This is a genomic window from Actinomadura physcomitrii (genome assembly GCF_008923205.2).
Classification (GTDB): domain Bacteria; phylum Actinomycetota; class Actinomycetes; order Streptosporangiales; family Streptosporangiaceae; genus Spirillospora; species Spirillospora physcomitrii.
Map to the genome: position 1 here is coordinate 75,893 of NZ_WBMS02000001.1, position 115,343 is coordinate 191,235.

General features: G+C 72.5%; 96 protein-coding genes, 1 other RNA gene and 2 pseudogenes (1 of these 99 cut by a window edge). 31 read left to right on the forward strand and 68 right to left on the reverse strand.

What is annotated here, in order from left to right:
- Positions 1 to 88: 88 nt before the first annotated feature.
- The 6 genes from F8568_RS00360 to F8568_RS00385 all read right to left on the reverse strand — a co-directional run bounded on the left by F8568_RS00360 (position 89) and on the right by F8568_RS00385 (position 7,117).
- Positions 89 to 559, reverse strand: a complete 471-nt coding sequence (locus F8568_RS00360; protein ID WP_202124335.1) for a MarR family winged helix-turn-helix transcriptional regulator — start codon at positions 557 to 559, stop codon at positions 89 to 91.
- 240 nt (positions 560 to 799) lie between these two features.
- On the reverse strand, positions 800 to 2,374 hold the full coding sequence (locus tag F8568_RS00365; protein ID WP_151589972.1) for an acyl-CoA synthetase: 1,575 nt from the start codon (positions 2,372 to 2,374) through the stop codon (positions 800 to 802).
- Positions 2,375 to 2,436: 62 nt separating this feature from the next.
- Positions 2,437 to 3,594 carry a thiolase domain-containing protein gene (locus F8568_RS00370; protein ID WP_151589974.1) on the reverse strand — a complete coding sequence of 386 codons (1,158 nt, stop codon included), beginning with the start codon at positions 3,592 to 3,594 and terminating at the stop codon, positions 2,437 to 2,439.
- Positions 3,587 to 4,627 carry a thiolase domain-containing protein gene (locus F8568_RS00375; protein ID WP_151589976.1) on the reverse strand — a complete coding sequence of 347 codons (1,041 nt, stop codon included), beginning with the start codon at positions 4,625 to 4,627 and terminating at the stop codon, positions 3,587 to 3,589. The genes F8568_RS00370 and F8568_RS00375 overlap by 8 nt, the downstream gene beginning before the upstream one ends.
- Positions 4,627 to 5,562, reverse strand: coding sequence for a Zn-ribbon domain-containing OB-fold protein (locus tag F8568_RS00380; RefSeq protein WP_151589978.1), 936 nt, complete (start codon positions 5,560 to 5,562; stop codon positions 4,627 to 4,629). The genes F8568_RS00375 and F8568_RS00380 overlap by 1 nt, the downstream gene beginning before the upstream one ends.
- Positions 5,552 to 7,117 carry an acyl-CoA synthetase gene (locus tag F8568_RS00385; RefSeq protein WP_151589980.1) on the reverse strand — a complete coding sequence of 522 codons (1,566 nt, stop codon included), beginning with the start codon at positions 7,115 to 7,117 and terminating at the stop codon, positions 5,552 to 5,554. Before F8568_RS00385 ends, F8568_RS00380 begins: the two co-directional genes overlap by 11 nt.
- Before the next feature lie 155 nt (positions 7,118 to 7,272).
- Between F8568_RS00385 and F8568_RS00390 the strand changes: the two genes are divergently transcribed.
- The 3 genes from F8568_RS00390 (at position 7,273) to F8568_RS00400 (ending at position 8,669) form a co-directional block, all read left to right on the forward strand.
- Positions 7,273 to 8,085, forward strand: a complete 813-nt coding sequence (locus F8568_RS00390) for a crotonase/enoyl-CoA hydratase family protein (protein WP_151589982.1) — start codon at positions 7,273 to 7,275, stop codon at positions 8,083 to 8,085.
- 75 nt (positions 8,086 to 8,160) lie between these two features.
- Complete coding sequence (locus F8568_RS00395) at positions 8,161 to 8,430, forward strand: hypothetical protein (RefSeq protein ID WP_151589984.1); 270 nt, start codon at positions 8,161 to 8,163, stop codon at positions 8,428 to 8,430.
- Entirely contained in the window at positions 8,427 to 8,669 is a 243-nt protein-coding gene (locus tag F8568_RS00400) for a type II toxin-antitoxin system RelE family toxin (RefSeq protein WP_202124336.1), read from the forward strand. Before F8568_RS00395 ends, F8568_RS00400 begins: the two co-directional genes overlap by 4 nt.
- Before the next feature lie 63 nt (positions 8,670 to 8,732).
- Here the strand turns inward: F8568_RS00400 and F8568_RS00405 are convergent, their stop codons facing one another.
- The 3 genes from F8568_RS00405 to F8568_RS49290 all read right to left on the reverse strand — a co-directional run bounded on the left by F8568_RS00405 (position 8,733) and on the right by F8568_RS49290 (position 12,024).
- Entirely contained in the window at positions 8,733 to 9,365 is a 633-nt protein-coding gene (locus F8568_RS00405) for a flavin reductase family protein (protein WP_151589986.1), read from the reverse strand.
- A gap of 106 nt (positions 9,366 to 9,471) precedes the next feature.
- Positions 9,472 to 10,581: an NAD(P)H-dependent flavin oxidoreductase gene (locus tag F8568_RS00410; protein ID WP_151589988.1), complete on the reverse strand. Its 1,110-nt coding sequence runs from the start codon at positions 10,579 to 10,581 to the stop codon at positions 9,472 to 9,474.
- Between the two features lie 180 nt (positions 10,582 to 10,761).
- On the reverse strand, positions 10,762 to 12,024 hold the full coding sequence (locus F8568_RS49290) for a DUF3068 domain-containing protein (protein ID WP_151589990.1): 1,263 nt from the start codon (positions 12,022 to 12,024) through the stop codon (positions 10,762 to 10,764).
- A 257-nt stretch (positions 12,025 to 12,281) separates the two neighbouring features.
- Here F8568_RS49290 and F8568_RS00420 point away from each other — a divergent pair, with 257 nt between their 5' ends.
- Positions 12,282 to 13,100, forward strand: coding sequence for a class I SAM-dependent methyltransferase (locus F8568_RS00420; protein ID WP_151589992.1), 819 nt, complete (start codon positions 12,282 to 12,284; stop codon positions 13,098 to 13,100).
- Positions 13,097 to 14,416, forward strand: a complete 1,320-nt coding sequence (locus F8568_RS47560) for an acyltransferase family protein (protein WP_160573447.1) — start codon at positions 13,097 to 13,099, stop codon at positions 14,414 to 14,416. Before F8568_RS00420 ends, F8568_RS47560 begins: the two co-directional genes overlap by 4 nt.
- A gap of 1,054 nt (positions 14,417 to 15,470) precedes the next feature.
- Here F8568_RS47560 and F8568_RS47565 read toward each other — a convergent pair.
- The 9 genes and pseudogenes from F8568_RS47565 to F8568_RS00465 form a co-directional block, all read right to left on the reverse strand.
- Positions 15,471 to 18,656, reverse strand: a pseudogene (locus tag F8568_RS47565) (alpha-(1->3)-arabinofuranosyltransferase domain-containing protein); the annotation flags it as partial.
- A gap of 48 nt (positions 18,657 to 18,704) precedes the next feature.
- Positions 18,705 to 20,027 (reverse strand): glycosyltransferase family 4 protein, encoded by a 1,323-nt coding sequence (locus tag F8568_RS00435; RefSeq protein ID WP_236008223.1) that lies wholly within the window; start codon positions 20,025 to 20,027, stop codon positions 18,705 to 18,707.
- Positions 20,028 to 20,035: 8 nt separating this feature from the next.
- Complete coding sequence (locus F8568_RS00440; RefSeq protein ID WP_151590000.1) at positions 20,036 to 20,860, reverse strand: glycosyltransferase; 825 nt, start codon at positions 20,858 to 20,860, stop codon at positions 20,036 to 20,038.
- A 13-nt stretch (positions 20,861 to 20,873) separates the two neighbouring features.
- Positions 20,874 to 21,005, reverse strand: a complete 132-nt coding sequence (locus tag F8568_RS49295; protein WP_264159724.1) for a hypothetical protein — start codon at positions 21,003 to 21,005, stop codon at positions 20,874 to 20,876.
- Positions 21,005 to 22,696, reverse strand: coding sequence for a hypothetical protein (locus F8568_RS00445; RefSeq protein WP_202124338.1), 1,692 nt, complete (start codon positions 22,694 to 22,696; stop codon positions 21,005 to 21,007). Before F8568_RS00445 ends, F8568_RS49295 begins: the two co-directional genes overlap by 1 nt.
- 81 nt (positions 22,697 to 22,777) lie before the next feature.
- A complete protein-coding gene (locus tag F8568_RS00450; RefSeq protein WP_151590002.1) occupies positions 22,778 to 24,925 on the reverse strand; it encodes an acyl-CoA dehydrogenase in 2,148 nt (715 codons plus the stop codon).
- Positions 24,926 to 24,969: 44 nt separating this feature from the next.
- Complete coding sequence (locus tag F8568_RS00455; RefSeq protein WP_151590004.1) at positions 24,970 to 26,484, reverse strand: hypothetical protein; 1,515 nt, start codon at positions 26,482 to 26,484, stop codon at positions 24,970 to 24,972.
- 74 nt (positions 26,485 to 26,558) lie between these two features.
- On the reverse strand, positions 26,559 to 27,440 hold the full coding sequence (locus tag F8568_RS00460; RefSeq protein ID WP_328600654.1) for an EI24 domain-containing protein: 882 nt from the start codon (positions 27,438 to 27,440) through the stop codon (positions 26,559 to 26,561).
- A 60-nt stretch (positions 27,441 to 27,500) separates the two neighbouring features.
- The gene (locus F8568_RS00465; RefSeq protein WP_151590006.1) at positions 27,501 to 28,370 is read right to left on the reverse strand and encodes an SDR family NAD(P)-dependent oxidoreductase; all 870 of its coding nucleotides are present in this window, start codon (positions 28,368 to 28,370) and stop codon (positions 27,501 to 27,503) included.
- Positions 28,371 to 28,517: 147 nt separating this feature from the next.
- Here F8568_RS00465 and F8568_RS00470 point away from each other — a divergent pair, with 147 nt between their 5' ends.
- Entirely contained in the window at positions 28,518 to 29,393 is an 876-nt protein-coding gene (locus F8568_RS00470; RefSeq protein ID WP_151590008.1) for a TIGR03619 family F420-dependent LLM class oxidoreductase, read from the forward strand.
- Between the two features lie 31 nt (positions 29,394 to 29,424).
- Complete coding sequence (locus tag F8568_RS00475; RefSeq protein WP_151590010.1) at positions 29,425 to 29,886, forward strand: nuclear transport factor 2 family protein; 462 nt, start codon at positions 29,425 to 29,427, stop codon at positions 29,884 to 29,886.
- On the opposite strand, the gene F8568_RS00480 is transcribed toward F8568_RS00475, so the two are convergent.
- Positions 29,853 to 30,860 carry an effector-associated domain 2-containing protein gene (locus F8568_RS00480; protein ID WP_151590012.1) on the reverse strand — a complete coding sequence of 336 codons (1,008 nt, stop codon included), beginning with the start codon at positions 30,858 to 30,860 and terminating at the stop codon, positions 29,853 to 29,855. The genes F8568_RS00475 and F8568_RS00480 overlap by 34 nt on opposite strands.
- Before the next feature lie 254 nt (positions 30,861 to 31,114).
- Between F8568_RS00480 and F8568_RS00485 the strand changes: the two genes are divergently transcribed.
- On the forward strand, positions 31,115 to 31,339 hold the full coding sequence (locus tag F8568_RS00485) for a hypothetical protein (RefSeq protein ID WP_151590014.1): 225 nt from the start codon (positions 31,115 to 31,117) through the stop codon (positions 31,337 to 31,339).
- A 163-nt stretch (positions 31,340 to 31,502) separates the two neighbouring features.
- Complete coding sequence (locus F8568_RS00490) at positions 31,503 to 32,732, forward strand: FxsB family cyclophane-forming radical SAM/SPASM peptide maturase (RefSeq protein WP_151590016.1); 1,230 nt, start codon at positions 31,503 to 31,505, stop codon at positions 32,730 to 32,732.
- Positions 32,733 to 32,790: 58 nt separating this feature from the next.
- On the opposite strand, the gene fxsT (F8568_RS00495) is transcribed toward F8568_RS00490, so the two are convergent.
- The 6 genes from fxsT (F8568_RS00495) to F8568_RS00520 all read right to left on the reverse strand — a co-directional run bounded on the left by fxsT (F8568_RS00495) (position 32,791) and on the right by F8568_RS00520 (position 43,486).
- Positions 32,791 to 36,942 (reverse strand): FxSxx-COOH system tetratricopeptide repeat protein, encoded by a 4,152-nt coding sequence (gene fxsT / locus F8568_RS00495; protein WP_151590018.1) that lies wholly within the window; start codon positions 36,940 to 36,942, stop codon positions 32,791 to 32,793.
- The gene (locus F8568_RS00500; protein ID WP_151590020.1) at positions 36,939 to 37,958 is read right to left on the reverse strand and encodes an AAA family ATPase; all 1,020 of its coding nucleotides are present in this window, start codon (positions 37,956 to 37,958) and stop codon (positions 36,939 to 36,941) included. The genes fxsT (F8568_RS00495) and F8568_RS00500 overlap by 4 nt, the downstream gene beginning before the upstream one ends.
- A 15-nt stretch (positions 37,959 to 37,973) precedes the next feature.
- The gene (locus tag F8568_RS00505; protein WP_151590022.1) at positions 37,974 to 39,446 is read right to left on the reverse strand and encodes a VMAP-C domain-containing protein; all 1,473 of its coding nucleotides are present in this window, start codon (positions 39,444 to 39,446) and stop codon (positions 37,974 to 37,976) included.
- Between the two features lie 177 nt (positions 39,447 to 39,623).
- On the reverse strand, positions 39,624 to 41,204 hold the full coding sequence (locus F8568_RS00510) for an MFS transporter (protein WP_151590024.1): 1,581 nt from the start codon (positions 41,202 to 41,204) through the stop codon (positions 39,624 to 39,626).
- 280 nt (positions 41,205 to 41,484) lie between these two features.
- A complete protein-coding gene (locus tag F8568_RS00515) occupies positions 41,485 to 43,140 on the reverse strand; it encodes an nSTAND1 domain-containing NTPase (RefSeq protein WP_151590026.1) in 1,656 nt (551 codons plus the stop codon).
- A gap of 175 nt (positions 43,141 to 43,315) precedes the next feature.
- Positions 43,316 to 43,486 (reverse strand): hypothetical protein, encoded by a 171-nt coding sequence (locus F8568_RS00520; protein WP_160573448.1) that lies wholly within the window; start codon positions 43,484 to 43,486, stop codon positions 43,316 to 43,318.
- Between the two features lie 339 nt (positions 43,487 to 43,825).
- On the opposite strand from F8568_RS00520, the gene fxsT (F8568_RS00525) reads away from it, so the two are divergent.
- Complete coding sequence (fxsT, locus tag F8568_RS00525) at positions 43,826 to 46,315, forward strand: FxSxx-COOH system tetratricopeptide repeat protein (RefSeq protein WP_328600655.1); 2,490 nt, start codon at positions 43,826 to 43,828, stop codon at positions 46,313 to 46,315.
- A gap of 23 nt (positions 46,316 to 46,338) precedes the next feature.
- Here the strand turns inward: fxsT (F8568_RS00525) and F8568_RS00530 are convergent, their stop codons facing one another.
- Positions 46,339 to 47,580 carry an FxsB family cyclophane-forming radical SAM/SPASM peptide maturase gene (locus F8568_RS00530; RefSeq protein ID WP_328600656.1) on the reverse strand — a complete coding sequence of 414 codons (1,242 nt, stop codon included), beginning with the start codon at positions 47,578 to 47,580 and terminating at the stop codon, positions 46,339 to 46,341.
- 89 nt (positions 47,581 to 47,669) lie between these two features.
- Entirely contained in the window at positions 47,670 to 48,176 is a 507-nt protein-coding gene (locus F8568_RS00535; protein ID WP_151590030.1) for a GNAT family N-acetyltransferase, read from the reverse strand.
- On the opposite strand from F8568_RS00535, the gene F8568_RS00540 reads away from it, so the two are divergent.
- Positions 48,169 to 48,522: a hypothetical protein gene (locus tag F8568_RS00540; protein WP_151590032.1), complete on the forward strand. Its 354-nt coding sequence runs from the start codon at positions 48,169 to 48,171 to the stop codon at positions 48,520 to 48,522. The two genes, F8568_RS00535 and F8568_RS00540, sit on opposite strands and share 8 nt — an antisense overlap.
- Positions 48,523 to 48,601: 79 nt before the next feature.
- Here F8568_RS00540 and ssrA read toward each other — a convergent pair.
- From ssrA to ftsE, 6 genes are all read right to left on the reverse strand, one after another.
- Positions 48,602 to 48,974: a transfer-messenger RNA gene (gene ssrA / locus F8568_RS00545) on the reverse strand.
- A gap of 326 nt (positions 48,975 to 49,300) precedes the next feature.
- Positions 49,301 to 51,295 (reverse strand): penicillin-binding transpeptidase domain-containing protein, encoded by a 1,995-nt coding sequence (locus F8568_RS00550; protein ID WP_236008225.1) that lies wholly within the window; start codon positions 51,293 to 51,295, stop codon positions 49,301 to 49,303.
- Between the two features lie 8 nt (positions 51,296 to 51,303).
- Positions 51,304 to 51,777 carry an SsrA-binding protein SmpB gene (gene smpB / locus F8568_RS00555; RefSeq protein WP_151541267.1) on the reverse strand — a complete coding sequence of 158 codons (474 nt, stop codon included), beginning with the start codon at positions 51,775 to 51,777 and terminating at the stop codon, positions 51,304 to 51,306.
- A gap of 5 nt (positions 51,778 to 51,782) precedes the next feature.
- The gene (locus tag F8568_RS00560) at positions 51,783 to 52,952 is read right to left on the reverse strand and encodes a S41 family peptidase (RefSeq protein ID WP_151590034.1); all 1,170 of its coding nucleotides are present in this window, start codon (positions 52,950 to 52,952) and stop codon (positions 51,783 to 51,785) included.
- Positions 52,953 to 53,026: 74 nt separating this feature from the next.
- A complete protein-coding gene (gene ftsX / locus F8568_RS00565) occupies positions 53,027 to 53,932 on the reverse strand; it encodes a permease-like cell division protein FtsX (RefSeq protein WP_151590036.1) in 906 nt (301 codons plus the stop codon).
- A 229-nt stretch (positions 53,933 to 54,161) separates the two neighbouring features.
- The gene (gene ftsE / locus F8568_RS00570; protein ID WP_151541270.1) at positions 54,162 to 54,851 is read right to left on the reverse strand and encodes a cell division ATP-binding protein FtsE; all 690 of its coding nucleotides are present in this window, start codon (positions 54,849 to 54,851) and stop codon (positions 54,162 to 54,164) included.
- A 486-nt stretch (positions 54,852 to 55,337) separates the two neighbouring features.
- Between ftsE and F8568_RS00575 the strand changes: the two genes are divergently transcribed.
- Complete coding sequence (locus tag F8568_RS00575; RefSeq protein ID WP_236008226.1) at positions 55,338 to 55,481, forward strand: hypothetical protein; 144 nt, start codon at positions 55,338 to 55,340, stop codon at positions 55,479 to 55,481.
- Positions 55,482 to 55,505: 24 nt separating this feature from the next.
- On the opposite strand, the gene F8568_RS00580 is transcribed toward F8568_RS00575, so the two are convergent.
- Entirely contained in the window at positions 55,506 to 56,549 is a 1,044-nt protein-coding gene (locus tag F8568_RS00580) for a hypothetical protein (protein WP_328600657.1), read from the reverse strand.
- Positions 56,550 to 56,696: 147 nt separating this feature from the next.
- Here F8568_RS00580 and prfB point away from each other — a divergent pair, with 147 nt between their 5' ends.
- From prfB to F8568_RS00595, 3 genes are all read left to right on the forward strand, one after another.
- Positions 56,697 to 57,809 carry a peptide chain release factor 2 gene (prfB, locus tag F8568_RS00585; protein WP_151590042.1) on the forward strand — a complete coding sequence of 371 codons (1,113 nt, stop codon included), beginning with the start codon at positions 56,697 to 56,699 and terminating at the stop codon, positions 57,807 to 57,809.
- 101 nt (positions 57,810 to 57,910) lie between these two features.
- Complete coding sequence (locus tag F8568_RS00590; protein WP_151590044.1) at positions 57,911 to 58,888, forward strand: hypothetical protein; 978 nt, start codon at positions 57,911 to 57,913, stop codon at positions 58,886 to 58,888.
- A gap of 195 nt (positions 58,889 to 59,083) precedes the next feature.
- Complete coding sequence (locus F8568_RS00595) at positions 59,084 to 59,974, forward strand: hypothetical protein (RefSeq protein WP_151590045.1); 891 nt, start codon at positions 59,084 to 59,086, stop codon at positions 59,972 to 59,974.
- Positions 59,975 to 60,107: 133 nt separating this feature from the next.
- On the opposite strand, the gene F8568_RS00600 is transcribed toward F8568_RS00595, so the two are convergent.
- The 12 genes and pseudogenes from F8568_RS00600 to F8568_RS50890 all read right to left on the reverse strand — a co-directional run.
- The gene (locus F8568_RS00600; protein WP_151590047.1) at positions 60,108 to 64,988 is read right to left on the reverse strand and encodes an NAD-glutamate dehydrogenase; all 4,881 of its coding nucleotides are present in this window, start codon (positions 64,986 to 64,988) and stop codon (positions 60,108 to 60,110) included.
- A 298-nt stretch (positions 64,989 to 65,286) separates the two neighbouring features.
- Positions 65,287 to 66,903 (reverse strand): serine/threonine-protein kinase, encoded by a 1,617-nt coding sequence (locus F8568_RS00605; RefSeq protein WP_151590049.1) that lies wholly within the window; start codon positions 66,901 to 66,903, stop codon positions 65,287 to 65,289.
- Between the two features lie 257 nt (positions 66,904 to 67,160).
- Positions 67,161 to 69,122 (reverse strand): acetoacetate--CoA ligase, encoded by a 1,962-nt coding sequence (locus F8568_RS00610; RefSeq protein WP_151590051.1) that lies wholly within the window; start codon positions 69,120 to 69,122, stop codon positions 67,161 to 67,163.
- Between the two features lie 360 nt (positions 69,123 to 69,482).
- Entirely contained in the window at positions 69,483 to 70,193 is a 711-nt protein-coding gene (locus tag F8568_RS00615) for an HAD family hydrolase (protein ID WP_151590053.1), read from the reverse strand.
- Between the two features lie 147 nt (positions 70,194 to 70,340).
- Positions 70,341 to 71,972, reverse strand: a complete 1,632-nt coding sequence (gene pruA / locus F8568_RS00620; RefSeq protein ID WP_151590055.1) for an L-glutamate gamma-semialdehyde dehydrogenase — start codon at positions 71,970 to 71,972, stop codon at positions 70,341 to 70,343.
- A gap of 117 nt (positions 71,973 to 72,089) precedes the next feature.
- Positions 72,090 to 72,644: a Uma2 family endonuclease gene (locus F8568_RS00625; protein ID WP_151590057.1), complete on the reverse strand. Its 555-nt coding sequence runs from the start codon at positions 72,642 to 72,644 to the stop codon at positions 72,090 to 72,092.
- A 254-nt stretch (positions 72,645 to 72,898) separates the two neighbouring features.
- Entirely contained in the window at positions 72,899 to 73,084 is a 186-nt protein-coding gene (locus F8568_RS00630; RefSeq protein WP_151590059.1) for a DUF397 domain-containing protein, read from the reverse strand.
- 30 nt (positions 73,085 to 73,114) lie between these two features.
- The gene (locus F8568_RS00635) at positions 73,115 to 73,297 is read right to left on the reverse strand and encodes a DUF397 domain-containing protein (RefSeq protein ID WP_151590061.1); all 183 of its coding nucleotides are present in this window, start codon (positions 73,295 to 73,297) and stop codon (positions 73,115 to 73,117) included.
- Positions 73,298 to 73,383: 86 nt separating this feature from the next.
- Positions 73,384 to 73,569 (reverse strand): DUF397 domain-containing protein, encoded by a 186-nt coding sequence (locus F8568_RS00640; protein WP_151590063.1) that lies wholly within the window; start codon positions 73,567 to 73,569, stop codon positions 73,384 to 73,386.
- A 42-nt stretch (positions 73,570 to 73,611) separates the two neighbouring features.
- A complete protein-coding gene (locus F8568_RS00645) occupies positions 73,612 to 73,791 on the reverse strand; it encodes a DUF397 domain-containing protein (protein ID WP_151590065.1) in 180 nt (59 codons plus the stop codon).
- Positions 73,782 to 74,270, reverse strand: coding sequence for a DUF5753 domain-containing protein (locus tag F8568_RS47570; RefSeq protein WP_328600658.1), 489 nt, complete (start codon positions 74,268 to 74,270; stop codon positions 73,782 to 73,784). The genes F8568_RS00645 and F8568_RS47570 overlap by 10 nt, the downstream gene beginning before the upstream one ends.
- Positions 74,271 to 74,413: 143 nt before the next feature.
- A pseudogene (locus tag F8568_RS50890) lies at positions 74,414 to 74,596 on the reverse strand (helix-turn-helix domain-containing protein); the annotation flags it as partial.
- A gap of 191 nt (positions 74,597 to 74,787) precedes the next feature.
- On the opposite strand from F8568_RS50890, the gene F8568_RS00660 reads away from it, so the two are divergent.
- Positions 74,788 to 75,147: an ATP-binding protein gene (locus F8568_RS00660; RefSeq protein WP_160573451.1), complete on the forward strand. Its 360-nt coding sequence runs from the start codon at positions 74,788 to 74,790 to the stop codon at positions 75,145 to 75,147.
- A gap of 107 nt (positions 75,148 to 75,254) precedes the next feature.
- Positions 75,255 to 75,449, forward strand: coding sequence for a hypothetical protein (locus F8568_RS00665; RefSeq protein WP_151590073.1), 195 nt, complete (start codon positions 75,255 to 75,257; stop codon positions 75,447 to 75,449).
- 8 nt (positions 75,450 to 75,457) lie between these two features.
- Here F8568_RS00665 and F8568_RS00670 read toward each other — a convergent pair whose 3' ends face one another.
- Together F8568_RS00670 and F8568_RS00675 are read right to left on the reverse strand one after the other, a co-directional pair.
- Positions 75,458 to 75,964: a DUF6912 family protein gene (locus tag F8568_RS00670; RefSeq protein ID WP_151590075.1), complete on the reverse strand. Its 507-nt coding sequence runs from the start codon at positions 75,962 to 75,964 to the stop codon at positions 75,458 to 75,460.
- A gap of 17 nt (positions 75,965 to 75,981) precedes the next feature.
- Positions 75,982 to 76,626, reverse strand: coding sequence for an HAD family hydrolase (locus tag F8568_RS00675; RefSeq protein ID WP_151590077.1), 645 nt, complete (start codon positions 76,624 to 76,626; stop codon positions 75,982 to 75,984).
- Between the two features lie 60 nt (positions 76,627 to 76,686).
- Here F8568_RS00675 and F8568_RS00680 point away from each other — a divergent pair, with 60 nt between their 5' ends.
- Positions 76,687 to 77,886 carry an acyl-CoA dehydrogenase family protein gene (locus F8568_RS00680; RefSeq protein ID WP_151590079.1) on the forward strand — a complete coding sequence of 400 codons (1,200 nt, stop codon included), beginning with the start codon at positions 76,687 to 76,689 and terminating at the stop codon, positions 77,884 to 77,886.
- Between the two features lie 168 nt (positions 77,887 to 78,054).
- Here F8568_RS00680 and F8568_RS00685 read toward each other — a convergent pair whose 3' ends face one another.
- Together F8568_RS00685 and F8568_RS00690 are read right to left on the reverse strand one after the other, a co-directional pair.
- The gene (locus tag F8568_RS00685) at positions 78,055 to 78,951 is read right to left on the reverse strand and encodes an N-acetylmuramic acid 6-phosphate etherase (RefSeq protein WP_151590081.1); all 897 of its coding nucleotides are present in this window, start codon (positions 78,949 to 78,951) and stop codon (positions 78,055 to 78,057) included.
- The gene (locus tag F8568_RS00690) at positions 78,948 to 79,910 is read right to left on the reverse strand and encodes a MurR/RpiR family transcriptional regulator (protein ID WP_202124339.1); all 963 of its coding nucleotides are present in this window, start codon (positions 79,908 to 79,910) and stop codon (positions 78,948 to 78,950) included. Before F8568_RS00690 ends, F8568_RS00685 begins: the two co-directional genes overlap by 4 nt.
- 88 nt (positions 79,911 to 79,998) lie before the next feature.
- Here F8568_RS00690 and F8568_RS00695 point away from each other — a divergent pair, with 88 nt between their 5' ends.
- From F8568_RS00695 to F8568_RS00710, 4 genes are all read left to right on the forward strand, one after another.
- Positions 79,999 to 81,258 carry an N-acetylglucosamine kinase gene (locus F8568_RS00695; protein WP_151590597.1) on the forward strand — a complete coding sequence of 420 codons (1,260 nt, stop codon included), beginning with the start codon at positions 79,999 to 80,001 and terminating at the stop codon, positions 81,256 to 81,258.
- 431 nt (positions 81,259 to 81,689) lie between these two features.
- A complete protein-coding gene (locus F8568_RS00700) occupies positions 81,690 to 83,939 on the forward strand; it encodes a transglycosylase domain-containing protein (protein WP_151590083.1) in 2,250 nt (749 codons plus the stop codon).
- A gap of 140 nt (positions 83,940 to 84,079) precedes the next feature.
- A complete protein-coding gene (locus tag F8568_RS00705; protein WP_151590085.1) occupies positions 84,080 to 85,774 on the forward strand; it encodes a glycoside hydrolase family 3 protein in 1,695 nt (564 codons plus the stop codon).
- Positions 85,775 to 85,835: 61 nt separating this feature from the next.
- On the forward strand, positions 85,836 to 86,339 hold the full coding sequence (locus F8568_RS00710; RefSeq protein ID WP_151590087.1) for a hypothetical protein: 504 nt from the start codon (positions 85,836 to 85,838) through the stop codon (positions 86,337 to 86,339).
- A 77-nt stretch (positions 86,340 to 86,416) separates the two neighbouring features.
- On the opposite strand, the gene ptsP is transcribed toward F8568_RS00710, so the two are convergent.
- Genes ptsP through nagA form a run of 7 tightly spaced genes read right to left on the reverse strand, consistent with a single transcriptional unit; the run spans position 86,417 to position 91,976 of the window.
- Positions 86,417 to 88,099, reverse strand: coding sequence for a phosphoenolpyruvate--protein phosphotransferase (gene ptsP, locus F8568_RS00715; protein ID WP_151590089.1), 1,683 nt, complete (start codon positions 88,097 to 88,099; stop codon positions 86,417 to 86,419).
- Positions 88,092 to 88,364, reverse strand: a complete 273-nt coding sequence (locus F8568_RS00720) for an HPr family phosphocarrier protein (protein WP_151538612.1) — start codon at positions 88,362 to 88,364, stop codon at positions 88,092 to 88,094. The genes ptsP and F8568_RS00720 overlap by 8 nt, the downstream gene beginning before the upstream one ends.
- Positions 88,361 to 89,047: an HAD family hydrolase gene (locus F8568_RS00725; RefSeq protein WP_151590091.1), complete on the reverse strand. Its 687-nt coding sequence runs from the start codon at positions 89,045 to 89,047 to the stop codon at positions 88,361 to 88,363. The genes F8568_RS00720 and F8568_RS00725 overlap by 4 nt, the downstream gene beginning before the upstream one ends.
- 4 nt (positions 89,048 to 89,051) lie before the next feature.
- On the reverse strand, positions 89,052 to 89,501 hold the full coding sequence (locus F8568_RS00730) for a PTS sugar transporter subunit IIA (RefSeq protein ID WP_151590093.1): 450 nt from the start codon (positions 89,499 to 89,501) through the stop codon (positions 89,052 to 89,054).
- A 19-nt stretch (positions 89,502 to 89,520) separates the two neighbouring features.
- Entirely contained in the window at positions 89,521 to 89,754 is a 234-nt protein-coding gene (locus tag F8568_RS00735) for a glucose PTS transporter subunit EIIB (protein WP_151590095.1), read from the reverse strand.
- A 27-nt stretch (positions 89,755 to 89,781) separates the two neighbouring features.
- Positions 89,782 to 90,822, reverse strand: a complete 1,041-nt coding sequence (locus F8568_RS00740; protein ID WP_151590097.1) for an SIS domain-containing protein — start codon at positions 90,820 to 90,822, stop codon at positions 89,782 to 89,784.
- Positions 90,819 to 91,976, reverse strand: a complete 1,158-nt coding sequence (gene nagA / locus F8568_RS00745; RefSeq protein WP_151590099.1) for an N-acetylglucosamine-6-phosphate deacetylase — start codon at positions 91,974 to 91,976, stop codon at positions 90,819 to 90,821. Before nagA ends, F8568_RS00740 begins: the two co-directional genes overlap by 4 nt.
- A gap of 453 nt (positions 91,977 to 92,429) precedes the next feature.
- Between nagA and F8568_RS00750 the strand changes: the two genes are divergently transcribed.
- Together F8568_RS00750 and F8568_RS00755 are read left to right on the forward strand one after the other, a co-directional pair.
- Positions 92,430 to 93,170 (forward strand): GntR family transcriptional regulator, encoded by a 741-nt coding sequence (locus tag F8568_RS00750; protein WP_151590101.1) that lies wholly within the window; start codon positions 92,430 to 92,432, stop codon positions 93,168 to 93,170.
- A 25-nt stretch (positions 93,171 to 93,195) separates the two neighbouring features.
- Complete coding sequence (locus F8568_RS00755) at positions 93,196 to 94,584, forward strand: PTS transporter subunit EIIC (RefSeq protein WP_151590103.1); 1,389 nt, start codon at positions 93,196 to 93,198, stop codon at positions 94,582 to 94,584.
- A 351-nt stretch (positions 94,585 to 94,935) separates the two neighbouring features.
- Here F8568_RS00755 and F8568_RS00760 read toward each other — a convergent pair whose 3' ends face one another.
- From F8568_RS00760 to F8568_RS00770, 3 genes are all read right to left on the reverse strand, one after another.
- A complete protein-coding gene (locus tag F8568_RS00760; RefSeq protein ID WP_151590105.1) occupies positions 94,936 to 95,388 on the reverse strand; it encodes an ATP-binding protein in 453 nt (150 codons plus the stop codon).
- A gap of 169 nt (positions 95,389 to 95,557) precedes the next feature.
- Complete coding sequence (locus tag F8568_RS00765) at positions 95,558 to 96,229, reverse strand: GntR family transcriptional regulator (protein WP_202124341.1); 672 nt, start codon at positions 96,227 to 96,229, stop codon at positions 95,558 to 95,560.
- A 44-nt stretch (positions 96,230 to 96,273) separates the two neighbouring features.
- A complete protein-coding gene (locus F8568_RS00770; RefSeq protein ID WP_151590107.1) occupies positions 96,274 to 96,846 on the reverse strand; it encodes a GntR family transcriptional regulator in 573 nt (190 codons plus the stop codon).
- A 231-nt stretch (positions 96,847 to 97,077) separates the two neighbouring features.
- On the opposite strand from F8568_RS00770, the gene F8568_RS00775 reads away from it, so the two are divergent.
- Positions 97,078 to 97,644: an Rv3235 family protein gene (locus tag F8568_RS00775; protein ID WP_151590109.1), complete on the forward strand. Its 567-nt coding sequence runs from the start codon at positions 97,078 to 97,080 to the stop codon at positions 97,642 to 97,644.
- A gap of 58 nt (positions 97,645 to 97,702) precedes the next feature.
- On the opposite strand, the gene secA is transcribed toward F8568_RS00775, so the two are convergent.
- A complete protein-coding gene (secA, locus tag F8568_RS00780; protein ID WP_151590111.1) occupies positions 97,703 to 100,585 on the reverse strand; it encodes a preprotein translocase subunit SecA in 2,883 nt (960 codons plus the stop codon).
- Between the two features lie 181 nt (positions 100,586 to 100,766).
- On the opposite strand from secA, the gene F8568_RS00785 reads away from it, so the two are divergent.
- Complete coding sequence (locus F8568_RS00785; RefSeq protein ID WP_151590113.1) at positions 100,767 to 101,105, forward strand: HGxxPAAW family protein; 339 nt, start codon at positions 100,767 to 100,769, stop codon at positions 101,103 to 101,105.
- Between the two features lie 118 nt (positions 101,106 to 101,223).
- Here the strand turns inward: F8568_RS00785 and F8568_RS00790 are convergent, their stop codons facing one another.
- The 7 genes from F8568_RS00790 to mtrA all read right to left on the reverse strand — a co-directional run bounded on the left by F8568_RS00790 (position 101,224) and on the right by mtrA (position 110,172).
- Positions 101,224 to 102,417: a winged helix-turn-helix domain-containing protein gene (locus F8568_RS00790; protein ID WP_328600659.1), complete on the reverse strand. Its 1,194-nt coding sequence runs from the start codon at positions 102,415 to 102,417 to the stop codon at positions 101,224 to 101,226.
- A 208-nt stretch (positions 102,418 to 102,625) separates the two neighbouring features.
- Entirely contained in the window at positions 102,626 to 103,276 is a 651-nt protein-coding gene (locus F8568_RS00795; protein WP_456236956.1) for a response regulator, read from the reverse strand.
- 468 nt (positions 103,277 to 103,744) lie between these two features.
- Entirely contained in the window at positions 103,745 to 104,443 is a 699-nt protein-coding gene (gene hpf, locus F8568_RS00800; protein WP_151590115.1) for a ribosome hibernation-promoting factor, HPF/YfiA family, read from the reverse strand.
- A gap of 695 nt (positions 104,444 to 105,138) precedes the next feature.
- Complete coding sequence (locus tag F8568_RS50105) at positions 105,139 to 105,870, reverse strand: ComF family protein (protein ID WP_202124342.1); 732 nt, start codon at positions 105,868 to 105,870, stop codon at positions 105,139 to 105,141.
- 82 nt (positions 105,871 to 105,952) lie between these two features.
- Positions 105,953 to 107,773 (reverse strand): LpqB family beta-propeller domain-containing protein, encoded by a 1,821-nt coding sequence (locus F8568_RS00810; protein ID WP_202124343.1) that lies wholly within the window; start codon positions 107,771 to 107,773, stop codon positions 105,953 to 105,955.
- Complete coding sequence (mtrB, locus tag F8568_RS00815) at positions 107,770 to 109,407, reverse strand: MtrAB system histidine kinase MtrB (protein WP_151590117.1); 1,638 nt, start codon at positions 109,405 to 109,407, stop codon at positions 107,770 to 107,772. Before mtrB ends, F8568_RS00810 begins: the two co-directional genes overlap by 4 nt.
- A gap of 87 nt (positions 109,408 to 109,494) precedes the next feature.
- Entirely contained in the window at positions 109,495 to 110,172 is a 678-nt protein-coding gene (mtrA, locus tag F8568_RS00820) for an MtrAB system response regulator MtrA (RefSeq protein WP_151538627.1), read from the reverse strand.
- 446 nt (positions 110,173 to 110,618) lie between these two features.
- Here mtrA and F8568_RS00825 point away from each other — a divergent pair, with 446 nt between their 5' ends.
- From F8568_RS00825 to F8568_RS00845, 5 genes are all read left to right on the forward strand, one after another.
- On the forward strand, positions 110,619 to 111,737 hold the full coding sequence (locus F8568_RS00825; RefSeq protein WP_160573452.1) for a hypothetical protein: 1,119 nt from the start codon (positions 110,619 to 110,621) through the stop codon (positions 111,735 to 111,737).
- Positions 111,737 to 112,420: a DUF4129 domain-containing protein gene (locus F8568_RS00830; RefSeq protein ID WP_202124344.1), complete on the forward strand. Its 684-nt coding sequence runs from the start codon at positions 111,737 to 111,739 to the stop codon at positions 112,418 to 112,420. The genes F8568_RS00825 and F8568_RS00830 overlap by 1 nt, the downstream gene beginning before the upstream one ends.
- Entirely contained in the window at positions 112,414 to 113,649 is a 1,236-nt protein-coding gene (locus tag F8568_RS00835; protein WP_151590125.1) for a DUF4350 domain-containing protein, read from the forward strand. The genes F8568_RS00830 and F8568_RS00835 overlap by 7 nt, the downstream gene beginning before the upstream one ends.
- 86 nt (positions 113,650 to 113,735) lie before the next feature.
- Positions 113,736 to 114,704 carry an AAA family ATPase gene (locus F8568_RS00840; protein WP_151590616.1) on the forward strand — a complete coding sequence of 323 codons (969 nt, stop codon included), beginning with the start codon at positions 113,736 to 113,738 and terminating at the stop codon, positions 114,702 to 114,704.
- Positions 114,704 to 115,343, forward strand: the 5' portion of a protein-coding gene (locus F8568_RS00845) for a DUF58 domain-containing protein (RefSeq protein ID WP_151590127.1). 653 nt of this gene lie beyond the right edge of the window; 640 of the gene's 1,293 nt are visible here — the first part of the coding sequence; the start codon lies at positions 114,704 to 114,706; its stop codon lies beyond the right edge, outside the window. The genes F8568_RS00840 and F8568_RS00845 overlap by 1 nt, the downstream gene beginning before the upstream one ends.

Here is a 115,343-nt window from a genome sequence, read left to right on the forward strand (position 1 = left end):
CCCCCCCCCCCCCCCCCCCCCCCGTTTTTGTGGTGGGTGGGTGTTGTTACCCCCCCCCCACCCCCCCCCCCCCCGCCACAAGTCAACGTCAGGGGAGGTCGCGGACCTGCTCGATCACGCCGGGCATGGCGGCGTTGTTCGCGCTGATCCAGTCGAGCAGGACGGCGATCTGCTCGTCGGTGTAGCCCGCGAGGCGCTCGCGGAACACGCGGGCGATGGGCTCGAAGTACTCGCCGAACCGGGCGACGTTCTCCGGGACGAGCTCGACGATCACGCGGCGGCGGTCGTCGGGGTCGCGGGTGCGCTTGACGTAGCCGGCCTTCTCCAGCCGGTCGATCACGGCGGTGATGGCGCCGCCGGTGGTGATGCCCATCAGCTCGGCGAGCCGGCCGGGGGTCTGCGGGCCGTCCAGGGTGAGGGCGTTGACGCACTGCGCGTCGGTGACGTTCATCCCCGCCTTGCTCGCGGTCGCGTGGTGCAGCAGCACGGTGAACATCGTGGAGCGCTGCATCGCCGCCTGCAGCTCCGCCGTCATCCGCTCGCGGTCCGGGTTCGCCACGCCCCACCTCTCGTCTTCTTTTCTCTGATATAGAGAGGCTCAGTCTAATGGTCCGCGCGCGGCGCGGACCAGCCGGGGGTCGCGGCCTCCGGCTGTGTCGCAGGAGACACCGCTGAGGAACCGGAGGGGAACGGAGCGCCACTAAGCTGGTTTTTATTAGGACCACTAAACAGGCGGTCCGCTCCTGGCCCCGGATCCCACGAAGGTTCGGGGCCGCCCCCTATCCGGCCCTCAGGCACCTCACCCGGCATGCGCCTCCCCGGCGACCTCCTTCGCCCACCGGTAGTCCGCCTTCCCGGCCGGCGACCGCTTCATCTCCGCGACGAACGCGTACACGCGCGGCACCTTGTACCCCGACAGCTCCTTGCGGCAGTGCGCGTCCAACTCCTCGGGGGCCGGCCGCTCGCCCGCCGGCTGGATCACCGCCGCGACCCGGTTGCCCCACCGCTCGTCCGGAACGCTCGTCACCACCGCGTCGTACACGCCCGGATGGCCCTTGAGGACGGCCTCGACCTCCTCCGGGAACACCTTCTCGCCGCCGGTGTTGATCGCCTGCGACCCCCGCCCGTAGACGGCGATCGTCCCGTCCTCCTCCACCGTGGCGATGTCGCCGGTGAGCAGCCACCGCTTCCCGTCGACGACCGGGAACGTGCCCGCCGTCTTCTGCGGGTCGTTGTAGTAGCCGTGCGCGATGTAGCCCGTCCGCGCCACCTGCCCGATCACCCCGGACCCCGGCTTCACCGGCTGGAGCGCGTCGTCCAGGACCGTCACGTTCTCCACGTCCGGCGCGAACTTCAGGCCCTTCTCCGGCGTCGAGCCCGCCGTCGCCTCCGCCGTCGAGCCCGACTCCGTCGACCCGAACCGGTCCAGGATCATGGCGTTCGGCAGCAGCCGCTGGATCCGGTCGCGGACGGTCCCGGTCAGGATCGCGCCCGTCGACACGAACGCCAGCAGCGACGAGGTGTCGTACCCGCCGCGCGCCAGCTCCTCGGCCATCGGGATCGCCATCGCGTCGCCGGTGATCGTCAGCGAGTTGACCTTCTCCCGCTCGATCGTCCGCCAGATGTCCGCCGCGTCGAACTTGCGCGCGTAGACCAGCGTGGCGCCCATGAACCAGGCGATCCACGTGGCCATCTGCGCCGCGCCGTGCATCAGCGGCGCGATCGGCATCATGATCATCGGCCCGCCGTTGCGGGCCAGGTCGACGACGTCCTCCGGCTTGTTCGGGCGCGGGAACGTCGGGTTCCAGAACGCCAGCAGCATCTGCTCGGTCGACCACATGACGCCCTTCGGCATCCCGGTCGTCCCGCCCGTGTAGATGATGTAGGTGTCGTCGGCGGAGCGGGCCGGGAAGCCGCGCGTCCCCGGCTGCGCCGCCAGCGCCTCCTCGTAGCGGACGGCGCCGTCGATCGACGGCGCGCCCCCCACGGCGACCAGGTGCGCCAGCTTCGGCGCCTCCGGCACCGTCGCGGCGACCCGGTCCTCGAACTCCACGTCGTACAGCAGCGCGACGCTGTCGGAGTCCTTGTAGATGTAGAGGAGCTCGTTCTCCACGTACCGGTAGTTGACGTTGATCGGCACGGCCCGGATCTTCAGCGCCGCGAGCAGCGCCGCCGCGTACTCGACGCCGTTGTACAGCTGCATCGCGACGTGCTGCCCGGGCCGCACGCCCGCCGACTCCAGATGGTGCGCGAGCCGGTTGGCGTGCTCGTCCAGCTCGGCGTAGGTGAGCCGCCGGTCGCCGCAGACCACCGCTACGCGGTCCCCGATCGCGTCCGCGACTCCTTCGAACAGGTCAGCGTGGTTGTACTCCATCGGACGTCCTCCGGAGGTCTGGTCGCGCCTAACGGAACACGGACAGGAAGGGGACGCGGAGCCTACGGCTTCTCGTCGCCGACGATCCACATCGCGAAGAACTGGGCGCCGCCGCCGTAGGCGTGCCCGAGGGCGCGCCGCGCCCCGTCCACCTGGTGCTCGCCGGCCTGCCCTCTGACCTGCAGCGCCGCCTCGGCGAACCGGATCATCCCGGACGCGCCGATCGGGTTGGACGACAGCACGCCGCCGGAGGCGTTCCACGGGATGTCCCCGTCGAACGCGGTCGCGCCGGCCTCGGTGAGCTTCCAGCCCTCGTTGTCGCCGCAGAACCCGAGGTTCTCCAGCCACATCGGCTCGTACCAGGAGAACGGGACGTACACCTCGGCGCAGTCCAGCTCGCGGCGCGGGTCGGTGATGCCGGCCTGCCGGTACACGTCCGCCGCCGCGTCCTTGCCGCCCTGCGGGCTGACGCTGTCGCGGCCCGCGAACTGCATCGGCTCCGACCGCATCGACGTGCCGTGCACCCAGGCGGGCTTGCCGGGCGCCTTCTTCGCCGCGTCCTCCGAGGCCAGCACCATCGCGCAGGCGCCGTCGGACGACGGGCAGGTCTCCAGGTAGCGGATCGGCTCCCACAGCATCGGCGTCGACTCGACCATCTCGCGGGAGATGCCGGGGATCTTCAGGTGCGCGTACGGGTTGCGCAGCGCGTTCTGCCGGTCCTTCACCGCGACGAGCGTGCCGATGTGGTCGGGCGCGCCGGACCGCGCCATGTAGGCGCGGATGTGCGGCGCGAAGTACCCGCCCGCCCCGACGACGAGGGACGTCGTGAACGGTCCGTTCACCGTCAGCGCCCACGTCGCGTTCGACTCCGACTGCTTCTCCCACGCGATCGTGAGGACCCGCTCGTGCACGCCGGACTGGATCAGGTTCGCCGCGACGATCGCCGTGGACCCGCCCACCGAGCCGGCCGTGTGCACCCGCATCAGCGGCTTGCCGGTCGCGCCGAGCGCGTCCGCCAGGAACAGCTCCGGCATCACGACGCCCTCGAACAGGTCGGGCGCCTTGCCGACCACGACGGCGTCGATGTCCTTCCAGGTCAGCCCGGCGTCGTCGAGGGCCCGGCGGGCCGCCTCGCGCAGCAGGCCCGCCATCGACACGTCCAGCCGCTTGGTCTTGTACTGGGTCTGCCCGATGCCGATGACCGCACAGGGGTTAGCCATTCTTCTTCTCTCCCGACATCACGCAGACGAGGTTCTGCTGCAGGCACGGGCCGGACGCGGCGTGCCCGAGCGTCCGGGACGCCGTCCCGTCGTGGACGCGGGCGGCGGCCTCGCCGATGCGGATGAGGCCCGCCGCCATCACCGGGTTCGCCGACAGCGCCCCGCCGGACGGGTTGACCGTCACGCCGTCGCCCAGGCCGAGCGCCTCCCGCAGGATCAGCTCCTCGTGGCTGAACTGCGCGTGCAGCTCCGCGACCTCGACCCCGGCCGCGCCGGCCTTCTCCCCCGCGATGCGGGCGGCCTCGGACCGGGTCAGGTCCCGGACGCCGAGCGCGTGCGGCTCGGTGCGGTGGTCGATCCCGGTGATCCACGCGGGCCGCTCGCACAGCTCCCGCGCCTTGTCGCCCGCCGCGAGGACGATCGCCGCCGCGCCGTCGGTGACGGGCGCGACGTCGTAGGGGTGCAGCGGCGCCACGTCGTAGTCGTCCCCTTCGGGGTCCGGCAGGTGCAGCGCGAACGGGTTCTCGCGGCCGGACGCCCGGGACCGCGCCGCGACGGCGCGCAGGTCGTCCTCCTTCGCGCCCGCCTTCTCCAGGTACGCGCGGGCCTGCATGGCGGCCATCGACACCTGGTCGACGCCCAGCGGGGCCAGCGTGTACGGGTCGAGCTGCTTGCCCATGATCGCCCGGAGGTCGCCCTGGGACGACTTGCCGAACCCGTACACCAGCGCGGTGTCGGTCTGGCCGGTCTGGAGCTTCACCCACGCCTCGTACAGCGCCCACGCCCCGTCCATCTCGACGTGGCTCTCGGAGATCGGCGGCCACGCGCCCAGCGTGTCGAGCGCGGACACGAACGCGAACGGCGCGCCCTGCAGGTAGTCGCACGAGCCGGAGCAGGTGAACCCGAAGCGCGACAGGCCCGTCCGCTCCTTGATCTCGGTGATCACCGGCAGGACCATCTCGGTCTCCGCGATCCCCTGGTCCTCGCCGCTGTGGTGGCTCTGTGCGAACGCGACGACTGCGACATCACGCATCACATGAAGTCCTTGATCTCTTCGAAGGGGACGTCGGGCTCGTCGATCGGCTCGAACCACCTGATGTTGGCCATCGACCGGTCCCACTCCTCGCGGGGCCGCCACGCCGCCTTCACCCGCATGCCCATCCGGACCTGGTCGGCCGGGACGCCCGCGATGAGCGTCAGCATCGTCAGGCCCGCACCGTCCAGCAGGACGTAGCCGGACACGAACGGCACCTCGGGGGCGCGCGGGTCGGGAATGTTGTTGACCGCGAAGGTGGTGACGGTGCCGGTGTCGGGCAGTTCCACCTCCTCGGTCGTCGGCACGCCGTCGCGCGTGCAGAACCCCTTCATCGGGACGATGACCTTCTCGCACACCGGGCAGCGCTGCCCGATGATGCGGCCCTCCGCGATGCCCTCCAGGAACCGGTCGAGCGCCCTGCCGCCCTTCAGCCGGTACCCCAGGCTCCCCGGCGAATTGATCATGGTGACCTCGGGCAGGAAGCACTCGATGTCGCCGATCGTCCCGGTCCGCTCCGCGCGGTACTTCGGCCGCACCCGCATCCCGGTCTTCAGCACCTTCGGCGGCTTCGCGCCCGCCTCGAACACGCCGAGGTCCAGCGCGTGCAGCAGCGCGGTATCGGCGCCGTCCGGGCGGATCAGCGCCCACGCGAACGGCCGGTCGAACGGATGCTCCGCGGCCGGGTTCGGCACCCACGACCAGGTCGTGACCGTGCCGGCCGGGCCGACCTCGACGAACTCGCCGGTGACGTCCTCGCCGGTCTCCGGGTCGTACTCCGCCGGCGGGACGAGCACCCGGCCGGCCGCCGTGCGGACGCCGACCAGCCGGCCGTCGCGCAGTTCGCTCAGGAAGCGCCCGATCACCGGGCCGACCGAGCGGGTGTAGCCGCCGGGGAACTCGACGACGTGGTTGACCGTGGTTTCAGATGGCACTGTCGCGGTCCTTCCAGTACGGGTCCCGCAGCTTGCGTTTGAGCAGCTTGCCGTTGGGTTCGCGCGGCATGGTGTCGATGAAGTCGATGCTCTTGGGCCACTTCATCTTCGCCAGCCGGCCCTCCAGGGATTTGAGGATCTCGGCGGCGAGGTCAGGGCCGGGTTCGGCGCCCTCGGCGGGCTCGACGACGGCCTTGATCTGCTCGCCCCACTCCTCGTCGGGGATGCCGAACACCGCGACGTCGGCGACCTTGGGGTGCAGGGTTATCTCGTTCTCGATCTCGGCCGGGTAGATGTTCGCCCCACCCGAGATGATCATGTCGGCCTTCCGGTCCGACAGGAACAAGAACCCGTCCTCGGTCAGATACCCGATGTCGCCGACCGTGAAGAACCCGCGCAGCCGGTTCTTGCGCGTCTTGTCCTTGTCGCCCTTGTACTCGAACTCGACCCCGGCCATCTTCATGTAGATCGTGCCGTGGGTCCCGGCCGGGACCTCGTTGCCGTCGTCGTCGACGATCAGCAGCTCACTGATCGGCCACGCGTTCCCGACCGTCCCGGGATGGGCGCGCCAATCGGCCGGGCTGGCGATCGTCCCGCCGCCCTCGGTGGCGGCGTAGTACTCCCAGATGCAATCCCCCCACCAGTCCAGCATCTGCTGCTTGATCGGCACCGGGCACGGCGCCGCCGCGTGGATCGCCCACCTCATCGACGACACGTCGTACTTGGCGCGCACCTCCTCTGGCAACGCCAGCAGCCGCTTGAAGTGCGTCGGGACCATGTGGGTGTTGCTGACCCGATGCTCCTGGACCAGCTTCAGCGTCTGTTCGGCCTCCCACTTGTCCATGTAGACCAGGGTGTGGCCCATCTGCAGCGCCGTCCCGCCGAACTGGGTGACCGCGGTGTGGTAGTTCGGCGACGTGATCAGGTGCGCCTGATGCTCCCCGCCGGCCGGCCGTCCCGGCGCCATCCCGAACAACGTCAGCAGAAACGTCATCAGCTCAGCGCTGTCATCGGGATCGATCCCGGTCAAAGCACGCTTGACGCCCTTCGGCCGTCCCGTCGTGCCGGACGTGTAGTGCATCGTCGCGCCGGCGCTGCGGCCCTCCGGCAGCGTGTCCGGCCGCCCGTCCACCAGCTCGGCGTAGGGCCGGAAACCCGCGACGTTCCCGAACCCGAACCGGCGGTCCGCCTCCAGGGCGGCTTCGTCGGCGGCGCGGACGCCCTCGGTGGCGTACCGCTCGTGCACGAAGAACGCCTTGGCCTCGCTGTCGGCGACGATGTAGCCGATCTCCGGGCCGGTCAGATGCCAGTTGATCGGCGTGTAGTACCAGCCCGCCTGCAGCGCCGCCAGATACAGCACCAGCCCCTCGACACCGTTCGGGACCAGCCCGCAGATCCCGTCACCGTCCTTGAGCCCGAGCTCGCGGAGCCCGTGCACCAGCCGGTTCGAACGGGCCAGCAGATCACCCGCGCGGTACTGCGTGCCGTCCGGATCGACGGCGGCGACCCACTCGGGATCGGCCTGCGCCAACCGCCAAAACCCCAACGACCCCATCGGATCTCCCTTGCGTGATCACGGTGAGCACCGCCTGCCGGCGGCGCCCGGCGACCAAAGTAGATCACGTTCTCGTTTTGCGGAGCAACCCCTACCGGTAGCGCATCGCCTTAACTAGAATCTGTTCTTGTTTTGCCCATCGCAGGAGGACCTCCATGGCCGAGCTGCTGCCGATCAGCACCGAGCACTGCACCGTCGAGCGGGACGGCGGCGTCGTCATCGTCACGATGAACCGCCCCGAGGCGCGCAATGCGCTCAGCACCGCGATGCTGGTCGGCCTCGCCGACGCCTGGGCCTACATGTCCGACACCCCCGAGGTCCGCGTCGGCATCCTCACCGGAGCCGGCGGCACCTTCTGCGCCGGCGCCGACCTCAAGGCCATGTCGCAGCCGCCGTCCGACCCCCGGGTCGCCGAGCGCGCCGCGCGGATCACCGACTACCACTGGAAGGGCCTGCTCCGCGACGGCCGCCCCACCAAGCCGCTCATCTGCGCCATCGAGGGCCACGCCGTCGCCGGCGGCACCGAACTCCTCACCGGCACCGACCTGCGGGTCGTCGCCGAGGGCGCCACCCTCGGCCTCTTCGAGGCCAGGCGCGGCCTGTTCCCGATGGGCGGCTCCGCCGTCCGCCTCCCCCGCCAGATCGGCTACGCCGCCGCCCTCGACATCCTGCTCACCGCCCGCGAGGTCACCCCGCGGGAGGCCCTCGCCATGGGTCTGATCAACAAGATCGTCCCGGACGGCACCGCGCTCGCCGCCGCCCGCGAGATGGCCGACCAGATCGCCGCCTGCGCGCCGCTGTCCGTCCAGGCGATCCTGCGCGCCGTCCGCGAGACCGAGCACCTCCCCGAGGAGGAGGCCCTCAAGGTCTCCGACGAGATCGGCTGGCCCGTCTTCGCCACCGAGGACGCCAAGGAGGGTTCAAAGGCCTTCAAGGAGAAGCGCGACCCCGTCTACCACGGCAAATAGAACTTCCCTCGCGAAAGGGACGCCGTCCGCACAGCGCCGGTGCCCCGTCGCTCCGGCGCTGTAGGCTCCGGACACATGAGCGCAGAACCGATCGAGCACCTTCCAGCAGAAGCGGCGGCCGAGCCGTACGAAGTCATCCACCTGGGCGGTGAAGCCGCAGCGGTGGTCCCCCTGCACGACCTCAGGCGGATGAAGGCACTCGAACGTCTCGCGTCGGCCGATGCCCTCGAGGAGGCCGACGCCGAAGCGATGTACGCGCAGTTCCGCGAATGGGAGGCGGCGGGTCGACCGGGCGCGATGTCCCATGAAGAGGTCACGCGCTTCCTCCTCGGGGAAGCCGAGTGAAGATCGAATGGTCGCCTACGGCCAAGAAGACCGCAGCACGGTTCATGCGCGATCAGGACGGCATGCGCCGACTGGTGGCCGCCATCAACCTGCTGGCGGACGAGCCCCGCCCTCCGGAAGCCTTCATCCGGGGCGAGTACCACCGCCTCCGGGTCGGGCCCTATCGCATCATGTACCTGATTCAGGACCAATTGGTCACGATCGACCACATCGACCGGATCGCTGAGCAGAGCGAATAGCCGCTCGCGCATACATCAATGACCGGTCCGGGCACTCGGCTACACGGCGCGGGGGCGGGCGGGTCAGTTGGGGCGGGGGGTTTCGGTGCGGAAGGTGTGGCCCAGTTCGGGGCCGAGGCCGAAGTAGTGGCGGAAGTTGTAGATGAGCGGGCTCCACTCGGCCGGGTCCACGTGCTGGGTGCCGGGGACGACGATGCACGGGTCGGCGTGCACCCGCAGGACGTCGGCTTCGACGATGACGAAGCCGCCGGACGTCCCGGGACGCACCCGTGCGGCGCGGGCCTCCAGTTGCAGCGGGCATTCGGCGACGCGCGGCGGCCCCACGGTCTCGGACGGCGCGGGCCGCAGTCCGGCGGCGGCGAACTTGTCGCGCTCGAACCGGAAGAAGCCCGCCTTGGCCGCGGGCACCGGGTCGCGTCCGGTCAGCGGCGCCAGCCGCTCCACGGCCCGCCACTGCTCCGGGCCCGGCACGTTGATCACCAGTTCGGGGCGCTGCTCGAGGTTGCGCGCGGTCTGCCCCTCGGCGCCGAGCCCGAGCACGACCGTCCGGCCGAGCGCCCAGGCCGACGACATCGGCGCGAGGTTGGCCGTCCCGTCCTCGTTCTCCGTCGACAGCAGGACGACGGGCGTGCCGAAGTAGAGGATGCTGGGCTCGATCGTGATGTGGGCGGTCTGCTCGGCGGCTGCGGCTTCCATGAGCCGCAGCGTAGGCCGCGATCATTTCGACGCCGGCCGAAGGATGCGCGCGCGGCGGCGGCCGGAGCGCCGTGCGCCCCGGCCGCCGTCCCCGCCCCGGCGGGGGTCAGCCCTCGGTGATCGTGTTGAGCCGCTCGATCGCCTCGACGTACTCTTCGATCAGGTCGTAGACGACCTGGGCGGCCGGCTTCACCTGGTTCATGGAGCCGACGATCTGGCCGACCGGGAAGGTGACCAGCTCGCCGTCGCCGGACCGGGCGATGCGCGGCAGCGCGTCGGCGATCAGCATGAACTGCATCGGCATCGGCAGGTAGCCGGGCGACTTCTCGCTCTCCCACGCCTCGGTCCACGCGGTCTTGAGGAACCGGGCGGGCTTGCCGGTCCAGGCGCGGGACCGGACGGTGTCGCGGGAGGTGGCCGCGAGCAGCTTCGGCAGCGCGCGCTCGGGGGTGTCGGCCTCGTCCACGGTCAGCCAGATGGATCCGGTCCAGACGCCGTCGGCGCCGAGCGCGAGGCCGGCGGCCATCTGCCGGCCGCGGCCGATGCCGCCCGCCGCGAGGACGATGGTGTCCTCGCCGACCGCGTCCACGACCTCGGGGATCAGCACCATCGTGGACACGTCGCCGGTGTGGCCGCCGGCCTCGGTGCCCTGCGCGATGATGATGTCCACGCCCGCCTCGACCTGCTTGCGGGCGTGCCGCGCGTTGGAGGCCAGCCCGCCGACCTTGACGCCGTGCTGGTGGGCCAGCTCCGCGACGTCCGCCGGGGGCGGGCCGAGGGCGCTCGCCAGCAGCGCGATCGGGTGCTTGAGCGCGATCTCGACCTGCGGCCGGGCCGTCTGGTCGGTCCAGCCGAGCAGCACCCGGCTCGCGCTCTCGGTGGACGGCTCGACGCCGTGCTCGGCGAGCAGCTCCTCCAGGAACCTGCGGTGCTCGGCCGGGATCATGCCCTGGAGCTTGCCGACCAGTTCCTCGGCGTCGCCGAGGTCGGCGCCCTCGTACTTGGCGGGCATCACCACGTCCACGCCGTACGGCTTGCCGCCGACGTGCTCGTCGATCCACTTGAGCTCGAGCTCGAGCTCCTCGGGGGTGAAGTACAGGGCGCCGAGGACGCCCATGCCGCCGGCGCGGCTCACCGCCGCGACGACGTCGCGGCAGTGACTGAACGCAAAGATCGGGTACTCGATGCCGAATAGTTCGGTGACTCGTGTCCGCACAGCTTCGACCCTAGGCGCGTCCGCACAAAACTGCAACAGGTTCTAGTTGACTAGAATTTCCAATCCCCGCAGACAGGCCGGTCAGCATGGGCAAGGTGCTCTAGAACACGTATCAGCGAGGGTGGAGGCATGCGAAGGCCCCGCGGCCGGAAGCGGCGGCGGGGCCCTGCAGCAGGTCGTTCAGCGGCGGCGCGACGGCAGCCGGCGCTGGCGGCCGTCGGACGGCGCGCGCCGCGGCTGCGGCTTGGCGCCCTCGGACGGCGGCACGACGGGAGAGTCCGCGGCGCCCGCGGGACGGGCGGCGGCGCGGGCCGCGAAGGAGCCGGGCGGGGCGGCGGCGGAACCCGGCGCGGGCGCTCCGGGCGCGCCCGGGGCCGGGGCGCCCGGAGCCGGTGCGCCGGACGTCGCGGAGGCCCCCGGGGCGCCGGGTCCGGCCGGGGGCGCGGCCGGGACCGCGTCGCCGAACTTGCCGTCGGGCCGGCGCGGCGCCTCGACCGGCGGCGGCGTCCGGTCGCGCATCAGCCCGAGCAGGCCGCCGGCCAGCAGCATCACCAGGCCGAGGAACACCGCGGCGGCCGGGACGTAGCTGCGCACCAGGTCGATCTGCAGGGCCGTCTTGTCCGACATCGAGACCAGGCCCCGCTGGTCCTTGTCCAGGGTGATCAGGTCGGCCTGCGCGACGAGCATCTTGCCCTTGCCGTCCGGCGTCTGTACCCAGCTGCGGATGTTCTCGCGCTGCTTGACCGGGATGCCGGTGCGCGGGTCGACCCACATCGTGTTGTAGGCCTCGGTGTAGCGGTCGACCTTCTGGTCGCCTTTGTCCGCGGGCAGCCCGAGCATGCTCGCCGGCATCTTGGTGTCGAGCGAGGCGGTCTTGGTCAGCGGGATCTGCTGGGTGAACCGGTAGGTCGCGAGGCCGTGCACCCGCTCGACGGCGCCGAACCGCATCGGCGCCTGCTGCTTGGTGGTCATGTCGAAGAACGGGTAGTCGCGCTTCTGCACGTCCCCGATCGGGAACAGCAGCCCGTACCCGGACATGCGGACGGTGCTGTCGCCCTCGACGTTGGCGCCGCAGCAGTTGACGAGGACGCCCGTCCGGCGGTCGAACGCGATCCGGAACTTCTGGATCTGCACCGGGGTGTCGGGCTTGGCCTGGTCGTAGATGTCGGTGGTGGAGTCCCAGACGGCGATCTTGTTGTTGCCGCCGTTGGCCCGCACGTCGCCGCGGATGGTGTTGTTGGCGCGCAGCGTGACGCCGTTCTTCAGCTTCAGGTCGGACTGGTCGAAGTAGGTGCTGTTCGGCGACTCCAGCCGGGTGACCTGGTAGCGGTTCAGCGGGGCCTGCACCACCTGGTCGGCCACGTAGAACCGGACCATGGGCGCGAGCGCGAGAAAGAAGGCGCCCAGGCCGATCAGGATCAGGCCGACCACCGGTCGCCGCATGAACACCTCCGGGACTGCGGTCCGTCTCCCCGGGCCGTGAGGCCGGAATCCGGCGTGCCCGGCCAGGCTACCGGACGTACCGAACCCGCCGTCCAATAGCACCGACCGTCATTGCGAATCCGAAGAATCCTCCCATATCGGCCAGGGCGCGGGGGCGTGGTCGGCGCATCCCGGCCGGGCCCGCCGGCAAGCCTCCCGGCGACCGCGTACCGGCCGGTAAGCTCCGCCTGTACTCCCCGTGATCCGTGAGGATGCCCATGGACTGGCCGGCAGCTGCCTCGGCGCCCGATCAGGACGGCCCCGCCGTCCCCGGCCAGGGCGCCGTGCCCGGCCGGCGCGCCGTGCCGGGGCACCGCGCCACGTTCGGCCGGTGCATCCGGCTGTTCAGCGCGTTCCGGCGCGAGGGCACCGACCCGGAGTACTTCTACGGCCTCATGGCGCAGGACACCGTCGCGCAGCTCAGCACGTACACCCGCCTGGACGGCGCCACCGTCATCGACGTGGGGACCGGGCTCGGCCGGTTCGCGCGCGGGCTTGAGGACGCAGGGGCGCGCTGCACCGGCATCGACCACGACATCAAGGAACTGACCGCACTCGGTCCCCCGGCACCGAACACGCTCGTCGCCAGCGCCCTCGCCCTGCCGTACCGGACGGGCTCGGTTGACGTGTGCTTCTCCTCCAATGTCCTGGAGCACGTCCCGGACCCGTGGCGGATGGCCGGCGAGATGGTCCGGGTGACGCGCCCCGGCGGGCTGGTGTTCCTGTCGTTCACCAACTGGCTGTCCCCGTGGGGCGGCCACGAGACGTCGCCCTGGCACTACCTCGGCGGCGACCGGGCGGCCCGCCGGTACGAGCGCCGCACGGGACGCCCGCCGAGGAACCGGTACGGCGAGAGCCTGCACCCGGTGTCGGTGGCGGCGGCGCTCGCCTGGGCGCGCGGCACCGCCGGCGTCGAGGTCGTGGCCGCGGTGCCCCGCTACCTGCCGCGCTGGGCGTCCGGGATCGTCCGCGTGCCGGGCCTGCGGGAGATCGCGACCTGGAACCTGCTGCTCGTGCTGCGGAAGACCGGCCCGTGAGACCGGCGCCGCCGCAGGCCGCCGGGCCCGCCCCGCCGCCGATCTCCGGGCACCAGGACGCGCTGGACGGCGTGCGGGCGCTCGCGGCGCTGGCCGTCCTGGCGTTCCACGTGGCGAGCGCCTCGGGGGCGATGACCCGGCAGGGCGGCTCCGGCTGGCTGTTCAACGGCGGCCAGGTCGGCGTGCCGATCTTCTTCACGCTGTCCGGCCTGCTGCTGTACCGCCCGTGGGCGGCGGCGGTGCTGGACGGGCGGGCGGCGCCGCGCGTCGGCGGGTACCTGCTCAAGCGCGCGCTGCGGATCATGCCCGCGTACTGGGCGCTGATCGTGGTCTTCATGGTCACGTCCGCGCGCGCGCACCTCGACGACCCGCCGACGTGGGGCTCGCTGCTGACGCTGACCCAGACGTACCTTCCGGACCCGTGGTGGGGCGGCGGCCTCGGCCCGCCCCGGATCGGGCAGACGTGGAGCCTGGTGGTCGAGGTCAGCTGGTACGCGCTGCTGCCGCTGACGGCGCCGCTGCTGGCCTGGTACGCCAAGCGGGTCCCGACGCGCGACCCGGGCGTGCGGGCGAAGCGGCTGCTGCGCGCGATCGGCGTGTACGGGGCGCTGTCGTTCGTCTACGTGGTCTTCATGTTCGTGCCGGACCGGCATACGCAGATGGGCCTGTGGCTGCCGCACTTCTTCGTTTGGTTCGCCATCGGCATGGCGATGGCCGTGGTGACGGTCTGGGCCCGGCTGGACCAGCGGCGCCCGGTCGCGGCGATGTGCCGGGCCGTCGCCGACTCGTGGGGCGCGTGCTGGGCGGCGGCGGCGATGCTGTACGTGGTGGCCGCGACCCCCGCGACCGGCCCGTACACGCTGCAGACGCCGGACGCGCTGTGGACGTCCGTCCTGCACCTGGTCGTGTTCGGGCTCGTCGCCGCCGCGCTGGTCGCGCCGATCGCGTTCGCGCCCGCCGGGCACCCGGTGATCGAGGGGGTGCTCGGCAACCGGGTGATGCGCTTCCTCGGCCGGATCTCCTACGGCGTCTTCCTCTGGCAGATGATCATTCTTCTGGGCTGGTACGACGCGGCGGACCGGATGTACCGGGGCCATGTCCTGACGGATCTCCCCCTGCTCGCGGCGGCGTCCATCGCAGCGGCGACGGTGAGCTACTACCTGGTGGAGAAGCCGGTGACGGCGCTGCTGCGCCGGCGCCCTCCCCGCGCCGGCCGCGGCGTCCGCGACGATCCCGGCCGGACGGTCCCGGACCCGGTGGCGCCGCGGGCGCGGACCCGTTCCCGGCGGGCCCCTGCCCGGGGGCGGCCCAGCTGAGCTCGATCCGGCCGCCGGACCCGCCGCCGGGTCCGCCGCGCGGCCGGGGCCGCCACAGCTCCACCGCGACCCGTCCGACGATCACCAGCCCGAGCAGCTGCGGCACGACGTCGCCGAGCAGGCCGTCCGGCTTGGACGGGTTGTCGAGCAGCCCGAACCGGTTCCCGGCGGCGAGGCAGCCCGCCCCGGCGACCATGGCGAGCACGACCGTCCAGGAGGACGCGAGGGCGCGCAGCGGCCAGGCGCGCCCGGTCCTGGCCCAGCCGCAGACGACCGCGACGGCGGCGGTGACGGCGAGGCCGGGGATCCCGGCGATCCAGCCGCCGAGCGCGGCGGCGAGGCCGATCGCGGCCCAGGCGGGCCAGCCGGTCCCGGCGACGAGGGCGCGGCCGGACGGCCCCGGTCCGCGCCGCTCCCGCGCGGGCCAGACCGCTACCAGCAGCAGGACGAGCAGCAGGTTGAGCCCGGCGACCACGGCGATCCGCTGCGACCGGTCGGGGGTGTAGGCGAGCCGGACGACGCCCTTCGTCCCGGCGGGGACGACCCAGCCCTGCTTCCAGCCGTCGAGCCGGACGGGCCGCAGCGCCCGGCCGCCGGCGGTGGCGCGCCAGCCGGTGTTGAAGTTCTCGTTCACGGTGAGGAACGAGGTCTTCGCGGCGTCGACCTCCAGCTTGCGGGAGCTCGATCCCCAGTCCAGCACTTTGACCGGCTGCGGCGCGTCCGCGTCCGTCCCGGCGGCCGTGCCGCTGCCGTTCGCGAGCGCCTGCGGGCCGACGGTGACGGTGTCGATGCGGTAAGCATCCAGCGGCACTGAGGTGAGCCGATTTTGCCCGGCCTTCAGCGGCGCCTGCCGGCAGGCGGCGAACCGCAGCGGCCGTCCGGCGAGCAGGTCGCCGAAGGTGCCGGTGGCCTTGGTCTGCACGGTCGTCCCGTCCACCCGGATCTTCGGGCCGTACCCGCAGGCGAGCCTGAGCGGGTAGTCCGACACGTCCGGCAGCGGCTTCACGCCGGGGATGACGAGGTCGGTGAGCTGGACGGGCCCGACCCGGTCGCCCTGGAGGAACGTGATCGTGACCCGGTCGGTGGTCATCGGCGCGAACGACAGCCGGCCCAGCCCATCGGACAAGGCCTCGCGGTACTCGCCGTTCTGCCCCTCGATCCGCACCCGGACCGGCCCGGACGCGCCGGGCGGCCGGCTCAGGGTGAGCTTCGACAGCCGCTTACGGCCCTTCCACTGGACGGAGATGGCGGGCGTCTTGTCCCGGTCGGCGGCGACCCAGGTGGTGGACGGGTCGCCGTCGAACGCCGACCGGGCCTGGTCGGCGGGGTGGTCGGACTGGACGGAGGTGGCGGCGACGAGGGGCTGGCCGGTCACGGCGGTGTACTGGGCGATCAGCCGCTCGTCGGTGAGGGCGGCGGTCCCGGTGAGCGGCGCCTTCCCGGCCACGGCCGAGGTGAAGGCGCGGTCGAAGCCGTCGCCCTCCTCGTCCCCGCTGGCCAGGCTCGGCGAGCACACCCAGCGGGCGCTGCCCTGCATGCATTCGGACGTGCCGCCGGGCGCCCGGCTCATCACGTAAGTGGCCTGGCCCTTCACCCCGGACGGCGCCGGCAGCGTGTACGTGCGGGTCGGGTGAACGCCGCCGATGCTCAACTCCGACACCCCGGCGCGGGCGAACGCGGGCACCGCCGGCTTGGTCGCCAGGCCGGTGATGCGCAGCTTCAGCCAGCGGCTCGTGCCTTCCGGGGCGCGCAGCGGCTGGGCGGCGGAGGTCTGCTGGACGTCCTGCTCGACGGTGCCGTTCTCGGTCTGCACCGCGACCCGCGCGACGGCCGGGCCGAGCGTGGAGTCCTGGTCGAACACGGCGGACAGGTCGCCGACGTCGCGGGGCCGGTCGAAGTCGATCCGCAGCCACTGCCCGACCGGCCCGTTCCAGCCGCCGGTCTGCCAGGAGGTGAACGGGTCGCCGTCCAGCGCCGCGTACGGCTCGGCGCCGGGCTTGCGGGAGTGCGGGATCGCGTCGTCGGCCGCCGCCGACGACGACGCGGTCACGTCCCGGACCCCGCCGCCGTAGACCACGCGGGTGGTGTACCGGTTCCAGCCCTTGTCCAGGACGTCGGTGGCCTGCCCCCGGTGCGCCTGCGTCAGCGTCGGCGAGGTCTGGTGCAGCTCGCCGTAGTTGCGCTTGAGCAGCCGGGGCGAGTCGGTCACGACGGGCTCGCCGCCCAGGTCGCGGGCGTCGTCGTCGAGCAGCACGGGCCCAGGCGGCAGCGCCCGGTCGTCGGCCATCGCCAGCAGCGACTCCGGCCCCCCGTACACGCGCAGGGCACCGGACGCCTCCGACAAATTCGCCACGTCGTCGGCGCCGGAGACCTCGTAGACCTCCAGCGCCGGATACCGCTGGTCGGTGGCCGACACCGCGTCGTCGACCAGGTCGCCGCCGACGGGCGCGCCGAAGGCGGCGGCGCGGCGGATGCCGGGCGAGTCGGCGAGCGCCTGGTGCAGCCGGGCGGGCCAGGCGCCGCGCAGCGTCTCGCGGCTCAGATCGTTGCGGACCAGCAGGTATCGCACGCCCATCCGGCTCAGGAACGCCGCCAGGCCCGGCGAGCCCTGCCCGGAGCGGACCTGCAGGTCGATCGCGTCCAGCGCCCGCGTGTACCCCGGCGACCCGGCCGGGACGAGCTGCCGCACGCCCCAGCGGGCCGTCAGCAGCGGCTGGACGATGTCGTCCATCGGCCGGCCCCAGAGGTACTCGCCGAACGGCGCCCCGGGCAGCGCGAGCACGCCCTGCTGCCCGGCCCGCGCGTTGATCCACGACGCCGCGTCCCGCCAGTACTGCGGCACCTTCGGAAAGGAACCCGGCCCGGTCAGCCCATTCGACACGGCGGTCGCGCCGATCCCGGCGAGTGCGACCAGTGCGATGGCGGGCACGCTCAGCACGGCGCGCAGCACGCCGCCGAGGACGGGCCGGCGTTCGGCGGCCAGGCCCCGCACCCGCGCGCGCGCCGGCTTGCGGACGGCCACGACGAGCAGATGCGCGAGCCCGAGCGCAAGCGGCAGCCGGACCACCGCGTCGAACTTGTGCAGGTTGCGCAGCGGCGCGAGCGGACCGTCCAGCAGGTCCCGGGCCTGCGCGGCGAACGGCCCGGGCAACTCGCTGAGATGGCCCATCGTGATGACCGCGACCCCGGCCAGCAGCGTGAGCAGCAGGAACGTCCGCTCCGGCAGCAGCCGGCCGAGCAGCCCGGCCAGCCCCAGCGCGGCGATCACGCCCGTGCACACGACCGGCAGCGCCCCTGTCGACAGGCTGTGCCCGACCGGCCACCAGATCTGCCCGTCGACGATCAGGTAGTTCACCCAGCGCTCGGCGCCCCGGAAGATGTTGATCAGACCGGTCGGCGCGGTCGTCGTGTCGGCCTTCTCGGTGTAGGTCAGCCACGAGAACCCGTACGTACCGGTCAGCAGCAGCGGACCCAGCCACCACGCCATCGCCGCGCCGGACGCCGCCGACCACCACGCCAAAAGCCGGACCCGGAACGACCCGCGCGGCCGCGTGACCAGATACACCAGCGGAACGATCAGCACCGCGACCGTCGCGGTCGCATTGATACCGCCGCAGCACGCGACCGCCAGCCCCGACCGCGCCGCCGCCCGCACCCGACCGCCTTCCCCGGACACCGCGGTCACCAGCGGCAGCACGATCCACGGCAGCATCGCCACCGGCATGTACTCCGAAGAGATCTGCCCGAGCGTCGCCAGCGCGTTCGGTGCCAGCGCGTACGCCATCGCCGCGATCAGCCGGCTCGTCGGCCCGCCGATCCCCAGCCGGCCCGCCAGCCGCCACGTCCCGGCGAACGCCAGGCACAGCAGCAGCGACGTCCAGAACCGCTGGGTGATCCACGGCGGCATCCCGACCAGGTGCCCGAGCGCGTAGAACGGGCCCATCGGGAACAGGTAGCCGACCGCCTGGTTCTGCAGCTGGCCGAACTGCTCGGCGTCCCACAGGTGCAGCGCGCGGCCGAGGAACCCCAGCGGGTTCACCGCCATGTCGATCTTGGTGTCGGCGAGGATCAGACCGGGCCGCGTGCCGAACGCCAGCGCCGTCAGCGCCAGGCAGCACGCCGCGACGCGCAGCCGCTCGCGCAGCAGGCCGGCGGCGTCCGGGCCGTCCGGCGGGCGCGGGCCGGCGGCGGGCGGACGCGGCGTGCCGGCGCGCGGCGGGCTCGCCTCTCCGACTGCCATGCTCGCCCCTTCTGCTGCCGCCCCTTCGCTGACGTTCCCCGGCGCGGCCTACTCGAGGTCGCCGCGGGCGGCCTCGCCGGTGGAGCGCGGCCGGCCGAGCAGCCGCTCGACGGTGGTCGCCTCGCGGACCTCGCGGACCTCGCCGGGTCCGGCGAGCAGTTCGTCGCGCACCGGGCCCTCCACCACGCGCAGGTGGACGTCACCGTACCGGTGCACGACCTGTGCCCGGTCATCGGCGGTGGACGACGACCCGGCCCGCACGGCCGCCTCGACCAGCTCCGCCATCCGCGCGGCGGTCCGCGCCCAGTCGAACTCGGCCGCCCAGGCCCGGCAGCGCGCGGCGACCTCCTCGCGGCGGCCCGGCTCGGCCAGCTCCTTGAGCGCGCGCTCCACCACCTCGGCGGGCTCGTCGTCCGGCCCGACGAGCCAGCCGGTGACGCGGTCGCGGACGGCGTCGCGCAGCCCGTCCACGTCGAACGCGACGGACGGGACGCCGAGCGCGGCGGCCTCGATCACGCTCAGCCCCCAGCCCTCGCCCTGCGAGGTGCTGATGTGCAGGTCGGCGGTGGCGACCAGGGCGGCCTTGACGTGCTCGGTCACGTAGCCGTGCGCGACCGCGACGCCGCGCAGGCCGCGCTCGTCGATCCCGGCGGCGAGCGCGCCGGCCTCCGGGCCCGTCCCGATGATGTGGAGGCGGAGCCCGGGATGCCTGTCGGCGAGGCCGCGGGCGAGGTCGAGGAGCAGGCCGAGCCGCTTGTGCGGGACGAGCCGCGTCACGCAGACCAGCTGCGGGTGCCCGGTGGCGACGGCGCCGTGCACCTCCGGCGGCGGGTCGGAGCCGTTCGGCACGACGTACACCGGGCCCGTCCACGCCAGGCGTTCCCGTACCGCGCGCAGCGTGGACGGCGACACGACCACGTAGGCGTGCCTCCGGTACGTCCAGCGGCTCACGGGCCCTTCCAGCATCCGCCCGATCCAGGCCATCCACGGCGGGAAGTGGACGCCGAACTGGGCGTCGTGCACGTGGTGGATCACGCAGAGCACCGGGACGCGGCGCGGCAGCGCCCACGGGGTGAAGAACGGGATGCCGTTCTGGCAGTCGATCACCGCGTCGAACCCGCCGCCGCGCCTGAACCGCCGCCGCAGCAGCCACAGCAGGACCAGCGGGTACACCGTGAACCGCCCGCCGAGCCGGACGACGTCGACGCCGTCGACGTGGGTCCGGCGGGCCTGCCCGGGCGCCCGGGACGTCACGTAGTGCACGCGGGCGCCGCGTTCCGCCGTCCGGCGGGCGATCTCCCACGCGTACCGCTCGGCGCCCCCGGCGGCCGGATGCCAGGGATCGCGCCAGTTCACGACCGCCAGCCTCAAGGGTCCGCTCATCCTTGCCCGGCGCTCGACGCGGACGGAAGGCCCCGGTCGGGCAGGGCGGGCAGCGGGCCGAAGACGGCCTCGGCCGGCGGCGCCGGGGCGGGGACCAGCGGGCCGGAGACGCGGGCGCGGATCCGGGCGAGGTCGATCAGGCACTGCAGCGAGTGCCGGCGCACCGAGAACGTCGAGCCTGGCCGGTCGCGCCACACGACCGGGATCGCGGTGACCGGCGCGCCGCGCCGCACGCAGTGCGCGAGCAGCTCGACGTCGAAGGAGAACCCGGTGGTGCGCAGGTCGCGGGCCGCGGCGCGGCCGAGCGGCCCGGCGAAGAACTTGAACCCGCACTGGGTGTCCTGGATGCCGCCGACCAGGTCGCGGACGATCCGGTTGAAGGTGATCGCGCCGAGCCGCCGGACCGGCAGCGCGTACCCCTCGACGACGGACGCCGCGTGCCGACGCGACCCGACCACCACGGTCCGGCCCTCGCGCAGCAGGGCGAGCGCGTCGTCCAGGGCGGCGAGGTCGGTGGCCATGTCGGCGTCCATGAAGCCGATGTAGGGGGCGCGGGTGGCGAGCAGCCCGGTGCGCACGGCGGCGCCCTTGCCGGGCCGGTCGCAGCTCAGCAGCCGCACCGGGACGGGCCCGCGCCAGCAGCGGACGATCTCCGCCGTCCCGTCCGTGCTGGCGTTGTCGACCACGATCACCTCGGCGCGCGCCGGCAGCGCGGCGAGCCTGTCGCTCAGCAGGTCCAGCCCGGCGGGCAGCCGGCCGGCCTCGTTGCGGGCGGGCACGACGACCTCGAGCAGGGCGGGACCGGGACGCCGGTTCCCCATCAGGTCACGCGGGTCAGGGGGCGCCGTAGTTGTACATCGGCTTGATGACCGGGTCCTTCTGGGAGGAGTTCGCGAGCTGCACGACGCCGAACGATGCTCCGGCGGCGAGCAGGACGCCGACGAGTGCGGCGATGGCGATGCGCATCAGGGGGCCCTTCGACTGTGGTGGGGGAGGCGGTCGGGGCTGCGGCTGCGGATACTCCCGAGTAACGGAAGGCCCAGAGTAGTGGCTGAGGCCAGGAATGACCAGAAAACCACCGCACTCGCCGCGATCCAGGCAACGATCACCGGCGCCGCCGGAACGTGGTCCTCGTGCACCGCCGCGGCCCCGTCGATCCGGTAAACGGCCAGGTCAGGGCCCGTCAGCACGGGGACGGCCCCGGTCGGGCGGTACCTGCCGGTCTCCGCGTCGACGACGACGTACCGGACGCCCTGGTCACGAAGCGTGGCGGCGTCGGGGTGCGCGGCGGCCGGGGCGAGAGCGATCGCCCGCGGGTCCTCGGCGGCGATAGTCGTCCGGCCGACGATCAGCGCGTCGTTCACGACGACCCGCCGGTTCAGGTAGCGGGGCAGCGGGTCGAGGACGCGCCGGCCGTGGTTCCAGGGGTAGCTGCGATACAGCGCCCACGGCAGCACGAGCACGTCCCCGGGCGCGGAGTCGGCAGCGATGATCTTCCGCGCGCGCGCCCAGTCGTCCGGGTAGTGGACGGCGCGCAGGTCGCCCGCCGCACCCCAGGCCAGGGTCGGCAGCAGCAGGACGGGCGCCGCGACCGCGCCGACCGCGACCATCGCGTACCGCGCGGTGATCGCCCGGTCGGCGGCGACGCCGAGACCCACCGCGACCACGACGGCCAGCGGCGCGACGTACTGCTGGCCGTCCCGCAGCACGGCGAACCCGGACCACAGCCCGACCGCGCCGCGCAGCACCGGTGCGGCCACCGCCCCGAGCGCCGCCAGGACGAACCCGGCGACGGCGGCGACCACGGCGCCCTTCCGCCAGTCGGGCTCACGGCACCACTTCCCGTACGCGAAGAGGGAGCCGAGCACGACGGCCAGCCAGAACCCGGCGAGGACCGGCGTCCCGTAGCCGCGCGGGACCGTCTCGCCGTTCCAGACGCCGCCGAGCGTCAGGAGGCTGCCGAGCACGCCGAACGGGGTGTCGGCCCGCGCCGCGAACACGTCGACCGCATGGCCGTTCCCCGGCACGCCGGCCGGGCGCAGCATTCCCGGCACCAGCCACGGCAGGCTCAACACGGCCACGACCCCGGCGACCCGCACCGCCCCCCGCAGCCGCGCCGACACGAGCGCGACCACCAGCGCCGCCAGCCCGGACACGGTCAGCGCCGCGAACCCGCCGATCGCGGCGGGGACCAGCGCGCGGACGAGCCGGCGCGTCCCGCCCTTCTCGGTCGTCCGGGCCGCCGACGCGACGACCCACGGCAGCGCCGCGTAGCCGAGCAGCAGCGCCCACTGCCCGAGCAGCAGCCGCTCGGCGACGAACGGGTTCCAGGCGTAGCAGACCCCGGCCGCCAGGCGCGGCAGCAGCCGCCGCGACGGCACCAGCGACGCCGCCGACGCGCACGCCATCACGAAGATCGCGAGCAGGAGCAGCTTCTGCACCGCGCCGGCCGGGATCACCGCGGCCAGCGCGGTCACGAACGCGTCGCTCGGCACCTGCCGCGGGACCGTCCCGGTCAGCCCGAACGTCATCGGCGTGAACACCGGATCGGGCGTGAACACCATGTCGTAGGACAGCACGAACCCGGGCGCGAGCCCCGGCCCGAGTGCCGCGAGCCCGAGCCCCAGCCCGGCCGCCCAATCCGCACGCCCCCCCATCCCGCCGCACGCTACCCGAACCCCGTTCACTTGCGGCGAGTCGTCGTCATGGACGCCGCCATAACGACGACTCGCCGCAACTCAACGAGTGGGGGTGGGGTCGGGGTCGCGGGGGAGGCCTAGGATGCGCTCGCCGATCACGTTGAGGTTGACCTCGGTGGTGCCGCCGCCGATCGACATCGCGCGGGACGCCAGCAGGTAGCGGGTCCAGCGCGGGCGCAGGCCGTCCTTCCAGCCGCCGGTCAGCGCGCCCTCCTCGCCGAGGAGCGTGAACCCGAACTCGGTCACCTGCTGCCCGTGCTCCATCGCGACCAGCTTGCGGACGTTCGCCGTCGCGCCCGGGTCCGTGCCCGAGAGCTGCTTCAGCGTGGCGCGCAGGCCGAGCAGGTTGAACGCGTGCTCGTCGCAGACGAGCCGGCCGATGCCGTCGCGGACGACCGGGTCGCCGTCCACGCCCAGCTCGGCGGCCAGGCTCAGCAGCTTCGGCACGTCCCCGCCGAGCTGGAACGTGCTGGTCAGCCCGACGCGCTCGTTGGCGAGGGTGTTGCGGGCGACGCGCCAGCCCTCGTTGACGGGGCCGACGACCCGGTCGTCCGGGACGAACACCCCGTCCAGGAACACCTCGTTGAACACCGCGTCGCCGGTGCACTCGCGCAGCGGCCGGATGTCGATGCCCTCGGCCGCCATATCGACGATGAAGTAGGTGATGCCGTCGTGCTTGGGCCGGTCGGGGTCGGTGCGGGCGACGCAGACGCCCCACTGCGCGTCGCGGGCCAGGGACGTCCAGATCTTCTGCCCGCTGATCCGCCAGCCGCCCTCCACCCGCTCCGCGCGGGTGCGCAGCCCGGCGAGGTCGGAGCCCGCGCCCGGCTCGGAGAACAGCTGGCACCAGACCATCTCGCCGCGCAGCGTCGGCGGCAGGAACCGCTCCTGCTGCTCCGGCGTGCCGTACTGGACCAGCGACGGGACGACCCACGCCGCGATCATCAGCGGGACCGGCCGCACGTTCGCGGCCTTCAGCTCCTGCTGGACGACGATCTGCTCCAGCGGCCCGGCGTCACGTCCCCACGGCTTCGGCAGGTGCGGCGTCACCCAGCCGCCCTCCGCCATCGCGGCGCGCTGCGCGAGCGGGTCCATCGCGGCCATCTCGGCGACGCGCCCGCGGATCTCCTCGCGCAGCGGCGCGGCGTCCTCGCCGAGCTCGATGCTCATCGGACGGCGGACGCCGCGGACCGCCAGCGCCGCCGCGTCCGCGCGGTGCCCGCTCGCCTTGCCGAGCAGCGCGCGCAGGGTGAGGGCGCGCCGGTAGTACAGGTGCGCGTCGTGCTCGTAGGTGTAGCCGATCCCGCCGTGGACCTGGATGTCGCCCTCGGCGCACAGGACGGCGGCGTCGGCGGCGAGCGCTCCCGCCACCGCGACCGCGTAGGCGCGCTGCTCGGGCTCGTCGCCGAACGACCGCGCCGCGTCCCAGACGGCCGCCCGCGCGCGCTCCACCGCGATGAGCATCCGGGAGCACTTGTGCTTGACGCCCTGGAACTGGCCGATGGGGCGGCCGAACTGCTCGCGCAGCTTGGCGTAGGAGACGGCGTCGTCGAGCGCGCGTCCCGCGACGCCGCACGCCTCGGCGCCCAGCAGGACGACGGCGAGGGCGCGGGCGTCGGGCGCGTCCAGGAAACGGCCGTCCGGGACGTCGAGGCCGTCGACCGCGACCGAGCCGACCGGGCGGGTGATGTCCAGCGATTCCAGCTCGCCGACCGTGACCTCGCCGCGTTCGGCGACCACCCAGCGGTCGCCGGCGGGCAGCAGGAACACGTCGGCGAGCGGCGCGCCCAGGATCGGTTGCACCGTCCCCGACACCGTGTTCCCATCGGCCTCCAGGCCGCCGGACAGGCCGACGGCCGCCTTGCGCGAACCGTCCGCGAGCCCCGCGAGCAGGTCGCCGCCCGCCCCGGCGGCGTGCAGGATCGCCGAGGCCAGGACGGTCGGGGTGTACGCGCCGGGGGCGAGGGCCCGGCCGAGCTCCTCCAGCGCGACGGCCTGCTCCAGCAGCCCGAAGCCCTGCCCGCCCGCCTCCTCGGGCAGGTGCAGGCCGAGCAGCCCCTGCGCCGCGAGCGCGGGCCAGAACCCGGTGTCGGCCTTGCGCGCCGTCTCCGGCGGGACGTTCCGCTCGGCGAACCCGCGCACGGACGCCGCGAGCGCCTCGTGCTCCTCCGTCAGCCCGATCGCCATGACCGCACCTCTCCGTCGGGGATCGGGGCCAGCCTATTAAGAGGTCAGGCCGCGACCTTCAGCTGCCCGAGGAACTCGTTGAGGTCCGGCCACGCCTTGCGGTGCGTGTTCGGCAGCGACGCGAACACCACCGCCGGCGTCCTGCGGCCGGTGTCGATCACCGCGGTCGCGACGATCTCCCCGGTCGCCCGCACCCCGGCCCGCTTGTAGGTCAGGTACGAGGCGATCAGCCAGCCCTTGTGCCCGTCCACGTTCAGCGCCTGCGACGCCAGCGGCGCCGACTTGTGCGGGAACGCGTAGTACTGCGACAGGTAGCCCTGCTCCGCCAGCGCGGTCGCCTTCTTGACGCTCCCCGGCCCCTTGTAGGCGCCGAGCAGCGTCGGCGGCAGCACGCCCGTGAGCAGCTGGCCGTACCAGAGCTGCTGCCCGTGCCGCTCGGTGACCATGATCTGCTGCCCCGACCAGCCCGGCGTGCTCAGCTTGTTCTTCTTCGTCGGCAGCTGCCACGGCGGGGCGAGGCGCGGGTACGACAGCCCGGACGCCGCGTCGGTCAGCCGGCCGAGGATCTTGCTCGCCTTGCCCGGGAACCGCTTCAGCGGCTTGTCCGCGGGGATCGTCACCTGCGGCACGTCGGGCTGCGCGGCGCCGCCCGCCGGGTTCGTCTTGACCGGCTTGTCCGCCGGCGCGTCATCGGTCCGGTGCGTCATGTAGTACACGCCGCCGGCCGCGAGGAGCGCGACCACCAGCAGGCCCACTCCGCCGATCAGCACCAGCCGGGACCGGCCGCCGCCCTCGTCGAACGCGTCGCCGGACGACCCGGGCGAGCCGCCGAGCTTGGCGTCCGCGGCGGCCTCGTCGGCCATCCACTCCGGCATCTGCCAGTTGCCGCTGCTCGGCTTGCCGGCCTTCGCCGGGCCCGCCAGCCCGACCTGGACCGCGGGCGTCTCGTCCGCCGGGTCCGCGCGGGGCCCGTCCTCGAACAGCGAGCCCTCCCAGCCGGGCGGCTCCTGCCCCTCCTCCTGCGCGGGCACGGGCGCGACGCGCACGTCGTCGGCGTCCGGCAGGGCGCCGCTCCCGTACACGGGCTCGGCCTCGCGCTCGTGGCCGTTCCCGGGCTCGGGGCGGGCGGCGGGCTCGCGCTCGCCGGCCGGCTCCTGCCAGGCGGCGGGCTCCTCCTCGGCCCCCGGCCGCCCCCAGGGGCCGGGCCGCTGCTCGCGGGCCGGCTCCTCCCAGGCCGCCGGGCCCCGGCGGACCTCGTCGTCCCGCTCGGCCGCGGCCTCCTGCGCGGAAGCGGGCTCCCGCTCCGGCGCGGCCTCCTGCTCCGGCGCGCCCGCGGCGGGGCCGCCCTCGACCTTGCCCCAGATGTCGTGCGGCCGCTCCTCGCCGCCGTCGGAGAAATCCGTGCGGCCGTGCGGTGCGGGCATGAAGACCTCCGGCACCTTCGGCTCGGAGGAGACCACCTGCGGGCCGGTCGCGCCCCCGGGCGCCGGCGGCCGGCCGGCCGCGTCGCTCTCGCTCATGTCGGTCCAGCGCACACCGCGCTCCCCCTGATCGGACATGCGGAACACGGTACGCGAAGATCATTCATTTCGTTCCACGGGTCATCACGCTGAGGACACATCTTCCTATCGCCTCAGTTCCGGTTCGCGACCCCGAGATCACCACCGGTGACCGCCGGATCGTCCACGAGCCGCTCCCTGGCCAGCAGGGTCGCGCCCGCCACGGCGCCCGGCATCGCGAACACCGCGCCGAGCGGGACGAGGAAGACCGCGAAGGTCGCTGCGCCGAACCCGACCGCCAGCGCCCGGTTCGCCTTCAGCCGCGCGAACCGCTCCTTGCGCGGCAGCCCGCGGCGCTCCAGCGCGATCGACGTCAGCTCTCCCGCCAGGTAGTACCCGGACACCAGGGCCGCGATCACCGGCACCACCGTCTGCCCGACCACCGGCAGGAACCCGGCGGCGAAGAACACCACCGCGAACAGCAGCGCCACCAGCCCGAGGATCAGCGCGTCCTTGACCGCCCGGCCGATCTGCACCGGCAGCGGGACGTCCGGCTCCGGCGGCGCGCCGCCCTGCGACTCCTCGACCCGCACCGCGATCGCCTCGTAGAAGGGGTCGCCGACCAGCAGCGTCACCGCCGTGAACGTCAGCACCGCGAGGAACACCGCCGCGCCGTAGATCGCGATCCCGGCGACGACCCGCGCCGACGTCCGCGCCGCGTCGGACCAGCCGTCCGCGAACGGCGTCACCCGGCCCGCGAGGTCGTCCAGGTAGAACGCCAGCGTCACCAGCCCCGCCGCGTAGACGGCCAGCACGATCAGCGCGGGGATCAGGCCGAACAGCCACCGCGCGGGGTTGCGCGCCGTCCACCCGATGCCGCGCAGCAGGTACCCGACCCCGTTGAACAGGTCCTTGAACGCCGGCGGCTTGGCCGCGACCTGCCCTGGGGCGGCCCGCCCCGGCGCGGCGGGCGGCTGCGGGTTCCACCGCGCGGGCTCGTTCGGGGGGTGGCTCACGCGCTCAGAGCCTAGAGCCTCGCCCCGGAGCGCCCAAGCGTTCGGGCCGAGCGCGCCGCCTCAGCGGACCGGCAGCCCGACGAGACGGGCCGACTTGTCCCACACCGCGCGGCGGAGCACCTCGTCCTTCAGCGGGCCCGCCGCCGGGATCAGCCCCGCGCCCGGGGTCGAGCTGTAGAAGCCGCCCGTGCGCCCCTCGTACTCCTCGTCCAGCGCCAGCTCGAGCGCCATCCGCGCGCCCTGCGCCGGCGTCCGCATCACGGGCGTGTGCGCCAGCAGCCCGCCGACCCGCTCGCTGCCCGGCAGGTCCCGGGCGAGACCGGTCGCGACGAACCCCGGGCACACCGCGTTCACCGTCACGCCGGTGCCGTCGAGGCGCCGCGCCAGCTCCTGTGCGAACAGGATGTTCATCAGCTTCGACCGCCCGTACACCCGCAGCGACCCGGCCGCCCGGTAGCTGCCCGGCTCCGCCATCCGCTCGACGTCCAGCCGGCCGGCGAGCCGGTGCGCCTCGGACGCCACCACGACGATCCGCGACGGCGCGCCCTTCTTCAGCGGCCCGAGCAGCAGGTTCGTCAGCAGGAACGGGCCCAGGTGGTTCGTCGCGACCATCCGGTCGAACCCGTCCGCGCTCTCCTTCGCCCGCATCAGGTGCGCGCCCGCGTTGTTGACCAGGACGTCGAGCCGGTCGAACCGCTCCTCCAGGGACGCCGCGACCCGCCGCACGTCCTGCAGCGCGGACAGGTCGGCGAAGAACGTCTCGATCCGCGCGCCCGGCACGTCCCGGGTCAGCTCGTCCACCGCCGCCTCCGCCCGCATCTCGCTGCGGGCCACGATCCCGACGAGGAACCCGGCGCGCGCCAGCCCGCGCGCGATCTCCTTACCGATCCCGGACGTCCCTCCGGTCACGATCGCGATCTCGTCCCTCATCCCCCCACCGAACCACCGCGCCGGACGCGCGAGCAAGAGGGGCATGTGATTTCTTGCACAAGCCGTGATGCGGCGGCGGGCCCGGCCGCCCCGCTCACCGGGACGGCCCCTGGCCCCAAAGTGGAACCGGTTCTACTATCGGTCGCCATGAGGTTCACCTACGCCGAGGCGATGACCGACCCTTCGTTCTACCTGCCGCTGGCCCGGGCCGCCGAGGCCGCCGGCTACACGAGCATGTCGGTCGCCGACTCGCTCGCCTACCCGCGCGAGTCCGACTCGACCTACCCCTACACCGCCGACGGCAACCGCGAGTTCCTCGAGGACAAGGCCTTCATCGAGACGTTCACGCTGATCGCGGCGATGGGCGCGGTGACGAGCACCCTGCGGTTCACCCCGTTCGTCCTCAAGCTGCCCGTCCGGCCGCCGGTGCTGGTCGCCAAGCAGGCCACCTCGATCGCCTGCCTCACCGGCGGGCGCCTCGGCCTCGGCGTCGGCGTCAGCCCGTGGCGGGAGGACTTCCAGATCATGGGCGTGCCGTGGGAGCGGCGCGGCAGGCGGATGGACGAGGCCATCGACATCGTCCGCGGCCTCGCCGGCGGCGGCTACTTCGAGTTCCACGGCGAGTTCTTCGACATCCCGGCGATCAAGATGACGCCGGCCCCCGCCGCGCCGATCCCGATCCTGATCGGCGGGCACAGCGAGCCCGCGCTGCGGCGCGCCGCCGTCCGCGGCGACGGCTGGATGCACGGCGGCGGCCCCGACGACCTCGACGACCTCATCGCCCGGCTGAACCGGATCCGGGAGGCCGAGGGCACGGCCGGCGACCCCTTCGAGATCCACGTCATCTCGCCCGACGCCTACACCCCCGACGGCGTGAAGCGGCTGGAGGACAAGGGCGTCACGGACGTGATCGTCGGTTTCCGCATGCCCTACATCAAGGGCCCGGACACCGAGCCGCTGGACAAGAAGATCGCGAACCTGGAGCGGTTCGCCGAGACCGTCATCGCCGAGGTGAACGGCTGACCGCAAAACGAGAACACGTTACAGTTCGGTCATGGACGCCCTCATCTGGCACGCCCCCGACGCCGACCACCCCGCCCGCCGGGCCGCCCGCGCCTCCATGACCGCGGTCGGCGCCGGCCGCCGGGAGGAGTGGCTGGCCCTGTTCGCCCCCGGCGCCCTCGTCGAGGACCCCGTCGGCCCGTCCTTCCTCGACCCGTCCGGCGAGGGCCACCGCGGCCCCGCCGGCATCGCCGCCTTCTGGGACTCCTTCATCGCCACCATCAGCGGCTTCCGCTTCGAGATCAAGGACTCGTTCGCCAACGGCCCCTGCTGCGCCAACGTCGCCACCATCACCACCACGATGGGCGACGGCTCCACCATGTCCATCGACTGCGTCCTCGTCTACACCGTCGACGACGCGGGCCTCATCACCTCGCTGCGCGCCCACTGGGAACCCGACCGCGCCATGGCCACCATCCGTCAGGACCCGTCCGCCGGAGGCAGCAGCACCTGAGCGATCGTCTGTTCCAGCCGCCGCACCGCCATGGACTCCCCCACCAGCCCCCGGACGGCGGTCAGCAACTGCTGCAACCCGCCGGGGTAGTCCAGGCACGTCCGGATGATCGCCAGCAGGTCCGCCTTCGCCTCCGGCGCCCTTGGCACGACCCCGGCGATATGAGGCGGCAGCACTCCGATCAGCCCCTCCCGGCCCCGCTCGCTGCGCAACTGGGGGATGTCGAGCAGATCGTCCGCCATCCCGAACAGCAGCGGCGCCGGAACCTCCACCCACGGCACGAACCCGTCGGCCGGAATCCGGCCCGCCGCCTCCTCACCGCCCCCCGGCGGGGGCGACACCCGCGCCGGGCGCTTTCCCGGCCGCGACCCCGGCACCATGATCCACGCGACGCCCGCAGTCTCCTTGACCTTGACATCGACCTGGTAGTACGCGTCCGGATCGATGAGCCCCCGCCCGTGACCGACCACGTCCTCATGCACCCGCGACGACACGATCAGCGCGATCCCCGTCTCGGCCTCCGCCACCGCCTCCTTCAACGGCGGAGCGTCCAGCAACCGGAACGCATGGGTCAAAGCCGTGCTGACGATGCCGTGCTCGTCCGCCTCCGCCTCCCCCACGTTGACCGCCACCCGCAACCGCATCTGCGCGGCCTCGCTCGCCGCCTCGTTGTGATGCCGCACTTCGGCCTGCAGCCTTTCGATCACCGTGGTGAGCAGCAGCTCCGTCCTGACATGCGGCGGAACGACGACCATCACCCCGTCGCCGCGGTCTTCGGCATAGCAGTCGTCCAGCCCTACCCCGGCGCCCTCCCGCAGGCACCGCCCGAGCCCCTCGTACATCGACCTGCGCACCCGGCGCCGCACCGGGTCCGTCCGGGACGCCGAGCTGAACCCCGCGACATCGCACAGGAAGAACGAACACAGCCCGCCCGGCCGCCAGCCGCCCGCCGCCGTCCCCGCCCTCTGGACCATGGGTCCACCCCTTTCACGCCGCTCCGGACGACCGCCCTACCAGGGTCCTCGACGGCCGCGGAGGTCGGCAAGGGCGCGGCCGAGGTTCGCGGTCGGTCCGTCCGCGTGCCCGTCGTCCACGGCGTGTCTTCGTCCATACGGCCATCAGGCGCCGGGCGGATCTCTATGATCGTCTCGTCGCGGTTAGGCTGTTGCCCCTGAGACTGGGCAAACCGCGACGCTTCTGATTTCCGGGAAAAGAGGGGGAGACGGCTGTGCCGAACACTCATGGCAGCGCATCAGCGTCCGTCGGGCGCACGTTCCCCTTTCTCTGGTCCAAGCCCAGCATCACCGAGTTGGACCGGCTCTCGTCCAGCAAGAACGAGATCCTGCGCGCCAGCGCCGCCTACTCCAGCGCCCAGCGCCGCGCCTCCGGCCGCGTCGTGGCCCACTTCGACAACAAGCTGACCGAGGACGACGTCCCCGGGATCAACGGGTAATCGCGACCGAGGAAACGGGTGACCGCGGCCGGGGAACGGCCCGGAGCCCGGAGGGAACGGGCTGCGGCTCAGACGCCGCCGGCGCGTGATCGCCGCCGGGCGACGCCGTCCCGCCGAGCGGGCGGGTGTCGCCGCGTTCCCCGGCCGAGGGAGGAAGGCCGCCATGCCGGGCACCCCCGAAAGCGCGCACGAATGGCCGTCCGCCGGCCTCGATGTCGCGGGGCTGGTCGAGGGCGGATGGCGCCCCGTCCCCTTCTCCGAGGTCGTGCTCAAGATCCACGGCCGCTGCAACCTGGCCTGCGACTACTGCTACGTCTACGAGAGCACGGACCAGACGTGGCGGACGCGCCCGCGCGCGATGCCGCCGGAGGTGGTCGCGGCCGCCGCCGAACGGCTGGGCGAGCACGTCCGCGCCCACGCGCTGCCGAACGTGACGGTCGTCCTCCACGGAGGCGAGCCGCTGCTCGCGGGCCGGTCCGCGATCGCCGCGGCCGTCGAACGGTTCCGTGCCGCGCTGCCCGCGTCGTGCGACCTCGAAGTGACCATGCAGACCAACGGAGTGCTCCTCACCGAGGAGACGCTCGCGATGCTCGACGCCAACGACGTCGGCGTGGCCGTCAGCCTCGACGGCGACCGCGAGGGGCACGACCGGCACCGGCGCCGCGCCGACGGCCGCGGCAGCCACGCCGACGTGACGCGCGGGCTGAACCGGCTCGCCGGCTCGTACCGGCGGCTCTACCGGGGCCTGCTCTGCACGGTCGACCTCGACAACGATCCGGTCCGCACGTACGAGGCCCTCATCGAGACGCGCCCGCCGCGCATCGACTTCCTCCTCCCGCACGGGACCTGGAGCGCTCCGCCGCCGCGCCGTCCCGCCGGCGGCGAGGCCACCCCCTACGCGGACTGGCTCATCGCGATCTTCGACCGCTGGTACCACGCGCCGCGCAAGGAGACCGGGGTCCGGCTGTTCGAGGAGATCCTCAACCTGCTGCTCGGCGCGCAGAGCCGCAGCGAGAACATCGGCCTGTCCCCCGTCGCGATGCTCGTCGTCGACACCGACGGGACGCTCCAGCAGGTCGACACGTTGAAGACGTCGTACCCGGGGGCGCCGGAGACCGGCCTCACGGTCTTCGGCAGCGGGTTCGACGAGGCGCTGTCGCATCCGGGCGTGGTCGCCCGGCAGATCGGCATAGCGGCGCTGTCACAAACGTGCAGGACGTGCGCGGTGCGCGACATCTGCGGCGGCGGCGCCTACGCGCACCGGTACCGGGAGGGCGACGGCTACCTCAACCCGTCGGTCTACTGCCCCGACCTGATGGCGCTGATCAGCCACATCGGACGCACCGTCCAGCACGATCTGGCCCTCGCGACGGCCGCCGCGCCGGGCGGCTGACCGATTCCCCTGCCGCTCTCGGTCGTGCGGGCGGACAGGCCGGGCGCGCCGGGCGGGCTCACAGGGCGGTGGGTTCGATGTCGCATTCGAGGGGCTCGTTCCGTTCGGCCGCGCGCACCTCCGGATGGTCCGCGCCCAGCGCCTGCCTGAGCGCGGCCAGCGCCGGATCGGAGACCTCCCCGTCCTCGCCCATGGCGGCGCGAGCGCGCGCCAGGTTCAGCTCGACGGCGAGCGCGTGGGGATGCCGCTCGCCGAGGCAGGCGATCATCTTCTCCCGGGCGCCCGACAGCAGCCGGGCCGCGGCCTCCGGCTCACCAAGCAGGTAGTAGTCGTTCGCCAGGCCGACCGTGGCGCAGAGCGCGTAGTAGTGGTCCGGGCCGAGGACCCCGGCTTCGAGGTCCGCGAGGGCCGACTGGTCGCTCTCCTGCGCCGCGTACACCTCCGCCAGCCGCCGGAGCACCACACCGCGGTCGATGGCGCACACCTGGACGAAGGGGTGCCCGTTCCCCATCACCCTGCGGTAGCCGTCCAGCGCCCGGTCGATGATCGGCAGCGCCTCCTCCGGGCGTCCGATCGCACTGGTGGCGAGCGCCAGGCAGACCCGGCTCGCGAGCGTGTTCGGATGCTCCTCGCCGAACCGGCGGACGTGGGCGGCGAACGTCTCGGTGGCCAGCCGGTGCGCCGCCTCGGTCCGGCCGAGCTTCCGCAGCGTCCCCGCATGGCTCATCTTCGCCTGCAGGACCAGCGCGTGGCCGGGCGCAAGGACGGGCCGCAGGTTGTCCAGGCTCTCCGCCTGGATGCGGTGCGCCTCGCCGTACCGTCCGAGCGCGTGCAGGTCCCGCGCGAGGTTGTGGGTGGTGCGGAAGCGCTGCCGGTAAGGCTGGCGCTCGCCGCCCCAGACCTCCTGGTCGATCTCGTGCGCCCGCTGGAAATCGCCCAGGATCCGCAGGTCGAGGGCGAGGTTGCCGGCGGCGAGCTTGGTGTCGCTGTGGGCGTCCCCGTGGATCCTGCGCCGCCGGCGCCAGGCGTCGAGGTCGATCTCGTAGGCCCTGCGGAACTCGCCGCGGAAGCGCAGGTCCGCGCCGAAGCCGTTGGCGGCGAACAGGGTCTGGATGTTGTCGGCGCCGTACTTGCGATGCGTCCGGGCGAGATTGTCCTCGCTGAGATCGGCGGCGGCGCGGTTGTCGCCGAGGCCGCGCAGCGCGTTCGCCAGGACCCGGGAGATGTCCAGGACGTCGTCGTCGTCGGGTCCGTACCGGTCGCGCCAGCGGTCCAGCGCGATCTCCGCCAGCCGCCGGCTGCCCTCGTACTCCCCGGACTGGTAGAGGAACTTGGCCTGGTCGATGCCCACGTACCGGATCCGCGGATCGTCCGCCTCGAACACCCCCGACGGGATGACGTGCGGGGTGATCTCGGAGCGGCGCTCCCAGGTCGACTCCTCCTCGGGCTGCTCGGCCGGGGTCGCCTCCTTGAGGAGGCCGTGGACGCAGGCCCGGACGCGGCGCCGGCCGTCGTCGCCGAGGCGGTCGTCGAGGATCGCCCGGACGAGCCGGTGCACCTGGAGGCTGCCCGGTTCCTCGTCGAAACGGGCGAGGGAGAACCGGGAGATGTCGCGCATCGCGCCGCGCAGCCCGGCCTCGTCGGCGAGCAGCGCGGCCAAATCGGCGGGCAGGTCAGCGGACCGTCCGGCGGTCAGCAGCGCGCAGGGCACCGGTTCCGGGTCGAAGACGGCCCACAGCTCCAGCAGCCTGTCCGCGACGGGGTTCTCCGCGCGGAGCAGGTCCAGGTTGAGGCTCACGCCCGCGGCGAGCGGCCCGGGCAGTTCCTCCGCCCGGTCCCCCGCACCGAACTCGGTGAGCCGGCTGTCGAAGAGCCGCAGGTACTCCTCGACGGTGCCGCCGGTGACGACGTGCCACGCGGCCGCCTGCCAGACCGCGAGGGGGAGGTCCCCGACGCGTTCGGACAGCAGGTCGGCCTCGGCCTCCGACAGCCGCGGCACCCGGCGGCGGAGCAGGGCGATGCTCTCGCTCCGCTCGAAGACGCCGACGTCGACGACCGAGGCGTGCCGCTCCCAGCCGCGGTCGCGGGACGTCACCAGGACGTGGCGTCCCGGCCCGAGGCCGGTTCCGCCGGCGTCGACCGAGAGCGGCGTCAGCGGGACGACCTGGTCCGGGTCCTGCGCGTTGTCGTAGATGAGCAGCCAGCGGCCGTAGGGGCGGCCGTCGCGCAGCGCCCGCAGGACGCCGTCCACGGTGTCCTTGATGTCGTCGCTCATCGGCATGCCGAGCTGGCGTGCGAGCAGAGCGAGGGCGGCGCGGGCCGAGGTCGTCTGCTCGGCCGGGACCCACCACACCAGGTCGTAGTCGCCGGCGTGCCGGTAGGCGTACTCGACCGCGAGGTTGGACTTGCCCTCCCCGCCCAGGCCGAACTCCGACTCGGGCAGGAGCGCCGCCATCCCGTCCCGCAGCGCCGCCCGTACGGCGGTGAGGAGGCGGTCGCGTCCGGTGAAGTCGGGATTGCGGGCGGGCAGACCAGTGCGGAGCACCGGCGGAAGCGCGGGGCCCGGACCCTCCGGCCCGCCGGTGGCCTGGAACACCTCCACCCGGTCGGCGCCGGGCCCGCCGGACGGGTCGGGCGCGCCGGCCGCCGAACCGGCCGCCAGCTGCCTCGCCACCTCCCGGTACTGCCCGCCGAGGCCGGCCAGCGCCGGCGCCGCGACCTGCGCGAACGGCAGGTCGGGCGGGAGCCGCACGTCGCCGCGGCCGACCGCCGCGAGCAGCGCCGGGAAGTCCAGCGACGAGCCGATCCGCTCGCGGACGACGTCCCACACGGCCCGCAGCACCTGCTGGACCTCGCGCCTGCGCATGCCCTGCAGCAGGATCTCCCGGACGCCGTCGTGGAACTCGTAGGCGATCTCCTCCTCGCCGCCGTCCGCCGGGCGGCCGACCATCCGCAGCAGCCCGCTGAGGAACACCTCGGCGAGGACGGAGGACGAGGAGGACGGCAGCATCGCCCGCTGGACGAGGCGCATGACGGGCAGCCGCAGCGGCGCCGCCGCCAGGTAGGTGGCGAGCTTGAACGCCGCGGGCGACGACGACGCGCGGAACTGCTTGACGCGCATCTCCGCCGACATCGCCTCGTCCTCGGCGGGCGGCGCCTCGGCCACCGGACGGCCGGTGAACAGCGCCGCGCCCATGATGTCCCGGCCGCCGTGCGCGACCAGGTTCGCCCACGAGCGCAGCCACCGCTCGCTGAGCTCGACGACCGGGATCGGGACGCCGAGCGGGCGGCCGTCTGGCGGCTGGAGGGGCGCCCGGGCCACGGTGAGCCGCTCGTTCGGCAGCGCCGGCCCGGACGCGCCGAACCGCACCGGTTCGATGGCCGCGGGAGTCCGCCACCACAGCCGCTGCGGCAGCGGCTGGGCGATCGCGACGGTCCCCGTCCGGCCCCATCGGCCGAGCAGCGCGGCGGCGCGGCCGTCCCGCCAGGCCGCGCCGATGCAGTCGCTGACGACCAGGATGACGCGCCGGTGGCTCGGGTCGACGAGCTCGTCCGGGTCGCGGTCCGCGCTGACCCCGAACGCCGACCCGGTGCGCAGCGCCAGCCGCTCGCCGCCCGTGTCCATGTACCAGGTGCGCAGGTCGCGGAACGCGCCGAGCTGCTGGAGCAGGGTCCGCAGCTCCTCGATGGTCTGCCGCCACACGACCATGGACGGCCCGACGTCCGCGACCAGGGCGAGGTCGTGCCGGCGGTCCCGCGCGGGGACCATGACGGGCTCGCACACGCCGGTCTCGGCGATCCGCTGCGCGGTCGCGGTCTCGTCGAGGATCTCGCGGGTCAGCGACGGGACGGTCGCGCGCAGCGGGCGCAGCGCCCGCGCCAGCGGCAGCGTCCGGGAGATGGCCGGCATCGCGGGCATCCGGACGGGGAACGACGCGGCCGGCACCTCCTGGCCCGCCATGTACAGGGCCGCTTCCGCGGGGCGCGGCGGCGGTGGCTCCGGCCCGGGCGGCGTGGACGGCTCGGCCGGGCGCGGCGACGCCGGCGGGTCGGCGGGCGTCCCGTCCGGTCCGGCGGCACCGGACGGGACGTGGTGGGCCGGGCCCTCGTGCGTCCGGAACCAGCCGGCGAGCCAGAGCGCGTCCGCGATCTCCACCGCCGTCGGCTGCGGGTCGAGCGCCTGCAGCGCCTCGACGAGCCGGCGGATCATCCCGCGCCGGGCATCTCGATCGGGCGGAGCACCGCCTCGAGGATCTCGTTCAGCTTGCCGTCCGGCGGCCTGCTGCCCGAGGTCGCGAGGTACACGGCGTTCAGGAGCTGGTCGGTGGCGAGCGCGCCGTCGGCGCGGCGGGCGAGGAACAGCTCGATGAGCTCCTCGCTGCCCGCGCGGGCGTCCGCACCGAGATGCGCCTCGATGATCTCCGCGAGCCGGTCCCGGCCGGGCGGCTCGATCATCAGCCGGACGCACCGGCGCAGGAACGCGGGCGGGAACTCGCGCTCGCCGTTGCTCGTGATGATGACGATCGGGAAGCTGGTGCAGCGCACATCGCCGTGCTCGACCGGCACCCGCGGGCCGCCGTCCTCGGTCATCACATGGATGCGCGCCTGCTCCTCGGGCAGCCGCTGCAGCTCCGGAATGGTGAACCGGCCCTCCTCGAACACGTTGAGGAGGTCGTTCGGCAGGTCGATGTTGCTCTTGTCGAGCTCGTCGATGAGCAGGACGCGGGGCAGGTCGCCGGGCAGCAGCGCGGTGCCGAGCGGACCGAGCCGGATGTAGCGGCCGATGTCGGGCGGCTCGGCGGTGTCGGCCCGCCCGCCGGCGCCGCGCAGGCTCGTCTCGTGGAGGCGGCCGATCGCGTCGTAGTGGTAGAGGCCGGTCTCCAGCGTGGTGTTGCTGGTGATCGACCAGTACAGCACCGAGCCGAGACCGAGCTCGTAGGCGACGTTGTAGGCCAGGGTGGACTTCCCCGACCCGGGCTTGCCCGTCACCAGCAGGGGGCGCCGCAGCAGCACCGCCGCGTTCACCCTGTCGACTATCGACTCGTCCGGCCGGTAGGAGATCGCCTGCTGCTCCTGCCGCCCGCGCCCCCGGACGGCGTCCTCGGGGCTGAACCGGCGCCATGGCGGGGGCGGCGGCAACCGGCGCGCGCGATCGTGCGGCAGACCGTCGCCGCGGTAGATGCGCCAGTCGCCGATCGGGTCGCTGGATTCCGGTTCTGTCGTCATGGCGGCCTTCCGGTGCTATGCGGGGGGTCGGAGCCGGACGTACGGCTCGGGAATGCGGTCGGCGTCGTCGAACACCAGCGTCAGGTGGAGCCCGAGGTGGTCCGCCCCGGCCTCCTCGGCGCCGGCGGACAGCGCCTGGCGGCGCAGGTCCATCGTCCGCCGGGGCAGCTTCATCAGGTCGGCGGCCAGCAGGTCCTTGACCTCGCGGGCGAACCGGGCGGGGTCGCGGCCGTCCCGGCACCAGGCGATCACCGGGGTGCCGGACAGCAGCCCGACCCAGTGCTCGTCGGGCTCGTCGCTCGCCGCCCAGGGCGGGAACGCGAGCGCGAGGACGGCCGGCGACTCCGACAGCTTGGAGAACAGCTCCTCCTGGTCGTACTCGCCGCGCCGGGTGACCAGGCAGACGGGCGCGTCGGCCGAGTTGCCGCGCAGCACCGACCACTTGTGCCGCCAGTCGTGGTGGACCGCGGCCAGCCGCATCCGGTCGAGGCTGCGCACCACCACCGGGTACTTGATCCCGATGCGGTGCTCGAACCCCGCGATCTTGATCTTGGAGTCCTCGACCGGGTGGCCGAGCAGCGGGCGCGGCAGCACGAACTCGACGGTGAGGTCGGGGGTGGGCCGGTCGAGCACCGAGGTCTCCGCGGTGAGCAGCCGCTCCAGCAGTTCGGGGATCCGGCTGAGCGGCAGCGCCTCGTCACTGCACTGCAGCGTGCTGCCGGGTTCGCGGTCCACCTGCAACCACGCCGTGACCAGGTACCGGTCCGCCTCCAGCGCGTCCGGCGTGCACGCGATGATGAGGTAGGTCTCGGACGGCTCGGGCCGCGCCCGCGCCTCGACCTCGGCGTTCTGCCGCTGGTAGAGCGCGCCGTCCACGCCCTGCAACACCGCCTGCCGGCGCACCCAGTCCCGGATGGCGGGCGCCGCCGGCGGGGCGGCGGACCGCGCCAGGTCGTCGGCGAAGATCAGCAGCGGCGGCACCCCGTCGGGTCCGGCGGGGATCTCCTCGAGCAGCGCGACGACGTCGTGGAGGTCGCGCATCTCCCGGTCCAGCAGCGGCCACGCTGGGCCGACGGCCCGCCGGTACAGCACGGGGAACCGGCCGAGGTGGGTCAGCCCGGTGTCGAACCGCTCCAGCGTGGTCATCAGCTGGTGCAGCTCCCGGCGGGCCTCCTGCCCGAGCCAGGGTTCCGGGACCAGCTCGCGGACGAGATCGCGGAGCGCCGCCACCGAGAGGCTGTTCTTGTAGAACCGCTCCAGGTTCCGCACCAGCGCCTGCGCGGCTCCCGGATAGTTGAGCAGGACGTCGACCAGCGCCCACACGTCGAGCCGGTCCTGGTCGTGGTGCTCGAGGGGGAGCCGGTGCCCGAGATCGCGCTCCAGGGCCGCCAGGAGCACCTCGCGCCCCCGCCGGGCCTTCATCCCGTCGATCCGCAGGACCGCCTCGACGAGCCGATGCTGGTCATCGACGTGCAGCGACGTGATCAAAGCCCCGTGCCTCCGCCCCAGGCCCCGCACGCGGCGGATCATCCCGCCTGGCCGGCCATCCGTGTGCGCCCGAGAATCAACCGACACACTATGACGGAACCAGGCCACCCGAAACCGCGTCACCTGACACACTTCGGCCAAGAACCGGCCGCGATGCCGTCCCGGGGAAATGGCCGATCAGCGTCCGCCGGCGCCCACCGCGCCGACGTCCTCTCTCTGGTGAATCGGCACGGTACTCCCAGGCCAGCTTTCCAGCTCGGGGAGCGAACCCGAGTCCCCGCCATCGGATCTCGCCGGCGCCATCCACGCGACGGACGCTCGCCAGATCCTGCCCACCCCCTTTCCGACCCGCCTGGCGGAGGCCAGGAACGCGACGACGGCGAGGCCGGCCCAGGCGGCGGTGAACTCGAAGATGCGCAGCAATACACCCAGGAGCACCACCAGCAGGTCGCAGACCTCCTTGAAATAGAGCACGATCAGGACGATCGCGAAGGCGGCGAACACCGTGCGGATCATGAATGCGGTCCCGGGGATTCCGACCGAGTCGATGATCCAGCCGCCGCTGAGGGCTCCCAGCGCCACGGCGCCCACGCTCAGGAAACGCGTGATGCCGGTGATACGGCCGAGTTCTCTGGGAAAGGCCTTCGCCTGGTGTGCCCTGAGCGCGACATTGATGTACGCACCGATCACGCTGCACACGCCCCAGGCGCCCAGCCCGATGACGGGATCGTGATGCCTCGTCGCCACCCATACCAGAGGGAACCAGAGAACCGCGCAGAGCACTACCGAGGCGCCGGGGCTGGTCAGCCGGAGAAGCCAGGATGAACCGATCGCGCCGAGCAGACCTCCCAATCCCGAACAGGAGAGCAGCACACCGACCACATAGGCCGGCAGGCCTTCCCGCTGGGCCAGCAGTATCTGCAGCAGCACGATCACCTGGAAGGAGAAGTTCGCCAGCACGCAGACGGCGAGCACCGCACGCGAGAACGAGTCTCGCACGAGCAGGGCGAACGCCGGGCGGAGCGCACGGATCGCGCCCCCCACCGCCACCGTGGCCACGGGGCCGGGCGGCCTCGCCAACTCGCCGACCGGAGCGCCTTCCATTCTTTCAGCGACGCCCTCCCGGCTCAGGAGCCGCTTTTTGACCACCAAGGTCATAAAAGGAAAGAAGGAGGTGCATGCGTCCACAAGCCAGGGCATGACCGGATTTATGGCGAGCAGCATGCCGCCCAAGGGGCGGCCGAGGAACATCGAGGCGTTGAGTTTGGCCTCGTTGGTGCCGATGGCCGCGTTCAACGACTCCTCGCCGACCAGATCGGGCACCGCGGCGATTTCCGCGATCTCATAGAAGACGGCGCATGAACCGTCGATGAACGCGGCCGCGATGAGAAAGTAAACAGGATCTTCCAGGAAGAGCAGGCACAGACAGGTGGCCAGGGCCGAGATGATCCGGACCAGCTGACTCGCCAGCATCACTTTTCGACGGTCGATCCGGTCGACCACCACCCCGGCCACCACATGGAGCAGCAGCCCCGGGACGACACTGGCCGCGGTGACGTAACCAGCGGCGATCGGCGACCGGGTCAGGAAGAGCGCGAGCAGCGGCCCCGCGGCGGCCACGCCCATCGAACCGAGCTGCGACACCGCGGACGCCGTCGACAGAATGGCGAAGTCGCCGCGCCAGCCTCCGCCACCGGAAGGGGTTCCGGATTCCGGCGCGCCGGACTCGCTCTCGGCACCGGATGGCACGGTGGTCACCGATTGCCCTCCCTGACCTCCACGGCAATCGGCATCCGACGGTGTACTAATAGACAACGAGTATCAACCCGGATAAAAGCCGCAAACCAGACAGACGTGAGCATTAACTACCTGAAGGTTATCAAAAAATTTACATCGGCACTCCAAGGCCACTTAAAGTCCTGTCCACATCCGCTACCACGACAAACGGGTATGCAGGGGCATTGAAGGAACGACAATGCCGCACTTTCATTGCGGCAAGTGATCACTTTGCTTCAGAACGCGATCACCCGCATGCCGGTCACGCCGTGCCGGTGAGGGCCCGCTTGGCGATGAGGGCCTCGCGATTGCGGCTGTCCTGGCCGAGGACGTCCTCGAGCACCGCGCGGGCGGCACGCGTCCGCCCGGACCGCCAGAGCGCCTGCCCGAGCGCGGTCTGGATCGACAGCTCGTGCGGCAGCCGGCTCGCCGCGGCCTGGAGCTGCCGCACGGCCGCCCCCGCGTCGCTCGCCAGCAGGATCCGGCCCGTTCCGGCCAGCAGCCACCCGACACCGGCGTTGTCCGGGACGGCCTCGCAGATCGTCGCGGCCTCGCGGTAGCGCGAGATCGCCGTCGAGGCGTCCCCCTGCTCGTAGGCGATGTCGCCGAGGAAGGTGGTCGCGGCGGCGCGGACCTTCAGGTCACCCTCGCCGCAGGCCCGGACGGCCGCGTCGGTATGGCGCCGGGCGAGCTCCGGATCGCCGTCCAGGAGCGCCCGGTGGGCCTGGCGCAGGCGGATCGACGGGCCCGGGCGCCGGATGGGGACGGCCCTGCCGCCGAGCCTGCCGAGCGGCTCGATGAGCCGGGGATGCTGCAGTTCGTGGTAGCGCTCCTGGCCGCGCAGGCGCGCCCGGATGAGGTGGCGGTCCTGGACGGCGTCGACGACCGCCTTCGGCACGTCGTCCCACAGCCGCGCTTCGAGGACGCCGGCACGCCCCCGGGGCCCGCCGAACACGCCGCGGAACCAGGACAGGACGTGCTCCGGCGGAAGGCTGTGGTCGGCGGCGATCGTGGCGAGGCTGTGCGAGCAGAACTCGGCGAGCACCCGGTCCACCTCGCCGTGCAGCCGTTCCGCGGAGATCTCGGCGTCGCCCGGCAGGCCCTCCGACAGCAGGACGCAGACGAGTTGCAGCAGGGCGGGCTCGACCCGCGACGTCGTCTGGACGCCGCCCGCCGTCCGGACCGTCCGCAGTTCCCGCACCAGAGCCGCGGCGAGGTCCTCGGCGTTCCGGCCGGCACCGCGCAGCAGCGCGCCCGCCGCCTCGTGCGCCGCGCCGGGCGTCAGCGGGCCGAGGGAGCACATCGCCGGCGACGGCTGGCCCAGCCGCGCGGCCAGTTCGAGCGCCTCGTCGACGGCGTCGTCGCGCACGGCCAGCAGCAGATGCAGGTCCGGCTCCTCCTTCATGAGGGCCGTCAGGTCGTCGAGGAACGCCCGCCGATGCCGTTCGTGCCGGGGCGAGGTCCGCAGCAGCGCCTCCGCGCCGTCGATGGCGGCGAGGGTCGGCAGCCGTCCGCCGAGGCGGTCGAGCCGGCGGTGCTTGCGCAGGAACGGCCCGATCGGCAGTTCGGAGATTTGTATCGGTGACGCCCGCGGGTACCACGACCCGAGCACGGCGAGGCGGAAGTGGTTGTGCTCCGGCAGCGCCGCCACCGGGAACGCGGGCCGGTACGCGACATGCGCGACGGGCAGCACGTTCGCCCCCTTGTCCCGCAGTTCCGGCACGACGCCCGCGCGCAGCAGCGAGGTCTTGCCGACGCCGGCGCCTCCGTGGAGCACGGTGAGCCGGCTCTGCGCCCACGTCCCCCGGACCTCGCCGGTCTCCCGGGTCCGGCCGCGGAAGGCCTCTCGATCGGGCTCATCGAACGCGCGGCGACCGGCGTCGGCACGCGGACCGTAAGGATGAGCTGGCGCGATCATCGTTCCGTCCCCAGGAGCGGATATCCGCTGGAGAGCTTCGGCGACATCGGATTCAGGATGCCCAGGTCTGCCGAGAATAACGCACCGCCGTTCCGCCCGGCGCCGAATGCGGTGAACGCCCTCGCCCCATCACCGTTCCGATCGCCCGGGACGGCCTTCGGCCGCGTTCACCGGCTCATACGCCGCGAAGAGCACTCCGCTTGGGGGCGAGCCTGTTGTCGAATCCGCGGACGGCCGGGTTCTGCCGGGACACCTCCATCGCGGCCCGCCGGAGACCGGGTGCGCTGGAAAGGGCCAGGTCGGTGCTCGGAAGCCGGTCGGTAAGGCGGAAGGAACCTTCCTGCATCAGCGTCTCCTCCAACGTCGACACCGCGGAGCCACATCCACGCCGCCGCATGACGGTATGGAGTTCGTGACCATGGTCTCAGAAAGCCGCCCGCAAAGCCATAGGACGGATGCCGCCGCCATGCGGACCGAACACAATCGCGATGAAGACGTCCGAAAATGGCCTCATGATCCGTGTGTCACCTGACACAGACTGGTACGAGCAGCCTCAATACACTATCTTCATTGACGGAATTACTTGACCACGACGTGATGCGGCGTGTCCGGTGGGGGCGCGGGCGTGGCGCAGGGGGATCGAGTGACCAACGCACAGCCGGATTCATCGTTCGCCACGGATCGCGTGCCCCAGATCTGGGGCAAGGTTCCCCCGCGGAACAAGAACTTCACCGGCCGGACGGATCTGCTCGAGCGGCTACGCGGAGGCCTGGCCAACCGGGTCACGGCGGTCGTTCCGCACGCGCTGCACGGTCTCGGCGGTGTCGGCAAGACGCAGATGGCGGTCGAGTACGCCTACCGGTACAGATCCGCGTACGACCTCGTCTGGTGGATCCCGGCCGACCAGCCCGTCCTGGTGCGCTCCTCGCTCGCCAGCCTCGCGCAGCCCCTCGGCCTCCCCTCGGCGTCCGTGAGCGGCGTCGAGGACGCCGCGAACGCCGTCCTGGACGCGCTGCGCCGCGGCGAGCCCTACACCAACTGGCTGCTGATCTTCGACAACGCCGACGAGCCCGAGGAGCTGACCGAGACGCTCCCGCAGGGCCCCGGCCACGTCCTGATCACCTCGCGGAACCACCGCTGGGCGGGGGTCGTCGACGCGGTCCCGATCGACGTCTTCACCCGCGAGGAGAGCATCGAGTTCCTCACGCGCCGGGTGCCCCGCGGCATCAGCACGGAGAACGCCGACCGGCTCGCGGAGGAACTGGGCGACCTTCCGCTCGCCCTGGAGCAGGCGGGCGCGCTCCACGCGGAGACCGGCATCGCGGTATCGGACTATCTGCAGCTTCTCGGAGAGCGCACGAGCCAGCTGCTCTCCCAGGGCAAGCCGACCGAATATCCGGTGTCGATGACGGCCGCGTGGGCCCTTTCCGTCGCCAGTCTCGAAGAGAAGATGCCGGAGGCCCTGGAACTTCTGCGCTATTGCGCGTTCTTCGGCCCCGAGCCGATCCCGCGCGACGCCTTCAGCAAGGCGGTGCCCGGTCTCAGCGCGGGACTCGCGGACCTGATCCGCGACCCGATCCGGCTGAGCCGGGCCATTGGTGAACTGGGACGCTTCGCTCTCGCACGGCTCGACCTCCCCGCCCGGACCATTCAGGTCCACCGGCTGATCCAGGCGCTCGTCCGCGACGAATTGTCGGAGGCGGAGCAGGGGCGCCTCCGGCACGAGGTCCACCTGCTGCTGGCGGAGTACACCAAGTCCGACCCGAACGACTCGGTGAACTGGCAGAAGTACCTGAACGCACTCGGCCACTTCGAGCCGGCCGGGGTCGCGCAATGCCAGGACCCGGTGGTGCGTGACCTCTCCCTCAATCTCATCACCTACCTCTACGCGTCGGGCGACTACGGCTCCGCGCGCATTTTCGTGGAGTCCTTCCTCGAGGAATGGACCGCCTCGTCCGGCGCCGACCACGAGAACGTCCTCAGGCTCCACGTGGAAATGGGCAACCTCCTGCGCGAACTCGGGCAGTACCCGGACGCCACCGAGCGCGGCCTGCAGACGCTGGACGCGGCCGAGAAGACGCTCGGCCCCGACCACGAGACCACGCTGCGCGCCCTGCGCGGGCGAGCCACCGATCTGCGATCGAGCGGCGACTTCCAGCAGGCCTTCGAGAGCGACCAGGAGGCGCTGCGCCGGATCGAGGCCAAGGCGGGCGAGAAGGGCTTCACCCTCTGGCGAGCCATCAACAGCGTGGCGCTCGACTACGGGCTGCGGAGCAACTACAACCAGGCCCGAACCCTTCTCGAACAGGTCTACCGGGACGTGCTCGTGGCCGGGGGCCAAGCCCAGGACCCGAGCGCCTACACCAACATCTACACCGGGCTGGCGCGGGCGGTCCGGCTGAGCGGGGACTTCTCCGAGGCCTGCGACCTCGGCGAGGACGCCTACGCCTTCAGCGTCGAGAGCCTCGGCCCCGACCATCCGTGGACGCTGCGCACCGGCAAGGACCTGTCCATCGCCTGGCGCCGCGCGGGCGACTACGAGCGGGCCCTGGAGGTCGGGGAGGACGTCCATCAGCGCTACGTGCGGGCCTTCGGCGTCGGCCACCCGGACACCCTGGCCGCCGCGACGTGCCTGGCGAACATCCGCCGCACGATGGGCGAGTTCCAGGACGCACTGACGCTCGCGGAGGACACCGTCCGCCGCTATCCGCGCGTCTATCCCGCCGAGCACCCGTACTACCACGCCTGCTCGGGGAACCTGGCGATCCTGCAGCGGGTCACGGGCGACGTGGGCCTGGCCCGCAAGACGAACGAGAAGGCGCTGGCGGGCCTGGAGTTCAAGCTCTCCCGCGACCACCACTACTCCCTCACCGTGGCGCTCAACCTGGCCAGCGACCTCGCGGAACTGGGCGAGGTGGAAGCGGCGCACAGGCTCTGCTCCGGCACGATGCGCCGGCTCCGCGCCCTTGTGGGCGAGGAGCATCCGCTGACGCTGTCCGCCGCCGCGAACACCGTGGCGAACCTGCGCGCGCTCGGCCGGGACGAGGATGCCGACGCGCTGTTCGCCGAGACCGAGCAGGCCTACCGCCACACCCTCACGCTCGAGCACCCCGACGCCCAGGTCTTCCTGGAGGGACGCCGTCTCGACGCCGACTTCGACCCGCCGCCGATCTAGAAGGCCCCTGCCGGGACCGGCGGTCACCCGACGGTGACCGCCGGCTCCGTTCTCAGCGCCGCGAGGTCGCGGCTGAGGACGTCGCGGATGTGGGTGATCAGTTTCAGCAGGTCGCGGCAGTACACCGACGGATTCCGGAACCCCGTGCCCGACTTGTAGCGGTGCGGGTAGAGGCCCGCGCCGCACACCTCGTGCGCGTCGCAGGCGAGGCACTGCGCCGAGAGCGCCCGCCGGCCGATCTGCCTGGCGGCGACGGACGGCAGCGACAGCACGGTGTCGAACGGGTCGCGGGACACGTGCAGCCGGGTGCCCGCCGCCCCGTCATAGACCGATTTCAGCGAGTCGACCTGTTCGATCTCGCCGTTGGTCTCCACCACGGCGACGGCCACCGGGGACAGCCCCACGGCCTCGCTGGCGGACATCCGCCCGAACAGCAGCCGGATGATCTCGCTGAACAGCCGGATCCGCACCCGGTCGGCGTCACGTTCGTACCAGCGGTCGAAGATGGCGATGAGCCAGTCCCCGTACGGCGCCGACTCGTCCGGGAAACGGCCCGGAGGCGGCGCGTCCCAGTTCCCGTGCGGCAGCAGGAAGTCCATCTCCGGCGGCTCGAACTCCCGCAGCGCCTCGTAGGTGGCGATCGGGTCGTTGCCCAGTTCGATGGTGCTGAGGAGCCCGCCGAACAGGTGCCGGTACCGGGGCCCGGTCAGCCGCCGCAGGCCCGCGCGCACGTCCTGGTAGCTGCCCCGCCCGTTCGCGCGCCGCCGGTGCCGGTCGTGGCCCTCCTCGTCGCCGTCGACGCTGACGCCCACGCTGACGCCGTACTCGGCGAACAGGTCGAGGAACATCTCGTCCAGCAGGACGCCGTTGGTCTGCACGCTGAAGCCCGCGTGCACATCGGGTTCGGTTGCGGTGCGGATCGTCTCGACGGCGTGCCGCAGGTGCTCGACGCCCGCGAGGAGCGGTTCGCCACCGTGCAGGACGACCTCGACCTCGGGCAGCAGGTTCATCCGCGCGTGCTCGGCGATGCGCTCCGCCGCCCACCCGACGACCTGGCGCGACATCCGCCGGGGCTGCCGCCGCCAGCCTTGGTCGGCCATCTCGTACATGTAGCAGTAGTCGCAGGCCAGGTTGCACCTGCTGTGCACCTTGAGGATGAAGTCGCGGATCGGGGTGGGGCGCCAGCCGCCTTCCAGGAGGGCGCGCACGTCCAGCGCACCCGGCCACTCGATCTCCTGGCCGGGTTCGTCGCTGCGGACGCCCACGCTTGCCGACCTCCTAGGTGAGACCAAGACGCGGCGCTGCGCTTGCATTTTGTACTGATATATCGGGCTTACTTGATCAATAAACGCGATCAACTCTCGTTCGTCAAGGCCCACCGCTCATGGTCTCTCCACGTACCGTCGATCTTGATGTACGCGGGCGAGAACCCCTCCCGGCGGAAGCCGAGCCGCTCGGCCAGCCGCAGCGACTCCACGTTCCCCGGCTGGATGTCCGCCTCCACCCGGTGCAGCCCCAACTGATCGAACGCGTACCGGACGGCCAGCGCGACCCCCTCGGTCATGTAGCCCCGGCCGGCGTGCGGCAGGAACGCCGCGTAGCCCAGCACCCCGCGCTGGTACGACCCGCGGACGATCTCGTTGATGTTCACCATGCCCGCGAGATCCCCGCCGTCGCGCGGGCAGACCACCATCCCGACCGCGGTCACCTGGTCGAACCGCGCGAGGTACGCCGCGAACTCGCCCGCGGACCGGGGCAGCCTCACCCAGGGCCGGTGCAGCCCCTCGCTCGCCTCCGCCAGTTCGAGGAACCGGGCCTCGTCGTCCGCCCGCACCCGCCGCAGCAGGACCCGGGTGCCCACCGTCAGCTCCACGCCCACCCGCGAAATCTACGCCACCCCGGGCACGCCGGACGCCGTGGCCCCGCCCCCGCCGTCGAGGACCCTCACGTGGTCGTCCTTCTGGATCTCACGGCGCCTTCCCGGCGCCCGGACGGTCGTCCTGGACCTCGACCCCGGCATTCCGGTCATCGCTCCGGGAGACTGGCCGGAGCAGCGGATCAAGGAGGTCCGCATCATCCCCGGCCACGACCCGGCCCGGCGGCCCGGCGCGCATCACTCCGCGACCTTCGCCGACCTCGACGCGATGAACGCCTCGGAGCTCCTGACCGACCTCCTCCACCTCTCCGACGGCCGCATGGCGACCTGAAGCCCCGCCCCTGAGCTCCGGAGGCGCAGACACGGATACGGCCCGACCGCTGAAGCGGTCGGGCCGTATCCGTCATCACGGGTGGAGGTGGCGGGAATCGAACCCGCGTCCTTCGGTGAAGAGCTAGGGCTTCTCCGGGTGCAGCCTGCTTGACGCTTTCTCAGTCCCGGCGCTCACGCAGGCGTGTCGCCGACGGACTCAGTCGCTGTTGGTTTTCCCTACAGGCCCCGCGACCGGGCTTGCAGGTGGAGTCTCCTTACGATGCCAGGCCCCGGGTCGGAGACGCTCCCGGGCTGACAGAGTTCGCTCCTCGCTCAGGCGGCGAGGGCGAACTCGGACTGCTTCTTGTTGGCAGTTATTGGTTTGCTGTCACAGGATTTACGAGGTCACGACAGCAACCCTCGACCCGCTTCCCCTGGCTCGAACGACCGAAGTCGAAGCCGGTCACCCCCATGTTGAGTTGTCAAAACGGCCGCCGCAGGACGTCCGCACGATGACGTTACAAGGATAACGCCCGGCGGAGCAACGTGATTCCCGGGCGGGGCCCGGACATGCAGGAACCCCGGTGGCGTGATCGAGTCGCGCCACCGGGGTCGACCGGCAGGGTCAGGCCGGTCCGGACGGCAGAGCCTCCCCCGAGACGAGGCTCTGGTCTCATCACTGCGACTGAGTCCGCAACCCCCCGAGCGGTTTCTCAGTCACCCGGGAAGACGCAGCCGGACCCCGGGACGGTTGCGTCCCGCCGGGCAAAGAGATCACAAAGTCCCGGCGGGGACGCTCAGCCTGCGCTACCGGTCCCCGACCTGGCCTTGGCGGGGATGCCGCGCAGGAACGCGGCCGCCACCTGGGACGCGGAGACGGGCCCCTCGATCGCGATGGCGAACGCGAGCTCGCCGGAGGAGCCGACGAACCAGGAGACCGTCTTCTGCTTGCCGCCCTCGGTGTACTGGGCGGTGGCCGCGGTACCGGCGACATCGCCGGTGACGTGGGCGGCCTGCGCGACGCCCTTGGAGGCGGTGCGGCTCAGCACGGTCGTCAGGTTGGCGACGGGGTCCGACGGCAGGGTCTGCGCCGGGATGTCCGCGGCCTTGGGCGGATCCGTGAGCAGGTAGGGCGACCGCCAGGTGCCGGCGCGGGCGGCGCCCGCCACCAGGGCCATGCCGAGCGGGCTGACCTGGACGCCCTCGCCGACCATCGCGGCGGCCTTGGCACCCTCGCTGGTCAGCGGCGGCAGGGACCCGGTGAACGCCGGGACGGAGACGCCCCACCCGCGGCCGATGCCGAACTGGGCCGCCTCGGCCTGCAGGGCACGCGCGTCGATCTTGCTGCTCAGCTGGGCGAGGGTGGTCCTGCAGCCGAGGGCGAAGGTGTTGGCGAAGGACGTGTCGGCGTGCGCCTTGTTGGTGAAGGTCCTGCCGCCGACGGTCACGCCGGCCGGGCACGAGGTCTTGGTGTTCTGCTTCACGCCGCCCTGCGCGAACAGCGCCTCGGCGGACACGATCCCGAACGCCAGGCCGGGCTGGTAGTGCGCCTCGAACGCGCGGTTCTCGCCGCCGGTGCCGCGGTTGGAGACGGCCACGACCTGGCCGGTGTTCGGACGCAGCGCCACCAGGGACGCGGGGTAGGGCACCCCCTTCAGCGCGTTGTCGGCCTTGTGCTGGACGGTCGGGTCGAGGGTGGTGGAGACCGGCTGCGGCGCCGCCCCGGGCCAGCTCTTCAGCACCTGGGTGGTCTTCCCGGAGGGGTCCTGCGCGACGACGCTGATGCTGGGGGTCCCGGCGAGGCGGCGCTGCTGGAGGAGCTGGATGCCGCTGACGCCGATGGTGTCGCCCGGCTGGTACGGGGCGCCGACCTGCTGGAGGAGGTCGGCGGTGGCGGGGCCGAGCTCGCCGACCAGCTCCGGCGCGGAGTTCGGGGCGCTCGGCGCCTTGATGGCGTTGATCTTCAGTCCGGGGACCTGCTTCAGCCGCTGGGCCAGCGCGCTCTGCTCGGGGTAGCGCAGGGTCAGCAGCGACAGGAACTTCTGCGGCGGGGCCGAGCGGACCCGGCCGAGCAGCCGCTCGGAGTCCAGCCGCCGGCCGCCGCCGAACTTGGCCACCTTGGCGAGCTGGTCGATGGTGGCCTGCGCGTCGGCGAGGCGCCCCGGGACCACGCCGATGTCGTAGGAGTACACCTCGTGCAGCATGCTGTGGCCGGAGCCGTCCTCGATCGCGGCGCGTTTCGGCACGTCGGAGACCACGGCGAGGCGCTGGCCGGGACCTAGCTGCGGATTGATGATCGAGGGGTTCCAGACGACCTTCCACTTGCCGCCGATCCGGCGCAGGTGCATGTGGCCGAGGTACTCCCAGGGCTGCCCGTTCTCGCCGAGGTCGATCTTCACCGAGAACCGCGCGTCGGCGTCGTCGCCGTTCTTGGCGATCGCCTTGACCTTGGCGTCGTCGACGCGGCCCTGGTCGCCCGAGACGCCGAGCGACAGCCGCAGCGACGCCGCGTCCAGCTGGGCGCGGACGGCGCCGAGCGCGGACGCCACCGCCTTGCGGTCGGTGCCGACGGTCTTCTTCGCGGCGGCCGGGTAGTTGCCGACCTGCCAGGCGATCAGGAAGTCGCGGACGGCGGGCATCGCGGACTCCTCCGCCCAGCAGCCCGTCGTCAACGTGCCGACGAGGGCCCCGCAGGCCGCCAGCGAGACGGCCCGGCGGCGCACGGTGCGGCTCCCGCGCGGGAGCCGCCTGAGCGGGAGGCGCGGGAGGCGCCCGCGGCCGCGGTTGGTCATCGACACCCCTACCGTCTCCTGAACCGGGCGGCCGCCGCCTTCTGCATCTCCCGGTCGGCTTCCCGCTTGGCGATGGCCTGGCGTTTGTCGTAGGCCTTCTTACCACGGGCCAGGCCGATCTCGACCTTGGCCTTACCGTCCTTGAAGTACAGCGCCAGCGGGATCAGTGTCCAGCCCGGCTCGGACGACTTGGCGATGATCTTGCCGATCTCGCGCCGGTGCAGCAGCAGCTTGCGGCGGCGGCGCGGCGCGTGGTTGGTCCAGGTGCCCTGCGTGTACTCGGGGATGTGCACGTTCTCCAGCCACACCTCGCCGTCCATCACGTGGGCGTAGCCGTCGGCGAGCGAGGCGCGGCCGGCGCGCAGCGCCTTGACCTCGGTGCCCATCAGCACCATGCCCGCCTCCCACGTGTCGTCGATGTGGTAGTCGTAGCGGGCACGCTTGTTCTGGGCGATGAGCTTGCGCCCTGTGTCGCGTGGCACTGTGATCAGTCCTTGTCCGGCGTCGTCGCGAGCAGGCCGCGCAGCACGTCCCGGCCGCGCTGCTCGGCCACTGAGGGAGGGCGGTCGGCGGAGACCGCCACGTCGGGTTCGATCCCGACCCCGTCGAGGTTACGGCCGCCCGGGGTGCGGTAGCGACCCACGGTCAGCTCGATCGCCGATCCGTCGGTCAGCCCGACCGACTCCTGCACCGAGCCCTTCCCGTACGTACGCGATCCTATGATCACCGCACGGTCCCGGTCGCGCAGGGAGCCGGCGACCACCTCGGCGGCGCTGGCGGTCCCGGCGTCGACCAGCACGACGAGCGGGACCCGCGCGTCGCCCGGCGCGGTGACCGTGCGCCGCTGGGCGGGCCCGCCGCGCGGCTCGTAGGTCACGACGAGGCCGCCGGGCAGGAACGCCGACGCCGTCTCGACCGCCTCGTCCAGCAGTCCGCCGGGGTCGCCGCGCAGGTCGAGCATGACCCCGCCGGATGGGTCGCCGGACGGCGACCGGCCGGTCACCGCGGCGCGGACCTGCCGTCCGGTGCCGCGGGTGAAGGCGCCGACGCGGATCAGCCGGACGTGCCCTGGCAGGTCGGTCACGGTGACGTCGCCTCCGGAGACGGGCGTGCGGACGAGATGGAACCGCTCTGTCCGACGCCCGCGCAGCACCGTGAGTTCGACGGCGTCGCCGGGACGTCCGCGCAGCGCCGCGCCGACGCGCGTCACGTCCCAGCCGTCGGCCGGGGCGCCGCCGACCGCGGTCACGATGTCGCCGGCGAGGACCCCGGCGCGGGCGGCGGCGGTGCCCGGCTGGACGCTCGCGACCCGCACCCGCGGGTCGCCGTCGGCGCTGCCGAGCCAGATGCCGACGCCGCTGTAGCGGCCGTTCAGGCGGCCCTCCATGTCGTCGTACCGGGCGGCCGGGTAGTAGCGGGCCCACTTGTCGCCGAGGCCGCGGAGCATGCCCTCGATGGCGGCGCGGTCGAGCTCGCCGCGGCCGACCGGGTGCGCGGCCCGGCTGCCGATCTTCGCGGCGGCCTCGTCCAGCACCGACCCGCCCGCGGCGGCCCGGCGGTCCGGGCGGCCCTCGCCGCTCAGCACGCCGAGCCCGTAGGCGCACAGGATCGCGGTGGCGACGGCGGCGCCGCGCAGCAGGCGGCCGGGGGCGGACATGACCGCAAGTGTAAAACCGCGGCCGTGCGGCCCTCCGCCGCTCCGCCGGACGAGTGCGGCCGGATTGTCAGGTACTAGATCTTCAGGTATCTGCGCAGGGTGAGGAACGAGGACGCGGCGCACAGCAGCACGCCGAAGCAGATCGACACGATGATCACCATGATCACCTGGAACCAGCCGAGCTGGCTGACCAACTGCACCGTTCCGGCCAGCCGGTCGATCAGCAGCTTCTTGCTGAGCACCAGCAGCACCGAGGCGAACACCCCGCCGATCAGGCCCGCGATCGCGCCCTCCAGGATGAAGGGCAGCTGGATATAGGTGTTGGACGCGCCGACCAGCCGCATGATGCCGGTCTCCCGGCGCCGGTTGAACGCCGACAGCCGGACCGTGTTCCCGACCAGCAGCACCGACGCGATCACCTGGATCAGCGCGATGCCCAGCGCCGCCGCCTGCAGCCCGTTCAGGATCTTGAAGAACTTCTTCAGGATCTCCTGCTCGTTGATCACCGTGTCGACGCCGGGATGCCCCAGCATCGCCTGCGCCACCGGTTTGTACTCCTCCGGGTTCTTCAGCTTCACCCGGAACGAGTCGGGGATGTCGCCCTCACGGGTGCTCTGCACGAACCCCGGCGAGCCGGCGAAGCGGTCCTTGAACCGCGCGAACGCCTGCTGCTTGTTCTCGTACTGGACGTTGGAGACCTGCGGCATCTTCTCCAGCTGCGCCTTGATCTCGGACCGCTGCTGGTCGGTGACGTCCTGCTTCTGGCAGTTGGCGTTGGAACTGGTCTTCGCGCACAGGAAGATCGAGACCTCGATCTTGTCGTACCAGTAGTCCTTGGACGCGGCCACCTGCTGGCGCAGCAGCAGTCCGGTGCCGAAGAGCGCCATGGCGATGGCGACGGTGATGACCAGGGAGATCGTCATCGTCAGGTTCCGGCGGAGACCGATCCAGATCTCCTGCATAACGAACTGTACGCGCATGCCTCGCTGTCCTTGATCGCCTGTGTCCGCCGCCGGCACGGGCACCGCGGCGCGGGCCCGGAACGGGCGTCCCCTCTGCCTGAGTGGTACGCCCAGTGGGAACCGTCGGTTCAGATGGAGCCGCCGCTGGAGGGGTCCGCGGCGGTGGCCCGGCGGGCCGTGGTCTGGGGGGCCGTGTTCGTGGGCCGTGGTATGGGGCTCGCGCCGGCCGGTGCGGGGCCCGCCCGGGTCAGTACGCCTGGCCGTACACGCCGCGGGACTGGTCGCGCACGACCCGTCCGTCCTCCAGCTCGACGACGCGCTTGCGGAACGCGTCGACGATCGCGGCGTCGTGGGTGGCCATGACGACGGTGGTGCCGGTCCGGTTGATGCGGTCCAGCACCTTCATGATGCCGATCGAGGTGGCGGGGTCGATGTTCCCCGTCGGCTCGTCCGCCAGCAGGATCATCGGCCGGTTGACGAACGCCCGCGCGATCGCGACGCGCTGCTGCTCGCCGCCGGACAGCTCGTCCGGCATCCGGTGGGCCTTGCCCTCCAGGCCGACGAGGTCGATGACCTCGGGGACGACCTTGCCGATGAACCGCCGCGGCTTGCCGATCACCTCGAGGGCGAACGCGACGTTCTCGAAGACGTTCTTGTTGGGGAGCAGCCGGAAGTCCTGGAAGACGCAGCCGATCCTGCGGCGCAGGTGCGGCACCTTCCAGTTGCTCAGACGGCTCAGGTCCTTGCCCGCCACGTGCACGTGACCCTGTGACGGGCGCTCCTCCTTGAGGATGAGGCGCAGGAAGGTGGACTTCCCGGACCCCGACGGGCCCACCAGGAACAGGAACTCGCCCTTCTCGATGCCGACGTTCACATGCTGGAGAGCGGGGCGGTTCTGGCTCGGGTAGACCTTGGTGACGTTGTCGAAATTGATCACGGCTGCATCACGGCGGTTCAGTCTAGGGGTTGGGGAGCGGCCGGCCGCCGGCCGCGGACTGGCCGTCCGCGGGCTGGGACCTGCGCCGCCCGGCTCCGCGACCAGGGGGGCCGTGGAACCTTCGAGCAGTGTAGAGGGGACAGTCAACTACCTCGTCCCGCTCCGTGGGGTGGGAACGCCCGGGGCCCGCCGCGTTCAACGGCGTGTCGCGCGCGGACGGGACGACGGCGCGGGCGGCGCCCCGCGGGGCCCCGACCTGTCCGTGCTGTGTCATGTACCGTCTCCCGATGTCCGGCCGTTTCATGCCGTCAAGCTCCCGGACTTGCCGGAACGACCATACAGTCCGGCTACGCTGGATGATGGCGAAAGATACCTAATCGGTCGACGATCGACGTTATCCCCGTATGGAGCCACGTACCGTTCACGGAGATTGGGGCCCATGAGATGAGCTGCGAACATCTGATCTGCGCTCGGTGCTCGAATCCGGTGGTCGAGGGACGCTGCGCCACCTGCCGCGCCGCGCGCGCGGAGCTGCACCACCACGGGCCTTCCGTCCCGCCGGCCGTGGTACTGGCCGTCCTGGTCGGCCTGCTGTTCGCCGCCCTCGTCCTCCAGCGCGTCTACGGCTGACGCCGCGTCCCGTCAGGGAGCGCCTCAGGGCTTCTTGACGGGCGGGGTGGCGGCCTTGGAGATCGCTCCGTCGTCGGCCACCAGCTCGGCCTTGGGCTGCGGCCTGCCCTTCTTGGCGCGCGGCGGGTCGTAGGCGGCGAACTGGAACGTCGCCGTGGTGTCGATCTCGTCGCCCTCGACGGTGCCGTCCAGGAGGTGCTCGGCCTCCTTGGGGATCTCCGGCTTCGCCCCGGCCGTTCCCGGCCCGACGAGCGCGTTGTTGCGGAACAGCGAGTACAGGATCAGCCCTCCGCCGTTCTTCGTCCGCAGGCCGAAGTAGGGATAAGGCGTGGCCGTGTAGACGACGGTGAGGGTGAGGTCCCGCTCCTTGGCCTTCTTCTTGGCGCGCTTCGTCTGCTGGTAGTAGCCGGACGTCAGCGGACCGGTCTCCATGACCTTGGCGGCGACGCTGCCCGCGCCCTCGGCCGCCATGGTCGCCTGGATCCCGCCGACGTCGCGGGGGCGGATCAGCACCTTGGAGTCGTCCGAGCTCAGCGCCTCGGCGTAGCCGTCGGGGTCCAGCTGGATCTTGGGCGGCTCGGCCTTGGGCGCGAGCAGCGTCGCCAGCGTCAGGTGCCAGTCGTCGGAGGGAGCGCGCAGGATGAACGCCATCAGCGCGGTCTGCTTGCTCTTCTTCTTGCCCGGGACGGACCGGTCCACGGACGCGACGAACCACTGCGGGTAGGCGTCGGGCTTCAGCTTCGGCACGTACAGCGCCGGCTTGCCGTAGGAGAAGCGGCGCACCGGGTCGCCGTCGAAGGCCGCCTTGCGGAACTCGGCGGCGGTGAGCAGGGACCGCCCGTCGGACGTCCAGGTCAGCGCCAGCCGCTCGTCGGCGGCGGCGCGGGCCACGTCCTCGTCGGTGATGTAGGTCTGGAACGCCTTGCTCGCGACGTCCAGGGTCAGCGGGACCGGCTGCGGCGGGGCGGTCGACGGCATGGCCGGGGTCGGGCGCGCCTGCGGCTTGTCGCCGCCGCCACCGCAGCCCGCGGCCATGAGCGGCGGCACCAGCAGCAGGGCGGCCGCCACCGCCCGCGCGATCCTACGCAACTACCGCCCCCCGGCACCGACGCGTCGCCGGGCCGTCCCCGGCCCGGCCTTCCGGCCCGTGATTCTGCCATCCGCAGCGTATCGGCGGGCGTCCGGGCACTGCCCGCACGGCGATAAGCTCGAACCGTGGCAGGCATCGAACCGGAAGAGCAGCTCAAGGAGCTCGGCTCGACCCTCGCGGGCATCGAGCAGGTGCTGGACCTCGACGGCATGCGGCGTGACATCGCCGAGCTGCGCGAGCAGTCGGCCGACCCCGGGCTGTGGAACGACCAGGAGCGCGCCCAGTCGGTGACGCGCCGGCTGTCGTACCTGGAGAGCGAGCTGGGCCGGGTCGAGGGGCTGCGGCAGCGGCTCGACGATGCCGCCACCCTGTACGAGATGGCGCAGGAGATGGACGACGCCGACACGCGCGCGGAGGCCGACGAGGAGCTGGCGGCGCTGCACAAGGCGATCCAGCAGCTCGAGGTCCGCACGCTGATGTCGGGCGAGTACGACGCCCGGGAGGCGCTCGTCACCATCAACGCGCAGGCCGGCGGCGTGGACGCGGCCGACTGGGCGCAGCAGCTGCAGCGCATGTACCTGCGCTGGGCCGAGCGGCACGGCTACCCCACGGAGATCTACGAGACGTCCTTCGCCGAAGAGGCCGGGATCAAGTCGACGACGTTCACCGTGAAGGCCCCCTACGCCTACGGGACGCTGCGCGGGGAGCACGGCACGCACCGGCTGGTGCGGATCTCCCCGTTCGACAACGCGGCCCGGCGGCAGACCTCGTTCGCGGGCCTGGACGTCGTCCCGGTGGTGGAGCAGAGCGACCACGTCGACATCGACGAGAGCGACCTGCGGGTGGACGTGTACCGGTCGTCCGGGCCGGGCGGCCAGGGCGTCAACACCACCGACTCGGCGGTGCGGATCACCCACATCCCGACCGGGATCGTGGTGTCCTGCCAGAACGAGCGCAGCCAGCTGCAGAACAAGGCCACGGCGATGAACGTGCTGCAGGCCAAGCTGCTGGAGCGCAAGCGGCAGGAGGAGGCGGAGAAGATGTCCGCGCTGCGCGGCGAGGGCACCAGTAGCTGGGGCACGCAGATCCGCAACTACGTACTGCACCCGTACCAGATCGTCAAGGACCTGCGCACCGGCGTCGAGGTCGGCAACCCCACCGCGGTGCTGGACGGCGACATCGACGAGTTCATCGAGGCCGAGATCCGCTGGATGCGCCAGCAGGAGACCTCCGCCTGAGCCTCGCCCCGTGCGAGTTTCCGGATTCGGTGAGTGATCACGTTGTCACTCTGCGAGTATCTCCCGTGGACCGGATCACCGATTCCGCCACGGGGGGGCGCATGCCCGCACGCAACGTCACGTCCACGGTTCTGCCGGCCGTCCTGCTGGCCGGCGCCGCGCTGGCCGCCGCCGGGTGCGACGACAACACGTCCTCGGCCGGCGTGGGCCCGCCCGCGCTGACCAAGCAGCAGGCCGGGCAGGTGCTGGCCGCCTACACCACCGCGGTGAACCGGGCGGGCAAACGGCTGGACGGCAAGGAGCTGCCCGGCATCGAGGCCGACCCGCAGCTGTCCATGGACGACGCCGCGCTGAAGCTGCGGCGCGTGATCAGGCAGCGGCCGCCCGAGATGGAGTTCGCTCATCCGGTGTTCTACATCCCGCGGCTGCACGGGTACCCGCACTGGTTCGCCGCCGACGCGGTCACCGGCAAGGGCAAGCAGGCGCTCCGGCACGCGCTGCTGTTCACGCAGGCCAAGGCGGGGGCGCCGTGGCTGCTCGCCGCCGACCCGTACCCGGTGGACGCGTCGCTGAGCAAGGTGGCGGTCGACCCGGACGGGTACGCCACCCCGGTCGAGCCGGGTGACAGGGGGCTGCCGATCGCGCCGGCCAGGCTGCCCGCGGCGCACGCGGCGCTGCTGACCGGAGGGCCGTCCGCGCCGGGGACGTCAGTGCTGGCGAAGGGGCCGAAGACCACCGAGACCTACGACGCCCTGAAGCAGGGCGAGCGGGCGCTGGCGAAGCGCGGCGTCACGCTGTCGTCGAGGTTCTCGGCGGCGCCGTTCGCGGTGTACGCCCTGCGCACGAAGGACCGCGGCGCGCTGGTCTGGTACGTCGTGAAGCAGAACGAGGCGTATTCCGCCGCGAAACGGGGCAGGCTGGCGGTGAGCGGTGATCTCACCGGGCTGGCGCCGGCGGCGTCCGCCAGGACGCGGATGGACACGACCGTCCTGGTGCAGTACCTGGCCACCGTTCCGCCCAAGGGCCGCGCCACGGTCACCGGCATGTACCGCAAGGCGATCGCCGCCCACGGTTCCTGATCTCCGTCGGGTGCCGGGCCGTCCCGCTCTTCTCGACCGCTGCAGTGGGACGGTCCCGGCATCCGACGGCCCGCCACCGGACGTCCCCGTCCGAGGCATGGCGCTCGGCGGGGCACCGCGTTCTTCTACACTGGCGCGACATACTCGACATTCCGTCCGCCGAGGTGGGAAGTGCGCCGAGCGCCCCGGAGGGCCGTGGCCCTGGTCATGGCGGGTTCCGCCGTCCTCACCGCGGCGTGCTCCGGCGGCGGCGCGGCCGGCGGGACGGCCGCCGCCGCGCCCGGCGGGCCCCCGGCGATCGGCGCGGACGAGTCGCTGAAGGTGCTGCGCGACTGGACGGACCGGCACAACAAGGCCCTCACGTCCGGCGACGAGAAGCTGTGGCGCGACACCGTGACCGGTCCCCTCGCCGCGCCGGTGACCGCCCGCGTCCGCACCTACGGCAAGCTGCCGGAGACCGCGACGATCTCCCTGGCGAACCCGGTACTGTACGTGCCGCGCCGCTCCGCGTACCCGAAATGGTTCGGGATCGCCGCGCTGGAACGGTCGGACGGCAAGGATCAGCAGGTCCTCGGCGTGTTCGTGAAGACGTCCGCGAAGGACGGCTGGCGGGCCGCTCACTGGCTCACCTTCCAGGGCGGCGCCCCCGACCTCGCCTACGACGCCGGGGGCTACGCGATCCCCGCGCCCGACCGGGGCCTGCCCGCCGCGCACGCCGGCTACCTCGCCAAGGGCGACGCCACCGGGATGATGCCGGACCCGTTCGCCGCAAGCTCCCGCAAAGCCGAGCAAGGCGACTGGACCGTGGCGCCGGGCCGGTTCGCGCCCGGCCCGGGCCCGTCGTACGCGCTGCGCACCGGCGACGGCGGCTCCCTCGTCTGGTACGGGCTGACGCAGGACGCGACGCTCACCGGCGGCACGGAGCGCGGCCTGCCCGCCGACGTCCGCGACTACCTCGCCAAGGACGGCCGGAAGCCCGGCGAGACCGTCCACGCCTCGTGGCAGTGGCTCGCGATCGGCTACGCCCCACCATCCGGCCAGGCCCGCGTCCTAGGCGAGTCCGTCTCCCTCACCACCGCCCACTGACCGTTGAGTTGTGGGGGGGGGGGGGGGGGGGGGGGGGGGCCGCCCCCCCCCCCCCCCCCCCCGCCCGTGTGGGGGTGGGGGGGCGGGGGGCCCCCCCCCCCCCAACCCCCCCCCCCGCCACAAGTGAACGTGGTCAGGCTTCGGTGGAGGGGAGGGAGCTGGCCGTCACCAGGGTGCGGATCGAGCCGAGCGCCACCGACAGCGTCGCCAGGTCGAAGCTGTCGCTCTCCCAGATCTCGCTGAGCGTCTGCTGGGCGCGCTGCACCGCGGTCTTGTTCTTCTCCGCCCAGTGCGCCATCCGCACCTCGGGCTCCCCGCCCGGCTCGCTCGTCACGAGCACGTCGCGGGTGAGCGCGGCGTGCGCGGCGTACAGGTCGTCGCGGAGCGCGGAACGGGCCATGGACCGCCACCGGTCGTCGCGCGGCAGCGCCACGACCCGGTCGCGCAGCCGCGCCAGCTGCAGCCGGTCCGCCAGGTCGAAGTAGACCTCGGCGACCTCCTCCACCGGACGCCCCGACTCGTGCGCGATGCCGACCAGGTCGAACGTCGAGTACGCGGTGACCAGCATCGCGCACTGCTCGGCCAGCTCGTCCGGCACGCCCCGCTCGGCGAAGCCGTCCCGGCGCTGCTCGAACGCCTGCAGGTCCAGGCCGACGAGCAGCTTCGGCAGCTGCTCGGTGAGCGTGGCCGCGCCGGCGGCGAAGAAGTCGATCGTCTCCCGGATGTCGAACGGGGGGCGCCGGTTGTGCAGCAGCCAGCGGGCGCCGCGCTCGGTCAGCTTGCGCGCCTCCAGCAACATCGCGATCTGCGTCGACTCGGCGACCTGGTGCGACAGCCGCTCCACCGACCGCCAGAACCGCGGCATCTGGAACACCTCGCGGGCCACCAGGTAGGCGCGGGCGATGTCCGACGACGACGCCCCGGTCTCCTCGTTCATCCGGAACACGAACGTGGTGCCGCTGTTGTTGACCAGGTCGTTCACCACCGCGGTGGTGATGATCTCGCGGCGCAGCGGGTGCCGGTCCATGTACGGCTGGAACCGCTCGCGCAGCGGCGTCGGGAAGTAGTCGACCAGCCACGACTCCAGGTACGGGTCGTCGGGCAGGTCGGAGGCGACGATCTCGTGGTCCAGGGTCAGCTTGGAGTAGGCGAGCAGGACCGAGAACTCGGGGCTGGTCAGCCCGAGCCCGGACTGCCGCCGCTCCGCGATCGTCTTGTCCTCCGGCAGGAACTCCAGCCGCCGCTTCAACTGCCCGTCGCGCTCCAGCTTGCGCATGTACCGGGCGTGGACGTGCAGCATCGAGGGCGCCTGCGCGCGGGACGCGGCGAGCACCACGTTCTGCGCGTAGTTGTCGGGCAGCACCAGCCGCGAGACCTCGTCGGTCATCTCGTAGAGCAGGGTGTCGCGCTGCTTGCGGGTCAGCTCGCCGTCCCGCACCACCTGGTCGAGCAGGATCTTGATGTTGACCTCGTGGTCGGACGTGTCGACGCCGGCGGAGTTGTCGATGAAGTCGGTGTTCACCAGCCCGCCGGTGCGGGCGTACTCGATCCGGCCGAGCTGGGTCATGCCGAGGTTGCCGCCCTCGCCGATGACCTTGCAGCGCAGGTCCTCGCCGTTCACCCGCAGCAGGTCGTTGGCCTTGTCGCCGACGTCGGCGTTGTTCTCCGACGCCGCCTTGACGTAGGTGCCGATGCCGCCGTTCCACAACAGGTCGACCGGCGCCTTCAGCGCGGCGCTGATCAGCTCGTACGGCGCCATCGCCTTCACCGAGCCGTCGATGCCGAGCGCCGCCCGCACCTGCGGGGTGATCCGGATCGACTTGGCGGTGCGCGGGTGCACGCCGCCGCCCTTGGAGATCAGCGAGGTGTCGTAGTCGGCCCAGGTGCTGCGCGGCAGCTCGAACATGCGGCGCCGCTCGGCGAACGAGACCGCCGGGTCCGGGTCGGGGTCGAGGAAGATGTGCCGGTGGTCGAACGCGCAGACCAGCTTGATGTGCTCCGACAGCAGCATCCCGTTGCCGAACACGTCACCGGACATGTCGCCGATGCCGACGACGGTGAAGTCCTCCCGCTGGACGTCCTTGCCGAGCGACCGGAAGTGGTACTTCACCGACTCCCACGCGCCGCGCGCGGTGATGCCCATCGCCTTGTGGTCGTAGCCGACCGACCCGCCGGACGCGAACGCGTCGCCGAGCCAGAACCCGTACTCGGCGGCGACGCCGTTGGCGATGTCGGAGAACGTCGCGGTGCCCTTGTCGGCGGCGACCACCAGGTAGGTGTCGTCGCCGTCGTGGCGGACGACGTTCGGCGGCGGGACGACCTTGCCGTCCACCAGGTTGTCGGTGACGTCGAGGAGCCCGGAGATGAAGTCCTTGTAGCAGGCGATGCCGGCCTGCTGCCACGCCTCCCGGTCGACGGACGGGTCGGGCAGCTGCTTGCCGACGAACCCGCCCTTCGCGCCCGCCGGGACGATGACGGTGTTCTTCACCGCCTGCGCCTTGACCAGGCCGAGGATCTCGGTGCGGAAGTCCTCGCGGCGGTCCGACCAGCGCAGCCCGCCGCGCGCGACGGACCCGAACCGCAGGTGCACGCCCTCCACCTTCGGCGAGTACACGAAGATCTCGTAGGTGGGGCGCGGCTGCGGCAGGTCCGGGATGCCCTCCGGGTCGAACTTCATCGACAGGTAGGGTTTGTGCTGGTAGTGGTTCGTGCGCAGGGTCGCCTGGACGAGCGCGAGGTAGGCGCGCAGGATGCGGTCCTCGTCGAGGCTCGCGACCTCGTCGAGCATCCCGTTCAGCTCCTCGATGATGGCGAGGCTGCGCTCCTCCTCGCCGCCGGCCAGCGCCGGGTCGAGGCGGCTCTCCCACAGCCGCACCAGCAGCCGGGTGATCGCGGCGTTGCGCAGCAGCACCTGCTCGATGTACCGCTTGGAGAACGTCGTCCCGGTCTGCCGCAGGTACAGGGCGTAGGCGCGCAGGATCATCGCCTGCCACCAGTTCAGCCCGACGTGCAGGACGAGCGCGTTGAACCCGTCGTTCTCGATGCGGCCCTGCCACAGCGCGGTGAACGCGTCCTGGAACAGGCCCTTGATGGCCTCCTCCGGGACGTCCGCCGGCGGCGCGTACCGCAGCCCCAGGTCGTAGATCCAGTACCGCTGCCCGTCGGAGGTGTTGACCTCGTAGGGGCGCTCGTCGACGACCTCCACGCCCATGTTCTGCAGCAGCGGCAGCACCCGGGACAGCGAGATCGGCTCGCCCAGCCGGTAGATCTTCAGCCGCCGCTCGCCGGGCTCGGCGCTGAACGGCTCGTACAGGTTGATGGAGGTGTCGTTCTCGTCGTCGAGGTCGTCGAGGAAGCGCAGGTCGGCGACCGCGGTGCGGGCCGGGAAGTCGGCCTTGTAGCCGTCGGGGAACGCGTCGCCGTACCGGCGGGCGAGCGTCCCGGAACGTTCCTCTCCGCACTGCTCCACGATGGCGTCGGCGAGGTCGTCCTCCCACGAGCGGGTCGCGGCGGCGAGCCGGTCCTCCAGGCCGTCGACGTCCACGTCCGGCAGCGGGCGGCCGCGCTCGCCGCGCACCACCACGTGCAGCCGGGCCAGCAGCGACTCGGTCACGTTCGCGCTGTAGTCGACGCTGACGCCCTCGAACGCCAGGCGCAGGATCTCCTGGATGCGCAGCCGGATCTTCGTGGTGTAGCGGTCGCGCGGCAGGTACACCATGCACGACATGAACCGGCCGTACAGGTCCTTGCGCAGGAACAGCTTCAGTTGGCGGCGCTCGCGCAGCCGCAGCACGCCGAGCGAGATGCCGAGCAGGTCGTCGACGGAGATCTGGAACAGCTCGTCGCGGGGGTAGCTCTCCAGGATCTCGATGAGGTCCTGGCCGTCGTAGCTGTCGGGGGTGAACCCGGCGCGCTCCAGCACCTCGTCGAGCTTGCGCTTCAGGACGGGCACGTGCGCGATCGACTCGCTGTAGGCGACGTGCGTGAACAGCCCGAGGAACCGGCGCTCGCCGATGACCTCGCCGGCCTCGTCGAACTTCTTGACGCCGATGTAGTCCAGGTAGAGGCCGCGGTGGACGGTGGAGCGCGAGTTCGCCTTCGTCAGGATCAGCAGCCGCTTCTCGGTGGCCTTCTCGCGGACCTCCGGCGGCAGCGCCGCGAAGCTGTCGGACTCCCGCTTGTCGTTGCGCAGGATGCCGAGGCCGGTGCCGGGCTCGGGGCGCAGGCCGAGCCGGCCGTGGTCCCGCACGTCGGCGGCCGAGGTCCGGCCGTCGTCGACGAGGGTGTAGTCGCGGTAGCCGAGGAAGGTGAAGTGCCCGTCGGCGAGCCAGTCCAGCAGCTCGACGCCCTCGGCGAGCTCCTTGTCCGGCAGCGGCGGCGCGGCGTCCCGGATCGACGCGGCGATCTCCACCGCCCGGGCCCGCATCTTCGGCTCGTCCTCGACCGCGACCCGCACGTCCTGCAGGACGCGGACCAGGTCCTTCTCCAGCTGGTCCAGCAGCGCGCGGTCGCTGGTACGGTCCACCTCGATGTGGATCCAGGACTCGTCGATGTCGGACGGGCTGTCGTGCTTGCCGCGGAACGCCCGCAGGTGCCCCGCGACGTCGCGGTCCACCCCGAGCAGCGGGTGCACGATCAGATGGGTGGCGAGCTGGTGGCGGGTCAGCTCCATCGTGACGGAGTCGACCAGGAACGGCATGTCGTCGGTGACGACCTGGACGACCGTGTGGCCCGGGTCCCAGCCGTGCTCCTCGACGGTCGGCGTGAACACGCGCACCTTCGCGCGGCCCTGCGGCCGTTCCTCGCCGAGCGCCCGGTGCGCCATCGCGGGCCCGCAGATGTCGGCGGGGTCGCGGGCGAGAAGGTCTTCCGAGGCCACGTGACGGTAGTAGAGCCGGAGGTAGGCGACGGACTCCTCGACGTCCCCCGCCGAACGCGCCCCCGGCCGCTGGGCGCACGTCTCCGCCGCCCTCCGGAGCAGATCGTCCTTCGCCTGATCGAGCCTGCCGCCCATCACCAACAACACTCCCTAGAGAAACTTCGCCACCTCGTTGTGGCGCCGCTCACGTGCGCCAGTAAATCAGGGAAATCCCCCAAAGCCGACCTGCCAGTCCGCGAGGTCACCGTGGCTTTGCCCACCCTGCCAGGCCGTGCGGGGGCGCCGCCCGAAGATCGCCGAAGTCGGCGCCGGGCACCGGTCCGCGGGCACGCGACGGTGGCCGAGCCGCCCTCCGGACGCCGGTCACGGCGGTGCGACGGGCTGCCGGGCGCCGATCCGGCGACCGACGGGGCCTTGGCGGCGGAGGCGCGGGTCAGCCGCCGCTGCCGCTGCCGGTTCCGGTGCCGGTTCCGGCCTCCGGGCTGCCCGGCGGGTCGTCGGTGGGGGTGCCGGGGTCGGTCGGCTCCGTGGGAGCGCTCGTGGTGGGGTCGGGGCTCTGCGTGGTGTGGGTGGGCGACGGGTCGTCCGGCGTCGTCGACGGCGCCGTGGGCGAGTCGGGCGGGTAGGGGCTCTCGGGCCCGGTCTCCGTCGTCGCCGGGGACGGGCTGTAGGACGTGTCGGGGGCCTGCCGGGTCTGCGCGTGCCTCGACGGCACCGTCATGCTGGGCGCGTCGCCGGACGGCTGCGGCTGCCGGCTCGGGTCGCCGACCTTCTCCCCCGCCTTGCCCTTGTCGCCGGAGCCGAGCGCGAGCACCGCGGACACCACGACGATCGCGACGAACAGCGCGGCGGCGCCCGCGAGCACGGCCGACCGGCTCGAGCCGGCGAGCGAGCGGCGCAGCGCCGCGACGGCGCCTCCGCCCGCTCCGGCCGCGCCCATCGCGCCCGCGCGGTCGCGGGGCAGGGTGTCGGCGGCGTTCTCGGCGGCCCATTCCGCGGGCGTCGGCAGCCGGCCGGGGGCGGTGCCGGACGGGTCCGGGCCGGGGTCGCCGTGCGCGTCCGGGTCCTGCTCGGCGAAGGCCGCGGGCTCGTACCCGGCGTCACCGGCGGGCTCGAACGCGTCGTCGCCCGCGGGCTCGAGCCCGTCGTCACCGTCGTCGCCGAACTCCGCGGCCAGCACCGAGCCGGCCGCGAGCATCGCGGTCTCGTCGGTGTTGCCCGCCGGGGCCGTCTCGACGGGCGCCTCCTCGTGCCCGAGCAGCCGCATCAGCACCTGCCGGGCGGCGGGGCGGCGCGCCGGGTCCTTCTGCAGGCAGTCGGCCACCAGGTCGCGCAGCGGCCCGCTCAGGTCGCCGAGATCCGGCTCCTCGTGCAGGATCCGGTTGATGACGGCGGGGATCGTGTCCTGCCCGAACGGCGGCTCACCGGTCGCGGCGAACACCAGCGTCGCCGCCCAGCAGAACACGTCCGCCGGGGTGCCGACCTCGTCGCCGCTGATCTGCTCCGGCGCCATGTAGGAGGGCGTGCCGATGACGCGGCTGGTCAGCGTGGTGCCGCCGCTGATCGCGCGGGCCACGCCGAAGTCGATCACGCGCGGGCCGTCCGGGCCGATCAGCACGTTGTGCGGCTTGAAGTCGCGGTGGATGATCTTCGCCTGGTGGATCGCGGACAGCGCGGTCGCGGTGCCCACCGCGAGCCGGTCCAGCGCCGCGCCGCGCACCGGGCCGTCCTGCGTGACCTGCTGGTTCAGCGACGGGCCCGGGACGTACTCGCTGACGATGTAGGGGCGGTCGCCGTCGACGTCGGCGTCCAGCACCTGCGCGGTGCAGAACGGCGCGACCTTCTTGGCCACCTCGAGTTCGCGCAGGAAGCGCGCGCGGGCCTTGTCGTCGGAGGTCAGTTCGGCGTGCAGCAGCTTGATCGCGACCTGGCGGCCGTCCTCGTCGGCGCCGAGGAACACCGCGCCCTGACCGCCCTCGCCCACCCGGCCGACCAGGGCGTAGCGGCCCAGCCGCTCCGGGTCCCCGGACCGCAGCGCCCCAACCTCCATAAATGGAACCGCCCTCTCTGGTCGACGGGCCGAACGGACCACGGGCCGAATTCTCGCAGACCAGCGCTCCGACAGTGGGACGCGCGAGGCCGTCGGGAAGTTCACCCGGTCATGCGACCTTACGGCGCGATCCGGCCCACCGCTCCCGAACAGGCGCATTTGGGCCGAGCGGCCACCCTAATGCCCCTCACGCCCCGCGGAACACCGTGTGAACACGTGTCGTACAGGGCGTTTCGGGGGCGCGGGGGCGGCCTCCGCTACGGCGTGAAGTGGGAGAGGACTTCCGGGTTCGCCATCGCGCCCCGGTTGGCGGCCTGGTCCACCGGCGTGCCCTGGAGGATCTTGCGGACGGGGACCTCCAGCTTCTTGCCCGACAGCGTCCGCGGGATGCCTGGGACGGCGGTGATCTCGTCCGGGACGTGCCGCGGCGACAGCGCCGAGCGGATCTCCCGCTTGAGGCGCGCGGCGAGGTCGTCGGTGAGGGACGCGCCCTCGGCGAGCTGCACGTACAGCAGCAGCCGGCCCTCCTGCCCGAGCCGCCCGGTGTCGATGACGAGGCTGTCGGTGATCTCGTCGAACGCCTCGACGACCCGGTAGAAGTCCGAGGTCCCCATCCGGACGCCGCCGCGGTTGAGGGTCGAGTCGGACCGGCCGTAGATCACGCAGCCGCCGTCCGGGAGGACCTTGATCCAGTCGCCGTGCCGCCACACGCCCGGATACATCTCGAAGTAGGACTCGCGGTAGCGGTCGCCGCTCTCGTCGTTCCAGAAGAACACCGGCATGGACGGCATCGGCTCGGTGATGACCAGCTCGCCGACCTCGTCCACCACCGGCTTGCCGTCGTCCCCGTACGCCTCGACCTTCGCGCCGAGGCCCCGGCACTGGATGACGCCCGCGCGCAGCGGCAGCAGCGGCGACGGGCCGACGAACCCGGTGCACAGGTCGGTGCCGCCGGAGAAGGAGCCGAGCAGGAGGTCCGCGCCGACCTCCTCGTACACCCACGCGAACCCTTCGGGCGGCAGCGGCGAGCCGGTGGACCCGATGCCGCGCAGCGCCGACAGGTCGAACTCGCGTCCGGGGTGGCGCCCGTCCTTGGCGGACGCGGTGATGTAGGGCGCGCCCACGCCCATGTAGGTGACCCCGTTGTCGGCGGCGAGCTTCCACAAGTCGAGCGGTGCGCCGTCGTACATGACGATGGTGGAGCCCACCAGGAGGCCGCCGATGAGGTAGTTCCACATCATCCAGCCGGTCGTGGTGAACCAGAAGAACACATCGCCCGGGCCGACGTCCTGGTGGAACGACAGCGCCTTGAGGTGCTCCAGGACGACCCCGCCGTGCCCGTGCACGATCGGCTTGGGCAGGCCCGTCGTGCCGGACGAGTACACCACCCACAGCGGGTGGTCGAACGGGACGTCCTCGAACTCGATGGTGTCGTGGCCGGTGCGCGGGAGGTCGCCGTAGTGCATGCCGACGCGCAGGCCGTCGGGGGTGGCGGCCGGATCGAGGTACGGGATCAGCACCGTCGCGGCCAGCGTCGGCAGCGCCGCCTCGATCTCGCCGACGATCTCCCGCCGGTCGAACGTCCTGCCGTTGTAGGCGTAGCCGTCCACCGCGATCAGGACCTTCGGCTCGATCTGTGCGAACCGGTCGATCACCGAGGACGACCCGAAGTCCGGCGAGCACGAGGACCACACCGCGCCCAGCGACGCCGTCGCCAGGAAGCAGACCAGCGCCTCCGGGATGTTCGGGACGTACGCGACGACCCGGTCGCCCTTCCCGACGCCCAGCTCGGCGAGGCCCGCCCGCACCTCCGCGACGTGCAGGAACAGCTCGCGGTAGGTCAGCACCCGGTGCCCGCCGGCCTCCGACCGGAACACCACGGCCGTCTCGTCCGGCGTCTCCTCGGCGCGGCGCAGCGCGTTCGCGGCGTAGTTCAGGGTCGCGCCGGGGAACCAGCGCAGCCCGTCCACCGGCATGGGACCGCCCTCGCGAACCGGGCCGCTCCCGCGGTCGCCGACCACCTCGAAGTACGCCCAGATCGCGTCCCAGAAGTCGTCGACCTCGGTCACCGACCAGCGCCACAGGTCGTCGTAGGACTCCGCGCGCACGCCCCGGTCCCACAGCCAGTGGATGAAGCGGGTCACCCGCGCGTTCGCGACGACCTCCTCCGACGGCCGCCACAGCGCCGCTCCCTCGGAGACCTCGTGATCACGCGTCATCGCTCTCCCCTCCCCGCCGCGCCCACGCGCGCGACCCTCCCAATATCGGCCTCGCCGCCCGGCCCGCGCAACTTCCGCCGATCCGCTCGGACCTCCGCGTCCCATCGCAGGTCACAGCGGTGCGGCGGGCAATCCGCGCGCACCACACATCGGAGCGTCCGCCGATCCTCCCGCCCCACACACCGGGTTTTTCCACAGAACGCCGTTCCACTTCCGCCCCCTGGGACGCGCCGCCGAGACTGGCAACCGGTCCGCGAAAGGAGCACCGAATGACCGAGAGCCCGCCGCACGCGACCCGGGAATCACGTTCCACACCTGGAACGAACCGAGCAGCACACCGCCTCGGGGAGGCGGCCGGAGTCAGATGCGGGTCAGTTCCGCGACGGCGCCGACCACGGCGTCGGTGTCGGCCAAGGTCGCGAGCACCCGATCGGCACCGGCGGAGCGCAGCTCGGCCTCGGTGGCGCTTCCGGTGGCCACGGCGATGATCGGCGACCCCGCGATGTGGGCGGCCTGCACGTCGCGCGGCGAGTCGGCGATGTACACGGTGGCCGACTCGGGATACCGGGTGCCGTGCCGCTCGCCCGCGCGGGCGCGGGCGAGCTCCAGCAGCGCGGCCTTGCTGTAGACGCCGTCCTCGTAGCCGCCGGCGGCGAGGTCGAGGCGGTCGGCGAGGCCGAGCTCGGTCACCTTCAGCACGGCGTTCGGCCGGACGGACCCGGTCAGCACCGACTGCACGACCCCGGGCACGTGCGCCAGGGCCTCGACGGCCTCCCGGGCCCCGGCCAGCACCCGGCCGTGCGCCCGCAGATCGGCACGGCGGCTCGCGAACGCCGTGGTGAGCGCGGACACGAAGGAGGGCAGATGGTCGTCGGTGGTGACGACGTCGTTGAACGCCAGCGTCTCGAAGATGATCTCCGATTCGGTGCGGCCCGGAGTGGGGGCGAGCCGTACGAGGGGCCGCCCGACGGTCCGCTGGAACGCCTCCGCGTAGGCGTCCCGGGTGACCCGCCCGACGTCGACCAGGGTGTGATCGATGTTCCACAGCACCAGACGGTTCAGCGTCGACATCCCGTTCCCATGCACGGCTCGAAAGGCGTCGGCGGGCGCCGTCCCGGCACCGGCCCGCCCCACCCTACGGCGGGGCGGACTCATCGTCGGGCTTCCCGGCCGATGTCCGCAACCGCGCGCGGCCGGCGCTCCCGCGCCGCTTGCCGGTCAGGGTCCCATGTGCGGGTAGCGGTGGTCGGTCGGCGGGACGAACGTCTCCTTGATCGCGCGGACGTTCGTCCAGCGGATCAGGTTGAACACCGACCCGGCCTTGTCGTTGGTGCCGGACGCGCGGGCTCCGCCGAAAGGCTGCTGCCCGACGACCGCGCCGGTCGGCTTGTCGTTGATGTAGAAGTTCCCGGCCGCGAACCGGAGCCTCTCGGTCGCGGCCGCGACGGCCGCGCGGTCACGGGCGACGACCGCGCCGGTCAGCCCGTACTCGGAGACGCTCTCCAGCTGCGTCAGAACGGAGTCGTAGTCGTGGTCGTCGTAGACGTGGACGCCGAGGATCGGCCCGAAGTACTCGGTGGTGAAGAGCTCGTCGGTCGGGTCCGACGACTCCAGCACCGTGGGCCGGACGAAGTAGCCCACCGAGTCGTCGAGATCGCCGCCCACGAGCATCCGCATGCCGTCGACGCCGCGCGCCCGCTCGATGGCGCGCCGCTGCTTGGCGAAGGCGCGGTCGTCGATCACGGCGCCCATGAACAGCGACAGGTCCTCGGCCACGTTCCCCATGGTGAGGCTCTCGACCTCGGCGCAGAAGTCGTCGCGCATCCCGTCCCAGACGGACCGCGGGATGTAGGCGCGCGACGCCGCCGAGCATTTCTGCCCCTGGTACTCGAACGCGCCCCGCACCAGCACGGTCTTCAGCACCGCCGGGTCGGCGGACGGGTGCGCCACCACGAAGTCCTTGCCGCCGGTCTCCCCCACGATCCGCGGGTAGCCGCGGTACCGGGCGATGTTCTCCCCGATCGTCCGCCACAGCGCCTGGAACGTCGGCGGCGAGCCGGTGAAGTGCAGTCCCGCCAGCTCCGGGCTGGCCAACGCGACGTTCGACACGGCCTGCCCGTCCCCGGTGACCAGGTTGATGACGCCGGGCGGCAGCCCGGCCGCCTCCAGCAGCCGCATCGTGTGGTGCGCGGCGAGCTGCTGCGTCGGCGACGGCTTCCACACCACGACGTTGCCCATGATCGCGGGCGAGGTCGGCAGGTTCCCGGCGATCGCGCTGAAGTTGAACGGGGTGATGGCGAGGACGAACCCCTCCAGCGGCCGGTACTCCATCCGGTTCCAGACACCGGGCGAGGAGTTCGGCTGCATCTCGCGGATCCGCCGCGCGTACGCGACGTTGAACCGCAGGAAGTCGATCAGCTCGCACGCCGAGTCGATCTCCGCCTGCTGCACCGACTTGGACTGCCCGAGGATCGTCGCGGCGTTCAGCGTGGAGCGCCACGGCCCCGACAGCAGCTCGGCGGCCCGCAGGAAGATCGCGGCCCGGTCGTCCGGCGCCATGGCCCGCCACCCCGGCGCCGCCTCCCGCGCCGCCGCGACGGCCTCCGCCACGTCCGCGTCGGTGGCGTTGCCCATCCGCCCCAGCACATGGCCGCGGTTGTGCGGCTCGACCACGTCGATGGGCGCGCCGCCGCCCATCCGCCGCTCCCCGCCGATCGTCATCGTCAGCTCGGTCTCCGCGCCGCCGAGCTCTTTGATCTTCGCCTCCAGCGCCGCCCGCTCGGCGCTCCCCGGCGCGTACCCCTTGACCGGCTCGTTCACCGGTACCGGAACGTTGGTGACGGCGTCCATCTGGCCACTCCCTGCGAGTCCGCTGCCGACAAGCCGCCCCTACCCGGCCCCACCGCCCGCACTCCAGCGGACGGACGAACACGCGCCAGAAGCCGGGTCGGCCGCCTCAGACGGCATCTACTGCCGGGAGAGTCCAGCCGGATCGATCGTCATGGGGAACGGAGCGTCCAGGTGGGTGGTCGCGCCCGCGAGCGCGGTCGCCCGCTCCACATACCGGCCGCCGTCCAGTTCGTAGACGACGAGCATGGGGGCCGGGTCGAACTCCAGTCGCCAGAAGTACGGGACGGCGGCCTCCGCGTACAGCATGGGCTTGACCTTGCGGTCCATGGTGCGGTTGCCAGGGGAGACGAGTTCCACGACAAGCTGGACCGCGTCGATGTCGACGGTGACGGGATCGTCGGCGGTCGCGCCGGCGTCTGCCACGACCAGGTCCGGCACGACCAGCCCGGACGGCAAAAGCACGTTGACGCCCTCCAGAACCTCCACCGGTGCACCAGCGGCCCGGGCGGCCGCCTCAAGGGCGACATGAAGGCGGAACGAGGCCCGCTGATGCCGAACGCCGGGTGGCGGAGACATCACGAGCGACTCGCCCAGCAACTCGAAGCGAGCCGTCCGGTCTTCGGGCAGAGTCAAAATGTCGGCGACGGTCCAGGGCCCAGTGTGCTCGGTCATGATGCCCGTTCACCTCCTCGTCCGACGGCCAGTCAGTGCGACCTCCACGACGGCACACGGCGAGCACATGGGCACTCCCGATCTGCTGACACGGGCCTCACCGACCGGCGGCTCTGTTGATATGCCGCGCCCCTACCCGTACGCCCCGCGTCCCAGTGGAAGTGAAGCGCCGCAGACAATAAACGCGAGGTGCCGCAAAGGGCTTCGAGCCACGAAGGAGCCCCGGTCCCAGCGGGCCAGGGCTCAGTGGGGTCTTATCGCTGCTTCAGATCGGCGAGCAGGGACCGCAGAGCGTCACGGCTGACGTCGAGATGGCCCCCGTCCGGGTCCTTGCTGTCGCGGACACCGACGACCACACCGAGATCGGCCAACTCGACGCAGGCGCCCCCGTTGCCCGAGCTGCGCGACGACTTCCGCCAGGCGGCCTTACTCACATCCATGATCGTCTCCCAGGAGTTCCGCCGACTGCTTCAACGCTTGAGGACTGCCACCAGGGCCGCGAACTCGCCACGCCCCACGACCAGCTTCGGGCCGTCCGGGTCCTTCGAGTCACGAACGGCAACCACACCGGCAGCGGACGCCAGCTCAACGCACTCGCCACCATTGCCACCGCTGTAGCTGCTCTTCTGCCAGGTGGCCCTAGTTAGGTTCATCGTCCTGCCTCACCTTCGATATGGCAGCAAGCGAAACTGACCTTTTCGGGCGAGCCAGGGTCCGGATCTCTCGGATGGCGGGAGAGTCAGCGCTGCTTCAGGTCGGCGAGCAGGGACCGCAGAGCGTCACGGCTGACGTCAAGGTGGCCGCCGTCCGGGTCCTTGCTGTCGCGGACACCGACGACCACACCGAGATCGGCCAACTCGACGCAGTTGCCACCATTGCCCGAGCTGCGCGATGACTTCCGCCAGGCCGCCCTACCTGCATCCATAATCATCTCCCGCGATGCGACGGTCAGCTCCGCTGGCTGCCTCTATTTGAGGGCCGCCATCAAGGCCGCGAACTCTCCACGCCTCACGATGAGCTTCGGGCCGTCCGGATCTTTTGAATCACGGACGGCGACGACACCGGGGGCCGACGCCAGCTCGACGCACTCGCCTCCGGTGCCGCTGCTGTGGCTGCTCTTGCGCCAAGTGGCCGTAGTCAGGTCCATCGTTCGGATCGCACCTTTCGAATGAACTCAAGCGACTCGTCTACCGGGAGGGCCAGAGCGCGAATCTCACGAAGAGCCCGGTGAAGGGCACCAAGCTCGTCGTGCTCCTCCAGTGTGAACCCGCGCGCGGGGCTTTCGAAGTACGCGACCTCCCGACGATCCTCCATGCAAGCGATCGTAAAGGACGACGTGTTGCCGAGGTGATCGCCGCGCATCTTCACGATGTGCAGTGACACCCCGAGCGCTTTCGGTGCCTCGAGAAGGTGGTCGAACTGCTCCCGCATGACCTCAGGGTCCCCGACCTCCCGCAGCAGCACTCCCTCATCGACAAGGAACGTACAGCCGGGCGGCGGCGGACTCTTCCGGCTGAAGACGCTCTGCCTGGCCATACGCTCCTCGACCCTCTCCTTGTCGCCGTACAGCAGTACTTCGGCGTAGCGGGGGTCTGGAGGAGACCGTGGACAAGCGAGAGGCTCCACGACGTCAGCTCTTCGGCCGTCTCTTCGATGGGCAGCCACTCGTACCAGGTAGGGAAAGCGGCGTCCTTGGCCAAGTCTTCCCAGAGCGCGATCAGCTCGCCGTTCACCTCGAGGATCTTGTCCATCTCCTTGGCGAACTCGAGCGTGCAGCGTGTCCGGCCGGTCTCGACCGCGCCGATGTACTGAGGGGTGACGCCCTCGCCGTCGCGCGCCCGCACGGCGAGGTTCTCTTGGCTCCAGCCCTTCGCTTCCCGGAACCTGCGGAACCTGCGTCCGAACGCGATCAAGCTCGAGCTGACCTTCGCTCTCGTCCGTCGTGGCGCCATGACGCCATGGTCCCTCAACTCTGACTCAACAGGCCACCAACTTGAGAAAGCCAGTCAAGGGAAGTTGTCGCGCAACCACCTGCGCTTCGTGACGCTCCGAGCTCAACTGATGACTCAATGTCATGCGCCAGCACGTCAACGTTCCAGAAGGCGCAGCCATGACCTCAGCAACCCCCGAGACCCCAACGATCGTGCTTGAACCCACTGCCGAGGCGCCCCGGCTTGCTCGTGAGTTCCTCGCCAAGTGCTTCGCCGAGTGGGGCATCCTCGATGACTACCTCGGTCGGCTCATCGTCTGTGAGCTGGTCACCAATGCCTATCGGCACGGCGAGGGGCCCATCGTCGTCCGGCTACCGCGTGACCAGGACGGGCAACCCGTGATCGAGGTGTGGGACTCGGGCGCGGGCCGTCCGGCGGTGAAGCCGGAGAACCATGGCGCCCTGTCCGGGCGGGGCCTTCAGCTCGTCGCCGAGTTCGTCCGGGACTGCTGGGGCGTCCGTCCCCTCAACGAGGGCGGCAAGGCCGTGTGGGCGAAGCTGCCCGGTTCCTGAACTCGCGAGGTGACCAAATGGCGTGAGGCGGGGCCTCGCGTCCACGGCTGACGAGACGCAGGAACGCTCAAGCTCCGAGCCCCGCCGCAGAAGAAGGGAGACGTGCGATGGACGAGTCCGTGACGGTGCTGCTCCTGCGGCACCTGTTCCCGCACTGGTCGATCACGTCGGACGGCGGCGTGTGGAGGGCCGGCGGGCGGGTCCTGATCTCTTCGAGCCACCTTGAGGGGTTGCTCGATCTGCTCCATGTCGCCGATCCCGTCGCCGTGGAACGTGCCGCCGGACTGCTGGATGAGGCGTGAACGGCAGGTCAGAGGAGGTGTTGGAGTTCTTGGGTGGCGTACCAGAGGAGTTCGTGGCCTTCGGCGCCGTCGACGGTGAAGAGGGCGTCCTCGTCGCCGGCGTCGGCGGTGGGGAGGGCCTCGACGGCGGCGGTCACGTCGGGGACGGCGGCGGGGTCGTCGACGTGGCCGGAGGCCAGGCGCTTCCACGCGACGGGCGCGGTGATCTCGACGAGGGAGCGGTCGTCGCCGTCGATGGACGCGTCGCCGCGGGCCCAGGACACCGACTGGTCGGGGATCTCGGCGGCGAGGACGACGCGGCGGCGCGGCGCGGACGGGTCGGCGGCCAGCAGGCGCAGCGAGGCGCGGGCCGCCGCGGTCAGCGCCGCGTACTCCAGCTCCTCCTGGTCGCCGCCCGCGTACCACTCGCGCAGCGCGGGCGTCACCGCGTGCCCGGACAGGGGCGCGGGGCCGGCCTCGCGCGCGGCGTGGGCGGCGGCGAGGAGCGGGAGCGTGGACGGAAGGTAGACGCGCATGACGATCCGTCAGTCTCTCACGGCAGGAGGTCCAGCTCGCGGAGTTCGGCGATCGTGGCGTCGGCGGATGTGTGGTGGATGCCGCGGATGCCGAGCGATTCGGCGGCCCGGACGTTGTGCTCGATGTCGTCGATGAAGACGCATTCGGCGGCGTCCAGGCCGAGCAGGCCGAGCGCGTGGTGGAAGATCCGCTCGTCCGGCTTGCGCAGGCCGACCTCGCAGGAGATGACGACGGCGTCGAAGAGGTCCGCGAACACGTCGCGGGGGTAGTCGTTGCCCCAGGAGTTGGAGAGCAGGGCGGTGCGGGTGCCGTGCGCGCGGGCCGCGCGGAGCGCCTCGTACATCGGCTCGACCGGGGAGAACGCGCCGAACATGCGGGAGATGAGGCCCGCGGCGGCGACGGGGCCGCCGTCGACGGTGAGCAGTTCCGCGGCGAGGAGGCGCTCGAACTCCTCGGTGGCGAGCGAGCCGTCCTCGAGGCCGTGGATGGGGTTGGTGCCGGCGCCGTCGTAGGCCTGCTTCACCCAGGCGCGCATGACCGTGCGGTAGCGGTCGGCGTCGATGCGGTCGGCGGCCAGCCAGGCGCCGACGGCGTCGTTCAGCGGAGACGTGAGGACGCCGCCCCAGTCCGTGATTACGGCTTTGACCGTCTTGTCGGGCACAGGCCGATGGTAGGCGATCCCGCCTGCATTGACCGAATCTCGTTCTGCGAGACTGCCCGCATGGACTTCGCACTCAGCCCGAAGGCGCTGGACTACCGGGAACGACTCCAGGAGTTCATGGACGAGCACGTGTACCCGGCGGAGCCGGTGTACGCGGCATGGCGGGCGGAGAACGACCCGCACGCGCTGCCGCCGATCGTCCAGGACCTCAAGGCGGAGGCCCGCGAGCGGGGTTTGTGGAACCTGTTCCTGCCGGACGTGTCCGGGCTGACGAACCTGGAGTACGCGACGCTGGCGGAGCTGACGGGCCGCTCCCCCGACCTGGCGCCGGAGGCGGTCAACTGCGCCGCGCCGGACACCGGGAACATGGAGGTCCTGCACATGTTCGGGACCCCCGAGCAGAAGGAGCGGTGGCTGAAGCCGCTGCTGGACGGGGAGATCCGCAGCGCGTTCGCGATGACGGAGCCGGAGGTCGCGTCCTCCGACGCCACCAACATCACCACCTCGATCGTCCGGGACGGCGACGAGTACGTGATCAACGGCCGCAAGTGGTTCATCACCGGCGCGGCGGACGAGCGCTGCAAAATCTTCATCGTCATGGGCAAGACCGATCCGGACGGCCCGGCGCACCGGCAGCAGTCGCAGGTGCTGGTGCCGCGCGACACCCCGGGCGTGACCGTCGTCCGGCACCTGCCGGTGTTCGGCTACCAGGACCAGCACGGCCACTCGGAGATCCTGTTCGAGGACGTCCGGGTGCCGGTGGCGAACCTGATCGCCGCGGAGGGCGACGGATTCATGATCGCGCAGGCGCGGCTCGGGCCCGGGCGCATCCACCACTGCATGCGCGCGCTCGGCATGGCGGAGCGGGCGCTGGAGCTGATGTGCCGCCGCGCCGTGGACCGCGTCGCGTTCGGCGGCCCGCTCGCCAAGCAGGGCGTGGTGCGCCAGCAGATCGCCGAGTCGCGGATGGCGATCGAGCAGGCGCGCCTGCTCACGCTGAAGACGGCGTGGCTGATCGACGAGCACGGCTCCAAGGGCGCCCGGTCGGAGATCGCGGCGATCAAGGTGGTCGTGCCGCGGATCACCCACGAGGTGCTCGACCGCGCGATCCAGATCCACGGCGGCGCCGGGGTGTCCGACGACACCCCGCTCGCCGCGATGTACGCCTGGGTCCGCGCGATGCGGATCTTCGACGGCCCGGACGAGGTCCACGTCCGCACCGTCGCCCGTCAGGAACTCCGCCGCTACGAGCAGCACTGACGCGGGGGCCGTGGCCATGCGGTCGGTGCGGGGACGAACGCATGACCACGGACCGCCGCGAGCCGGCGGGGGCCGCCGCCGGGCTCGGAAACGGAGAGACCACGCGAGCGCACTGTCCGACCGGTGGGGCCTAACCGAGCCCTTCGGGCCGGGGTCGTAGAGACACTGCTATGCGGATCTGAGGCGTTGCAGGGCCTCCCGGACGCCGCCGTCGGTCTCCTCCAGGACCACCGTGGCGCGCGCGGCGGGGACCTCGCCGAGCAGCGAGACGAGCGCGACGCGGGTGTTGCCGCCCGCCTCGGTGAGCGCGTTCTCGCAGGTTCGCGCGTCCATGCCGGTGGCCTCGGTGAGGATGCGGACCAGCCGGGCGCGCAGCTTGGAGTTCAGCGCGTTCACGCTGACCATCAGGTTGGAGTAGGTGCGGCCCATCCTGATCATCAGGGTGGTGGAGAAGGAGTTGAGCACGAGCTTGGTCGCGGTGCCCGCCTTCATCCGCGTCGATCCGCTGATGACCTCGGGTCCGGTGGCGAGGCCGATGTGCACCTCCACTTCCTCCCCGTAGGGGGTGCGCGGGTTGCAACTGATCAGCGCCGTGCGCGCGCCGCCCGCGGTGGCGGCGCGCAGCGCGCCGATCACGTAGGGGGTGCGGCCGCTGGCGGCGATGCCGATGGCGATGTCGCCGGGCTGGACCTCGCGGGCGTCCCGCATGCCGAGCTCCATGTCGTCCTCGACGTCGGAGATCGCCTGGGACAGCGCGCCGGGGCCGCCGGCGTGGTGCGCGACGACCCGTCCCCAGATGCCGAACGTGGGGGGCAGCTCGGCGGCGTCGATGACCGCGAGCCGGCCGGACGTGCCGGCGCCGAAGTAGTGCACGCGGCCGCCCGCGCGCAGCGAGTCGACGGCGAGGTCGACCAGCCGGGCGACCTCGGGCAGGACGCCCGCCACCACCATCGGGACGGTGGCGTCCTCCGTGTTGATCAGGTGCAGCACCTCCAGGGTCGGCAGCGTGTCGACGTCGAGGGTGCGGGGGTTCCGGCCCTCGGTGGGGAGCTCGCAATCGATCACCGACGCCTCCGGTCGGGTCGCACGGTCCGGCCGCGGACCGCCTCGAACGTGGCTTCCAGGGCCTTGCGGGTAGACCCGTAGGTGCGCTGCGCCACTCCGACGAAGACGCAGTCGACCACCGTGAGCTGCGCCAGCCGGCTGGCGGTGGCGCCGGAGCGGAAGGTCGTCTCCCGCGCCGCGGTCGTGAGGATCAGGTCGGCCACCTCCGCTATGGGGGATTTGGGGAAGTTGGTCAGTGCCACGGTCGTGGCGCCGTTGCTCTTGGCGACCTCCAGGGCGTCGATGGTCTCGACGGTCGCGCCGGTGTGCGAGATGCCGATCGCCACGCTGGTGGGGCCGAGCACGGCGGCGCTGGTGAGCATGATGTGCGCGTCGGCCCAGGCGGAGCAGAAGCGCCCGATGCGGTGCAGCTTCTGCTGGAAGTCCATCGCGACGAAGGCGCTGGCGCCGACCCCGTAGACGTCGACGCGGTCGGCGGCGACGACGGCGTCGACGACCTGCTCCAGCATCTTGATGTCGAGCTGGGCGGCGGTCTCCTCGACGGCGCGGGCATCGGCGAAGGTCACCTTCTCCACGATCTGTTCGAGCGAGTCGTCGGGGCTGATGTCGCTGCCGATGACCCGTCCGCCGCTGGCGCTCTGGGCCCGTCCCGCCTCGGTGGCGAGGGTCAGTCGGAGCTCTGGATAACCATGGAACCCGATCGCGCGGCAGAACCTGATGACGGTGGTCTCCGAGGTGCCACAGGTCTGGGCGAGTTCGGTGATGGTGGAGTTGGCGACCCCTTCGGGGTCGTCGATGACGCGTTGAGCGACTCGTCGCTCGGCGGGGGGCAGCGAGGGCAGCAGCGAGCGGACCCGCACCACGGTGCTGAGCGGCGTCCCGTCCTTGCGCGCCGGCTCGTCCCGTGCCGCTCCGGGCTCCCCTGTGCTCCCCGGCTCGGGGCCGATGGGTTTCCTCATGGAAGAAAGTTTCTTACTGCCAGGATGTCACGTCAACGGTAGAAAAGGCTACGGTCGGCCTGTGTTGACCCATTTGGCCGGTCCTTACGTGGTCGGCATAGACGCGGGTGGCACGAAGACCCGCTGTGTTGTGCTGACGCTCGGGGGAGCCCTGGCCGGTTCCGGCACCGGCCCCGGGGCCAACCCCAACTCCGGAGGCGACACCGCAGGGGCGCTCACCACCGCCCTGCAGGAGGCGCTCGGAGACCTCGACCGTACCCACATCCTCACCGGCGTGTTCGGGATCGCCGGAGCCGGCTCGGCCGGCCGGCCCGCCGCCGTGACCGCGGCGCGCCGGGCCTGGCAGGCCGTCGGGCTGCGCGGCTCGCCCGCCGTGGTGACCGACATCGCCGTGGCGTTCGCCGCCGGGACCAGCGAGCCCAAGGGCATCGTGGTGTTCTCCGGCACGGGCGCCGGCGCCGCGGTCATCAGCGACGGCGCGATCGTGCAGCGCGCCGACGGCTACGGCTGGCTGGTGGGGGACGAGGGTTCGGCGGTGTGGCTCGGCAAGGAGGCGGTCCGGGCGGCGCTCGCCGCCTACGACGGCCGCGGCTCGCCGACGCTGCTGACCGATTCGGTCCCGCGGGCCCTGCTCGGCCCGACCGTGGTCGCGGAGATCGACTCGGCCCGGCGAAGACCCCGGCACCGGACGCTGGCGATGGCGGGCGCGCTCCCGCCCGCGTCCGGGGCGGGCGCGCCCGCTGCGGCGGGAGCGCCCGGGTCGGTGCTCTCGCAGGCCGCGGCGCTGCCCGCCGGGACGGGCGGCACGGGCACCGCCGTGCTGATCCCCGAAGCCCCGTATCCGCAGCCGGGCGGCGGTCCGACCGGACCGCCGGGTCCGCCCGGGCCGCTGGGCACCGGCCATGGCCGTCCGGAGCCGCCCGGCCGTCCGGCGCTCGCGGAGCCGCCGGGCCTCCCGGGCCATCCGGAGCTGCCCGGGACGGCGCCGAACCCGCAGCTCGCGCAGGCCATCATCAAGGAGGTGTACGGCCGCCCGCCCGCGGCCCTGGGCAGGCTCGGCCCGGTGGTCGCCGCCGCCGCGGCCGCGGGCGACCCGGTGGCCAGGCGCATCACCGACGAGGCCGCGGAGTGGCTGCTCCGCGACGTGGACGCGGTGCGCCCGGCCCTGTCCGATCCCTGCGCACCGGTCGTCATGCACGGCTCGGTGCTGCGCGAGGGCCCCGTCGCCGAGGCCGTCCGCACCGGGCTGCGCGACCGGTTCGCCGAGGCGCCGCGCAGCGCGGGCGACGGCGCCGTCGGCGCCGCCGGGCTGGCCCTGCGCCGGCTCGGCCATCCCCTGCCGGGCTGAGCCCGGCCGAGCCCCGCCCGGCCGTGCGGGCGCCGCCGGTGGCCGACTCCACCGGACACCCCGCCGAGAGGCCGGAGACGACGGCGACGCAGCCGTCCGGCTCATCACGATGGACCCCACCGTATTTCCGTTCCGCTTGCGGGCCCGGGGTCCATCGTGATTAAGCTGTTACCACGGTGGCTCAAGATCCGCCGGGACGGTGCCGTGGGCACCGTGACCGGTGGTACCACCGGCCACAGACGTGGCTTGTACCGATTTGGGCTGCGGTCACTCCGCAGCGTCGTCCGCGCAGGTCCGTCCTGCCGCGCACTGCTCGTGCGCCTTGCCGCGCCGTGCCGCTTTCCGCGTGCGCCTCCGCACGCGCCCGCGCCACGGCGCCGGCCGATGCCCGGACGACGGCCGACTCCGTACACCACGTCGAACGAGGTCGCATGCTCCCCGCTTCCGAAGGGCGCCGTCTCCGGGCCGCCCGTGTCCGCCTGTCCCGCAGCGTCCGGCGGTTCGTCCGCGCCGGCCGGCGGTCGCTCCGCCGCGGCGCCGGCGGGCACCGCCGCTCCCGGGCGTCCCGCCGCGCCCGTTTCCCGCGCGCCGTCCGCTGGGCCCTGGCCTGCGTCTGCGCGCTGGCCGTCCTGGCGGCGTCCGCCGTCGTGATCGGCTACGCCCGGACGCCCGTCCCGACCGAGCCGCAGGCCGGCGTCACCGACGAGGGCTCCACCGTCTACTACGCCGACGGCCGGACGCCGCTGTTCCGGCTGGGCGCGAACCGGCAGAGCGTCCGGCACGGGCAGATCCCGGACCGGCTGCGGTGGGCGGTGCTCGCCGCCGAGGACCGCGGCTTCTACCGCAACCGGGGCGTCTCGGTCTCCGGCACGTTCCGCGCGCTGCTGCGCGACGCGTCCGGCGGCGACGTCGAGGGCGGGTCCACGATCACCCAGCAGCTCGCCCGCAACTACTTCAAGGGCCTCAGCCGCGACCGGACCCCGGCCCGGAAGATCAAGGAGATCTTCGTGGCGCTGAAGCTGGACCGGCACCGCGCCAAGGACGAGATCCTCGACCTGTACCTGAACACCGTCTACTTCGGTCGGCAGACGTCGGGCGTGGAGGCGGCGGCGCGCGCCTACTTCGACAAGGACGTGTGGCAACTGGACGTCGCCGAGTGCGCGCTGCTCGCCGCGATGATCCAGCGCCCCGGCTACTTCCGGACGCAGGGCGACGGCGACGCGGCGCGCGCGCTGCAGGCCCGCTGGCACTACGTGCTCAACGGCATGGTGTCGATGGGCAAGCTCGGCCGCGCCGACGCGGACCGCCTCCGGTTCCCTCGCACGAAGGAAGAGTGGAGCGGTGTCAGCGTGTCCGGCCAGGGGTTGCTGGCGCGCCAGCGGGTGCTCGACGAGCTGGAGAGCACCGGCATCCCCGCGAGCGCCGTCGTGAACGGCCGCCTGAAGATCTACACCGAGCTCGACCCGCGCTGGATGGCGTACGCGGAGGAGGCCATGCGGCGCGCGCACGAGCCGCAGTGGCCGAAGGACGTGCGCGCGGGGCTCGTCGCGGTGGACCCCGCCAACGGCGCGGTCAGGGCGTTCTACTCCGGCGACCCGAAGCGCGGCGTGTACGACTCGGTGTTCGAGCCGGTCGCGCAGGCGGCGTCGACGTTCAAGCCGTACGTGCTGGCCGCCGCGCTGCGCCGCGGCTACAACGTCCGGACGAAGGTGCCGGGCAAGTCGCCGCTGCGGTTCGCGCCGGACGGCAGCGTCACGCCGATGACCGCGCCGGGCTACAAGGTCTCCAACGACGAGAAGATCGGCTCTCTGGGGACGATCGACCTGGTCAAAGCGACGGAATTATCGGTGAACACCGGGTTCGTGAAGGCGGCGCTGAAGACCGGCGTCGCGAACGTGGCGGAGACGGCGCGGCGGTTCGGGGTGCCGGAGTCGGCGCTGCGCCCGTACAAGGGCCAGGCGGGGCTCGCGCTCGGCATCGCGAACGTGTCGGCGGCCGTGCAGGCGGCGGGGTACGCGGCGTTCGCCAACGGCGGCACCGCTGTCACCCCGCACCTGGTCACCAGGGTCGTCGACGCGCGCGGGCGGCGCGTGCCGCTGCCGTGGGACCGGCCGGGCGACCGCGTCCTGACCGACGAGCAGGCGGCGCAGGCGACGTACGCGATGCGCGCGGTCGTCACCGGCGGGACGGGGCGCAAGGCCGCACTGGCGGACCGCGACGCCGCGGGCAAGACCGGCACGTCCGACGACAACCATGCTGCCTGGTTCGTCGGGTACGTCCCGCAGGTGTCGGCGGCCGTGGTGATGACGCGCGCGCAGCCCGGTCCGCTCGAGGGGCTGGCCGGACATCCCGGACGGGTCGCCGGGGAGGACGTGCCGTCCTCGGTGTGGCACGCGTTCATGGCGAAGGCCACGCGCGGCATGCCGGCGGAGCCGTTCGCCGAGCCGGCGTTCACCGGCACCGCCCCCGACTGGGACGACACGCTCAAGAACATGGCCGGGAAGAAGGGGCCGGACGGCCCGGCGGCCGGACGCGGATCGCCCTCGGCCGGCGCCCCGACGGCGCCGACGCGCGCACCCGATCCGGACGGCTCGTCCGGCGCGCCCGCCGACGCGCGGACCCGCAAGAAGTGGTGCGCGAAGCCCGGCAACGAGGACGCGAAGGTGTGCACCGGGACGTGACCGGGCGGCGGGCGTCCGGCGCCGCGAGTCGACAGGCGGCGGCGCCGCGAGTCGACAGGGCGGCGGCGAGCGGTTAACGTCGCCCCGTCCGATGCGAGCAGACGACCATGTCGGGGGGCCTGGTCAGGTGCGTGCCATTGATGTCCGCGGATGACCGTTCGCGATCGGCCGGAGCCGCCCGGCGGCCCCGGCGAAGGCGCGCTGCGCTGGCGCTCGCGCTGGTGCTGCCGCTGGCCGGCTGCGGAGGGGGCGGCGGCGACGGCGCGAAGGGCCCGTCCGCGCGGCACGGCGCCCCCGGCGCGTCCGGCCCGTCCGGGAAGAAGGCGCCCGTGACCAAGTCCCCGGACGCGTGGGTCCCCGGCTACGTCGCGAAGATGAGCCTGCGCGAGAAGGTCGGGCAGCTGTTCGTGCCGACGTTCTCCAGCCGCGCGAGCGCCCTGGCGATCATCCGCAAGTACCACGTCGGCGGGTTCATCTACTTCCCGGAGAACTTCGGCTCGCCCGCCGCGACCGCCGAGCAGTCGAACGCGCTGCAGAAGGCGTCCAGGGTCCCGCTGCTGCTCGGCGTGGACGAGGAGCAGGGCATCGTGTCGCGGACGCCGTTCATCACCCGCTTCCCCGGCAACATGGCGCTCGGCGCGACGCGCAGCGCCGCCGACGCGCGCGCCGCCGCGCAGGTCACCGGCACCGAGCTGCGCGCCGTCGGGATCAACCTGGACTACGCGCCGGACGCCGACGTCAACGTGAACCCGCGCAACCCGGTGATCGGGCTGCGCTCGTTCGGCTCCGACCCGGCGCGGGTGTCGCCGCTGCTCAGCGCGGCGATCGCCGGGTACCAGGGCGCCGGGGTCGCCGCGACCGCCAAGCACTTCCCCGGGCACGGCGACACCGCCACCGACAGCCACACCGGCCTGCCGGTGATCACCCACTCGGCGGAGCGGTGGCGCAAGCTGGACGCGCCGCCGTTCCAGGCCGCGATCGCCGCCGGCGTCGACCTGATCATGACGGCGCACATCGTGGTGCCGGGGCTCGACAAGTCGGGCGACCCGTCCACGCTGTCGAAGACCGTGCTGACCGGGCTGCTGCGCGGCGACCTCGGCTACAAGGGCGTGATCACCACGGACTCGCTGCAGATGGCGGGCGTCCGGGAGAAGTACGGGGACGCGGTCGTGCCCGTCCGGGCGATCAACGCGGGCGCCGACCAGCTGCTGATGCCGCCGAGCCTGTCGAAGGCCTACAACGCGGTGCTGGCGGCCGTCCAGAGCGGGAAGATCACGCAGCAGCGGCTGGACGAGTCCGTCACCCGGATCCTCGACCTCAAGCAGAAGCGGGGGCTGTTCAAGGCGCCGCCCGCCGACCCGGCGAAGGCTGCCGAACGGATCGGCACGGCGCAGCAGAAGGCGACCGCGCGGCGCGTCGCCGAGCACGCCGTCACGCTCGTCCGCAACGACCGCGGCCTGCTGCCGCTGAAGGGCAGGAAGGTCAGCGTCACCGGGCCGGACAGCGCCGCGCTCGGCGCCGCGCTGCGCGAGCGGGGCGTCGCGACGGCCGCGCCCGGCGCCGCCGACGTCCACGTGCTGACCACCGTGAACGCCGGGACGGCGACCGCCGCGCGGGTCCGCGCGCTGGCGTCCAAGCCGGTCGTGGTCGCGGCGCTCGGCCGCCCCTACGACCTCGATCACGCCGACGGCGCCGCAGCGGCGCTCGCGACGTACTCCTCCGGCGCGACGTCGATCGGCGCGCTCGCCGGGGTGCTGTCCGGCGCGGTGAAACCGGTCGGGAGGCTGCCGGTGCCGGCGGGCGGGCAACCCGTTGGTCACGGCTTGTCGTATTGATGGACGCGGGGCCCCGCGGGCTGGGAAGATCGGCCCGCCTTCGCACCCCCGGGAGGTCCCCGTGCGCGTTCGTCCGTTCCTGCCCGCTCTGTCCCTGCTGCCCGCGCTGGCCCTCGGCCTCGGCGCCTGCGGCGGAAAGCAGGAGGCGGGGATGCCGCCGCTGACGCCGGAACCGGGCGACTCCCGGCTCGTCGACCTGACCGCCCCGGCCAAGGACAGCCTCCCGGCGCGGCTGGTGCTCTACAAGTTCCTGCGCGGCGTCGCCGCCGGAAATGTCAAGGTCTGCGGCCTGCTGGCCCCCGCCTACGACCGGGCGGCGTTCGGCCGCGCGGGCGGCTGCAAGTCCGGCGGGCTCGCCGCGGCCCGCGCGAAGCTGCGTCCCGCCGACCTGGCCGCGCTGCGCGGCGTGACCGTCCCGACCTGCGACGACGGGCCGGACGAGGGCGAGTACACGGTCGCGTTCGGCGATCTGAAGTGGAAGGGCGACCCGGCGCGTCCCGGCGGCGTCCTGGCCGCGAAGTTCACCCTCCGCAAGACCGGCGCCCGCTGGCTCATCGCCGGCTGACGGACGCGCCCTCAGCAGGCATGCGGAGGTAACGCTCGCGACGGGCCGCCCACCCCGACGACCCGCCGCGAGCGCGTTCAAATACCGAGCTCCGCCAGGCCCGGCAGGTGGGAGCGGGCCGCCTCGCGCGCCTGCTCCGCGGAGCGGGCGCCGCGGGCCGCCTCGGCGGCGCGGCGGCACTCCTCCAGCGTGTGCCGGGCCAGCGCGGCCCGGACGAGCGGGAGGGACGGGGCGCTCATCGACAGCGACGTCACGCCGAGCCCGACCAGGACGCAGGCGAGCGCCGGGTCGGCGGCGGCCTCGCCGCACACCCCGCACGGGACGCCCGCCGCGGCCGCGGGGGCGACCAGGTCGAGCACGGCGGGCTGCCACGGGTCCTGCAGATGCGCGAGGCCGCCGACCTGCCGGTCGGCCGCGCACGCGTACTGGGTCAGGTCGTTGGTGCCGATGCTGAAGAACTCGACCTCCGGGGCGAGGTCGCGGGCGCGCAGCGCGGCGGCGGGCACCTCGATCATGACGCCGGGGTGCTCGATGCCGGCGTCCCGGCAGGCTCCGGCGAAGAACGCGGCCTCCGCCGCGTCCGTCACCATCGGGGCCATGACCTGCAGCTTCACGCTGAGCCCGGCGGCGGCGCGGGCGAGCGCGGCGAGCTGGGCGGCCAGCACGTCCGGGTGCCGGCGCGCCATCCGCAGCCCGCGCTCGCCGAGCGCCGGGTTCGGCTCCTCGCCGGGGGGCGGGAGGAACGCCAGGGGCTTGTCGGCGCCGGCGTCGAGCGTCCGGACGACGACGCGGCCCTCCGGGAACGCCTCCAGCACCCTGCGGTAGGCGTCCACCTGCTCGTCGTCGGACGGGGGCGCCGAACGGTCGAGGAACAGGAACTCGGTGCGGTACAGGCCGACGCCCTCCGCGCCGTTCGCCAGCGCGGCGTCCAGGTCCTTCGGGCCGCCGACGTTCGCCAGCAGCGGAACCGCGTGCCCGTCCTTCGTCGCGCCCGGCCCGGACGTCTCCGCGAGCGCGGAGTCGCGGGCCGCGCCCGCGGCGAGCGCCGCGGCGACCTCCGCCTCGGACGGGTCGAGCCGGACGGTCCCGGCGGAGCCGTCCACGAGGACGCGGGTGCCGTCGGCGAGGTCCGTCGCGCCCGGCAGCGCCACCACGGCGGGCACGCCCATCGTGCGGGCGAGGATCGCGGTGTGGCTGGTCGGGCCGCCCTCCTCGGTGACGAACGCGACGACCTGCGCCGGATCGAGGACCGCGGTGTCGGCGGGCGCGAGGTCCCGCGCGACCAGCACGAACGGCTCGTCGGACTCCGGCACGCCGGGCATCGGCAGGTCGAGGAGGCGGGCGATCGCGCGGTCCCGGATGTCGTCGAGGTCGCTGACCCGGGCGGCCATGTACTCCCCCGCCCCGGCGAGCATCTCCCGGTACACCCCGAACGCCTCGAACACGGCGCGGGCCGCGGCCGTGCCCTCCCCGATCTTGGCGGTGACGCCCTCGGCGAGGCCGGGGTCGCGGGCCATGAGCGCCTGCGCGTTCAGCACGTCCCGGCCGTCAGTGTTGCCGGCCGCCGCCGCGCGCGCGCCGCGCTCCTCAAGGTCGGCGGCGACGGCTTCCAGCGCGGCGAGCGCGCCGTCCCGTTCGGCCGCCGCGTCGCCGCCGTGCCGGGAGGCGGCGTCCGGCTCCGGCACCGCGCCGGCGATGCGCCGCACCGGCCCGGCGCCCACCCCCGGGCTGACGCCCGCGCCGCGCAGGACCTCAGGCACCTTCCGGCTCCGGCGTGGACAGCAGCGCCTCCAGGCTGTCCAGCAGCTCGTCGGCGCCCTCGCCGTCGGCGGACAGCACGACCTCCTCGCCGTGCCGGGCGTCCATGCCGAGCACCGCGAGGATGCTCTTGGCGTTGACGGGCGAGCCGCCGCGCTTGGCCACGGTCACGTCCATCGGGGCCTTGGCCGCGGTCTGGACGAACAGCGCGGCCGGCCGCGCGTGCAGCCCCACCCTGGACTCGATCTTGACGTTGCGCTCGCTCACAGAATCTCCCTTGCGGCGCCGCGCACCCGCAGCGCGGGGCCCGGCTCGACATTGACTTCCTTCAGGTCCGCGACCACGTGGTCCGCCTCGGCGAGCGCCGCCGCCGGCTGGGTGGTGGCGACGCCGACGCAGGTCATCCCGGCCGCCTTCACGGCCGCGACGCCCGCCGGCGCGTCCTCGAACCCGACCGCCCCGCCCGGCGGGACGCCGAGGTCGCGCGCGGCGGCCAGGTACCCCTCCGGGTGCGGCTTGCCGGTGATGACGTCCCCGGCGGTCACCACGATGTCCATCAGGTCGCGGACGCCCAGCGCGGCCAGCAGCCGCTCGGCGTAGGGGCGCTGCCCCGACGTGACGACCGCCAGCGGGACGCCCGCGTCCGCCAGCGACCGCACCAGTTCGACGGCCCCCGCGACGGGCACGTCCTCGGGGACGCCGCCGTCCGCGGTCTCGTACGACACCGCCTGCTCGAACAGCTCCTCGGCGGTGCGGCCCGGGAACAGGTGCGCCAGGTCCTCCAGCACCTCGATGCCGCGGCGCCCCGCGAACGAGGAGATCAGCGCGTCGTCGTACGGCACACCGTGCGCCTCGAACAGCCGCGACCACATCACCCGGTTGCGCGGCTCGGTGTCCATGAGGGTGCCGTCGAGGTCGAACACCGCCGCGCGCAGGCCGATCAGCGCCATCCGGTCAGCTCCATGTGAACAGCTCGGCCCCCTTGACGACCTCGCCCGTCTCGACGACGTCCGACAGCGCGTCGGCGCCGGCGTCCAGCGCCACCACGGCGCAGATCGGCGAGCGGCCGCCCGCCTCGATGACGGCGGGGTCCCAGGCGACGACCCGCTGGCCGGCGGTGACCTGGTCGCCCTCGGCGACCAGCAGCTCGAACCCCTGGCCCTTCAGCTTGACGGTGTCGATGCCGAGGTGCACGAGGACGCCGTGCCCCTCCTCGTCCACCACCACGTAGGCGTGCGGGTGCAGCTTGACGATCGTGCCGGTGACGGGGGCGATGGCGTGTCCGGGGCCGCGCTCGGGATCGACGGCGGTGCCCGGGCCGACCATGGCCTGGGCGAACACCGGGTCCGGGACGCCGGCGAGGCCGACCACCCGGCCGGCGACCGGTGACAGTACTCGGGTCATGAGCGGGGGTTCCTTCGGGTCAGTCGAGGATGTCCTCGATGTCGCTGGCGATGGTGTCGGCCTCCGGGCCGACGACGACCTGCACGACGGTGCCGCTGCGCATGACGCCGAACGCGCCCGCCTTCTTCAGCGCCGCCTCGTCGACCTTGCCGCCGTCGGAGACCTCCGTGCGCAGCCGGGTCGCGCAGGGCTCGATGTCCACGATGTTGTCGGCGCCGCCCAGCGCGGCGACGATGGCCTCGGCCTTGTCCATGTCGTTCTCTTCTCTCGGTGCGTCCGGTCAGTCCGTCTGGGTGACCTTGTTGAGGCCGCGCGGGACGTCGGGGTCGACGCCGAGCCGGCGGGCCAGGTTCTCGACCATGATCTGGCCGGGGACGATGAGGGCCGGCGGCGCGACCCATTCGGGCAGGCCGGGGCCGGGCAGCGCGGCCGTGCAGGCGGCGGCGAGGCCGTCGCCGCCGCCGACGCCGAACGCCTTGGCGCCGGCGCTCTCGACGCGGCGCGCCAGCGCGATCGTGCCGGAAAGCGTCGGCCCGGAGCCGGCCGCGACCAGCAGCGCGGGGGTCTGCGCGTCGACCACGGCGATCGGGCCGTGCAGCAGGTCGGCGTAGGACAGGCCCATGGCGTGCAGGTAGCACGCCTCCTTGATCTTCAGGGCGAGCTCCAGCGCGGTGCCGAACGCGATGCCGCGCCCGGACACGACCGCGCCGGGGACCCGCGCCAGCTCCTCGACGATCTCGGGCAGCGCGGGGGACGCCTCGGTCTCGGCGATCATCCGCGCGACCTCGTCGGGGACGCGGCGCAGGTCGTCGACCACGACGTCGGCGCCGAGCCCGAGGCCGAGCACCGACAGCGCGGCGAGCTGGGTGGTGTAGGTCTTGGTGGCGGGCACGGCGATCTCGTCGCCGGCCTCGGTGACCAGCGCGACCTCGGCGGCCTCCGCCAGCGGCGACCCGGCGCCGTTGGTGACGGCGACGGTGCGGGCGCCGCAGCCGCGCGCCCAGTCGAGCGTCTCGACGATCTCCTCGGTCTTGCCGGACTGGCTGATCGCGACGGCGAGCACGCCGGACAGGTCGAGGCGCCGCTTGTAGGTCGTCGCGACGGACGGGGCGGCGAGGGTGCCGAGCCGCCCGGCGTGCGACTCCACCAGGTAGCGGCCGTACACGGCGGCGTTGTCGGACGAGCCGCGCGCGATGAACAGCACCTGCCGCGTCTCGCGGGCCAGCGCCGCGATGTCGGGCGTGCGCGGCAGCAGCGCGTCGATCGTCCGGCGCAGCGCGTCCGGCTGCTCACCGATCTCGGCGCGCATCTGACTGGTCATGATCTGCCTCCGAAGAGTTCCTGCCCGTTGATCCAGGTCGTACGCGCCCGGTGGTCCGGCCCGAGGTGGACCAGGTCGGCGGCCGCGCCGGGCGCGATGCGGCCGAGGTCGGGGCGGCCGATGAGGTCGGCCGGGACGCGGGTGGCGGCGTCGACCGCGGCGGCCGGGTCGAGGCCGAGGCCGATCGCGTTGCCGACCGCCTCGTCGAGGCGCAGGCCGGACCCGGCGATGGTGCCGTCGGCGCGCAGCGGCGGCCCCTGCTCGGGCATGGTGATGGGCTCGCCGCCCAGCTCGTAGGTGCCGGGCGGCATCCCGGCGGCGGACGCGGCGTCGGTGACGAGCACGACGCGCCCGGCGGCGGCGCGGAACACCAGCCGCGCCGCCTCCGGGCCGACGTGGTGCAGGTCGAGGATGAGGCCGGGGTGCAGCCGGTCGTCGATGAGCGCCTGGACGGCGACGCCGGGGTCGCGGTGGTGGACGCCGCTCTGCGCGTTGAAGATGTGGGTGACCTTGCGGGCGCCGGCGTCGGCCGCTTCGGCGGTCCGCGCGGCGGTCGCGTCGCTGTGCCCGACGCTGACCAGCACGCCGGCCTCGGTGAGGCGGCGGATCGCGGCGAGCGCGCCGTTCCGCTCGGGCGCGAGGGTGACGAGCTTGACCAGCCCGGTCTCCAGCAGCGTCTCGACCGCTTCGGGCGTCGGGTCGGTGAGGTGCGCGGCGTTGTGCGCGCCCTTGCGCTTCTCGGAGAGGAACGGCCCCTCCAGGTGGACGCCGAGCACGCGGGCGCCGGACGGCAGCTTCGGCAGCAGGGCGCGGGTGCGGCGCAGCGCCTCGGCCTGCGCCGCGACGGGCGCGGTGATGAACGTGGGCAGGAACGCGGTCACGCCCGTCTCGGGGAGCCGGGTGACGACCTCGCGCCAGCCGGCCTCGTCGGCGTCCACCATGTCGTGCCCGAAGTACCCGTTGACCTGGAGGTCGACCAGGCCGGGGGCGAGCAGCCCGTCGGCCAGGCGCACGTCGGCGCCGGGCGGGGCGCCCTCGCCCGCATCGGTGATGACACCGTCCTCGACGCGGACGTATCCCGGGGAGACGACGCGGGTAGGACCGTCCGCGGGGGTCATGATCACGCGCTCCGCGGTGATCAGCAGTGATGCCATGGGGGTGCACTCTCCGTGATGCGACCGGCCGCCGCCTGCGCGGCGAACTGGTCTAGTCCGGACTAGACCAGTACGCACCATACTCCACGAATCGGATGGAGCTGAAGATGTCGGCCCGAACTCATCCGGGATCGGCCCGGGACCCTTGGTCGCGAACGTTCGCGGCGCCGCGCCGGATCGGCCGCGCCCCGACGCCGGCCGGGGAGGCTCCGCCGCAGGCCCGCCCGGACGCCCGGCCGGAGCCCGCCACATGAGCCCTGACCTGCACGTTCAGCTGATCTTGACCCCCCGGGCCCGTGACCCGGTCGTTACGGTTCCCAGCATTGACATGGCTTTCCATCATGTGGTCTAGTCCGGCCTAGACCAGTACTAACCAAGTCGAGTCCCGCGTCACCCCCATTCTTCCCGTCAATCCCGTCGATACGGCCGCAGAGGCCATCGAGGACACCCCCAGTGACGACCATCGATCCGCACAGCCCCGTCCCGAAGTACTTCCAGCTGCGCGCCATCCTGCTCGACCTCATCGAGAGCGCCGAGCTGCCCGTCGACGCCCCGATCCCCTCGGAGCGCGAGCTGTGCGTGCGGTACGGGCTGTCCCGCATGACCGTCCGGCAGGGCGTCGACCAGCTCGTGTCGGAGGGGCGGCTGTACCGCGTCCCCGGCAAGGGCACCTTCGTCGCCCGGCCCAAGATCGAGATGCCGTTGCGGCTCGTCTCGTTCACCGAGGACATGCTCGCGCGCGGGCTGCGGCCCGGCGCCGTCGACCTGGACCGCCGCACCGTCCCCGCCGACGCCCGGCTGGCCCGGATCTTCGAGGTCGAGCCCGGCACCGAGATCCACATCATCGAGCGGCTGCGCACCGCCGACGGCGACCCGATGGCGCTCGAACGCGCGCACATCCTCGCCTCGCTCGCCCCCGACCTGCTGGACCGCCGGCTCGCCGACCGGTCCCTGTACGGCGTCCTCGAAGCGGTGTACGGGCTGGTCTTCGACGCCGGCGACCAGACCATCGACGCCAGCCTGGCGGACGCCGCCGACGCCAAGCACCTCCAGATCCCCAAGGGCAGCGCCGTGCTGCTCCTGCAGCGCCGCTCCTACACCGGAGGCGTCTGCGCCGAACTGGGCGTGTCCACCTACCGGGCGGACCGCTACCAGATCCACACGGCACTCGGAAATCCCCCGCCGCACTCCTGACACGACTTCGAGGAGGAACATCCCGATGACTTCGACCACCGTGGACGCCGCGCCGCGGCGGGGGTCGCGCGCCCTCGCGGTGCTGCAGCGGATCGGCCGCAGCCTCATGCTGCCGATCGCCGTGCTGCCCGCCGCCGCGCTGCTGCTCCGCTTCGGCCAGCCGGACATGCTCGGCAAGGACGGCCTCGGCTGGATCCGGGTCGCCGAGGTCGTCGGCGGCGCCGGCCAGGCCCTGTTCGACCACCTGCCGCTGCTGTTCGCGGTCGGCGTCGCGATCGGCTTCGCCAAGAAGTCCGACGGCTCCACCGCGCTCGCCGCCGTCGTCGGCTACCTGGTCTTCGACCAGGTCACCAAGATCATGTTCTCGCACTCGGCCGACCTCAAGGGCCAGGTGCTGATCACCAAGGTGACCGACGGGACCGCGGCGCCGGCCATCGACTTCGGCGCCAAGAACCCGACCGACGTGCTCGGCGGCATCCTCATCGGCGTCGTCGCCGCACTGCTCTACCAGCGCTTCTACCGCGTCAAGCTGCCCACCTACCTGGCGTTCTTCGGCGGCCGCCGGTTCGTCCCGATCGTCACCGCGCTCGCCGCGCTGGTCCTCGGCGTGCTGATCGGCTTCATCTGGCCGGTGTTCGGCGGCTGGCTCACCGACTTCGGCAACTGGATCACCGGCGCGGGCGCCGCGGGCGCCGGCATCTACGGCGTCGTCAACCGCCTGCTGCTGCCGTTCGGCCTGCACCACATCCCGAACTCGCTCATCTGGTTCGTGTTCGGCTCCTACAACGGCCCGGACGGCGTCGTCCACGGCGAGATCAACCGGTACCTCGCCGGCGACCCGCACTCGGGCGGCTTCCTCGCCGGGTTCTTCCCCGTGCTGATGTTCGGCCTGCCCGGCGCCGCGCTCGCGATGTGGCGCGCCGCGCCCCCGCACCGCCGCTCCGCGGTCGGCGGCATCATGATCTCCGCCGCGCTCACCGCGTTCGTCACCGGCGTCACCGAGCCGATCGAGTTCGCGTTCATGTTCGTCGCGCCCGTGCTGTACGCGGTGCACGTCGTCCTCACCGGCGTGTCGATGGCGATCCTCAACGCGGCCGGCGCCCAGCTCGGCTTCGGCTTCTCGGCGGGCGGAATCGACATGCTGCTGAACGCGTCGAAGGACAACACCAAGGGCCTGCCGCTGATCACCGGCATGGGAATCCTCTATTTCGTCATCTACTACTTCCTGTTCAAATTCCTGATCGTGAAGTTCGACTTCGCGACTCCGGGACGCGAACCGGAGGACGTGGAGTCCGTCGCCGCCGACCCGGGCTCGAACCCGGAACTGGCGGGCGGCGAGAAGAAGGCGCCCCGCCGCCGCAAGCAGGCCACCGCCCGGGAGGCCGAACCGGCCGACTCCCCGACCACGACCTGACCTGCGCCACGCCCCCTCGACGGCGGCGGGCCGCCCCCAGCGGGGCGCCCGCCGCCGACCCCCCGCCCAGTACGGCCCTCGCCGTCACCAGGACCCACACGTCCTCTTGCGGTCCCCGGGCGAAGAACAGCAGCGCCGGAACGGGCAGCGCCGAGCAGCGGTCCCGGTACAGCTTCGCCCCCCGATACCCCCGCCGCTCCGCGGCGAGCGCCAACCGGTCCAGGTGCCGCGCCGCCGTGTCGCGCCCCCGCAGGGTCCGCCACCACGCCCCGACCCGTGCCGGACGCGAACTCTCGATCACCATCGATCGACCACCGCCTCCCATCTCGGTCCCCCGACGTGCGCGCGTCCTCAGCACGCGACCACCGACCACACCCACTTGCCGTGCGGCGGCGTCGGATCCACCCCGCACCGCAGCGACAACGCCGCCACGATCGGCAGGCCCCACCCGCCGGTACCGTCGTCGTGGCCGGGGTCCAGGGCTTTCGCGTCCGGCTCGATGTCCGCCAGCGTCAAAGCCGCCACCGGCCGGGCGATCGGTCGCTCATCCGACCCGTCCCACACCCGCAGCACCAGCCCCGGCCCCTCCCGCCAGCACTGCACCCGGACCCGCCCGTCCGGCGCGACCGCCATCGCGTTCGTCACCAGCTCAGCCGCGATCAGGAACACGTCCGACTCACGAGCCACCATGCGCCACGACGCCAGCCGCGGCCCCAGCAGCGTCCGGACCTCGCCCACAGCGGTCGGAGCCGCCAAGAACGAGTGATCCAGCAGATTCGACGCCGCCACCACGTCGGCGCTCACCGGACCCACCCCCGAGCATCGCCGGACCCTCCGGTGCCGTCTTGAACGAGACCACTGCGATCACCTCCGGTCGCCCTACCAGCGCGACTTTAATGGATATCGCGATAAGCACACAAGTGGTTCGCACGAAGGAGCGGCACCAGAGCGCGGCGAGAACGAGCCCAGGTGGTCAGGCAGGCATTCGATAGACGAGTTCGTACAGGTGAGAGCCCTTGACCAGCACCGAGACCTCCACGGGCCGGTCGTCGTGGGAGTAGGCCACGCGGAACTGCCGGATCACCGGGACCTCAGGCAGGACGAGGAGGTCGACCTCTTCGCTGGTCGGCATCCGCGACGAGACCGCATCCGCGAAGTGCAGCACGTCATAGCCCAGGTCAGCGAGCACACGGTGTGCGCCGCCGGGGATTCTCTGCGACCCGGCAAGCTCGGTCCCGCTTGCCAACTCCAGCGGGTAGTACGACCACTCGACTTCAACGGGCCGACCACCGTGGCGTAGCAGGCGGCGCCGTAGCAACACCCGATCGCCGTCCGCGATGCCGAACCCAGCAGCGACCGCGCTCGGGGCCGGAACCTCCCCAACCTCCAACAGTTCGTAGGAGTACCCGCCAGGGGCCGGTGCGAAGTAGGCCCCGACCTCTACGCGGAACGGCTGGCGGTCGCGGACGTACACGCCCTTGCCCTGACGGCTCGACAGGTAGCCCTCAGCCTTGAGTACCGCAAGCGCCTTCTGCACTGTCGTGTTGGAGACGCCGAACTCCGCGACCAGATGCGCCGTGGAGGGCAGTTGCGTTCCCGGCGCCAGGTCCCCAGCCATGATCCGAGCCCGCACTTCCGCTGCCATCTGCTCATACGGCGGCCGGCCATCTGCGCGTCGCGTCAACGTCGTCAACCCGCGACCAGCCGATACCGCAGGTGACGGCCTTCCGCGAGCATCACCATGACCGACGCTTCGAACGGCGCTCCTTCCGCGTTCAAGCACGTCCGAGACAAAACGATCACAGGCGTCCCAACCGGCGATGCCAACTCGGCCGCCTCATCGCCGGTCGCGCCCCGGAACGCGATGTCCTCTCGCGCCTCATGCACCCGGTAGCCCAGGTTCGCAAGCAAGGTCACGGCGCCACCCTTGATCTTCCCGGTATCGGCCAGAGCGGTCCCGCCCGCGACCTCCATCGGGTACCACGAGTCCGTCAGTTCGACGGGCTCTCCGTCCAGCAGCATCGCCCTGCGGCGCACCACCGCAACAGCACCCGACTCCAGGCCCAGCGCCGAAGCCACGTCCGAAGGCGGGACCTCTGCCGATACATCCCGCAACCGCTGCGTGCCTACCCGGCCGGCCTGCGCAGCCTCCTCTGACCAGGCGTCACCTTGGCCCTCCTGTCGGGGGGACAGGTAGGGAAGCGAACTCACAACCCACACGACACTCACCCTTCGCGTCCTAGAACTTCTCGCGATTTTCATTATGGACGCGCTCGACTCTCTTAAGAGCCGACTTGCCGATCATGCGCCGCAACGGTAGGTACCGCTGCGGCGCGCGCCGCACAGGGCCCGTGAACAGCCGGCAGCCCCCACGGCGGCCACGACGAGGCGTCGAGCGGACGCTCGGCCCAGCGCAAGTGGCCGCAGTCGGCCATGGACGTATTTATTCGCAGCCTCGCGACTCCAGTTCAAAAACGAGTCGGGAGGCTCTCGATGCGTCACCGTCCAGCCAAGCGTCCTGCGGTCCGAGTCGTCCCCTACCGCGCCGTACCGCCACGCGCCGTCCCGTCACAGCGGACGGACGGTGCACTGGCGCTCGACCCCGTCCAGACGGGCGCGAGGCGTCGGCCCGCCGCGTCCGAGCAGAAGCCGGAGGCGCCGCCGGGCAGCGTTGTGCGGCCGCTCCGTCGAGCGGCGCCGGGGCCCCTGCGGGTGGTGCGGCCCGGTGACGGGGTGGACGCCGAGGTCCGGGCCGTCGCGGACGCGACGCTGCGGATCGTCGTCGAGGTGCTGGCCGGGACCCGTCCGCCGCACCAGCTGTCCCTGGTCGCCACGCCCGCGGTGTGCCGGGGCCTGGCGCCGCATCGCCGGGCCGTGCCGGACGGGCGGCGGATCGTCCCGCCGCGGGTGCTGTCCAGCCGCGTCCAGCGGCCGTCCCCCTCGGTCGCCGAGACGTCCGCCGTCGTCGTCGTGGGAGGACGCGTGCACGCCGTCGCGCTGCGCCTCCAGCACCTGCGCGGACGGTGGCGCTGCACCGCCGTCGAGACCACCGCGCCCTGACATGCGGCGAGGCGGCCTCCCGGACGTCCGGAAGGCCGCCTCGCCGGCGCGCGGGACCCTACTTCTTGCTGCGCGGGTCGCCGTGGCAGCGCTTGAACTTCTTGCCGGAGCCGCAGGGGCACGGGTCGTTGCGGTTCACGCCCGCGTACTCGTCCTCCGACTCCTCGGTGTGGTGCTCCACGCCGCCCTCACCGTCGACGGTGGGCGCCGAGTAGTCCAGCTTCTTCGGCCGCTTCGGCTCGTCGAGGCCCTTGGCGTGGATGACCGGCTCCTCCTCGGCCTCCGCCTCCGCCGGGACCTCGTCGACCGGCTCGGCCTCCTCGGTCTCCTCGCCGGACGGGGCGGTCTTGGCGACCGACACCGGCTTCGCGCCGACCTGCGGGGCCTCCGGCTGCTCCTCCACCTCGACCTCGAGGTTGAACAGGTAGCCGACCGACTCCTCCTTGATGCCGTCGAGCATCGCGTTGAACATGTCGTAGCCCTCGCGCTGGTACTCCACCAGCGGATCGCGCTGCGCCATCGCCCGCAGGCCGATGCCCTCCTGCAGGTAGTCCATCTCGTACAGGTGCTCGCGCCACTTGCGGTCCAGCACCGACAGCACGACCCGGCGCTCCAGCTCCCGCATGACCTCGGGGCCGAGCTCCTCCTCGCGCTTGTCGTACGCCTCCTGCGCGTCGTCGCGGATCTTCGCGGCGAGCGTCTCCGCGTCCAGGCCCGAGATGTCGCCGCCCGCCTCGTCCTCGACCAGCTGGTCGACGGTGAGGCTGATCGGGTACAGCTGCTTGAACGCCTTCCACAGCTTCTCGAGGTCCCAGTCCTCGGCGAAGCCCTCGTTGGTGGCGCCCGCGACGTAGCCCGCGACGACCTCGTCGATCATCCGGCGGACCTGGTCGTGCAGGTCCTCGCCCTCGAGCACCTTGCGGCGCTCGGCGTAGATGACCTTGCGCTGCCGGTTCAGCACCTCGTCGTACTTCAGGACGTTCTTGCGCATCTCGAAGTTCTGCTGCTCGACCTGGCTCTGCGCCGAGCGGATCGCGTTCGAGACGATCTTGGATTCGATCGGCACGTCGTCCGGGATGTTCAGGCGCGTCATGATCGCCTCGACCCGGGCCGAGTTGAACAGCCGCATCAGGTCGTCCTCCAGCGACAGGTAGAACCGGGACTCGCCCGGGTCGCCCTGCCGGCCGGACCGGCCGCGCAGCTGGTTGTCGATGCGCCGCGACTCGTGCCGCTCGGTCGCGAGCACGTACAGGCCGCCGATCTCGACGACCTCCTCGTGCTCGCCCTTCACGGCCTCCTTGGCCTTCTCCAGCGCCTCCGGCCAGGCCGCCTCGTACTCCTCCGGAGTCTCCAGCGGCGACAGCCCGCGCTGGTGCAGCTCCAGGTCCGCGCGGAAGTCGGGGTTGCCGCCGAGCATGATGTCGGTGCCGCGGCCCGCCATGTTCGTCGCGACGGTGACGCCGCCCTTGCGGCCCGCCTCCGCGACGATCGCCGACTCCTGCTCGTGGTGCTTGGCGTTCAGCACCTGGTGCGGGATCCCGCGCCGCTTGAGCATCTTGCTCAGCTTCTCGGACTTCTCCACCGACGTCGTGCCGACCAGGACCGGCTGGCCCTTCTCGTGCCGCTCGGCGATGTCGTCGACCACGGCCTCGAACTTGGCCTGCTCGGTCTTGTAGACGACGTCCGCGACGTCCTGGCGGATCATCGGCTTGTTCGTCGGGATCGGCACCACGCCGATCTTGTAGGTCTTGTTGAACTCCGCCGCCTCGGTCTCGGCGGTACCGGTCATCCCGGACAGCTTGCCGTAGAGCCGGAAGTAGTTCTGCAGGGTGATCGTGGCGAGCGTCTGGTTCTCGTCCTTGATCGCCACGCCCTCTTTGGCCTCGATGGCCTGGTGCATGCCCTCGTTGTAGCGGCGGCCGTGCAGGATGCGGCCGGTGAACTCGTCCACGATCAGGACCTCGCCGTTCATGACGACGTAGTCCTTGTCGCGCTTGTACAGCTCCTTGGCCTTCAGCGCGTTGTTGAGGAAGCTCACCAGCGGCGTGTTCACCGAGTCGTAGAGGTTGTCGATGCCGAGGTAGTCCTCGACCTTCTCCACGCCGGACTCGGTGATGCCGACCGTGCGCTTCTTCTCGTTCACCTCGTAGTCGCCGGGGCCGTACTCGTCGACCTGCCCGGCGGTGCTGATCAGCTCGGCCCGCTTCAGCCGCGGGACGATCTTGGCGAACTCCGAGTACCACTTGGAGTTCTGCTCGGCCGGACCGGAGATGATCAGCGGCGTCCGGGCCTCGTCGATGAGGATCGAGTCGACCTCGTCCACGATCGCGTAGTTGTGCCCCCGCTGGACGCACTCCTCCAGGCTCCACGCCATGTTGTCGCGCAGGTAGTCGAACCCGAACTCGTTGTTCGTCCCGTAGGTGATGTCGGCGTTGTAGGCCACGCGGCGCTCGTCCGGGGTCATCTGCGGGAGGATGACGCCGACCTCGAGGCCGAGGAACTGGTGGACGCGGCCCATCCACTCGGCGTCGCGCTTGGCCAGGTAGTCGTTCACCGTGACCACGTGCACGCCCTCGCCGGACAGCGCGTTCAGGTACGCCGGGAGCACGCAGGTCAGGGTCTTGCCCTCACCCGTCTTCATCTCCGCGATGTTGCCCATGTGCAGCGCCGCCCCGCCCATGATCTGGACGTCGTAGTGGCGCTGGCCGAGGACCCGCTTGGCGGCCTCCCGGGCGGTCGCGAACGCCTCGGGGAGCAGGTCGTCGAGGGTCTCCCCCTCGGCGATGCGCTCGCGGTACTTGTCGGTCAGCTCACGCAACTCGGCGTCGGACATGTCGACGAAGTCTTCTTCGATCGAGTTGACCTGATCCGCGAGCTTCTTGAGCTTGCGCAGAATTTTTCCCTCGCCCGCACGAAGGATCTTATCGATGACTGGCGGCACTCTCGAAGGCTCCTTGCAGATCGTGGTTCACCGCACCCGGCGGCACGCACACCACTCGTACGATGCCCATCGTAGGCGAGACCCAGAATGGTCTAGGTCACTCCGCAGCGCAATCCACGGCCGCGCCGTTTGACGGGCGGGGCCGGGGAGAAGATCTGAGGCACCATCGGAGGGAGGCTCAATGTCGGAAGAGTCGCACGGGTCCCACGCCGGCCGGCCGGGTTCCTGGGTCGCCGTCACGATCATCTTCATCGGCTTCGTGGTGGGCGGTGTCGCGCTCTGCATCGGCCCCGCGTGGGTCATGTTCTGGGTCGGCGTCGGGATCATCGTCCTCGGCCTGCTGGCCAGCTGGGCGGTCCACCTGTTCTCCGACGTGGTGCTGGACGCCCCGCGGGTGATTCCCGAGATCGTCGACTACACGCTCTTCGGCTCGCGCAGCACGAAGCGGCGCGGCGGCGACGCCGGCGAGACCCTCGACCGCCCCACCGCCACCGACCCCCAGCAGACCCCCCACGGCTGACCGCCCCCGCCCCCTCGCCCGAGCAACGCCCCGGCTCCACCGCCCGCACGAAACCCCGCGACGCCCAACCCCCGAACCCACAAGGCAACCCGCACCTAAGGCCCGCCCACGGGCGCGGTCAGGCGGGGCCGGTTTTGAGGGCGGCGTCGACGAGGGCGCGGTCGACGCCGTCCGGGACGATCCGCTCGACGCGGACGTCGTCGCAGCCGACCCACGCCGCCGCGCGCCACAGCGCCGTGGCGAGGGCCGCCGCGGACGCCTCGGCGCGGCCGGCGGTCCGGGTCGCCCACGGCTCGAACGACACCTGGCGGGCGACGAGGGTGCCGCCCTCGCGCGCCGGGTCGACCCGCCCGAGCAGCCGCCCGCCGGCGAGCAGCGGCATCGCGAAGTACCCGTGGACGCGCTTCGCCTTCGGGACGTACGCCTCCAGCCGGTGGTCGAACCCGAACACGCGGGACGTCCGCGCGCGGTCCCACACCAGCGAGTCGAACGGCGACAGCAGCGCGGTGGCGTGCCGTCCGCGCGCCGGGGAGGCGAGGGCCTCCGGGTCGGCCCAGGCCTGCCGCCGCCAGCCGGCCACCTTCACCGGGACGAGCCCCGCCGCCTCGACGACCGCGGCGACCTGGTCCTGTTTGAGCCGGTAGTAGTCCGCCAGGTCGCTCCGCGTCGCCACGCCGAGCGCCCTCCCAGAACGCGCGACGAGGGCCGTCAGGCACGCCTCGTCGTCCGGGTCCTGTGCGAGCAGTTCCGCGGGGACGGCGCGTTCCGCGAGGTCGTAGACCCGCCGCCAGCCCACCCGCTCGACGCACACGGCCTCGCCGATGTCGAGCAGCCACTCGATGCCGATCTTGTGCTCGCTCCAGTCCCACCATTCGGTGCTGGCCTTCGCGCCGCCGAGCTCCTTGGTGGTCAGCGGGCCGTCGGCGCGCAGCCGGGCCCGGATCTCGTCGCAGACCCCTTCGGGGACCTTGTGCCAGCGCCAGCCGCGCCGCAGGTAGGCGCGGCGGCGGAACGCGAACAGCGGCCAGTCCCGCATGGGCAGGATCGACGCGGCGTGCGCCCAGTACTCGAACGCCCCGAACGAGCCGTTGCCCCAGTAGGCGGTCTCGATCGCGCCGCGTCCGACCGGGCCCAGGCGCGCGTACGGCACCAGCTCGTGCGATCGGGCCAGTACCGAGATCGTGTCGAGCTGGACGGCGCCGAGCCGTTCCAGCATGCCCGTCACGCCGCCCCTGGGCCGCGCTCCCAGGAACCCCTGGGCGCGCAGCTGGAGCCGCCGTGCCTCGTCCGCGCTGAGCTCTGCCTCGACCACGCCCGCGATGCTAGGCCACAACACCGACAAAACCACATTGCCGGTAACCCACCGCCGCGGGACGTACCGGCTCACCGCGGCGGCGCGACACGTTCCCCGCTGCCGATCGGCGAGAAACAGCCGACCTACCCGCCGTCCGCCCGGCCTCGACCAGCAGCGGAGCGCTATGCCCGCTCAGCCGGTGGCGGGCGGGCATGCGTCGGCGGGGTCAGGTGATCTCGAGGAGTTTCTCGCGGACGGCGTAGACGACCGCTTCCATGCGCGAGTGGAGCTGGAGCTTCTCGAGGATGTTGCGGACGTGGTTCTTCACCGTGTTCTCGGAGATGAACAGCTCCCGCGCGATCTCCCGGTTGCCGAGACCGCGGGCGACGAGCCGCAGCACCTCCATCTCGCGCTCGGTGAGGCGGGGCGCGGGGACCTGCTGGGTGCGCTCCTCGCTCCGCTTGGCGAGCGCGGCGAACTCGGTGATCAGCTTGGACGCCATCGACGGGCTGATCAGCGACTGCCCGCCGTGCACGGCGCGGACCGCCTGCGGGACCTCGTCGATCGAGATCTCCTTGAGCAGGTAGCCGCTGGCCCCGGCCTTGATCGCTTCGAAGAGGTCCTCCTCCTCGTCGCTGATCGTCAGCATCACGATCTTGGCGCTGGGCGCGGCGGCCTTGATCGCGGTGCACGCCTCGATGCCGCTGCGGCGGGGCATCCGGATGTCCATCAGGACCACGTCGGGCAGCAGATCGCCGGCCATCTCGACCGCCTCGTGGCCGTCGCCGCCCTCGCCGATGACCTCGATGTCGTCCTCGGCCTGCAGCACCATCTCCAGGCCGCGGCGGAACAGCGCGTGGTCGTCGACGATGAGCACGCTGATCGGGTCGGCCGCATCGCCCGGCCGCGCGGCCCGCCGTTCGGCAGGGGTGGCGGCGGCGCCGCCCTGCCGGGGCACCGTCACGGCTTCGCGAGCCTCGGGATTCTCGCTCACCTGAGTCGCGGCGTGGAGGAGACGCCGCTTCCCCCCTTCACTGTCAGTGATCTGAAACTACCGGAGGGTCGGGGCTCCAGGGTCGCCCCCGGAGTACTTCGCGGATCCGGGGTCGCCCCCGGGGCGGACGGGCGGGAGCCGCCTCGGCGCACCGCCGAGGGCGGCAACTGCCCCTCAGCCCCTACGTTACGGGGTTTTCCGCCGTTCCCAGCGTCTCGCGGGGCCGACGTCTCCTGACAAAATCCGGGAGGGCCGGCCGGCCCGGACGCGCCGCGCCGCCCGGCGGGGCGCGCGGGCCGTCCGGTGCCGTGCCGATCGCGGTGCCGCGTCCGCGTCGTCGGACGCCGCTCCTCACTCCTCGACGAGCCTGATCACTCCGTAGTCCCAGCCCCTTCTGCGGTAGACGACCGAGGGATGCCCGGTGGCCTTGTCGCGGTAGAGGAAGAAGTCGTGCCCCACGAGCTCCATTTCGAAGAGGGCCTGCTCGATGCCCATCGGCTCGGCCTTGTGGAACTTCTCGCGGACGACGACGGGCCCGTCGCCCTCCATCGGGATCGGGACGATGCTCTCGTCCGCGCGCGCCCCGGCCCGCGCGGTGGCGGTCTTGTCCGCGGCCCCCCGCGCGGCCTCCTTCTCGGCGACCGCCGCGGCGGTGCGCCCGCCGCGGGGCTCGGGTGCGGGAGCGGTCATCGGCGCCGGCTCGGGGAGCGGTTCCATCGTGGCGAGCTTGGCGCGGCCCTTGCCGCCGTGCGCCTTGCGGCGCCCGCAGTCGCGGCGCAGCCGCGACTCCAGCTTGTCGAGCGCCAGGTCGAGGGCGCCGTAGCGGTCGTCGGCGGCGGCCTCGGCCCGGATCACCGGGCCGCGGGAGCGGATCGTGAGCTCCACACGTTCGCGCTGGTCGGCGAGCCGCGGATTGCGTTCCTCAGACACCTCCACATCCACGCGGATGACCTTCTGGTCGAGCCGCTCGATCTTGGCCAGTTTGCTGTCGACGTGCCGCCGGAACCTGTCGTTGACCTCGGTGTGCCGGCCCCTCACGATGATGTCCACGCGGGACCCCCCTTCTCCCGGTTGCGATTCACGCCCGGTCCGGGACCCCTGATGGCCCCGTACGGGCACCACAGCACGGTGGGTCGCACCCGCCCGGCCGACCTGGTCTTCGTCCCCACATCCGCCTGCTGAGGGGCTCGCGGCGCTCTCGCCACTACTGCCCTTCTCCCGGTTCGGGGGATGTCGGATCCCCCGACGGGGCAGGACTTACCTCTAAGGCGCACCGTGATCGGTCGACGAGAAGTCGCCTTACGTGGGCCGTTTCGCCTGCGCCTGGCATCGGCTAGCCGGATCGTCTGCCGTGCTCCTGACGAGCACTGCGATCCGACGCAACCACGGACCCGGGCGGGTGCCATGTCAGGAACGCTAACCCCTTACGCCACGAATGTCAGGGGGGTGAGGCGAGGAAAAACTCACTGAACGTCATCGAGAGCCGCCGCTGCGCCGTCCCCCGCCCCGTCGCGGCCGTGCGCCCGAGGCCGCGGAGGCCCCTGGTGCCGGGCGGTCCGCGCCGCCGTGCCGTGCAGGTCAGGCCTGCGTGCTCGCTGGGAGAGTTTGGGAAATCTGTACTTCTGGCTTGTCGCAATGTGACCCGGATTACCCCCTATGTCGTTGACCGGAGCACCGATCGCCGCCGCCCGGCGCGGCTACGTAAGGTAGCTACCTGCCCTGGCAGGGAGCCGCCGTGAAGAAAGTCACCATCCCCGGCGCAGCGGGGTCGCCGCCACGGTCGCCGCCGCCGCGACGTCCGCGCCCGCCGCCCGCAGCGCCCGCGCCGCCTCCGCCAGCGAGGCCCCCGTCGTGATCACGTCGTCGACCAGGATGACGCTCCGCCCGGCGAGCGGCGCTCGCGCGACCGCCACCAGCGCACCGTTCAGGTTGTCCCGGCGTGCCTTCGCCCCGAGGCCCGCCTGGTCGGCGACCGGCCGGCACTGGCGCAGCCCGGCCACCGCCACCGCCGGGACGCCGCCCGCCCGCAACCGCCGCACGGCCACCGCCACGGCCTGCCTCATGGGATCGTGCCCGCGCCGCCGCGCCGCTCGCCGGCCCGACGGAACCCACACGATCGGCACCGGTTCCGAGGCGGGGTCGTGCGGTGGAACGTGTGGGGGCTGGTCGGGTAGGGCCGCGTCCAGCGCTATGGCCAATGCTTCTCCCAGTGGGACGGCCAGGGCCGTTCTCCCGTGCTCCTTGTAGGCGGAGAAGATCTTCTGGACGGCGCCCTCGTAGGCGGCGACCGTCCAGGGAGGCGGGAGGCCCGGGGGCGCCGGACGCGCGGGACGGGCGGGCCCGTACAGCGGCGCGGCGCAGACCCCGCACAGCAGGCCGGGCTCGCCGCCGCAGCCGGCGCAGGTCTCGGGGAGCAGGAAGTCGATCAGGTCGCCGAAGAAGCTCATGGCCTCGACGATCCCGGCCGGCGCCGGCACTCGGAAGTCCCTCGCCGAAATGTGGATAACCGGTCCGCGAGATCATCCACATTTCCGCGTTCGGCTGCGCGCGGTTCCCGGCTCAGTGCGCGTAGCTGGGGTCCCGGGCCGCGGTCGGGCAGATCCACTGGCTGTACGACGTGACGGGCGGGCGCTGGCGGCACACCTGGTCCTTGCCGGACGACCAGGTCCCGATCAGGACCGCGGAGCCTGGGGCCGCCGCGATGGTGCGGGGTTCGCCGAGGGCGCCGACGCCCATGGACGTGATGGCGCTGCCGTTGACGGGCATCAGGTACGGGAGGGTCTGGGAGTCGCGCTTGGCGCGGCCGAGGACGGCGAGGGTGTCGTAGTCGCGCCACGCCAGGTCGACGGCGGTCTGGAGCTCGGACGAGACGGGCAGGAACGACCCCACGTCCAGCGACCCGTCGGGAGCGGTGGCTATCCGGCCGATCTGGACCTCGGGCCGCCCGTCGACCCGGACGATGACGGCGGCGCGGACACCGTCGCGGGCCACGTGGAACGCCAGCACCTGGCGCCCGCCGAGGCCCCAGTGCCCGGCCTTCACAGGCGCCTTGCCCGGCCGCCGGACCCACAGCCACGACGCCTTCGGGGTGCTCTCGACCGTCCACAGGGTGCCGTCGCGGCTCCAGGAGGGCGCGGTGAAGCTCGCGCCCTGGTGGGCGTTCAGCAAGACGTGGACGGCCGGGCTGCCCGCTACGGGCCCGGCCGTGACGAGCTGGCCGCCGTCCGTGCTGAGCCCGGCCAGTTCCTGGTAGTTCGGCGATACGGCCGGGTGTGACAGGCGTCCGGCGGCGCCGGTGACGACGGGCTGGGCACGGTCGCCCTGGAGGGTGCCGATGAAGCCGGCGGTGCCGGCGACGTAGGCGGTCTGGCGGACCTGCTCGTCGGGGTCCTGGCCGTCCGGGGAGTTCCCGTCCCAGGCGTGGACGGACTGGGTGGCGTCGGAGCCGTCGGGCGTGATGGTCTCGCCCTCGATCTCCAGGCGCCAGCGTTTGATCTCCGAGAGCTGCCGCAGCGTCCAGCTGAGCTGGGCCGACATGCGCTCCACGTTGCCGTCGCGCGCCTCCTGCGTGAGGTCGACGACCGCGAGGTCCTTGTCGATGCGGACGCTGCCGCCGCGCAGCCTGGTGCCCTTGGGGAAGGCGCTCTGCACGGCCCCGTTGAGCCAGGACGTGGGGCCGGACAGGAGCGCCTGCACCAGCTGGGTGGGCAGCGTCTCGCGGTCCACCACGGGCAGGAAGATGCCGTTGGGGACGAGAGTGTGCTCGTCGGGCGCGAAGAAGTACAGGTTGACGGTGCGCATGGCGCGCTCGACGTCGTCCTTGGTGAGGAAGAGGCCGGCCTTGTCGTTGCCGGGCAGCCCGGTGATGCGCCATACGCCCTGTTGGGTCTTCGCCAGCTGGAAGTCCTCTTCAAGGCTCTTGGGGGCGGCGGTGTACTGGCCGTCGGAGTCGATGGTGCCTAGCTGGTCGCCGGTGACGTGCACGGTGGCCTGGTTCGCGGACGTCTGCTCCACGTGGGAGTCGACCGTACGGCTCGACAGGACGTCCACGTAGGGCCTGAGGCCCGGGTCCCAGGCGTTGGGGGTGCTGAGGTACTCCTTGGCGACCTTGTGGCCGTCGTCGAAGCTCGCGGAGGCGGTGAGGAAGCCGGAGACGATCTGGGTGGGCCCCCAGTCGGGCTGGGGGCTGACGGGGATGAGGCGGACGTACGGGTCGTCCACGCGTTCGGCCTTCTCCGCGGGCTTGCCGGTGACGACCTGCCCGCCCGTGGGCACGTTGGCGCATCCGGCCACGCAGAGGACCAGGACGACCGCGGCGGCGACGGCGGGCCGCACCCGCCGGGCCGCAACACGCCGCGCCGTATGGCGGTCGGTGGTCAATCCCCCGCCTCCAGTTCGGCGAAGAGGGGGCGCGCGTCACCGGCACCTGGCGGGACGAGCGGGAGGGGCGATCCGCGCAGTTCGGCACCGGCGACGCGGGGCAGCGACAGGCGGAACTGGGAGCCGACGCCGGGTTCTCCCCAGGCCTGGAGCCATCCGCCGTGCAGTTGCGCGTCCTCCCTGGAGATGGACAGCCCCAGCCCGGTGCCGCCGGTAGTGCGCGCGCGGGCGGGGTCCGCGCGCCAGAAGCGGTCGAAGACCATCTGTCCCTCCCCCGGTTTGAGGCCGACGCCGTGGTCCCGCACGGCGACGGCGACGGCGTCGCGGTCGGCGGCCACCGACACGACGATGTCCTCGCCCTCGCCGTGCTCGACGGCGTTGACGACGAGGTTGCGCAGGATCCGCTCGACCCTGCGCCGGTCCACCTCGGCCATGCAGGGCTCCCCCGGGAGCTGCAGGACGACCTTGCTGCCCTTGCGCTCCGCGAGGCCCTGGATGTCGCCGACTACGCGCAGCACCAGATCGCGCATGTCGAGCGATTCGGCGTCGAGCGTGGCGGCGCCGGCGTCGTGGCGGCTGATCTCCAGCAGGTCGGCCAGCAGCGACTCGAACCGTTCGAGCTGGCTCTGCAGGAGCTCCGCGGACCGCCCGACGGCGGGGTCGTCGAAGGTGTCGCGGTTCTCGTAGAGCATGTCGGCCGCGATCCTGATGGTCGTCAGGGGCGTGCGGAGCTCGTGGGAGACGTCGGAGACGAACTGGCGCTGCAGCTGCGACAGGTCCTCCAGCTCGCCGATCTTCTCCTGGAGGTTGGCGGCCATGTCGTTGAAGGAGCGGGCCAGGCGCGCCAGGTCGTCCTCCCCGCGCACGCGCATGCGCTCTTCGAGCCGTCCCGCGGCGAGCCTCTGCGCTCCTTGCGCGGCCAGCCGCACCGGTATGACGACCTGGCGTGTCACCAGGGAGGCGATGGCGGCCAGGAGCAGGACCAGGACGACGCCCACGCCGACCATGGAGCGGCTCACGTTGGTGAGGGTCCTCTGCTCCTGGTCCAGAGGGAACAGGTAGTACAGCTCGAACTGGCCGGACTTGCCGCCCACGATGAGGCCGCGTTCGGACGGGTGGCCTCCGACATAGGTGAGCTTGCCGTAGGTGTAGGCGCGCGCCCCTCCGGGGGCGTGCTTCATCTCGTCCCTGAGGCGCTTGGGGACGCTCTCCTTACGGAGCTCATTGGTGGCGTATCCGTCGAAGTACTCGGCGGTGGTGTCCCGGATGTACACCTCGTACAGGCCGGACGGGCCGCTGCGCGCCTTCAGGCGGTTCACCACGGCGTTGAGGCGGCTGCCGTCCTCCGACGCCGGAGACGGGCTGGTCCCCAGGTCCCGCTGTACCTGCGCCAAGCCCTCGTCCAACTGGAGACGGGCCGCCTTGACCTTCCCGTCCATGAGCGCGGTCGACACCTGCTGCATCAGGAACACGCCCAGGATGGCCACCACGATCGCCGAGATGAAGAGCGTGGAGGTGACCACCCGTACCTGGATGGAGCGGCGCCAGCGCATGTAGGCGCGGCTGGCCGTGCCGCGCAGGACGCGCCGGAGCGTCGCCAGCCCGTACCGGACGAGCCGCTTCACCCTGGACATGTCGGCCTTCACGAGGGGTCCCGGCGGGGCGGTGTCGCGGTCATGGGCGTGCCGTTCCGGCTGTCACGAGGGGTGCTGTACCGGGGGTCAGGCCGGCCCGGCCTTGTAGCCGACGCCGCGCACGGTGACGACGATCTCGGGCCGCTCGGGGTCCTTCTCGATCTTGGCGCGGAGCCGCTGGACGTGGACGTTCACCAGGCGGGTGTCGGCGGCGTGCCGGTACCCCCAGACCTGCTCCAGCAGGACCTCGCGGGTGAACACCTGGCGGGGCTTGCGGGCCAGGGCCACGAGCAGGTCGAACTCCAGCGGGGTCAGCGGGATGTGCCGGTCGGCGCGCTTCACCGAGTGCCCGGCGACGTCGATGGTGATGTCGCCGATCTGCAGGGTCTCGGGGGCGGGCTCGTCGGTGCGGCGCAGGCGCGCGCGCACACGGGCGACCAGTTCCTTGGGCTTGAACGGCTTGACGATGTAGTCGTCGGCGCCCGATTCGAGGCCGAGGACGACGTCGACGGTGTCGCTCTTGGCGGTCAGCATGACGATCGGCACGCCGGACTCGGCGCGGATCTGCCGGCAGACGTCGATGCCGTCGGCGCCCGGCAGCATCAGATCCAGCAGCACCAGGTCGGGCCGGGTCTCCCGGAACGCCTCGAGCGCCTTGTCGCCGTCGTGCACGAACGACGGCTCGAAGCCCTCGCCCCTCAGCACGATGCCGAGCATCTCGGCGAGCGCGAGGTCGTCGTCGACGACCAGTACACGTCCTCTCATGGCCCTCATCGTCACAAAGTCGGGGTTCGGTGGAGTGGGGTGAGACGCTCCGGCCCCACCTCGCCAGGGAGAGATATGCCTTGGCGTGCAAGGTTACCTGCGTTTGCCTCGTACATGACTCCTCCAGGCGTCCGGTGGCCGCCCCCTTGACGCGCGCCAGGGCGCGGCATGGCGGGAGGCCCGCCTTATGCGCGCCTTATGCGTCACCCCATACAAGGGCGGGATTGTAAACGGGACTCCCGATGCACATGCCAGGTTGTCCGGGATCGGAAGCTTTCGTCCCTGTGCGCGCCCGTCAAGGCGCAGATCGTCATCGATCGGGCCCGTGTCGGCATATGCGGCGGCTCGCCCGTGACAGGATGACCTGACCGGCGGCCCGGGGCCCCCATGGCCCTCCACGCTGGGACACCCCGAACACCCCCCGCCGAAGACCGCAGGGAGCCGACATGCCGGGACCGGACGGCTGGGACGACGACGCGGACGCCGACGTCCCGTTCCGCCCCATGTCCATCTCGGAGATGCTGGACGGGGCGATCGCCGGCATCCGGCGCCGCCCGCGCACCGCCCTCGGCACCGCGCTGGCGTTCAGCGCGGTGATCCAGGTGGCGAGTTCCGTCGCCGCGTACTTCTTCATCGGCGACGAGGCCCGCGACGAGGTCACGCCGGGGTTGCTGCTGCGGTCGTTCGGGGCGCAGATGACCCTCGCCGTCATGGGGCTGGTGCTGTCGGCCTACGGGATCCTGGTCCTGTCCGGGCTGCTCTCGCCGATCCTGGGACGAGAGCTGGTGGGCCTTCCGATCGCGCCCCGGCAGGCGTGGCGCGACACCCGGCCCCGGCTGGGACGACTCGCCGCCACGGCGGCGGTGGTGCTGGTGGTGCCGCTCGCCGCGGTGACGGTGCCGATCGTCCCGTTCATCCTCCTGGTGGCGTCCGGTGCGCACCCGGCTCTGGGGGCGGTGGCGGCGATCGTCGGATTTCCCGTCGGCATAGGGCTGATGGTGTGGTCGTACATCCTGCTGGTCCTGGCCGTACCGGCCGTGGTGCTGGAGCGTACGAGCGTCGTGGGCGCGCTGAGACGGGCCCGGGTGCTGTCCAAGGGCAGGTGGTTCCGCACCTGCGGGACGCTGCTGCTGGCGATCCTCATCACGGTGTTCATGGGCTTCTTCGCCTTGCGCATCCCGTTCCTGGTCATCCAGCTGATCTTCTTCGGGATCGGCTCGGACGGCGGCTCGACCCTGGGCGCGCTCGCTGTCGACACGGCGGGCCGGATCGTCAGCTGGGCCGTGGTGCTGCCGTTCGACGCCGGTGTCATCGCGTTGCTCTACATGGACCGCCGTATGCGCCGTGAGGGGCTCGACCTCGACCTGCGTTTGCGCGGGCGGTCCGCCGCCGCTGTGGCGGCCGCAGCCGCCAGTGAAGGCGGCAGTGGCGAAAGCGGCCGAGGTGACGTGAGCGGCGGCGCGGACGACGGCGACCGGGACGGCGAGGGCTTCATCGACCTGTGGCGGCCCCGCCCCGCAGCCGCCTGGCATGGAACCGGATCGGAAGCGGGGGCGCGCCGGTGATGCTCGACCCGATCGGCCGCGACGAGGCCCGCGACATGGCGCGCCGCGAGCTGGACAAGCAGATCTACCAGCGGGACAAGCCGTCCTGGCTGGAGCGCATGTGGGACCGCTTCTCCGAATGGCTCCAGAAGCTGTTCAGCCACGCCTCCCATCCGAACGCGCACGGCAGCGGCGGCGGATGGGTGTCCATAGCCGTCATCGTGGTCATCGCACTGGTGGTGGTCGGCCTGGTCGTGTGGCTCATGTGGGACCGCCGCAATCCGCGTTCCAGGAAGGACCCGCTGCTGGAGGACAAGCCGTCGACCGCCCTCGACCACCGGGAGGCCGCGGAACGGCTCGCCGCCCAGGGGCAGTGGGCCGAGGCCATCCGGGAGCGGCTCCGCGCCATCGCCCGCGACCTGGAGGAGCGCGCCGTGCTCGCGCCGCGCCCCGGGCGCACGGCGGACGAGCTGGCGGCGGAGGCGGGCGAGGCGGTGCCCGAGCTGGCGGACGCGCTGCGCGCCGGCGTGCGGGTCTTCGACGACGTCTGGTACGGCGACCGGCCCGGTACGGCCGAGAGGTACGCGCAGGTCAAGGACCTGGACGAGCGGCTGCGCGCGGCGCGTCCGAAGCCGCTGGAGCCCGACGGCCTCACGCCGGCGGGCGTCGGCGCCGACGATCCGGACGGAGGCCCGCGATGGTGACCCGGTCGCCGGCGCGCGCGCAGGAGGCGGGCAGCGGCACCAACGGCGGCGGAACCGGCGGCGGCGCGGGCGGCGAAGCGTCCGCCCGGCAGGTCGCCGGACGCCGCTGGCGGTCCGCGCGCGGCGTGGTGGCGGCGCTGCTGGCGATGGCGGTGATCGCGGTCATCCTGGCGGCGCTGCGCCCGTCCGGCTCTCCCGAGCGGCTCGATCCGACGTCCCCGAAGAGGGACGGCTCGCGCGCGCTCGCGGAGATCCTCAAGCAGCACGGGACGCCCGTGACGGTGGCGAGGCACGCCGATCAGGCCGTAGAGGCGTCCGGTCCCGGCACCGTCATGGTGGTGACGCGCAGCGAGCGGCTCACCCAGGACGACATCGACCGGCTGCGGGGCGCCCAGGGGGCCCTGCTTCTCGTCGAGCCGACGGCGTTCGTGCTGGAGGCCCTCGCGCCCGGCCTGGAGATCGAGGGCACCAGCTTCGCCGACGCGTCCGACCCCGAGTGCTCCCTGCAGGCCGCCACGCTCGCCGGCGCGGTGACGTTCGGCCAGTCGCAGACCTACGACGTGTCAGGCAACGCCGTCGCCTGCTACGCGGTGGACCAGGAGGCCCGCCTCGTGCAGGTGCAGGACGGTCCCAGGACCGTCACCGTGCTGGGCTCCAGTGCGCCGCTCACCAACCAGCACCTCGCGGAGGAGGGCGACGCGGCGCTGCTGATGAACCTCGCGGGGGCGCGCCAGTCCGTGGTGTGGCTGGCCCCGGACCTGCCCACCGAGGGCGCCGGCGCGGGGCAGGAGTCGCTGACCGACCTGCTCCCGTTCGGCGTCAAGCTGTTCTTCCTGGAGCTGGTCGTCGCGGTCGTCCTGGTGGCGCTGTGGCGGGGGCGGCGGCTCGGCCCCGTGGTGGCCGAGGCGCTGCCCGTGGTCGTCCGCTCCGCGGAGACGGTCGAGGGGCGCGCGCGCCTGTACCGGGCGAGCCGCGCCCGGGACCGGGCCGCGGACGCGCTGCGCTCGGGCGCGCGCGAGCGCCTCGTCCCGCTTCTCGGGCTGCCGCGCACCAGCGCGCAGGACCCCGCGGCCGCGCGGGAGATCGTCGCGGCCGTGGCCCGCCGGACCGCCCGCGACGAGGCGTACGTCGGCGCGGCCCTGTACGGTCCCGAACCCGTGGACGACGCCGGGCTGATCGCCCTCACCTCCGTCCTCGACGACCTGGAAAGGCAGGTACGCCAGTCGTGAACCACCCTGTTGACCTCGGGAAGGACGACGCGCCAGGGCCGGTGCCCGGCGACGCGCCGGCCGGCACCCCGCCGGGCGCCGTGGGCATGTCCGAGGAGGTCCGGCGGCAGGCCGAGACCGCCCGCGCGGCGCTCGCGGCCCTGCGCGGCGAGGTGGCCAAGACGGTCGTGGGCCAGGACTCGGTGGTGACCGGGCTGGTCATCGCGCTGCTGTGCCGCGGCCACGTGCTGCTGGAGGGCGTCCCCGGAACCGCCAAGACGCTGCTCATCAAGACGCTGTCGCGGGCCCTGGACCTGGACTTCAAGCGCGTCCAGTTCACTCCGGACCTGATGCCCGGCGACGTGACGGGGTCCCTGGTGTACGACAACCGGACCGCGGAGTTCGAGTTCCGCGAGGGCCCCGTCTTCACCAACCTGCTGCTCGCCGACGAGATCAACCGGACGCCGCCGAAGACGCAGGCGTCGCTGCTGGAGGCCATGGAGGAGCGGCAGGTCTCGGTGGAGGGGGCGGCCCGCGCCCTGCCGGACCCGTTCGTGGTCTGCGCGACGCAGAACCCGATCGAGTACGAGGGCACGTACCCGCTGCCGGAGGCGCAGCTCGACCGGTTCCTGGTGAAGCTCACCGTGCCCGTCCCCACGCGGGACGAGGAGATCAAGATGCTGCAGCGGCACGCCACGGGGTTCGACCCCCGCGACCTGTCGGAGGTCAAGGCCGTGGCGGGCGCCGCGGAGCTCGCGGCCGGGCGCGCCGCCGTCCGGGCGGTGCACCTGGACCCGAAGGTCGCCGCGTACGTCGTGGACCTGTGCCGCGCCACGCGCCAGTCCCCGTCGCTCCAGCTGGGCGTCTCCCCGCGCGGCGCCACCGCGCTGCTGGCCACCTCGCGCGCGTGGGCGTGGCTGTCGGGCCGCGACTACGTGACGCCGGACGACGTGAAGGCCCTGGCCCGGCCGACGCTCCGGCACCGCGTGCAGCTGCGTCCCGAGGCCGAGCTGGAGGGCGCGACCGCCGACGGGGTGCTGGAGGGCATCCTCGCCCACGTCCCCGCGCCGCGCTGATGGCGCTCACCGGACGCCTGGGGCTGCTGGCGCTGCTCGGCGCGCTCGTGCCGATCCTGCTGCCGAGCTGGTGGACGCTGCTCGCGCTGTGGGGCGTCCTGCTGCTCGGCGTCGTGGTGGACCTCGCGCTGGCCGGCAACGTGCGGGCGCTGCGGTTCCACCGGTCGGGCGACACCAACGTCCGCCTCGGTGAGACGGCCCATGTGGCGCTCATCGTGGAGAACCTCGGCCGGCGGCGGCTCAAGGCGCGGCTGCGGGACGTGTGGCCGCCCAGCGCCGCCGCAGCGCCGCGGACGGTGCGCGTGGACGTCCCGGCCGGGGAGCGCCGCCGCGTCGACATGGCGCTGACGCCGACGAGGCGCGGTGACCGCCGCGCCGTCACGGTCGTGGTCCGGTCGGTGGGGCCGCTGGGGCTGGCCGCCCGGCAGCTGTCGCGGTCCGCGCCCTGGACGGTGCGCGCGCTGCCGGCGTTCCCGTCGCGCCGCCATCTGCCCGCGAAGCTGGCGCGGCTGCGGGAGCTGACCGGGGCGCACGTCGCGCTCATCCGCGGCCAGGGGACCGAGTTCGACTCGCTGCGCGAGTACGTCGACGGCGACGACGTCCGCTCCATCGACTGGCGGGCCACCGCGCGGCGCGCGG

What these genes read in the sequence shown, in the direction of transcription:
- F8568_RS00670 (WP_151590075.1), bottom strand. Translation starts at nt 75,964, where the DNA reads ATGCGCGTCTACCTTCCGTCCACGCTCCCGCTCCTCGCCGCCGCCCAC.
- F8568_RS00420 (WP_151589992.1), top strand. Translation starts at nt 12,282, where the DNA reads ATGGACTGGCCGGCAGCTGCCTCGGCGCCCGATCAGGACGGCCCCGCC.
- F8568_RS00520 (WP_160573448.1), bottom strand. Translation starts at nt 43,486, where the DNA reads ATGCAGGAAGGTTCCTTCCGCCTTACCGACCGGCTTCCGAGCACCGAC.
- F8568_RS00775 (WP_151590109.1), top strand. Translation starts at nt 97,078, where the DNA reads ATGCGTCACCGTCCAGCCAAGCGTCCTGCGGTCCGAGTCGTCCCCTAC.
- nagA (WP_151590099.1), bottom strand. Translation starts at nt 91,976, where the DNA reads ATGGCATCACTGCTGATCACCGCGGAGCGCGTGATCATGACCCCCGCG.
- F8568_RS00840 (WP_151590616.1), top strand. Translation starts at nt 113,736, where the DNA reads ATGTCCGAGGAGGTCCGGCGGCAGGCCGAGACCGCCCGCGCGGCGCTC.
- F8568_RS00385 (WP_151589980.1), bottom strand. Translation starts at nt 7,117, where the DNA reads ATGGGGTCGTTGGGGTTTTGGCGGTTGGCGCAGGCCGATCCCGAGTGG.
- F8568_RS00645 (WP_151590065.1), bottom strand. Translation starts at nt 73,791, where the DNA reads ATGGACCTGACTACGGCCACTTGGCGCAAGAGCAGCCACAGCAGCGGC.
- F8568_RS00680 (WP_151590079.1), top strand. Translation starts at nt 76,687, where the DNA reads ATGGACTTCGCACTCAGCCCGAAGGCGCTGGACTACCGGGAACGACTC.
- F8568_RS00600 (WP_151590047.1), bottom strand. Translation starts at nt 64,988, where the DNA reads ATGGGCGGCAGGCTCGATCAGGCGAAGGACGATCTGCTCCGGAGGGCG.
- F8568_RS00405 (WP_151589986.1), bottom strand. Translation starts at nt 9,365, where the DNA reads ATGGAAGCCGCAGCCGCCGAGCAGACCGCCCACATCACGATCGAGCCC.
- F8568_RS00690 (WP_202124339.1), bottom strand. Translation starts at nt 79,910, where the DNA reads ATGAGGAAACCCATCGGCCCCGAGCCGGGGAGCACAGGGGAGCCCGGA.
- F8568_RS49295 (WP_264159724.1), bottom strand. Translation starts at nt 21,005, where the DNA reads ATGCGCATCGCCATCGCCGCACTCGTCGGCGTCCTGCTCGCCGCCGGA.
- F8568_RS00605 (WP_151590049.1), bottom strand. Translation starts at nt 66,903, where the DNA reads ATGGAGGTTGGGGCGCTGCGGTCCGGGGACCCGGAGCGGCTGGGCCGC.
- F8568_RS00735 (WP_151590095.1), bottom strand. Translation starts at nt 89,754, where the DNA reads ATGGACAAGGCCGAGGCCATCGTCGCCGCGCTGGGCGGCGCCGACAAC.
- F8568_RS00475 (WP_151590010.1), top strand. Translation starts at nt 29,425, where the DNA reads ATGGACGCCCTCATCTGGCACGCCCCCGACGCCGACCACCCCGCCCGC.
- F8568_RS00640 (WP_151590063.1), bottom strand. Translation starts at nt 73,569, where the DNA reads ATGGATGCAGGTAGGGCGGCCTGGCGGAAGTCATCGCGCAGCTCGGGC.
- F8568_RS00700 (WP_151590083.1), top strand. Translation starts at nt 81,690, where the DNA reads ATGCTCCCCGCTTCCGAAGGGCGCCGTCTCCGGGCCGCCCGTGTCCGC.
- F8568_RS00465 (WP_151590006.1), bottom strand. Translation starts at nt 28,370, where the DNA reads ATGAGGGACGAGATCGCGATCGTGACCGGAGGGACGTCCGGGATCGGT.
- F8568_RS00615 (WP_151590053.1), bottom strand. Translation starts at nt 70,193, where the DNA reads ATGTCGACGCTGAACCGTCTGGTGCTGTGGAACATCGATCACACCCTG.
- pruA (WP_151590055.1), bottom strand. Translation starts at nt 71,972, where the DNA reads ATGGACGCCGTCACCAACGTTCCGGTACCGGTGAACGAGCCGGTCAAG.
- F8568_RS00755 (WP_151590103.1), top strand. Translation starts at nt 93,196, where the DNA reads ATGACTTCGACCACCGTGGACGCCGCGCCGCGGCGGGGGTCGCGCGCC.
- F8568_RS00830 (WP_202124344.1), top strand. Translation starts at nt 111,737, where the DNA reads ATGCTCGACCCGATCGGCCGCGACGAGGCCCGCGACATGGCGCGCCGC.
- F8568_RS00395 (WP_151589984.1), top strand. Translation starts at nt 8,161, where the DNA reads ATGAGCGCAGAACCGATCGAGCACCTTCCAGCAGAAGCGGCGGCCGAG.
- ftsX (WP_151590036.1), bottom strand. Translation starts at nt 53,932, where the DNA reads ATGCGCGTACAGTTCGTTATGCAGGAGATCTGGATCGGTCTCCGCCGG.
- F8568_RS00490 (WP_151590016.1), top strand. Translation starts at nt 31,503, where the DNA reads ATGCCGGGCACCCCCGAAAGCGCGCACGAATGGCCGTCCGCCGGCCTC.
- mtrA (WP_151538627.1), bottom strand. Translation starts at nt 110,172, where the DNA reads ATGAGAGGACGTGTACTGGTCGTCGACGACGACCTCGCGCTCGCCGAG.
- mtrB (WP_151590117.1), bottom strand. Translation starts at nt 109,407, where the DNA reads ATGTCCAGGGTGAAGCGGCTCGTCCGGTACGGGCTGGCGACGCTCCGG.
- F8568_RS00765 (WP_202124341.1), bottom strand. Translation starts at nt 96,229, where the DNA reads ATGGCAGCGGAAGTGCGGGCTCGGATCATGGCTGGGGACCTGGCGCCG.
- F8568_RS00785 (WP_151590113.1), top strand. Translation starts at nt 100,767, where the DNA reads ATGTCGGAAGAGTCGCACGGGTCCCACGCCGGCCGGCCGGGTTCCTGG.
- F8568_RS00500 (WP_151590020.1), bottom strand. Translation starts at nt 37,958, where the DNA reads ATGACGACAGAACCGGAATCCAGCGACCCGATCGGCGACTGGCGCATC.
- F8568_RS00730 (WP_151590093.1), bottom strand. Translation starts at nt 89,501, where the DNA reads ATGACCCGAGTACTGTCACCGGTCGCCGGCCGGGTGGTCGGCCTCGCC.
- F8568_RS00635 (WP_151590061.1), bottom strand. Translation starts at nt 73,297, where the DNA reads ATGAACCTAACTAGGGCCACCTGGCAGAAGAGCAGCTACAGCGGTGGC.
- F8568_RS00835 (WP_151590125.1), top strand. Translation starts at nt 112,414, where the DNA reads ATGGTGACCCGGTCGCCGGCGCGCGCGCAGGAGGCGGGCAGCGGCACC.
- F8568_RS00705 (WP_151590085.1), top strand. Translation starts at nt 84,080, where the DNA reads ATGTCCGCGGATGACCGTTCGCGATCGGCCGGAGCCGCCCGGCGGCCC.
- F8568_RS00825 (WP_160573452.1), top strand. Translation starts at nt 110,619, where the DNA reads ATGCCGGGACCGGACGGCTGGGACGACGACGCGGACGCCGACGTCCCG.
- F8568_RS00370 (WP_151589974.1), bottom strand. Translation starts at nt 3,594, where the DNA reads ATGGCTAACCCCTGTGCGGTCATCGGCATCGGGCAGACCCAGTACAAG.
- F8568_RS00550 (WP_236008225.1), bottom strand. Translation starts at nt 51,295, where the DNA reads ATGACCAACCGCGGCCGCGGGCGCCTCCCGCGCCTCCCGCTCAGGCGG.
- F8568_RS00515 (WP_151590026.1), bottom strand. Translation starts at nt 43,140, where the DNA reads ATGATCGCGCCAGCTCATCCTTACGGTCCGCGTGCCGACGCCGGTCGC.
- F8568_RS00470 (WP_151590008.1), top strand. Translation starts at nt 28,518, where the DNA reads ATGAGGTTCACCTACGCCGAGGCGATGACCGACCCTTCGTTCTACCTG.
- F8568_RS00560 (WP_151590034.1), bottom strand. Translation starts at nt 52,952, where the DNA reads ATGTCCGCCCCCGGCCGCCTGCTGCGCGGCGCCGCCGTCGCCACCGCG.
- F8568_RS00610 (WP_151590051.1), bottom strand. Translation starts at nt 69,122, where the DNA reads ATGACGCGTGATCACGAGGTCTCCGAGGGAGCGGCGCTGTGGCGGCCG.
- F8568_RS00390 (WP_151589982.1), top strand. Translation starts at nt 7,273, where the DNA reads ATGGCCGAGCTGCTGCCGATCAGCACCGAGCACTGCACCGTCGAGCGG.
- F8568_RS00665 (WP_151590073.1), top strand. Translation starts at nt 75,255, where the DNA reads ATGGACGAGTCCGTGACGGTGCTGCTCCTGCGGCACCTGTTCCCGCAC.
- F8568_RS00480 (WP_151590012.1), bottom strand. Translation starts at nt 30,860, where the DNA reads ATGGTCCAGAGGGCGGGGACGGCGGCGGGCGGCTGGCGGCCGGGCGGG.
- F8568_RS00445 (WP_202124338.1), bottom strand. Translation starts at nt 22,696, where the DNA reads ATGGGGGGGCGTGCGGATTGGGCGGCCGGGCTGGGGCTCGGGCTCGCG.
- F8568_RS00725 (WP_151590091.1), bottom strand. Translation starts at nt 89,047, where the DNA reads ATGGCGCTGATCGGCCTGCGCGCGGCGGTGTTCGACCTCGACGGCACC.
- F8568_RS00365 (WP_151589972.1), bottom strand. Translation starts at nt 2,374, where the DNA reads ATGGAGTACAACCACGCTGACCTGTTCGAAGGAGTCGCGGACGCGATC.
- F8568_RS00740 (WP_151590097.1), bottom strand. Translation starts at nt 90,822, where the DNA reads ATGACCAGTCAGATGCGCGCCGAGATCGGTGAGCAGCCGGACGCGCTG.
- F8568_RS49290 (WP_151589990.1), bottom strand. Translation starts at nt 12,024, where the DNA reads ATGCGGCGACCGGTGGTCGGCCTGATCCTGATCGGCCTGGGCGCCTTC.
- F8568_RS00455 (WP_151590004.1), bottom strand. Translation starts at nt 26,484, where the DNA reads ATGTCCGATCAGGGGGAGCGCGGTGTGCGCTGGACCGACATGAGCGAG.
- F8568_RS00630 (WP_151590059.1), bottom strand. Translation starts at nt 73,084, where the DNA reads ATGGATGTGAGTAAGGCCGCCTGGCGGAAGTCGTCGCGCAGCTCGGGC.
- fxsT (WP_151590018.1), bottom strand. Translation starts at nt 36,942, where the DNA reads ATGATCCGCCGGCTCGTCGAGGCGCTGCAGGCGCTCGACCCGCAGCCG.
- F8568_RS00770 (WP_151590107.1), bottom strand. Translation starts at nt 96,846, where the DNA reads ATGAAAATCGCGAGAAGTTCTAGGACGCGAAGGGTGAGTGTCGTGTGG.
- F8568_RS00625 (WP_151590057.1), bottom strand. Translation starts at nt 72,644, where the DNA reads ATGACCGAGCACACTGGGCCCTGGACCGTCGCCGACATTTTGACTCTG.
- F8568_RS00590 (WP_151590044.1), top strand. Translation starts at nt 57,911, where the DNA reads ATGCCCGCACGCAACGTCACGTCCACGGTTCTGCCGGCCGTCCTGCTG.
- F8568_RS00440 (WP_151590000.1), bottom strand. Translation starts at nt 20,860, where the DNA reads ATGGGGAACCGGCGTCCCGGTCCCGCCCTGCTCGAGGTCGTCGTGCCC.
- F8568_RS00375 (WP_151589976.1), bottom strand. Translation starts at nt 4,627, where the DNA reads ATGCGTGATGTCGCAGTCGTCGCGTTCGCACAGAGCCACCACAGCGGC.
- F8568_RS00450 (WP_151590002.1), bottom strand. Translation starts at nt 24,925, where the DNA reads ATGGCGATCGGGCTGACGGAGGAGCACGAGGCGCTCGCGGCGTCCGTG.